This is a genomic window from Pseudaminobacter sp. Soil_N_29, from assembly GCF_057656055.1.
On the sequence record NZ_JBDGLC010000001.1, the window covers coordinates 169,082 to 280,401 of the forward strand.

General features: G+C 63.2%; 112 protein-coding genes, 1 tRNA gene and 2 pseudogenes (2 of these 115 running past the window's edge). 48 read left to right on the plus strand and 67 right to left on the minus strand.

What is annotated here, in order from left to right:
* Both AC3A4H_RS00770 and AC3A4H_RS00775 read right to left on the minus strand, forming a co-directional pair.
* Positions 1-810: the 5' end (the start) of an ABC-F family ATP-binding cassette domain-containing protein gene (locus AC3A4H_RS00770; RefSeq protein WP_487764991.1), read on the minus strand. It extends 1,068 nt beyond the left edge of the window; 810 of the gene's 1,878 nt are visible here — the first part of the coding sequence; its start codon is at positions 808-810; the stop codon falls past the left edge of the window.
* Between the two features lie 82 nt (positions 811-892).
* Complete coding sequence (locus tag AC3A4H_RS00775) at positions 893-1,405, minus strand: DinB family protein (protein ID WP_487764992.1); 513 nt, start codon at positions 1,403-1,405, stop codon at positions 893-895.
* Positions 1,406-1,641: 236 nt separating this feature from the next.
* Between AC3A4H_RS00775 and ndk the strand changes: the two genes are divergently transcribed.
* Positions 1,642-2,064, plus strand: a complete 423-nt coding sequence (ndk, locus tag AC3A4H_RS00780) for a nucleoside-diphosphate kinase (RefSeq protein ID WP_348778417.1) — start codon at positions 1,642-1,644, stop codon at positions 2,062-2,064.
* A gap of 103 nt (positions 2,065-2,167) precedes the next feature.
* Here ndk and AC3A4H_RS00785 read toward each other — a convergent pair whose 3' ends face one another.
* The 6 genes from AC3A4H_RS00785 to AC3A4H_RS00810 form a co-directional block, all read right to left on the minus strand.
* Positions 2,168-2,611 carry a YbaY family lipoprotein gene (locus AC3A4H_RS00785; RefSeq protein ID WP_487764993.1) on the minus strand — a complete coding sequence of 148 codons (444 nt, stop codon included), beginning with the start codon at positions 2,609-2,611 and terminating at the stop codon, positions 2,168-2,170.
* 50 nt (positions 2,612-2,661) lie between these two features.
* Positions 2,662-3,132 carry a molybdenum cofactor biosynthesis protein MoaE gene (locus AC3A4H_RS00790; protein WP_348778415.1) on the minus strand — a complete coding sequence of 157 codons (471 nt, stop codon included), beginning with the start codon at positions 3,130-3,132 and terminating at the stop codon, positions 2,662-2,664.
* Between the two features lie 4 nt (positions 3,133-3,136).
* On the minus strand, positions 3,137-3,403 hold the full coding sequence (moaD, locus tag AC3A4H_RS00795) for a molybdopterin converting factor subunit 1 (protein WP_348778414.1): 267 nt from the start codon (positions 3,401-3,403) through the stop codon (positions 3,137-3,139).
* Entirely contained in the window at positions 3,400-4,023 is a 624-nt protein-coding gene (pgsA, locus tag AC3A4H_RS00800; RefSeq protein ID WP_348778413.1) for a CDP-diacylglycerol--glycerol-3-phosphate 3-phosphatidyltransferase, read from the minus strand. Before pgsA ends, moaD begins: the two co-directional genes overlap by 4 nt.
* A gap of 82 nt (positions 4,024-4,105) precedes the next feature.
* Positions 4,106-6,187, minus strand: coding sequence for an excinuclease ABC subunit UvrC (gene uvrC, locus AC3A4H_RS00805; protein ID WP_487764994.1), 2,082 nt, complete (start codon positions 6,185-6,187; stop codon positions 4,106-4,108).
* Positions 6,184-6,948, minus strand: coding sequence for an SDR family oxidoreductase (locus AC3A4H_RS00810; RefSeq protein ID WP_487764995.1), 765 nt, complete (start codon positions 6,946-6,948; stop codon positions 6,184-6,186). The genes uvrC and AC3A4H_RS00810 overlap by 4 nt, the downstream gene beginning before the upstream one ends.
* A 404-nt stretch (positions 6,949-7,352) precedes the next feature.
* On the opposite strand from AC3A4H_RS00810, the gene AC3A4H_RS00815 reads away from it, so the two are divergent.
* A complete protein-coding gene (locus AC3A4H_RS00815; protein WP_487764996.1) occupies positions 7,353-8,021 on the plus strand; it encodes an outer membrane protein in 669 nt (222 codons plus the stop codon).
* Between the two features lie 124 nt (positions 8,022-8,145).
* Here the strand turns inward: AC3A4H_RS00815 and AC3A4H_RS00820 are convergent, their stop codons facing one another.
* The 6 genes from AC3A4H_RS00820 to AC3A4H_RS00845 form a co-directional block, all read right to left on the minus strand.
* Positions 8,146-8,865 (minus strand): ribonuclease T2 family protein, encoded by a 720-nt coding sequence (locus AC3A4H_RS00820; RefSeq protein ID WP_487764997.1) that lies wholly within the window; start codon positions 8,863-8,865, stop codon positions 8,146-8,148.
* 17 nt (positions 8,866-8,882) lie between these two features.
* Entirely contained in the window at positions 8,883-9,323 is a 441-nt protein-coding gene (locus AC3A4H_RS00825; protein WP_487764998.1) for a hypothetical protein, read from the minus strand.
* A gap of 69 nt (positions 9,324-9,392) precedes the next feature.
* Positions 9,393-10,253 carry a 23S rRNA (adenine(2030)-N(6))-methyltransferase RlmJ gene (locus tag AC3A4H_RS00830; RefSeq protein ID WP_487764999.1) on the minus strand — a complete coding sequence of 287 codons (861 nt, stop codon included), beginning with the start codon at positions 10,251-10,253 and terminating at the stop codon, positions 9,393-9,395.
* The gene (locus AC3A4H_RS00835; protein WP_487765000.1) at positions 10,250-10,861 is read right to left on the minus strand and encodes a hypothetical protein; all 612 of its coding nucleotides are present in this window, start codon (positions 10,859-10,861) and stop codon (positions 10,250-10,252) included. The genes AC3A4H_RS00830 and AC3A4H_RS00835 overlap by 4 nt, the downstream gene beginning before the upstream one ends.
* A 166-nt stretch (positions 10,862-11,027) precedes the next feature.
* Positions 11,028-11,477 (minus strand): DNA polymerase III subunit chi, encoded by a 450-nt coding sequence (locus AC3A4H_RS00840; RefSeq protein ID WP_487765001.1) that lies wholly within the window; start codon positions 11,475-11,477, stop codon positions 11,028-11,030.
* A gap of 78 nt (positions 11,478-11,555) precedes the next feature.
* The gene (locus AC3A4H_RS00845) at positions 11,556-13,052 is read right to left on the minus strand and encodes a leucyl aminopeptidase (RefSeq protein ID WP_487765002.1); all 1,497 of its coding nucleotides are present in this window, start codon (positions 13,050-13,052) and stop codon (positions 11,556-11,558) included.
* Between the two features lie 368 nt (positions 13,053-13,420).
* On the opposite strand from AC3A4H_RS00845, the gene lptF reads away from it, so the two are divergent.
* The 6 genes from lptF to rsmA all read left to right on the plus strand — a co-directional run bounded on the left by lptF (position 13,421) and on the right by rsmA (position 21,013).
* Positions 13,421-14,623, plus strand: coding sequence for an LPS export ABC transporter permease LptF (gene lptF / locus AC3A4H_RS00850; RefSeq protein WP_487765003.1), 1,203 nt, complete (start codon positions 13,421-13,423; stop codon positions 14,621-14,623).
* Entirely contained in the window at positions 14,620-15,708 is a 1,089-nt protein-coding gene (lptG, locus tag AC3A4H_RS00855) for an LPS export ABC transporter permease LptG (RefSeq protein WP_487765867.1), read from the plus strand. The genes lptF and lptG overlap by 4 nt, the downstream gene beginning before the upstream one ends.
* Positions 15,701-18,121, plus strand: coding sequence for an LPS-assembly protein LptD (locus tag AC3A4H_RS00860; protein ID WP_487765004.1), 2,421 nt, complete (start codon positions 15,701-15,703; stop codon positions 18,119-18,121). The genes lptG and AC3A4H_RS00860 overlap by 8 nt, the downstream gene beginning before the upstream one ends.
* Before the next feature lie 100 nt (positions 18,122-18,221).
* The gene (locus AC3A4H_RS00865) at positions 18,222-19,160 is read left to right on the plus strand and encodes a peptidylprolyl isomerase (protein ID WP_487765005.1); all 939 of its coding nucleotides are present in this window, start codon (positions 18,222-18,224) and stop codon (positions 19,158-19,160) included.
* A gap of 6 nt (positions 19,161-19,166) precedes the next feature.
* Positions 19,167-20,192, plus strand: a complete 1,026-nt coding sequence (gene pdxA / locus AC3A4H_RS00870; protein ID WP_487765006.1) for a 4-hydroxythreonine-4-phosphate dehydrogenase PdxA — start codon at positions 19,167-19,169, stop codon at positions 20,190-20,192.
* The gene (gene rsmA, locus AC3A4H_RS00875; protein ID WP_487765007.1) at positions 20,189-21,013 is read left to right on the plus strand and encodes a 16S rRNA (adenine(1518)-N(6)/adenine(1519)-N(6))-dimethyltransferase RsmA; all 825 of its coding nucleotides are present in this window, start codon (positions 20,189-20,191) and stop codon (positions 21,011-21,013) included. The genes pdxA and rsmA overlap by 4 nt, the downstream gene beginning before the upstream one ends.
* A gap of 30 nt (positions 21,014-21,043) precedes the next feature.
* Here rsmA and gmk read toward each other — a convergent pair whose 3' ends face one another.
* From gmk to fabD, 7 genes are all read right to left on the minus strand, one after another.
* Positions 21,044-21,700: a guanylate kinase gene (gmk, locus tag AC3A4H_RS00880; RefSeq protein ID WP_348778399.1), complete on the minus strand. Its 657-nt coding sequence runs from the start codon at positions 21,698-21,700 to the stop codon at positions 21,044-21,046.
* A 3-nt stretch (positions 21,701-21,703) separates the two neighbouring features.
* Entirely contained in the window at positions 21,704-22,594 is an 891-nt protein-coding gene (locus tag AC3A4H_RS00885) for a YicC/YloC family endoribonuclease (protein ID WP_487765008.1), read from the minus strand.
* Positions 22,595-22,699: 105 nt separating this feature from the next.
* A complete protein-coding gene (gene mltG, locus AC3A4H_RS00890) occupies positions 22,700-23,896 on the minus strand; it encodes an endolytic transglycosylase MltG (RefSeq protein ID WP_487765009.1) in 1,197 nt (398 codons plus the stop codon).
* A 119-nt stretch (positions 23,897-24,015) separates the two neighbouring features.
* A complete protein-coding gene (gene fabF / locus AC3A4H_RS00895; RefSeq protein WP_487765010.1) occupies positions 24,016-25,278 on the minus strand; it encodes a beta-ketoacyl-ACP synthase II in 1,263 nt (420 codons plus the stop codon).
* A 34-nt stretch (positions 25,279-25,312) separates the two neighbouring features.
* Positions 25,313-25,549 carry an acyl carrier protein gene (locus AC3A4H_RS00900; protein ID WP_106572369.1) on the minus strand — a complete coding sequence of 79 codons (237 nt, stop codon included), beginning with the start codon at positions 25,547-25,549 and terminating at the stop codon, positions 25,313-25,315.
* A 254-nt stretch (positions 25,550-25,803) separates the two neighbouring features.
* Positions 25,804-26,541, minus strand: a complete 738-nt coding sequence (gene fabG, locus AC3A4H_RS00905) for a 3-oxoacyl-[acyl-carrier-protein] reductase (protein WP_487765011.1) — start codon at positions 26,539-26,541, stop codon at positions 25,804-25,806.
* 62 nt (positions 26,542-26,603) lie between these two features.
* A complete protein-coding gene (fabD, locus tag AC3A4H_RS00910; RefSeq protein WP_487765012.1) occupies positions 26,604-27,545 on the minus strand; it encodes an ACP S-malonyltransferase in 942 nt (313 codons plus the stop codon).
* A gap of 346 nt (positions 27,546-27,891) precedes the next feature.
* On the opposite strand from fabD, the gene AC3A4H_RS00915 reads away from it, so the two are divergent.
* Complete coding sequence (locus AC3A4H_RS00915; protein ID WP_487765868.1) at positions 27,892-29,757, plus strand: LTA synthase family protein; 1,866 nt, start codon at positions 27,892-27,894, stop codon at positions 29,755-29,757.
* 40 nt (positions 29,758-29,797) lie between these two features.
* On the opposite strand, the gene AC3A4H_RS00920 is transcribed toward AC3A4H_RS00915, so the two are convergent.
* Complete coding sequence (locus AC3A4H_RS00920) at positions 29,798-31,453, minus strand: pilus assembly protein TadG-related protein (protein WP_487765013.1); 1,656 nt, start codon at positions 31,451-31,453, stop codon at positions 29,798-29,800.
* A 397-nt stretch (positions 31,454-31,850) separates the two neighbouring features.
* On the opposite strand from AC3A4H_RS00920, the gene rpsF reads away from it, so the two are divergent.
* The 10 genes from rpsF to AC3A4H_RS00970 all read left to right on the plus strand — a co-directional run bounded on the left by rpsF (position 31,851) and on the right by AC3A4H_RS00970 (position 41,388).
* A complete protein-coding gene (gene rpsF, locus AC3A4H_RS00925; RefSeq protein ID WP_348778392.1) occupies positions 31,851-32,291 on the plus strand; it encodes a 30S ribosomal protein S6 in 441 nt (146 codons plus the stop codon).
* Positions 32,291-32,539: a 30S ribosomal protein S18 gene (gene rpsR, locus AC3A4H_RS00930; RefSeq protein ID WP_019170551.1), complete on the plus strand. Its 249-nt coding sequence runs from the start codon at positions 32,291-32,293 to the stop codon at positions 32,537-32,539. Before rpsF ends, rpsR begins: the two co-directional genes overlap by 1 nt.
* A gap of 267 nt (positions 32,540-32,806) precedes the next feature.
* Complete coding sequence (gene rplI, locus AC3A4H_RS00935; RefSeq protein WP_348778391.1) at positions 32,807-33,382, plus strand: 50S ribosomal protein L9; 576 nt, start codon at positions 32,807-32,809, stop codon at positions 33,380-33,382.
* 140 nt (positions 33,383-33,522) lie between these two features.
* Positions 33,523-34,815, plus strand: a complete 1,293-nt coding sequence (locus tag AC3A4H_RS00940) for a cyclopropane fatty acid synthase (protein ID WP_487765014.1) — start codon at positions 33,523-33,525, stop codon at positions 34,813-34,815.
* Between the two features lie 62 nt (positions 34,816-34,877).
* Positions 34,878-35,201 carry a YnfA family protein gene (locus AC3A4H_RS00945; RefSeq protein ID WP_487765015.1) on the plus strand — a complete coding sequence of 108 codons (324 nt, stop codon included), beginning with the start codon at positions 34,878-34,880 and terminating at the stop codon, positions 35,199-35,201.
* 259 nt (positions 35,202-35,460) lie between these two features.
* Entirely contained in the window at positions 35,461-36,948 is a 1,488-nt protein-coding gene (locus tag AC3A4H_RS00950; RefSeq protein ID WP_487765016.1) for a replicative DNA helicase, read from the plus strand.
* A gap of 44 nt (positions 36,949-36,992) precedes the next feature.
* The gene (gene radA, locus AC3A4H_RS00955; RefSeq protein ID WP_487765017.1) at positions 36,993-38,390 is read left to right on the plus strand and encodes a DNA repair protein RadA; all 1,398 of its coding nucleotides are present in this window, start codon (positions 36,993-36,995) and stop codon (positions 38,388-38,390) included.
* A gap of 53 nt (positions 38,391-38,443) precedes the next feature.
* A complete protein-coding gene (locus tag AC3A4H_RS00960) occupies positions 38,444-39,040 on the plus strand; it encodes a CvpA family protein (RefSeq protein WP_487765018.1) in 597 nt (198 codons plus the stop codon).
* 58 nt (positions 39,041-39,098) lie between these two features.
* The gene (gene purF / locus AC3A4H_RS00965; RefSeq protein ID WP_487765019.1) at positions 39,099-40,562 is read left to right on the plus strand and encodes an amidophosphoribosyltransferase; all 1,464 of its coding nucleotides are present in this window, start codon (positions 39,099-39,101) and stop codon (positions 40,560-40,562) included.
* Between the two features lie 79 nt (positions 40,563-40,641).
* Positions 40,642-41,388, plus strand: a complete 747-nt coding sequence (locus AC3A4H_RS00970) for an SDR family NAD(P)-dependent oxidoreductase (protein WP_487765020.1) — start codon at positions 40,642-40,644, stop codon at positions 41,386-41,388.
* A gap of 10 nt (positions 41,389-41,398) precedes the next feature.
* Here the strand turns inward: AC3A4H_RS00970 and AC3A4H_RS00975 are convergent, their stop codons facing one another.
* Positions 41,399-41,923 (minus strand): OsmC family protein, encoded by a 525-nt coding sequence (locus AC3A4H_RS00975; RefSeq protein WP_487765021.1) that lies wholly within the window; start codon positions 41,921-41,923, stop codon positions 41,399-41,401.
* Positions 41,924-42,123: 200 nt separating this feature from the next.
* Here AC3A4H_RS00975 and AC3A4H_RS00980 point away from each other — a divergent pair, with 200 nt between their 5' ends.
* From AC3A4H_RS00980 to AC3A4H_RS00990, 3 genes are all read left to right on the plus strand, one after another.
* Entirely contained in the window at positions 42,124-43,011 is an 888-nt protein-coding gene (locus AC3A4H_RS00980) for a DMT family transporter (RefSeq protein WP_487765022.1), read from the plus strand.
* Positions 43,012-43,114: 103 nt separating this feature from the next.
* Positions 43,115-43,996 carry a DMT family transporter gene (locus AC3A4H_RS00985; RefSeq protein ID WP_487765023.1) on the plus strand — a complete coding sequence of 294 codons (882 nt, stop codon included), beginning with the start codon at positions 43,115-43,117 and terminating at the stop codon, positions 43,994-43,996.
* Between the two features lie 257 nt (positions 43,997-44,253).
* Complete coding sequence (locus tag AC3A4H_RS00990; protein ID WP_487765024.1) at positions 44,254-46,479, plus strand: AMP-binding protein; 2,226 nt, start codon at positions 44,254-44,256, stop codon at positions 46,477-46,479.
* A 7-nt stretch (positions 46,480-46,486) separates the two neighbouring features.
* Here the strand turns inward: AC3A4H_RS00990 and AC3A4H_RS00995 are convergent, their stop codons facing one another.
* The 5 genes from AC3A4H_RS00995 to AC3A4H_RS01015 all read right to left on the minus strand — a co-directional run bounded on the left by AC3A4H_RS00995 (position 46,487) and on the right by AC3A4H_RS01015 (position 51,891).
* Positions 46,487-47,308 carry a CDP-alcohol phosphatidyltransferase family protein gene (locus AC3A4H_RS00995; RefSeq protein WP_487765025.1) on the minus strand — a complete coding sequence of 274 codons (822 nt, stop codon included), beginning with the start codon at positions 47,306-47,308 and terminating at the stop codon, positions 46,487-46,489.
* A 3-nt stretch (positions 47,309-47,311) separates the two neighbouring features.
* The gene (locus tag AC3A4H_RS01000) at positions 47,312-48,010 is read right to left on the minus strand and encodes a phosphatidylserine decarboxylase (RefSeq protein WP_348778375.1); all 699 of its coding nucleotides are present in this window, start codon (positions 48,008-48,010) and stop codon (positions 47,312-47,314) included.
* A gap of 92 nt (positions 48,011-48,102) precedes the next feature.
* Positions 48,103-49,986, minus strand: coding sequence for an ABCB family ABC transporter ATP-binding protein/permease (locus tag AC3A4H_RS01005; protein ID WP_487765026.1), 1,884 nt, complete (start codon positions 49,984-49,986; stop codon positions 48,103-48,105).
* Between the two features lie 4 nt (positions 49,987-49,990).
* Positions 49,991-50,344 (minus strand): ArsR/SmtB family transcription factor, encoded by a 354-nt coding sequence (locus tag AC3A4H_RS01010; RefSeq protein WP_487765027.1) that lies wholly within the window; start codon positions 50,342-50,344, stop codon positions 49,991-49,993.
* 110 nt (positions 50,345-50,454) lie between these two features.
* Positions 50,455-51,891, minus strand: coding sequence for a LysM peptidoglycan-binding domain-containing protein (locus AC3A4H_RS01015; protein ID WP_487765028.1), 1,437 nt, complete (start codon positions 51,889-51,891; stop codon positions 50,455-50,457).
* A 115-nt stretch (positions 51,892-52,006) separates the two neighbouring features.
* On the opposite strand from AC3A4H_RS01015, the gene AC3A4H_RS01020 reads away from it, so the two are divergent.
* A complete protein-coding gene (locus AC3A4H_RS01020) occupies positions 52,007-52,618 on the plus strand; it encodes an LOG family protein (RefSeq protein WP_348778372.1) in 612 nt (203 codons plus the stop codon).
* 33 nt (positions 52,619-52,651) lie between these two features.
* Here AC3A4H_RS01020 and rarD read toward each other — a convergent pair whose 3' ends face one another.
* The 7 genes from rarD to AC3A4H_RS01055 form a co-directional block, all read right to left on the minus strand.
* Positions 52,652-53,563, minus strand: a complete 912-nt coding sequence (gene rarD, locus AC3A4H_RS01025; protein WP_487765029.1) for an EamA family transporter RarD — start codon at positions 53,561-53,563, stop codon at positions 52,652-52,654.
* 87 nt (positions 53,564-53,650) lie between these two features.
* Entirely contained in the window at positions 53,651-55,267 is a 1,617-nt protein-coding gene (cimA, locus tag AC3A4H_RS01030; RefSeq protein ID WP_487765030.1) for a citramalate synthase, read from the minus strand.
* A gap of 53 nt (positions 55,268-55,320) precedes the next feature.
* Complete coding sequence (pip, locus tag AC3A4H_RS01035) at positions 55,321-56,280, minus strand: prolyl aminopeptidase (RefSeq protein ID WP_487765031.1); 960 nt, start codon at positions 56,278-56,280, stop codon at positions 55,321-55,323.
* Positions 56,277-56,774 carry a GFA family protein gene (locus AC3A4H_RS01040; RefSeq protein ID WP_487765032.1) on the minus strand — a complete coding sequence of 166 codons (498 nt, stop codon included), beginning with the start codon at positions 56,772-56,774 and terminating at the stop codon, positions 56,277-56,279. Before AC3A4H_RS01040 ends, pip begins: the two co-directional genes overlap by 4 nt.
* A gap of 17 nt (positions 56,775-56,791) precedes the next feature.
* Entirely contained in the window at positions 56,792-57,175 is a 384-nt protein-coding gene (locus AC3A4H_RS01045; RefSeq protein WP_487765033.1) for a VOC family protein, read from the minus strand.
* Positions 57,172-58,596 carry a cysteine--tRNA ligase gene (gene cysS / locus AC3A4H_RS01050; RefSeq protein WP_487765034.1) on the minus strand — a complete coding sequence of 475 codons (1,425 nt, stop codon included), beginning with the start codon at positions 58,594-58,596 and terminating at the stop codon, positions 57,172-57,174. Before cysS ends, AC3A4H_RS01045 begins: the two co-directional genes overlap by 4 nt.
* On the minus strand, positions 58,580-58,822 hold the full coding sequence (locus AC3A4H_RS01055; protein ID WP_487765035.1) for a hypothetical protein: 243 nt from the start codon (positions 58,820-58,822) through the stop codon (positions 58,580-58,582). Before AC3A4H_RS01055 ends, cysS begins: the two co-directional genes overlap by 17 nt.
* 168 nt (positions 58,823-58,990) lie before the next feature.
* On the opposite strand from AC3A4H_RS01055, the gene AC3A4H_RS01060 reads away from it, so the two are divergent.
* The gene (locus tag AC3A4H_RS01060; protein ID WP_348778364.1) at positions 58,991-59,131 is read left to right on the plus strand and encodes a transcriptional regulator; all 141 of its coding nucleotides are present in this window, start codon (positions 58,991-58,993) and stop codon (positions 59,129-59,131) included.
* Here AC3A4H_RS01060 and AC3A4H_RS01065 read toward each other — a convergent pair.
* Together AC3A4H_RS01065 and AC3A4H_RS01070 are read right to left on the minus strand one after the other, a co-directional pair.
* A complete protein-coding gene (locus AC3A4H_RS01065; protein ID WP_487765036.1) occupies positions 59,108-59,734 on the minus strand; it encodes a LysE/ArgO family amino acid transporter in 627 nt (208 codons plus the stop codon). The two genes, AC3A4H_RS01060 and AC3A4H_RS01065, sit on opposite strands and share 24 nt — an antisense overlap.
* Before the next feature lie 24 nt (positions 59,735-59,758).
* A complete protein-coding gene (locus tag AC3A4H_RS01070) occupies positions 59,759-60,529 on the minus strand; it encodes an SOS response-associated peptidase (RefSeq protein ID WP_487765037.1) in 771 nt (256 codons plus the stop codon).
* A 122-nt stretch (positions 60,530-60,651) separates the two neighbouring features.
* Between AC3A4H_RS01070 and AC3A4H_RS01075 the strand changes: the two genes are divergently transcribed.
* The 4 genes from AC3A4H_RS01075 to AC3A4H_RS01090 all read left to right on the plus strand — a co-directional run bounded on the left by AC3A4H_RS01075 (position 60,652) and on the right by AC3A4H_RS01090 (position 62,813).
* Positions 60,652-61,098 (plus strand): NUDIX hydrolase, encoded by a 447-nt coding sequence (locus AC3A4H_RS01075; protein ID WP_487765038.1) that lies wholly within the window; start codon positions 60,652-60,654, stop codon positions 61,096-61,098.
* Positions 61,099-61,220: 122 nt separating this feature from the next.
* Positions 61,221-61,595, plus strand: coding sequence for a TIGR02301 family protein (locus AC3A4H_RS01080; RefSeq protein ID WP_487765039.1), 375 nt, complete (start codon positions 61,221-61,223; stop codon positions 61,593-61,595).
* Between the two features lie 133 nt (positions 61,596-61,728).
* Positions 61,729-61,986 carry a hypothetical protein gene (locus tag AC3A4H_RS01085; RefSeq protein WP_348778599.1) on the plus strand — a complete coding sequence of 86 codons (258 nt, stop codon included), beginning with the start codon at positions 61,729-61,731 and terminating at the stop codon, positions 61,984-61,986.
* Between the two features lie 77 nt (positions 61,987-62,063).
* On the plus strand, positions 62,064-62,813 hold the full coding sequence (locus AC3A4H_RS01090) for a hypothetical protein (RefSeq protein ID WP_487765040.1): 750 nt from the start codon (positions 62,064-62,066) through the stop codon (positions 62,811-62,813).
* Positions 62,814-62,825: 12 nt separating this feature from the next.
* On the opposite strand, the gene AC3A4H_RS01095 is transcribed toward AC3A4H_RS01090, so the two are convergent.
* Entirely contained in the window at positions 62,826-64,160 is a 1,335-nt protein-coding gene (locus AC3A4H_RS01095) for a dihydroorotase (RefSeq protein WP_487765041.1), read from the minus strand.
* 80 nt (positions 64,161-64,240) lie between these two features.
* Here AC3A4H_RS01095 and ygfZ point away from each other — a divergent pair, with 80 nt between their 5' ends.
* On the plus strand, positions 64,241-65,128 hold the full coding sequence (ygfZ, locus tag AC3A4H_RS01100; RefSeq protein WP_487765042.1) for a CAF17-like 4Fe-4S cluster assembly/insertion protein YgfZ: 888 nt from the start codon (positions 64,241-64,243) through the stop codon (positions 65,126-65,128).
* Positions 65,125-65,742 (plus strand): YfbR-like 5'-deoxynucleotidase, encoded by a 618-nt coding sequence (locus tag AC3A4H_RS01105; RefSeq protein ID WP_487765043.1) that lies wholly within the window; start codon positions 65,125-65,127, stop codon positions 65,740-65,742. Before ygfZ ends, AC3A4H_RS01105 begins: the two co-directional genes overlap by 4 nt.
* Positions 65,743-65,754: 12 nt before the next feature.
* On the opposite strand, the gene recO is transcribed toward AC3A4H_RS01105, so the two are convergent.
* The 8 genes from recO to rpoZ all read right to left on the minus strand — a co-directional run bounded on the left by recO (position 65,755) and on the right by rpoZ (position 72,762).
* Positions 65,755-66,516 (minus strand): DNA repair protein RecO, encoded by a 762-nt coding sequence (gene recO / locus AC3A4H_RS01110; RefSeq protein WP_487765044.1) that lies wholly within the window; start codon positions 66,514-66,516, stop codon positions 65,755-65,757.
* An 18-nt stretch (positions 66,517-66,534) separates the two neighbouring features.
* Entirely contained in the window at positions 66,535-67,443 is a 909-nt protein-coding gene (era, locus tag AC3A4H_RS01115) for a GTPase Era (RefSeq protein ID WP_487765045.1), read from the minus strand.
* Positions 67,440-68,162 carry a ribonuclease III gene (rnc, locus tag AC3A4H_RS01120; protein WP_487765046.1) on the minus strand — a complete coding sequence of 241 codons (723 nt, stop codon included), beginning with the start codon at positions 68,160-68,162 and terminating at the stop codon, positions 67,440-67,442. The genes era and rnc overlap by 4 nt, the downstream gene beginning before the upstream one ends.
* A gap of 3 nt (positions 68,163-68,165) precedes the next feature.
* On the minus strand, positions 68,166-68,915 hold the full coding sequence (gene lepB / locus AC3A4H_RS01125) for a signal peptidase I (RefSeq protein ID WP_487765047.1): 750 nt from the start codon (positions 68,913-68,915) through the stop codon (positions 68,166-68,168).
* An 88-nt stretch (positions 68,916-69,003) separates the two neighbouring features.
* Positions 69,004-69,405, minus strand: coding sequence for a holo-ACP synthase (gene acpS / locus AC3A4H_RS01130; protein WP_348778351.1), 402 nt, complete (start codon positions 69,403-69,405; stop codon positions 69,004-69,006).
* 13 nt (positions 69,406-69,418) lie between these two features.
* Positions 69,419-69,997 carry an orotate phosphoribosyltransferase gene (gene pyrE / locus AC3A4H_RS01135; RefSeq protein WP_487765048.1) on the minus strand — a complete coding sequence of 193 codons (579 nt, stop codon included), beginning with the start codon at positions 69,995-69,997 and terminating at the stop codon, positions 69,419-69,421.
* 22 nt (positions 69,998-70,019) lie between these two features.
* A complete protein-coding gene (locus AC3A4H_RS01140) occupies positions 70,020-72,248 on the minus strand; it encodes a RelA/SpoT family protein (protein ID WP_487765049.1) in 2,229 nt (742 codons plus the stop codon).
* Between the two features lie 112 nt (positions 72,249-72,360).
* Positions 72,361-72,762, minus strand: coding sequence for a DNA-directed RNA polymerase subunit omega (gene rpoZ, locus AC3A4H_RS01145; RefSeq protein WP_487765050.1), 402 nt, complete (start codon positions 72,760-72,762; stop codon positions 72,361-72,363).
* A gap of 299 nt (positions 72,763-73,061) precedes the next feature.
* Here rpoZ and AC3A4H_RS01150 point away from each other — a divergent pair, with 299 nt between their 5' ends.
* Both AC3A4H_RS01150 and AC3A4H_RS01155 read left to right on the plus strand, forming a co-directional pair.
* Positions 73,062-73,649: a LabA-like NYN domain-containing protein gene (locus AC3A4H_RS01150; RefSeq protein WP_348778347.1), complete on the plus strand. Its 588-nt coding sequence runs from the start codon at positions 73,062-73,064 to the stop codon at positions 73,647-73,649.
* A complete protein-coding gene (locus AC3A4H_RS01155) occupies positions 73,649-74,299 on the plus strand; it encodes a uracil-DNA glycosylase (RefSeq protein ID WP_487765051.1) in 651 nt (216 codons plus the stop codon). Before AC3A4H_RS01150 ends, AC3A4H_RS01155 begins: the two co-directional genes overlap by 1 nt.
* 42 nt (positions 74,300-74,341) lie before the next feature.
* On the opposite strand, the gene smpB is transcribed toward AC3A4H_RS01155, so the two are convergent.
* On the minus strand, positions 74,342-74,818 hold the full coding sequence (gene smpB, locus AC3A4H_RS01160; RefSeq protein ID WP_487765052.1) for an SsrA-binding protein SmpB: 477 nt from the start codon (positions 74,816-74,818) through the stop codon (positions 74,342-74,344).
* A gap of 24 nt (positions 74,819-74,842) precedes the next feature.
* A complete protein-coding gene (gene dapA / locus AC3A4H_RS01165; protein WP_487765053.1) occupies positions 74,843-75,724 on the minus strand; it encodes a 4-hydroxy-tetrahydrodipicolinate synthase in 882 nt (293 codons plus the stop codon).
* 214 nt (positions 75,725-75,938) lie between these two features.
* On the opposite strand from dapA, the gene AC3A4H_RS01170 reads away from it, so the two are divergent.
* Positions 75,939-77,969 (plus strand): lytic transglycosylase domain-containing protein, encoded by a 2,031-nt coding sequence (locus tag AC3A4H_RS01170; RefSeq protein ID WP_487765054.1) that lies wholly within the window; start codon positions 75,939-75,941, stop codon positions 77,967-77,969.
* A 214-nt stretch (positions 77,970-78,183) separates the two neighbouring features.
* Positions 78,184-79,071 carry an alpha/beta fold hydrolase gene (locus tag AC3A4H_RS01175; protein ID WP_487765055.1) on the plus strand — a complete coding sequence of 296 codons (888 nt, stop codon included), beginning with the start codon at positions 78,184-78,186 and terminating at the stop codon, positions 79,069-79,071.
* Positions 79,072-79,161: 90 nt separating this feature from the next.
* Here AC3A4H_RS01175 and AC3A4H_RS01180 read toward each other — a convergent pair whose 3' ends face one another.
* Positions 79,162-80,337 (minus strand): porin, encoded by a 1,176-nt coding sequence (locus AC3A4H_RS01180; RefSeq protein ID WP_487765056.1) that lies wholly within the window; start codon positions 80,335-80,337, stop codon positions 79,162-79,164.
* 472 nt (positions 80,338-80,809) lie between these two features.
* On the opposite strand from AC3A4H_RS01180, the gene AC3A4H_RS01185 reads away from it, so the two are divergent.
* From AC3A4H_RS01185 to AC3A4H_RS01195, 3 genes are all read left to right on the plus strand, one after another.
* A tRNA-Ser gene (locus tag AC3A4H_RS01185) sits at positions 80,810-80,900 on the plus strand.
* Positions 80,873-82,105, plus strand: coding sequence for an integrase (locus AC3A4H_RS01190; RefSeq protein ID WP_487765057.1), 1,233 nt, complete (start codon positions 80,873-80,875; stop codon positions 82,103-82,105). The genes AC3A4H_RS01185 and AC3A4H_RS01190 overlap by 28 nt, the downstream gene beginning before the upstream one ends.
* Positions 82,106-82,116: 11 nt before the next feature.
* A complete protein-coding gene (locus tag AC3A4H_RS01195) occupies positions 82,117-82,335 on the plus strand; it encodes a hypothetical protein (RefSeq protein WP_487765058.1) in 219 nt (72 codons plus the stop codon).
* Between the two features lie 464 nt (positions 82,336-82,799).
* Here the strand turns inward: AC3A4H_RS01195 and AC3A4H_RS01200 are convergent, their stop codons facing one another.
* The gene (locus AC3A4H_RS01200) at positions 82,800-83,051 is read right to left on the minus strand and encodes an HNH endonuclease (RefSeq protein WP_487765869.1); all 252 of its coding nucleotides are present in this window, start codon (positions 83,049-83,051) and stop codon (positions 82,800-82,802) included.
* A gap of 359 nt (positions 83,052-83,410) precedes the next feature.
* Entirely contained in the window at positions 83,411-84,181 is a 771-nt protein-coding gene (locus AC3A4H_RS01205; RefSeq protein WP_487765059.1) for a GntR family transcriptional regulator, read from the minus strand.
* Between the two features lie 172 nt (positions 84,182-84,353).
* On the opposite strand from AC3A4H_RS01205, the gene AC3A4H_RS01210 reads away from it, so the two are divergent.
* From AC3A4H_RS01210 to AC3A4H_RS01235, 6 genes are read left to right on the plus strand one after another with little or no spacing between them, the layout of a single operon-like run.
* Positions 84,354-85,280 (plus strand): PHP domain-containing protein, encoded by a 927-nt coding sequence (locus tag AC3A4H_RS01210; protein WP_487765060.1) that lies wholly within the window; start codon positions 84,354-84,356, stop codon positions 85,278-85,280.
* Positions 85,281-85,294: 14 nt separating this feature from the next.
* A complete protein-coding gene (locus AC3A4H_RS01215) occupies positions 85,295-86,824 on the plus strand; it encodes an ABC transporter substrate-binding protein (protein WP_487765061.1) in 1,530 nt (509 codons plus the stop codon).
* Between the two features lie 59 nt (positions 86,825-86,883).
* A complete protein-coding gene (locus AC3A4H_RS01220; RefSeq protein WP_487765062.1) occupies positions 86,884-87,804 on the plus strand; it encodes an ABC transporter permease in 921 nt (306 codons plus the stop codon).
* A gap of 1 nt (position 87,805) precedes the next feature.
* Positions 87,806-88,657, plus strand: coding sequence for an ABC transporter permease (locus AC3A4H_RS01225; RefSeq protein ID WP_487765063.1), 852 nt, complete (start codon positions 87,806-87,808; stop codon positions 88,655-88,657).
* Complete coding sequence (locus AC3A4H_RS01230; RefSeq protein ID WP_487765064.1) at positions 88,650-89,618, plus strand: ABC transporter ATP-binding protein; 969 nt, start codon at positions 88,650-88,652, stop codon at positions 89,616-89,618. The genes AC3A4H_RS01225 and AC3A4H_RS01230 overlap by 8 nt, the downstream gene beginning before the upstream one ends.
* The gene (locus tag AC3A4H_RS01235; RefSeq protein WP_487765065.1) at positions 89,615-90,457 is read left to right on the plus strand and encodes an ABC transporter ATP-binding protein; all 843 of its coding nucleotides are present in this window, start codon (positions 89,615-89,617) and stop codon (positions 90,455-90,457) included. The genes AC3A4H_RS01230 and AC3A4H_RS01235 overlap by 4 nt, the downstream gene beginning before the upstream one ends.
* A 1,151-nt stretch (positions 90,458-91,608) precedes the next feature.
* Here AC3A4H_RS01235 and AC3A4H_RS01240 read toward each other — a convergent pair.
* The 9 genes and pseudogenes from AC3A4H_RS01240 to AC3A4H_RS01280 all read right to left on the minus strand — a co-directional run bounded on the left by AC3A4H_RS01240 (position 91,609) and on the right by AC3A4H_RS01280 (position 100,610).
* Positions 91,609-93,060 (minus strand): NAD-dependent succinate-semialdehyde dehydrogenase, encoded by a 1,452-nt coding sequence (locus AC3A4H_RS01240; protein WP_487765066.1) that lies wholly within the window; start codon positions 93,058-93,060, stop codon positions 91,609-91,611.
* Between the two features lie 168 nt (positions 93,061-93,228).
* A complete protein-coding gene (locus AC3A4H_RS01245) occupies positions 93,229-94,005 on the minus strand; it encodes an alpha/beta fold hydrolase (protein WP_487765067.1) in 777 nt (258 codons plus the stop codon).
* A 10-nt stretch (positions 94,006-94,015) separates the two neighbouring features.
* Positions 94,016-94,237 (minus strand): annotated as a pseudogene (locus tag AC3A4H_RS01250) (2-hydroxymuconate tautomerase family protein); the annotation flags it as partial.
* Positions 94,238-94,322: 85 nt separating this feature from the next.
* Complete coding sequence (locus AC3A4H_RS01255) at positions 94,323-95,333, minus strand: flavin reductase (protein WP_487765068.1); 1,011 nt, start codon at positions 95,331-95,333, stop codon at positions 94,323-94,325.
* A gap of 76 nt (positions 95,334-95,409) precedes the next feature.
* A complete protein-coding gene (locus tag AC3A4H_RS01260; RefSeq protein WP_487765069.1) occupies positions 95,410-96,447 on the minus strand; it encodes an LLM class flavin-dependent oxidoreductase in 1,038 nt (345 codons plus the stop codon).
* A 178-nt stretch (positions 96,448-96,625) separates the two neighbouring features.
* Positions 96,626-97,645 (minus strand): ABC transporter substrate-binding protein, encoded by a 1,020-nt coding sequence (locus tag AC3A4H_RS01265; protein ID WP_487765070.1) that lies wholly within the window; start codon positions 97,643-97,645, stop codon positions 96,626-96,628.
* 32 nt (positions 97,646-97,677) lie between these two features.
* Positions 97,678-98,904: an ABC transporter permease gene (locus AC3A4H_RS01270; protein WP_487765071.1), complete on the minus strand. Its 1,227-nt coding sequence runs from the start codon at positions 98,902-98,904 to the stop codon at positions 97,678-97,680.
* A 7-nt stretch (positions 98,905-98,911) separates the two neighbouring features.
* Positions 98,912-100,006 (minus strand): quaternary amine ABC transporter ATP-binding protein, encoded by a 1,095-nt coding sequence (locus AC3A4H_RS01275; RefSeq protein WP_487765072.1) that lies wholly within the window; start codon positions 100,004-100,006, stop codon positions 98,912-98,914.
* An 82-nt stretch (positions 100,007-100,088) separates the two neighbouring features.
* Positions 100,089-100,610 (minus strand): flavin reductase family protein, encoded by a 522-nt coding sequence (locus AC3A4H_RS01280; protein ID WP_487765073.1) that lies wholly within the window; start codon positions 100,608-100,610, stop codon positions 100,089-100,091.
* On the opposite strand from AC3A4H_RS01280, the gene AC3A4H_RS01285 reads away from it, so the two are divergent.
* Positions 100,609-101,664, plus strand: a complete 1,056-nt coding sequence (locus AC3A4H_RS01285; RefSeq protein ID WP_487765870.1) for a LysR family transcriptional regulator — start codon at positions 100,609-100,611, stop codon at positions 101,662-101,664. The genes AC3A4H_RS01280 and AC3A4H_RS01285 overlap by 2 nt on opposite strands.
* Before the next feature lie 192 nt (positions 101,665-101,856).
* Here the strand turns inward: AC3A4H_RS01285 and AC3A4H_RS01290 are convergent.
* Positions 101,857-102,476: pseudogene (locus AC3A4H_RS01290) on the minus strand (IS256 family transposase); the annotation flags it as partial.
* A gap of 640 nt (positions 102,477-103,116) precedes the next feature.
* Here AC3A4H_RS01290 and AC3A4H_RS01295 point away from each other — a divergent pair.
* Positions 103,117-103,899: an SDR family NAD(P)-dependent oxidoreductase gene (locus tag AC3A4H_RS01295; protein ID WP_487765074.1), complete on the plus strand. Its 783-nt coding sequence runs from the start codon at positions 103,117-103,119 to the stop codon at positions 103,897-103,899.
* 16 nt (positions 103,900-103,915) lie between these two features.
* Here the strand turns inward: AC3A4H_RS01295 and AC3A4H_RS01300 are convergent, their stop codons facing one another.
* Genes AC3A4H_RS01300 through AC3A4H_RS01310 form a run of 3 tightly spaced genes read right to left on the minus strand, consistent with a single transcriptional unit; the run spans position 103,916 to position 107,285 of the window.
* Complete coding sequence (locus AC3A4H_RS01300) at positions 103,916-105,133, minus strand: class I SAM-dependent methyltransferase (RefSeq protein ID WP_487765075.1); 1,218 nt, start codon at positions 105,131-105,133, stop codon at positions 103,916-103,918.
* Positions 105,130-105,930, minus strand: coding sequence for a DUF1365 domain-containing protein (locus AC3A4H_RS01305; protein ID WP_487765076.1), 801 nt, complete (start codon positions 105,928-105,930; stop codon positions 105,130-105,132). Before AC3A4H_RS01305 ends, AC3A4H_RS01300 begins: the two co-directional genes overlap by 4 nt.
* Entirely contained in the window at positions 105,927-107,285 is a 1,359-nt protein-coding gene (locus AC3A4H_RS01310) for an NAD(P)/FAD-dependent oxidoreductase (RefSeq protein WP_487765077.1), read from the minus strand. Before AC3A4H_RS01310 ends, AC3A4H_RS01305 begins: the two co-directional genes overlap by 4 nt.
* Before the next feature lie 230 nt (positions 107,286-107,515).
* Here AC3A4H_RS01310 and AC3A4H_RS01315 point away from each other — a divergent pair, with 230 nt between their 5' ends.
* The 3 genes from AC3A4H_RS01315 to AC3A4H_RS01325 are packed head-to-tail and all read left to right on the plus strand — an operon-like array spanning position 107,516 to position 109,211.
* Positions 107,516-108,094, plus strand: a complete 579-nt coding sequence (locus tag AC3A4H_RS01315; RefSeq protein WP_487765078.1) for a sigma-70 family RNA polymerase sigma factor — start codon at positions 107,516-107,518, stop codon at positions 108,092-108,094.
* Positions 108,091-108,753, plus strand: a complete 663-nt coding sequence (locus AC3A4H_RS01320; protein ID WP_487765079.1) for a ChrR family anti-sigma-E factor — start codon at positions 108,091-108,093, stop codon at positions 108,751-108,753. The genes AC3A4H_RS01315 and AC3A4H_RS01320 overlap by 4 nt, the downstream gene beginning before the upstream one ends.
* Positions 108,754-108,794: 41 nt before the next feature.
* Positions 108,795-109,211: a DUF2177 family protein gene (locus AC3A4H_RS01325; protein WP_487765080.1), complete on the plus strand. Its 417-nt coding sequence runs from the start codon at positions 108,795-108,797 to the stop codon at positions 109,209-109,211.
* Between the two features lie 79 nt (positions 109,212-109,290).
* Here AC3A4H_RS01325 and AC3A4H_RS01330 read toward each other — a convergent pair whose 3' ends face one another.
* The 3 genes in view from AC3A4H_RS01330 to AC3A4H_RS01340 are tightly spaced (each overlapping or abutting the next) and all read right to left on the minus strand, a layout consistent with a single transcriptional unit that may run on beyond the window.
* Complete coding sequence (locus tag AC3A4H_RS01330) at positions 109,291-109,743, minus strand: TspO/MBR family protein (RefSeq protein ID WP_487765081.1); 453 nt, start codon at positions 109,741-109,743, stop codon at positions 109,291-109,293.
* Positions 109,743-111,167 carry an MFS transporter gene (locus AC3A4H_RS01335; protein WP_487765082.1) on the minus strand — a complete coding sequence of 475 codons (1,425 nt, stop codon included), beginning with the start codon at positions 111,165-111,167 and terminating at the stop codon, positions 109,743-109,745. Before AC3A4H_RS01335 ends, AC3A4H_RS01330 begins: the two co-directional genes overlap by 1 nt.
* Positions 111,168-111,320, minus strand: partial view of a hypothetical protein gene (locus tag AC3A4H_RS01340; protein ID WP_487765083.1) — the 3' end only. 246 nt of this gene lie beyond the right edge of the window; only the last 153 of its 399 coding nucleotides appear in the window; its start codon lies beyond the right edge, outside the window; it ends in the stop codon at positions 111,168-111,170.

Below are 111,320 nucleotides of genomic sequence, written 5' to 3' on the forward strand. Positions count from 1 at the left end.
GGCCTTGGACGCTTTGGCGCGGAAGCGGTCTACGAAGGACTGCAGATGCTTGCGCGCCGCCTCCTGCTTGGCGCGGCCCCTTTCCTGCAGCTCGCGCTGCTCGGCCAACTGCCGCTCGAACTGGTCGTAACCGCCGCGCCAGAAAGTCATCTTCTTCTGGTCGAGATGGACGATCGAATTGACAGCGCGGTTGAGCAGGTCGCGGTCGTGGCTGATCAGAAGAACCGTGTGCGGATATTTCGACACGTAGTTTTCCAGCCACAGCGTGCCTTCGAGATCGAGATAGTTGGTCGGCTCGTCGAGCAGCAGCAGGTCGGGCTGCGAAAACAGCACCGCCGCCAGCGCCACCCGCATGCGCCAGCCGCCGGAGAAGGACGAAGCCGGGCGCTTCTGCGCCTCGTCATCGAAGCCGAGACCGGCGAGAATGGTCGCCGCGCGCGCTTCGGCCGAATGCGCATCGATGTCGGCGAGCCGCACATGGATTTCGGCGATACGGTGCGGGTCGGTCGCGGTCTTTTCCTCTTCCAGAAGCGCTGCGCGCTCCAGATCGGCCTTCATCACGATGTCGATCAGCGGCTCCTCGGTGCCCGGCGCCTCCTGCGCCACCTGGCCGATGCGCAGGTTCTTCGGCAGGCTGATCGAGCCCGTCTCGGTCGGCTGGTCGCCGGTGATCGCCCGGAACAGCGTCGTCTTGCCGGTGCCGTTGCGGCCAACGAGCCCCGCCTTCGTTCCCGCCGGCAGCGTGAGCGAAGCGTGGTCGAGAAGCAGGCGTCCGGCGATACGGATGGAAAGATCGTTGATGATAAGCATTGCGGGCTTTTGCACCGGAGTTTTGCGGATCGCAAGGCCCAGCGCACTGACGAGGCCGCGCCAGACTTAAAACTGCCCAAACTCAGGCGAAGGCGCGACCTTCTTCGGCCCGCTGGAAGGCAATCAGATCGAGTTGCACGGAGGGCTCGCCGAGCGCTGTCAGCGCCATGTGAACCTGGCCGCGGTGATGCGTCTGATGATTGAAGAAATGCGCGAGCGCCGGCGCGAGGCGCTGCGAGATCGTGCGCATGTCCGTCACTGTCATGTAGCTGAAACGGCCGGCCAGCGCCTGGTCGCTCAGGCTGCTGATCCAGGCCACGATCCGTGCGTCCTCGGCCTGGCGGGCGGCGCGAAGCTTGTCGAAATCGTCGAAGAGGATGGCGTCAAGCTGCGAGGGGGCGTCGCCCTCGCCGGTAAAGCGCTTGAGCCAGATCCGGTCGGCGACCAGCAGGTGATTCAGCGTACCCAGCACTGACTTGAAAAAGGCGCCAACATCGCGGCGCAGCTCTTCCTCGGTCAGGTTTGCGGCCGCTTCATAGATGCGCTGGTTGGCCCAGAAATTGTAGGCCGCAAACATCATGAAATGCTGTTTCATGGATTTTCCTTCAGCGTGCAGACGACGGAATACCAACCATATCTAACCCCAGAGACGTGAAGCTCCGATTACCATTATTCACACCCGGAAGTGAGGCGTCGGGGAAACGCCTCGCTGGAAAAGCACGCATTGGGGCTTGCTTGCGGTCGCAAAGGGCCTCCTGACCCTTGGCAATATGGCAGACGCCCTGTATAGGGTCCGCCACCATCTCCACCCCATCTTCAAAAGGAAATACCATGGCGATCGAACGCACGTTTTCGATGATCAAGCCGGATGCCACCCGCCGTAACCTCACCGGCGCCATCACCAAGATGCTCGAAGATGCCGGCCTGCGCGTCGTCGCTTCCCGCCGCGTCTGGATGAGCCGCCGCGAGGCCGAAGGCTTCTACGCCGTGCACAAGGAACGCCCCTTCTTCGGCGAACTGGTCGAGTCCATGTCGTCGGGCCCGACGGTCGTGCAGGTCCTCGAAGGCGAGAACGCCATCGCCAAGAACCGCGAAGTGATGGGCGCCACCAACCCGGCCAACGCCGAGGAAGGCACCATCCGCAAGGTCCACGCCCTGTCGATCGGCGAAAACTCGGTGCACGGCTCGGATGCTCCCGAGACCGCTGCCCAGGAAATCAAGTACTGGTTCTCCGACACCGAGATCGTCGGCTAAAATCTTGAATCCGAATTCGGGTGCAAGCACCTGATTTCATTGAAAAGCCGGGGCGAACGCTCCGGCTTTTTTCTTGGCCGCGCGTTATCCGGGGCAGCCCCGCTCATGGCCTTTTCGAACTATCCTCGGCACCTGGCTTCTTCAGCATCTCGACCAGCAAAGTTTGAGGACCGGCGGTGAGCGGGTCGATCTCGTAGCGGCTGTTGTTTTCGAACCATAGCGTGTGATCGACGCTGATGGTTGCCTCCAGCAGGTAGGTGGCCGTCGGCCGAACGGCCAGCGGGTTGAAATGCAACTCAAACTTGATCGGCACCTGCGGATTCGGGATCACCTGCTGGCCGATGATTGCTGAAGGTTCGCCGGCGGGGGACGTTTCAATCAGCTGCACGGTGAGGACAGCGCCTGGTGGCAGCGCAATCCGCTCGCGGTAGAGCACCTCGCCGGTAACGGTCTTGTCCTCGGCCATCGATCGGGCGGGCAAGATGAGCGCGCCCGCCACCAGCGGTGCCAGGCCGAAGATCAGGATTTTAGCAAGCCTGCTCAACATGACATCGCCTCCTCGCGCGGCGATTTGACTTTGGCTTCCTGCGGCCAGGATCAGCGGCGCCAGCGCGCCGCCGCCTCGTCATCTGCTTCCTTGGCGTCGACCCAGCCGCCTTCCGAACCGTCGGCGTGGTGCTCCTTCTTCCAGAACGGCGCGCGCGACTTCAGATAGTCCATCAGGAAATTCGCCGCCTCGAATGCTGCCTGCCGGTGCGCCGAAGCCGCCACGACCAGAACGATGTTCTCGCCCGGTGCGATCTTGCCATAGCGGTGGATGGCGGTGAGCCCCTGTAGCGGCCAGCGTGAAACCGCCTCGGCGGCAATTCGCAAAATCTCCGCTTCGGCCATGCCTGGGTAGTGCTCGAGTTCCAGAGCAGCCAACCGCCCTGCCTCGTCACGGCACAGCCCGGTGAAGGTCACCACCGCGCCGATATCCGCACGCCCGCCAGTCAGCCGCGAAATCTCGGACTGGATGTCGAAATCCTCGCGCTGGATGCGCACATCGGGCGTCACGACGGCCGGCATGGATTCAGCCCCCGGTCATGGGCGGAAACAGTGCGATCTCGCGCGCGCCTGCGATCTTTTCCCCGTGGTCGACATGCTCCTGGTCGATGGCAACGCGGATCACGTCCGGATACTGCAGTGCGTTCTCATATTCCTCGCCGCGGCCCTTGAGCCAATGCAGCAGATCGCTCACCGTCTCCACCTCGGACGGCAAGGCGACTTCCTCTTCCGGCAGGCCGATGCGCTCGCGGACCCAGGCGAAATAGACGAGTTTGGTCGGGTTCTGTGTCATTCTTCGATGATATGCTTCACGCCGGCACGAAAATAGTCATAGCCCGTATAGAGCGTGACGATCGCGGAAATCCAGAGCAGCGTTATGCCTACTTGTGTCCAGTACGGCACGATCTTGTCGCCGGCCGGCCCCAGCAAAAGGAAGGCGATCGCGATCATCTGGATCGTCGTCTTCCATTTGGCAAGCTGCGTCACCGGCACGCTGACCTTCAGTGCGGCAAGATATTCGCGCAAGCCCGAAACCAGGATCTCGCGGCAAAGGATGATGATGGCCGCCCAGAGCGTCCAGCCAGCGATGGTGCGATCCGTGTCGGCCGCCAGAAGCAGCAGGCAGGTCGAGACAAGGAGCTTGTCGGCGATGGGGTCCAGCATGCGGCCGATATTGGAGGTCTGCTGCCAGGCGCGCGCCAGATAGCCGTCGAAATAGTCAGTGATGCTCGCCGCCAGAAACAGCGCCAATGCGGAATAACGAGCAAAGTCGCTTGAGCGCAGTCGGCCTTCCAAAAAGAAGCACAGCACGATCAGCGGCACCGCCAGGATGCGGCCATATGTCAGAATGTTGGGAAGGTTGAACGCATGCTTCCCCCTCTTATTCCCGCTTCTTTCAACCTTCGTAGTCACATCAGATACCTGCATAGGGGGTCAACCAAGTGGACGCGCCGGCCAAGCGCCGCTTCTAATAGCGCATTAATAGCGCAAACGTTCAACTGTCGTGGAAGTGATTGTAAACAATCCGCGCGATCGACTCCGAAATGCCGTCCACCGCCACCAGATCCTCGACCGCCGCGCGGCTGACCGCCTTGGCGGTGCCGAAGTGCAAAAGCAGCGCACGCTTGCGCGTTGGCCCGATGCCGCTGATCTCGTCGAGCGGGTTGCGCGTCATCTCCTTCTTGCGGCGCGCGCGGTGCGAGCCGATGGCGAAGCGGTGCGCCTCGTCGCGCAGGCGCTGCACGAAATAGAGCACGGGATCGCGCACCGGAAGCGTGAAGGATTCGCGCCCCTTGGCGAAAAACCGCTCGCGGCCGGCATCACGATCGACGCCCTTTGCCACGCCGATTGCCACCACCCTGTCCTCGATGCCGAGGTCGGAGAGGATCTGCCGCACCGCAGTCATCTGGCCCTGCCCACCGTCGATCAGGATCACGTCCGGCCAGGCCGGGAAAGCGCCGTTCGACACCTCATCCGCATCGGCCTCCCCCGCCCCATCCACGGCGTCGCCGTGTTCCTTGAGCAGGCGTGAGAAGCGCCGGGTCATCACCTCGCGCATCATGCCGAAATCGTCGCCGGGGGTGATGTCGGTGGAGCGGATGTTGAACTTTCGGTACTGGTTCTTCACGAACCCTTCCGGCCCGGCCACGATCATCGCGCCGACGGCGTTGGTGCCCATGATGTGCGAGTTGTCGTAGACCTCGATGCGCACCGGAGCATTCTCCAGACCGAAGGTTTCGGCCATGCCGGCCATCAGCCGCGCCTGTGTCGAGGTCTCGGCCAGCCGGCGCCCCAGCGCCTCGCGCGCGTTCTGGGCTGCGTGGTCCACAAGGTCCTTCTTCTCGCCGCGCTGCGGCACGGCAATCGTCACCTTGTGGCCGGCGCGGGTTGCGAGTGCCTGCGTCAGCAGCTCCTGCTCTTCAACCGCGTGGGAAAGCAGCACCAGGCGCGGGCATGGCTTGTCGTCATAGAACTGCGCCAGGAACGAGCCCAGCACCTCCTGTGCCTCCATTGCCGGGTCGGCCTTGGGGAAATAGGCGCGGTTGCCCCAGTTCTGGCCGGTGCGGAAGAAGAACACCTGGATGCAGACCTGCCCGCCTTCCTGGTGGATGGCGAAGACGTCGGCCTCCTCAGTCGACTGCGGGTTGATGCCCTGGTGGCTCTGCACGTGGCTCAGCGCCGCCAGACGGTCGCGGTAGATCGCGGCGCGCTCGAAGTCGAGTTCCTCGGCCGCTTCCTGCATGGCGGTCGAGATTTCGGTCTTCACCTTCTGGCTGCGGCCGGAAAGAAAATCCTTCGCCTCCGACACCAGTTCGGCATAGTCCTCGGCCGAAATCTCGCCCGTGCAGGGGCCCGAGCAGCGCTTGATCTGGTAAAGCAGGCACGGCCGGGTGCGGCTCTCGAACACGGAGTCGGTGCAGGTGCGCAGCAGGAAGGCGCGCTGCAGCGAATTGATGGTGCGGTCGACCGCGCCGGCAGACGCGAAGGGCCCGAAATAGTCGCCCTTGCGCGAGCGCGCGCCGCGATGCTTGAAGATGCCGGGCGACGGATGATCGCCGGTCAGCATGATATAGGGGAACGACTTGTCGTCGCGCAGCAGCACGTTGAAGCGCGGCCGCAGGCGCTTGATGAGGTTCGCCTCCAGCAGCAGCGCCTCGATCTCGGTGCGGGTGACGACGAATTCCATGGTCGCGGTCTCGCGCACCATGCGGCCGATGCGCTGGGTGTGGAAGCGGCCCTGGGCATACTGGCTCACGCGCTTCTTCAGGTTGCGCGCCTTGCCGACATAGAGCACGTCACCGGCCGCATTCATCATGCGATAGACGCCGGGCGCATTGGGCAGGCGCTTGACCAGAACCTGGATAACCTCCGCCCCCACCTTGCCCTCGGTGTCGCCGGCGTTGGCGGTCCAGTCGAGCGCGGTGAAGGAAGACTCGGGCGCCGCCGATGTGGCCTCGGCTTCCGAGACGTCCTCCTCCTCGACGTCATGTCCGGGCATGTAGCCGGCGACATCGTCGCTGGCTCTGCCCGCCCGGGGACGGTGAAGCGATTTCAGGTTGGGATTCGCGGGATTCATTCCACCATGCCTGTCACATCGGGCGTCTGCCATGCAAGATGCTGGCCGCCGTCTAGCGCGATCATCTGTCCGGTGACGGAGCGCGCTTCCCATAGATAGCGGATCGTTGCGCCGAATTCCAAAAGCGACGGCCCGCGCTTCAGAATCAGTCCCTCGACCTGCGCGGCGAAATCCTCCGGCTGCTGACGGCTGCTGGGCAGCGTCGGCCCCGGCCCGATGGCATTGACGCGAATGCGCGGGGCGAGCGCCTGCGCCATGGTGCGGGTCGCATCCCAGAGCGCCGATTTCGACAGCGCATAGGAAAAGTAGCGCGGGGTCGGCTTGCGCACCCGCTGGTCGACGATGTTGACGACGAGCCCCTCCGCGTCCGGCGGCAGGGCCTCGGCAAAGCGCCGCGTAAGAAGCACCGGCGCCTTCACATGGACGGCAAAGTGCCGATCCCACACCGCCCACTCGAAATCGGTGACTTCGTCGGCCTCGAATATGGAAGCGTTGTTGACCAGTAGCGAAACCGGGCCCAATGCGGCGGACGCCTGGCGGATCAGCCCATCGACGGCCCGCATATCGGTCAGGTCGGCCACCACCACCGCAGCTTCGCCGCCATTTGCAGCAACTGACGCGGCCAGTTCGTCGGCCTCGGCGCGCGAGCGATTGCAGTGGATGGCCACGGCGAAACCATGGGCGGCGAGATCCTCGACAATCGCCCTGCCGATGCGCTTGCCTCCGCCCGTGACCAGTGCCGTCCTGGCGATTTTTGTCATTTGTCCACCCCCTGATTGCATGCGCCGAGTTCGCTTGCCGGGCAAATTGGGCGCTTGAGACGTAAATTGCTGTTGGCGCCTTTGACGGCAATGTGGCGAGAGGCCCGTCAAATCGCCTCCAACGGCGGAGGAAATTCATTCATCGATTCAATATAGGCAGCGCAAGCGGTTGATAAAAGGCCATTTTTCCGGAGGTCGCTTGGAGGACGTTGCAGTGGTGTTGCCCGACCGCAACGTCACGTTTCCGCCTCATTGGCGCCAGCTAAAGACCCCATTTGAGGTACGCTGCGGCCGCAATTGACCCCGACATTCTGCCCTGTCAGACGCCACCCGGGTTCTCCCAAACCTGCGTAAGCGTCCCCCACAGAAGCAATTTTAGTGCTGTGGCTAAGGAGAGTAGAGAAATGGAAGCCAAGTTGAAATTCGCGCGGCCCCTGGCGGCTGCTATCGGGCTCATCGCCCTTGCTGGCGTGATCCCCGCCAACGCGGCCGACGTGGTCATGGAAGTGCCACCGGCACCGGCTGCGCCGATGGTGGAGCCTCCGCTCAACACCTGGTCCGGCCCCTATGCCGGTGTCACGCTCGGCTACGGGTTCTCCGGCCGCGTCAAGGACAACGAAGCCAACAACACCATCAACACCGAAGGTTTCATGGGCGGCGGTTTCGCCGGCTATAACTTCCAGATGGACAACTTCGTGGCAGGCGTTGAAGGTGACGTCGGCTATGGTGGCCTGAAGGGCGACAACACCGACACCGAAGTGAAGGGTGGCGTGAACGGCTCGCTCCGCGCTCGCCTCGGCTATGCGATCACCCCGGATGTCCTGCCCTACGTCACCGCAGGTGGTGCAGCGCAGAGCGTGAAGCTGACCGATGACATCGGCTCCGACAAGAGGACCATGGTTGGCTGGACGGCCGGCGTGGGCACCGACGTCAAGCTCACCGATCAGGTTTTCGGCCGCCTCGAATACCGCTACACCGATTACGGCAGCAAGGCGTTCGACACCGGCGCTGGCGCACGCGACATCAGCGCTCGCGATCACCGCGTCCAGTTCGGCATCGGTATGAAGTTCTAATATACACTTGCCTTAACGGGCGGGACGGGAGGCCGGGCGCTGATCAGCGCCCGGCTTTTTTGTTGCCGGAAAGCAAAGGAGAAACTCCTGCAGGTGGTGCAGCGAGGGCACGCAGAGTTGCGGCTCAGCCGCCGCGCACTGGTGGCATCACCGCTTTGGGCAGGCGGCAGGCCGCACGACGGTCGGCCTCGTCGCAGCTTCTGAAACTCAGGTCCTTGTTCATGCAGATGCGCACCTCCCGCAGGTAGCGCCGGTCGCAGGTCACCGCGATGCCGTCGCCCGGCAGCCCCTGGTTGGCGCGCAGGAAGGCGCGCTCGACATCCGTCGGATCGAGCATGAGATAGTTCTGCAGGCGCGTGAACTCTGCGGGAATATTCACCCTCTCGCGCGCGGCGCGCAGCACTTCGAAATATTCCTCCTGGTCAAGGCCGCTGCAGCTTCCATGCTTGCGCCACTGGTAGCCTATGAGGCCGACGGCGGGCATGATGTCCAGCAGCCCGCGCGCCATATTCCCGGGCACCCGCGGTCGGTCTGTCGGGCAATCTTCGGGATATCCGCGCTCGAACTGCGGCCACAACCCATGCACCACAAAAGCATAGGGCCTAGGGGCCGAGCATTGCCGGTTGTTTGGCCTGTCGCCCTCGGCTGCGCAATAGCTCGGCGACCATGACAACGACAGGACGTAAAAGTCGAACCCGCTGCCGATGGGAACGGCCGCCGGTGCGGCCGCGTGCGGAGCCTGCCCATGGACCTGATCGCCGACTGCCGGCGCGGCAAATGCGGCCAGCGCAAGCAGCGCCAGGCCCACTCTCGCGCCAACGGCCGTAATTCCAAGCGGCTTCATCGTCTTCGCCGGCAAACTCAGCGCAAGACGCGGCACTTGCCATCATAGACGAACCAGCGATCGAAGCCGGAAACGCAGAACTCCACATTCTCGCCGATGCTGGCCAAGCCCATGCGACCCTCGATCAGGTACCAGATGTCGCTTTGGCTGCCGTCCGAAAGGATGACCTTGGCGCCGCAATAAAGCCGCATGATCGGATGGCGGTAGCCCACCGGCACGTAGCGGGTTTCACGGATGTTGTAAAAATCGGTGATCGCCACGTTGGGCAGATACGGCACGTGGGTAACCTGGTAGCGGAAGCGGCTGGTGATTTTTCTGAGATAGCTCGGGTGGGCGCACAAGCTTATCGCCCCGGGTTCCTGACTCACCAGGAAGTCCGCGGCTCGCGTCTCAGGCACTGCAAGGAACGACCCGGCCGCGAGAACGGCAGCCATGGCGAATCGGGCGATACGTGACATTGCTGACCTCGTGAATCATCACTGAATGCGATGTCTGTTCGAGGATAGTGCGCAACGGCCGCAAAACGGTCAAGCGGCGGCAGTTTCTCCGGCAAGCCACTCGAGCGACCAGGCAGCGCCCTTTTCTTCCGCGAGAAGCGAATGCAGTACGGGAAGCAATGTCCGCAGTTCCTGCTCGAGCGTATAGGGCGGGTTGACCACGATCATGCCGGTGCCATCCAGCCGCGGCTCGCGCGAAGGCCGCCGGATCTCGAAGCCGATGTCCATGATCTTAGGTATGCCCGCCTCCGCAAGCGCGGCGCGGAAGTCGGCGACGGCAGCCCTGTCCTTGATCGGATACCACAGCGCATAGATCCCGCCCGGCCAGCGCCGGTGCGCGCGATGCAGGCCATCGACCAGGCGCTGGAACTCGCCTTCCTTTTCGAAGGGCGGATCGACCAGCACGAGGCCACGCTTTTCCTTCGGCGGCAGATGCGCGCCAAGCGCCAGCCAGCCATCCAGTTCCGTTACGCGGACCTGGAAGTCCTCGGCAAAGAGCGCCTTGAGTTGCTGCACGTCCTGCGGGTGCAACTCGATGGCGGAGAGCCGGTCCTGCTTGCGCAGCAGGCGGCGCACGATCAGCGGAGAGCCGGGATATGCTTCAACCCCGCCCTCCAGATCGCTCGCCTGCACCGTTTCAAGATAAGGCCGAAGCAGTTGCGCGGCCTCGGGCGGCAGCTTCGCGCCGAGCAGGCGTCCGATTCCCCCGTGCCACTCGCCGGTCTTGCGAGCCTCCTCAGACGAAAGGTCATAGAGGCCGATGCCGGCATGGGTGTCGATGACACGGAAGGCCTTGTCCTTCTGCTTCAGATATTCAACGAGACGCACCAGCACCACATGCTTGATGACGTCGGCGAAATTTCCGGCGTGATAGATGTGGCGATAATTCATGCTGGGTTCTCGTCGTCCTGCCCCTGGCGCACGGTCCGGGGGCCTGCCTCTCCGGCCAGGCGCCGCCGGTGGATGGCAGCCACAAGACCGACTTGTCCAACCGCCATCATAAGCAGGCCGAGCACGCGCAAGCCCTGGCTGACCTGCCAGATATTGGCGCGCAGTACCAAATCAATCGACCTTATGTAAATGCTCTCATCGTCGCGCGGCTGAAGGGTGAAGATATATTTCCCGTCCGCCACCTCCGAAATCACGCCGGCATTGTCACGATAGATCCGCTCGTTGATGGCCGCCGACCTCGCAGTCAGCCTTGCGTCGTTGAGCCTCAGCGGCCTTGAAAATGCCGTGCGCTCCCCGGAAGCCGCGGTGAGGATCAGGCCGCCGTGCGGGCCATAGCCGGTCAATTGGCCCACCACCCGCAAGTCGAGCAGCACGCGTAGCGGCGCCTCTTCAGCAGCGAGCCGGACTTCCACCGTGCGATAGCCGGCGGCATGGTCGAAGATCCTCCATGCGCCGACATGGTGACCGGAGAAAGTTTCCGCCCACCAGGGGTAGACAACGCCAAGCCCCACTCCCGCAATCAGCGTCAGTAAAAACAAGAGACGCATGGCAAGCCTGCCGCCGTTTTGTCGGCCACGCGGTCGCTGGTCGTCTCGACCCGGCGTTGCGCATCGGTCGGCTTGCGAACGTGCCGGCGGGAAGGCATCGAACCTGCTGCCGTATCAACGGCTTAAACGCGGGCGGTCGCTGCCGGTTCCGCCGGCCGAGGAGACCTCAGGCTTTCCGTTCCCAGCGCCTCTCAGGCGTCTGCTGCCAGTAAGTCACGGAGTGACCATGCGTTTTCATCAACTTCCAGTGCCCGCGCGCGGCTTCGAGTTGCATGGCGTCATGACCGTCGAACATGAACACAGCGCGCGCATAGACGCTTAGATCCGGCGGCTCGGCCCCATCGACCAGAAATCGGATCTGCGCCCCGTTCATATTGTCGTGGCTGGTGGTCAGCAGCACCGCCTGCTCATCAGGAAAGGGCTCGCGGTCGGTCGCATGCGCGATGAAGGCATCGTCCCGGAAGGTCCACAAATGGACGTCCAGTGCGTCACGGCGCTCTTCCGTTCCGGTCTGCACCACCGCCCGCCAGCCGCGCTCCACGCTCTTTTCGAGAAGGCCCGGCAGGGCATCCTCCAAGGTGGATTCGGTGAGATGATAAAAAAGAACCTCGGCCATGGCGGCTACGCTTATGCGATATGGCGAGCGTTGGAAACAAGCCGCCGCGCCGCACTGTCCGCCGGCGCGGCCGGCAGGTCATCCCTCATAGTGATCGCGCACCAGCTGGTCGAGCAGCCGCACGCCGAAGCCCGAGCCCCAGGACTGGTTGATCTCGTTGGTGGGCGAGCCCATGGCGGTGCCGGCGATATCCAGATGCGCCCAGGGCGTGTCCTTGACGAAACGCTGCAGGAACTGGGCGGCGGTGATCGACCCGCCATGGCGGCCGCCAATATTCTTCATGTCGGCGTTCTTGGAATCGATAAGCTTGTCGTAATCCTTGCCCAGCGGCAGCCGCCACAGCTTCTCCTGGGTCGTCGCACCGGCCGCTGCCAGCCTCTCGGCCAATTCGTCGTTGTTGGAGAACAGGCCCGCATGGCCGTGCCCCAGCGCAACGATGACGGCGCCCGTCAGCGTGGCCAGGTCCACCATGAATTTCGGCTGGAAACGATCGTTGCAGTACCAGAGCGCGTCGGCAAGCACGAGGCGCCCCTCGGCGTCGGTGTTCAAAACCTCGATGGTCTGGCCGGACATGGAGGTGACTATGTCGCCCGGCCGCTGGGCGTTGCCGTCGACCATGTTTTCCACGCAGCCGATGATGCCCACCGCATTGACCTTGGCCTTGCGCGCGGCCAGCGCATGCATGAGGCCGGTAACGGCTGCCGCACCACCCATGTCGCCCTTCATGTCCTCCATGCCAGAGGCCGGCTTGATCGACACGCCGCCGGAATCGAACACCACCCCCTTGCCCACGAAGGCCACGGGCTTGTCCTTCGACTTGCCGCCGTTCCACTGCATGACGACCAGCCGCGGCGGGCGCGCGGAGCCCTGAGCCACGCCCAGGAGCGCGCCCATGCCCAGCTTCTTCATTTCCTTTTCGGTCAGTACCTCGACCTTGACGCCGAGCTTCTCCAGTTCCTTGGCGTGGCCTGCGAATTCGACCGGCCCCAGCACGTTGGCCGGTTCGTTGACCAGGTCGCGCGCCAGCACCACGCCTTCAGCCACCGCCTGAGCGTCGGCGAAAGCCTTCTTGGCAGCGGCGGGGTCAGCGCACTGAATGGTGACCTTGGCCGGCTTGGCGGGCGTTTCCTTGCCGTTGCCGTCGTCCTTCCGGGTCTTGTACTTCTCGAAGCTGTAGCTGCGCAGCAGCATGCCGGCAGCCAGGCTTGCCGCCTGGTCAGCGCTCACCTCGGAACCCGGCAGATCGGCCACGACCGTCACCTCCGATGCCTTGCGAAGCTGCGCGGCGACCGTGCCGCCCAGCTTCAGCCAGGCATAGTCGTCAAGCTCCGCGACCTTGCCTGCGCCGACCGCAACCAGGCGCTCGAGCGGTGAGCCTTCTGGCGCCAGAACTTCCACCGTGGAGCCGGACTTCCCCGAAAACTCGGCTACCGGAAAGGCGCGAACGAAGGCCTTGCCCGGGTCGCAGGCTGCCGCGGCCTCGCCCAGTGACGCACCTTCGCCGGCGAGAACGATCGCCGTACCCTTCTTCGGCGAGGCGAATTTGGCAAAGCTGATGTTGGGCATCGACGTCATGGCAGCGCTTTCATCGAGAAGAGTTTGTGGACGGGTTTGGTCCGACATTTCGCGGTTTTGCATCGTTTGGCAAGGCAAGAGCGGTCTTCGCCAGCTTTTTGCTGCATTGTGGCTGTTGATCTAGCCCATCGTACATCGCGGCCATAGCTGCTAAAGCAGCCGCGAATCGACATCAACACTTGATTAACCAGCTTTTTTGGCGGTTTCTTATCCAATCCTGACGAGACTCCCTGTATGCGCCGAAGTGCAGACCAGAAACTGAGGCCGAGCCGCGACCGCTCCCGAGTGTCAGCGCGAACGCCCGGTCCGACCAGCCAGTGGGACAGGTCAGTAGTCACAGCGACCACAACAACGGAACTTCGCGGCATATGAAGGTCGTTGAACGCTACATATTCCGCCGAACTTTCATGATGTTCATGGGTGCGCTGCTCTGGACGATGGCAATCGTCTGGACGACACAGGTCCTTGCCCGCATCAATCTGGTCACCGACAGCGGCCAGTCGGCCCTTACGTTCTTCGAGCTCGCCACACTGATCCTGCCGTCGATCATCCCCATCGTCGTACCCTTCGCCTTGATCATCGCGGTGGCGCAGACGCTTAGCGTCATGAACAGCGACTCCGAACTGGTGGTCGTCAGCGCAGCTGGCGGTTCACGCCACATCATCGCGCGTCCGGTCGTCATCCTGGCGCTTCTGGCCAGCGTGTTTTCCTTTGCCGTCGACAACGGCATCGATCCCTATGCGCGGGAACGGGGTCGCCAGCTCGTCGCCACCGCCCATGCCGACCTTTTGTCGCTGGTGATCCAGGAAGGAACCTTCCGCAAGGTGGACGACGGGCTCTTCGTGCAAGTCGCCGAACGGCTGCCCGACGGCAGGCTCGGCGGAATCTTCGTTGCCGACTCGCGCCAGGAAGGCATGGACCTAGTCTACTACGCCAAGAACGGCGCCATCGTGCAGGACGACGAAAAGAGCATGCTCGTCATGACGGACGGCGTGGTGCACAGAAAGTCGCCGGACGGGAACCTGTCGGTGATCCGCTTCAGCTCCTACGCCTTCGATCTTTCGGCGTTTTCGGCTGCCGCGGGCGCCATCACGATGTACCCGAAAGACCGCACCCTCGCCTACCTGTACAACCCCGATCCGAACGACAAACTGTTCCAGAACAAGCCTCAAACCTACCGCGCCGAATTGCATCGGCGCCTGACGGAGTGGATCTATCCCCTGGTTTTCGCCCTGATTGCGCTGGCCGTGGCCGGCGACGCGCGATCGCACCGCGAAGGACGCATCAACCCGCTGATCACCGCCATAGCGATCGCGCTGTTCGTCCGCTGGCTGGGCTTTTTCGTGAGCAACCAGGCACAGACGAACCCATTGTTCAGTCCGCTCGTCTACTTCGTGCCTTTCGCCGCCTCCATGGTGGCCATCGCCTTCATCCGAAGCAACAAGACCATGGAATTGCCGGTCGCCTGGGCCGACGCGCTCTCGGAGATCGCCGGGCAAACAGCTGAACGGGTTTCAGCTTTGTGGCTCCGGCTGAAGCGCGGTGCGGGCCTGAAGGGAGGGCAGGCATAATGGGCTGGACCCTGGGGCTCTATTTCTTCCGCCGCTACGCCGCCATCACGGCGTGGTTCTTCGTCGGCATCTACGCGCTGATCTTCCTGATCGATTTCACGGAGTTTTCCAGCCGGACTTCCGGGCTGCCCCACTTCACCTTTCAAACGGCACTTGCCGTGTCGATGCTGCGCGTTCCGATGATCGTGCAGCAGACCGTGCCGTTCATTGCGCTGTTCGCCGCGATGGCAACCCTGGTCTCGCTCAATCGCAAATATGAGCTGGTTATCGCGCGCGCCGCGGGCATATCCGCCTGGCAGTTCCTGCTGCCTTCCTGCGCAGGCGCGCTGCTGTTCGGCATCCTGACGGTCGGAGCTCTCAACCCGCTGGCCGCGCATGGGCTTGCCCGCGCCGAGTACCTAGAGACGACAATCCGCTCCGGCGCCTCCAATGAAGTTTCCGCTTTCAAAGCGCCCTGGATTCACCAGAAGTCGGGCGACATCGACACGATCATCGGCGCGCGCGCCATCCTCAACCAGGGCCTGGAATTGTCCGACGCGGTCTTCTTCGAAATCGACCGCAACGGCGATATCGTCGAGCGCAAGGACGCCAAGCGGGCTTATCTTCGCGACGGCTATTGGGAACTCAAGGACGTCAAGCGCTTTCGCGACGGTGCCAGAGGAGAATCGATCCAGACTGACAGGGTAGCGACGAACCTGAAGCCCGAGTTCGTGCAGGAGCGCCTCGCGCAGCCCGAAACCATTCCGTTTTACCAGCTTCCAAGCAAGATCGAGGCTGCGCGGTCGTTCGGCTTGCGGGCAAATGCGTTCGCCATGCATCTCCATTCCCTCATCGCGCTTCCGCTACTTCTTGTCGCCATGACGCTCATTGCTGCAACAGTCTCCATGCGATTTGCGAGGATGGGGCAGTCCACCACGATGATTCTGGGTGGCGTCGTCGCAGGGTTTCTGCTTTATGTGGTTTCGGTATTGGTCAAGGCATTCGGAAACGCGGGATTCGTTCCACCATTCGTAGCGGCTTGGTTTCCGGTCGTCGTCGCGACCTTTTTTGGGGTGACTTTCCTGTTGTACAGGGAGGATGGTTAAGTTTGTGGGGGGCGCGGTGACACCAGCGCGAAAGACAACACGCTTGGCACGCCTTTACGGCGCGACGGCGCTTGCCTGCCTTTTTGCCTGCGCATTGCCCCTCGCCCCGGTTCACGCCCAGGAGATCGGCGCCCTGGCGCCCAAGGTCCCGGCCGGCTCGCAGATGCTGCTCGAGGCGGACACGCTGGTCTACGACCACGACGCAAACACCGTCACCGCGGTGGGCGGAGTGCGAATCGACTATGGCGGCAACCGCCTCGTCGCGCAGCGCGTGGCCTATGACCGCAAGACCTCGCGACTGATCGCCAGCGGAAACGTCGAGATTGTCGACAGCAACGGCACCAAGATCTTTTCCGACGAAATCGACGTCACCGACGATTTTGCCAACGGCTTCGTGAATGCTCTGCGCGTCGAGACCGCAGACAAGACTTACTTTGCGGCGGAAAGCGCCGACCGCAGGGGCGGCGTTCTGACGACGTTCAACAACGGCGTCTATACGGCCTGCGCGCCTTGCGAAGAACAGCCGGACAAGGCGCCCATCTGGCGTATCAAGGCGCAGAAGATCATCTGGAACGGCAAGGCCAAGACGGTGCGCTTCGAGCAGTCGCGCTTCGAGTTCTTCGGCTTCCCCATCGCCTATCTGCCAAGCTTCGAGATCGCCGACCCGACGGTCAAGCGCAAGAGCGGGTTTCTTCTGCCAAGCCTGAAGACCAAGTCCGAACTCGGCTTCGGCGTTGCGGTGCCCTACTACTTCGCCCTGTCGCCTACCTATGACCTGACGGTTACCGGCACTGGTCTCACCAAGCAGGGCTTTCTCGGCGAAGCCGAATGGCGCCAGCGCTTCAACTCGGGCGAATACAGCCTCAAGATCGCGGGCATCCGCCAGAACGACCCGGGAGCATTTATTCAGCCGAATGACCGTCACGGCATCAATTCCGGCCCCAAAGACGACCCCAACCACCTTCGGGGCATGATTGGCACCAAGGGCAGATTCGACCTCAATCCGCGGTGGGTGCTCGGCTGGGACATCCTGGCGCAGACCGACCAGAACTTCGCCTACACCTACCAGATCGACGGCTACAGCAACTACATCTACCAGTCGCAGATCTATCTGACCGGCCTGCACGACCGGAATTTCTTCGACCTGCGCGCGATGCGATTCCAGGTCCAGGATGACAATCTGAGCGACGAACGCCGCGACAAGGAACCTTGGGTTCTTCCGCTGCTGGACTACGCCTTCATTCCCGACGAACCCGTTTTCGGGGGCGAACTGGATCTCGGCGTGAACCTGCGCTCGGTAAGCCGTTCACACCTCGACTACAGGCCTGAAGTGCCGGCTGTCCGCGGCATCGATGGCACCTCGACCCGGCTCACTACGGAAGCGGAGTGGAAGCGCTCCTTCATCACCGAAGGCGGCCTGATGGTCACGCCGCTGCTGGCGTTCCAGGCCGACACCACCTCCGTCAGCCAGACGGCCGACTCGATTGATGCCATCAACAACATGGCTGCCCATTTGCCGACCCCGGTCGCGACCGATGTGCGCTCGGCCTACTATCGCGCCATGGCAACCGCCGGGCTCGAGCTGCGCTGGCCCGTGCTGTTCTCCTTCACCAGCGGCTCGCACGTTCTCGAGCCAATGGCGCAAGTGTTCGCCCGGCCAAACGAACCCTATGCCGCGCGGCTGGGTATCCCCAACGAAGATGCGCAAAGCTTCGTCTTCGATGCCACCACGCTGTTCGACCGCGACAAGTTCTCCGGCTACGACCGCATCGAAGGCGGCACGCGCGCCAATGTCGGCCTGCGCTATTCCGGTTCCTTCGAGAACGGGTGGACATCGAACGCGCTGTTCGGCCAGTCTTACCAGCTGGCGGGAAGAAATTCCTTCGCCTCGCCCGACCTGGTCAATGCCGGCGCATTTTCCGGCCTGGAAACCGATACATCGGATTTTGTCGGCCTCGTCGGCTTTGGTACCCCGCTGGGCTTCTCGGCTTCCGCCAGCGCGCGGCTGGATGAGCACACGCTGGAGGTCAGGCGCGCTGAGCTGAAGGCCGGCTTCAACTCCAGTCCGCTCTCGGTCACGGCGCAATATTCCTTCATCCAGGCCCAGCCACTTTACGGCTTCCCGTATGACCGCAAGGAGATGACCCTGGGCGCGTCTTCCCGCTTCCACGAGAATTGGCGCGCCTTCGGTTCCGGCACCTATGACTTCCAGTCCGGCGTGGTTACGCGGGATTCGGTCGGCTTCGCCTATGACGATGAGTGCTTCTCCTACACCGTGACGATGACGACGAAGCGTGACGCGAACCCTAATTCGGAGAGGCGGGAAAGGGACGTGCGGACCTTCGGGTTCAACATCTCTTTCCGCACGCTCGGCGATTTCGGCACGAACTCGACCCAGCTCTTCTCGCAGTGACGGTCGCCGTGGCAGAATTCGGTCATCCTTTCGCCGTATAGGGTCTGCAACCAAAACCATGTCTGTTCAGCAGGAAAATCGACGTCAGGAATCGAACGGTATGGCTTTGATCAGAAAATACCTCCTTTCGACGAGTTTTGCGGTGCTGGTGGCCGTGGCGCCAGCATCCGTGATGACGACCGTGCAGCCCGCCGCAGCCAGTGAGATCAAATATCTCGTCAACAACGCGCCGATCACCAGCTACGACATTCAGCGCCGCGCCGCCTTTCTCAGGCTACAGAATCGCAACGGCAACCTGAACAAGCTTGCAGCCGACGAGATGATCGAACAGTCGCTGCGCATGGCCGAAACCCGGCGACTGGGCATCAAAATTTCGGACCAGCAAATCGAAGACGCCTTCAAGCGTTTCGCCGGTTCCAACAAGATGACGCCGAAGCAGCTCGGCGACATCATGAACCAGTCAGGTGTCACGCCTGAGCATTTCAAGCAGTTCATCGGCGCGCAGATGGCCTGGAACCAGGCGCTCCAGGCTCGCTATCGCGCGCAGGGCGGCAGCATGAGCGAACAGGACGTTGTTCGCCGCATGCTCGAGCAGGGCGGCAGCAAGCCGACAGCCACCGAATACATGCTGCAGCAGGTGATCTTTGTCGTTCCCCAGAAGGAACGCGGCAAGATGGGTGCCCGCAAGCGCGAGGCGGAGTCGATGCGCGCGCGCTTCAACGGCTGCAACACCACCCGTGAATTCGCCAAGGGCCTGCTCGACGTCACCGTGCGCGACCTCGGCCGCCTGCTGGCGCCCGAACTGCCGCCGGAATGGGCCGACCAGATCAAGAAGACCAAGGCCGGCGGCGCCACCACGGTTCGCGAGACCGAGCGAGGCGTCGAGTTCATCGGTGTGTGCAGTTCCCGCGAAGTGTCGGACGACCAGGTCGCCAAGATGGTTTTCCAGGCGGAAGGAACCAAGGACGACCAGGCCGAACAGCTCAACAAGAAGTACATCGCCGAATTGCGGGAGAGAGCCCGCATCGTCGAACGCTGAGCTGTTGTGCGCCCTCATGTCCACTCCGCGCTGGCGCTGACGGGAGGCGATCCTTCCGGCATCGGCCCCGAGATCGCCATCGCCGCCTGGCTCGCACGTTCGACGGCAAACGTGCCGCCATTCTATCTGCTGACTGACCCGCCGCTGCTGTCTGCCAGAGCACGCCAGCTCGGCATCGATGTCCCAATCAGCGAGACCACGCCGGATAAAGCAATTGAGGTTTTCTCCCACAGCCTGCCTGTGGTGCCGCTCGCGGCACGCTTTGTGGACAGCATCGGAAAGCCGGACCCGGCCAATGCGGCCGGCACGGTGGAAGCGATCGACCGCGCGGTGGCGGATGTCTTTTCGTGCGCGGCCGCCGCTGTCGTCACCTGCCCCATCGCCAAGAAGCCGCTCTACGACGCCGGCTTCCGCTTCCCCGGCCACACCGAGTATCTCGCCCATCTGGCGAGCCTGAAGACAGGCCACGAGGTTACGCCCGTGATGATGCTCGCAGGACCGGACTTGCGTGCTGTGCCCGTGACCATCCACATTCCGCTTTCCGACGTTCCGGAAGCCCTCACCGTCGGCGGCATCGTCAGCGTCGCGACCATAACCGCGCGCGAGTTGCACACGCGCTTCGGCATCCAGAAGCCTCGCCTGTGCATTGCAGGCCTCAACCCGCATGCAGGCGAAGGCGGCGCCATGGGCAGCGAGGATGAGGCAATCGTGAGGCCTGCGGTCGAGGTGTTGCGCCATGCGGGCATCGAGGCAGTGGGCCCCCACCCCGCCGACACCATGTTCCATCCGCGCGCCCGCGCCACCTACGACGCCGCCATCTGCATGTATCACGACCAGGCGCTCATCCCGGCCAAGGCGCTCGCCTTCGACGAGACGGTAAACGTCACGCTCGGGCTTCCCTTCATCCGCACCTCGCCCGACCACGGCACCGCCTTCAACATCGCCGGCAAGGGCATCGCGCGGCCCGACAGCCTGATCGCAGCGCTCAAGCTGGCGCGCCACCTCGCCGACACGGAAAGCCACGCCAAATGAGCCTCGACGGCCTTCCGCCGCTACGCGAAGTGATCGAGCGCCACGGACTTCAGGCGAAGAAGTCGCTTGGCCAGAATTTCCTGCTCGACCTCAATCTCACAGGCAAGATCGCCCGCGCCGCCGGCGACCTCAGCGCATGCACCGTCATCGAGGTGGGCCCCGGCCCCGGCGGGCTTACCCGCGCGCTGCTGATGAATGGTGCCACCCGCGTGGTTGCTATCGAGCGCGACGAGCGCTGCCTGGAAGCGCTGGCGGAGGTTTCCGCCCACTATCCCGGTCGACTCGAGGTCATTCCGGGCGACGCCCTGAAAACCGATTTCGCCGCACTTGTGCCCTCGGGGCCGGTCAAGATCGTGGCCAACCTGCCCTATAACATCGGCACCGAATTGCTCGTGCGGTGGCTGACGGTGGCGGTGTGGCCGCCCTTCTACGAATCGATGACGCTCATGTTCCAGCGCGAGGTGGCGCAGCGCATCGTCGCCAAGCCCGGCACCGAGGCCTATGGCCGTCTGGGCGTGCTTGCGGGCTGGCGCACGCAGGCGAAGATCGTCTTCGACGTGCCGCCCCAGGCTTTTACGCCGCCGCCCAAGGTTACCTCTTCGGTGGTTCAGTTGATCCCGCGCGAAAACCCGCTGCCGGCGGATGTGCGCAAGCTGGGGCGCATCACCGAGGCGGCCTTCGGCCAGCGCCGCAAGATGCTGCGGCAGAGCCTGAAGGGCATCGAAGGCGCGCGCCTGCTGGAAGCCACCGGAATAGACGGAACCCGGCGCGCCGAGACGCTGGATATTGCTGAATTCGTGGCGCTCGCGAACGCACTATAGGTTCTCCCTCCTGGTGGAGGGAGAGGTCCCCTACTCGGCTTTTTCCTCAAGCAGGCCCGACACGAAGTCGAACAGACCGGGCCGCCGGTTGCGGCGCAGCCGCTCCGCGGTGACGATCGCCTTCACGGCGCTGAAAGCGCGGTCGAGGTCATCGTTGACGACGACATAGTCATAGTCCCGCCAGTGCTCGATCTCAACACGGGCGTTTTCCAGCCGCTTCTCGATCACTTCGTCGCTGTCTTCGGCGCGGCGCTTCAACCGCGTCTTCAGCTCTTTCATCGAAGGCGGAAGGATGAAGATCGAGACGATGTCTGCCGGCATCTTTTCCTTGAGCTGCTCGGCGCCCTGCCAGTCGATGTCGAAAAGCATGTCGCGGCCGGCGGCCATGGCAGCTTCCGCCGGCTCGCGCGGCGTGGCGTAGTAGTTGCCATGCACTTCCGCCCATTCCAGGAGCGCGTCGGTGTCACGCAGGCGCTCAAAGTCGCGATGCGAGACGAAATGGTAGTGAACGCGGTCAATCTCGCTGCCGCGCCGCGCACGCGTGGTGACGCTGACCGAGAGTTCGAGGCTCGGATCGCTTTCGAGCAGCGAGCGCGCAATGGTCGACTTGCCCGCCCCGGACGGCGAGGACAACACGAGCATGAGGCCGCGGCGGCGGATGGAGCTCGAAGGTAGGTCCGCGCTCATATGTTACTCCAGATTCTGTACCTGTTCGCGAAACTGGTCGACGACGGCCTTCAGTTGCAGCCCGATGGCAGTGACCGTGGCGGCGTTCGACTTCGAGCACAACGTATTTGATTCGCGGTTAAATTCTTGCGCCAGGAAATCGAGCTTGCGCCCGACGGCGCCATCTGCGGCAAGCAGGCTGCGCCCGGAGGCGACATGCGTCTTCAAGCGGTCGATCTCCTCGCGAATGTCGGCCTTGGTCGCCAGGAAAGCGGCTTCCTGATGCAGGCGTGCCTCGTCGAGCGGGGTGCCGGTATCCATCAGAAGAGCAACCTGCTCGGCCAGGCGCGCGCGGATCACCGCTGGCTGACGCGAAGGGTCTGCCTCTGCCTCAAGCGTCAGCGCTTCGATGGTGTCAATCTGCGCGCCAAGCACGGCCGCGAGCGCGGCGCCCTCGCTCTCGCGCGCCTGCACCAGGCCGGAGAGCGCCTTCTCCAGAACGGAAATGGCGGCAGCGTCGAAGCTTGCCCGTTGCTCCTCCGTCTCCACCGCTTCAGGCATTTCCAGCACGCCGCGCAGCGCAAGCAGCCCGTCGGCAGTGGGCGGCGCGATGCCGAACTGATCCTGCAGCCGCTTGGCCAGACCGGCCAGGTCCTTCAAAAAGGCCTCGTTGACCACCGGCTGGACCAGCGTCGCGGTCCCTCGCGTCACGTTCAGCGAGGCCTGGATGTTGCCGCGGCTGAAACGCTTTTGAACTGCCAGACGCGCCAGCGGCTCGAGCCGCTCGCAACCGGGCGGCAGCCGGAAGCGCACCTCGCAGCTCTTGCCGTTCACCGACTTGAGCTCCCAGGCGATCGTGGCGCCGCCATGCTCGCCCGCGGCCCGCGAAAAGCCGGTCATGCTCTGCAAGCTCATCTCGCGGTCCTCTTACTCACCGGTTACCGGGTACGACGATTGCGGCCGGCTGTCCTAAACGTATATTCCTGCGCCGTCCTGCCGCGCATCTTCCCTGCCCTGCGCCTACTGGACAGGGCTTGCTGGCTGCTCACCGTTTTGCTGTTCGGCAGCTGCCTTGGCGGCTTCCTCGGCTTGCTTCTTCTGCACCGCGCGCCAGCGCGCCACATTTGTATTGTGCTCGTCCAGCGTCTTGGCAAAGACGTGGCCGCCGGTGCCGTCGGCGACGAAATAGAGATCGTCCGTCTGCGAGGGATTGGCCACCGCTTCCAGCGCTGCCCGGCCCGGATTGGCGATCGGCGTGGGCGGCAGGCCATTGATCTGGTAGGTGTTGTAGGGCGTCGGCTTGTCGATGTCGGACTGGTAGATCGGCCTGTCGGCCGGGCGCCCCTTGCCCCCAAACAGACCGTAAAGGATGGTCGGATCGGACTGGAGACGCATCTTCTTCTTCAACCGGTTGATGAACACGGCAGCCACGCGCGGACGCTCATCCGCACGGCCGGTTTCCTTCTCGACGATCGAAGCCAGGGTCACGAATTCGTTGATGTCGGCCACGGGCAGGCCCGGCACGCGCCTTTCCCAGACCTCTTCCACCAGTCGCTTCTGGTGGGCAAGCATCTTGTCGATGATCTGCTGGCGGGTGGCGCCGCGGGTGAAGCGCTGCGTATCGGCCGCAAGGCTGCCCTCCGGAGGCAGTTCCGTCGGCATGTCGCCGACCAGCACCTCGTGCTCGGCAATGCGCTGGAAGGCCTGCTCCACCGTCAGCCCCTCGGGGATGGTCAGCGAATACATCACCGACTTGCCGCTCTTCAGCAGTTCCATCACGTCGCGCATCGAAGCGCCGGCCTTGATCTCATATTCGCCGGCCTTCAGTGCCGAATCGTTGCCATAGGCGCGCACGCCTAGGCGGAAGATGCGCGCGTCGCGGATGAGGCCGCGCCGTTCGAGCTGGTCGGCGATCTCCTGCACGCCTGTGTTCGGCTTCACCAGAATAGTCTGGGCGACGGTCGTCGGGCCGGGCCCGTCGAACTCGAGCTTGCCGAAATACACCGCCGCGCTGGCGGCAAGAACCACCAGCACAACGCTGGAGACCACGAAATTCAGGAATACGATGAACTGGTTGCGCGACGCGCGGGAGCGCCTGCGCGGCGGAGGCGGCGTGCCCGCTTCCGGTCGCAGCGCCTCGCTGGCGCTCTTGGGGACGATCGGTTTCGACGGCTCAGAGGGGCGGCCAAATTCGGCATCGGGAGGTGTCGTACTCATGGCGCCTCTATATCTGCTCTTTGCGTAAAAATCCCCACGAAAACACCGGGGTCAGGGGAAACCTGACCCTAAGGGCGAATATGGCAAAATTCGCTGCGAAGCGCGCCTTTCGGCGTCGCTCAGCCGTTATAACGCTGGAAAACCAACGAGGCGTTGGTGCCGCCAAAGCCGAAGGAATTCGACAGGGCAACGTCGATCTGGCGCTCGCGAGGCTTGTTGGGCACGAGGTCGATCGCCGTTTCCCGCTCGGGGTTGTCCAGGTTGATCGTCGCCGGCGCAATGTTGTCGCGAATGGCCAAGATCGAGAAGATCGCCTCTGCCGCTCCGGCAGCACCCAGCAGGTGGCCGATGGACGACTTGGTCGATGACATCGACACCTCGGAGGCCGCGTTGCCCACAAGCCGCTCGACCGCGCCAAGCTCGATCGTGTCGGCCATGGTCGAGGTGCCATGCGCGTTGATGTAGTCGATGTCGGCGGGCTGAAGGTTTGCGCGCTTCAACGCGGCCGTCATGCAGCGGAAGGCGCCCTCGCCGTCCTCGGACGGCGCGGTGATGTGATAAGCATCGCCGGTGAGGCCATAGCCGACGACTTCGGCATAGATCCTGGCGCCGCGCGCCTTGGCGTGCTCCAACTCTTCCAGAACCACAACGCCAGCGCCCTCGCCCATGACGAAGCCGTCACGGTCGCGATCATACGGGCGGGAAGCCTTTTCCGGCGTGTCGTTGCGGTCGGTGGAAAGCGCCTTGCAGGCAGCAAAGCCAGCCAGCGAAAGACGCGTGACCGGAGCCTCCGCACCGCCGGCGAGCATCACGTCGGCATCGCCGAACATGATCAGCCGGGCGGCGTCGCCGATGGCGTGCGCGCCGGTCGAACAGGCGGTGACCACGGCGTGGTTCGGGCCCTTGAGCCCGTGCCGTATCGAAACCTGCCCGGAAACCAGATTGATGATGTTGCCCGGAATAAAGAACGGGCTGATGCGACGCGGGCCACGGTCATGCAGGGTGAGCGCGTTTTCCGCGATCCCCTCGATGCCGCCAATGCCCGAGCCGATCATCACGCCGGTGGCATACTGCTCTTCCGGCGTCTTGGGTTGCCAGCCCGAATCCTTCAGCGCCTCGTCGGCGGCCGCGATCCCGTACAGGATGAAGTCGCCGATCTTGCGCAGTTCCTTCGGCTCGAGTACGGCCTCGGGATTGAAGGTGTTGCCGCTGCCATCGCCCCGCGGGATCACGTTCGCGATCTTGCAGGCAAGATCCTCGACTTCAAAATGGGTGATCCGGCGGGCGGCACTCCGACCGCTCAGAAGCTCTCTCCAGCCATGTTCAACGCCAACGCCAAATGGCGAAAGCAGACCCATGCCGGTGACGACGACACGCCTCATAGCGGTATTCTCGGAATGCTGGGCTATTATGGCGTCAGGCCGAGGCCTTGTCGATGTACTTGACGGCGTCGCCGACGGTCAGGATCGTCTCGGCCGCGTCGTCCGGAATCTCAACGCCGAACTCTTCTTCGAAAGCCATGACGAGTTCGACCGTGTCCAGGCTGTCGGCGCCCAGATCATCGATGAAGCTGGCGCCTTCGGTTACCTTGTCGGCTTCGACGCCGAGATGTTCGACAACGATCTTCTTGACGCGCTCTGCGGTGTCACTCATTTGGGCATCCTCGTCTTAAATTTGTCTGTCTTCGTTAACGGCACGCATGCCGGTAATCAAGTTGAAAGATATTCCCCCTAGGGAACGTGGCTACGGCGGCAGGGCGCGAGCCCTTGCCGCCGTACGTTCCTGGCGGCATTACACGAAAACTGGGCAACGTCCAATGCGAAAACGCCCTTTTCGTGCGGTTCGCGGGGCCTGTGTACAGAAATTGCGCCTTGCGTTGCTTTTTCCAAGACCCCGTCGCCACTCCCTTAGATCATCGCCATACCGCCATTGACGTGAATGGTCTGGCCGGTCACGTAGGCCGCTTCATCGGAAGCCAGATAGACGACAGCCGAAGCAACTTCCGCGCCGGTGCCCATGCGTTTGGCGGGGATGGCACCCATGATGGCCTCCCTCTGCTTGTCATTCAGCTTGTCGGTCATTGCTGATTCGATGAAGCCGGGGGCGACGCAGTTGACGGTCACGTTGCGGGTGGCGATCTCCTGGGCCAGCGACTTGGAAAAGCCGATCAGGCCAGCCTTGGAGGCGCAGTAATTGGCCTGGCCGGGGTTGCCGGTGACGCCCACGACCGAGCTGATGTTGATGATGCGGCCATTGCGGCGGCGCATCATGGGATGGGTCAACTCGCGCGTCAGGCGGAACACCGCCGTCAGGTTGACCTCCAGCACCGCATCCCAGTCGGCGTCGGACATGCGCACGAATAGGCCGTCCTTGGTAATGCCGGCATTGTTGACCAGGATGTCGACGCCTTCGAGTTCGGCTTCGACCTTCTGGCCGAGCGCCTTCACCTCGTCGCGGTCCGACAGATTGGCCGGAAACACTTTTACGCGCTCGCCCAGTTCGGTTGCGAGCGCCTCGAGCTTCTCGGCGCGGGTGCCGTGCAGGCCGACGGTCGCGCCCTGCGCGTGCAGCGCACGGGCAATCGCCTCGCCAATGCCGCCGGTGGCTCCGGTAACGAGTGCCTTGCGGCCGGTCAGATCGAACATTTTTGACTCCGCTTCCAAATGGTAAAGCACTCCCTTGGTAAGGGAGAGGTCGAGTTTCTTTCTCAGGCCAGCGCCGCAACCGCTGCTTCGACGTCGGCTGGCGTATTGATCGCGCTGGTGGCGATTTCCTTGTCGATGCGCCGGGCAAGACCCGAGAGCACCTTGCCGGAGCCCACTTCATATAGCGTCTTCACGCCATTGGCGCCGAACCATTCCACCGTCTCGCGCCAGCGCACGCGGCCGGTGACCTGCTCGACAAGGCGGGCGACGATCTCGTCCGGGTCGCTCAGCGGCTGGACGAAGACATTGGCCACCACGGGAACCACCGGCGCCTGCTTGGCGACGCCCGCCAGCGCCTCGCGCATGGCCTCGGCCGCCGGGCCCATCAGGGCGGAGTGGAAGGGTGCCGACACCGACAGCATCAGCGCGCGCTTGGCGCCCTTTTCGGTGCAGAGCTTTGCGGCGAGCTCGACGGCCGCCTTGGCACCGGAAATCACCAACTGACCACCGCCATTGTCATTTGCGATCTGGCAGACGGAGCCCTGCGCGGCTTCAGCGCAGGCGGCCTCCACCTCAGCCTGCTCCAGCCCGATGATGGCGGCCATAGCGCCCTCGCCCACCGGAACCGCCGCCTGCATGGCGTTGCCGCGAATGCGCAGCAGCCGCGCCGTATCTGCGATGGAGAACATGCCGGCTGCCGCAAGCGCCGAATATTCGCCCAGCGAATGGCCGGCGACATAGGCGACCTTGTCCTTCAGCGAGAAACCGCGTGCTTCCATGGCGCGCAGCGCCGCAAGCGACACCGCCATCAGCGCCGGCTGGGCGTTGGCGGTCAAGGTCAGGGTTTCCTCCGGGCCTTCCCACATGATCTGCGAGAGCTTCTGGCCCAGCGCCTCGTCGACTTCCTCGAACACCGCGCGGGCCTCGGGGAAGGCATCCGCAAGGTCCTTGCCCATGCCCACGGCCTGGCTGCCCTGCCCCGGAAAGGTGAATGCGACGGCCATAACAGGCTCCCGGAAATTGTTTCACTCGATGGCCGTGTGGCGCAAGGAAGGCCGGAAAGTCAAGGCCGCGCGCAGTATCTGCCCGAGCAAATGCGCATCGCGAGAGGACGAAAACCGCTGCTCGTCGTGGCCATCGCCTACCCGGCACGAGCGAAGCAGGCGCGACGCACACGCTTGGGTCACTGCGCTGTAATGGAGATTTGAACTCGCCAGATCCCGACGGCTGTCTAGCTTTTGTGACAATTAGATGACAGTGAGATGACACATTCTTGCATCGGGTGAGGTTTTGGAGTTGGCAAACCAGTTTGCAGCGGCACGGTCTGCCTCGGACTATGACGAGAAGCGCATGCTGCGCGGGCACAAGGCCGGCGCGATTCGCTTTGCCGGCACGCTGCTGCTGACGCTTCTGATCTCGGCCTTGCTGGTGTTCTGTGTCGAGCTGATCGTGCGGGGTTCGTTCTCGCAGACGCTCGACTTCTTCCGCCAGCCGTTCCGACCCAGTTGGACGACGGTCGGGCTCTTCGCGCTGCTGCTCATCTTTCTCGACGCCCTGCTCGGCCGCGCACATCATGCCTTGCTGCTGGTTGCGCCGCTGGCCCTGTTGCTCGCCTTCCTCGCGCACCAAAAGTCCTTCTATCTCGGCGACCCGCTTTATCCGACCGACTTTCTCTATGCCCGTCAGATCATGGAACTGATGCCTTTGCTGGCGCGGGACCGGCCGCTGATGGCGGTGGGGCTTGCCGCCGGCTGCCTTGCTGGCGCCGCGGTGCTGGTGGCCTGCTGGAAGTACTGGCACCGCCGGGCGCCGGTGCTTTCATTCCATGGCCGCGCCGCGCGACTGGGGGTGGCACTTCCCGCGTTGATCTTCTTCGGCTCGATCATGGACTATGCGACCTTTTCCTGGGCGCGTGACCGGCTGCAGATCATCCCCATGATGTGGGACCAGAAGGAGAACTACAACAGCAACGGCTTTGCCATCGCCTTCGCGCTCAACCTGCCGATGGCGAAGGTATCCGCGCCGGCGGGCTATTCGGCGCAGACCATCGAGGCAATCGCCAGCCCGGTAGCCGCGGCGACTGTCCTGCCGAGCGAACCGGCGGACATCATCATCGTCATGAACGAGTCCTTCTGGGACCCGACCCGGCTGCCCGGCATCGCCATCAGCCCCGACCCGATTGCCACCACGCGGGCGCTGCAATCCGGCCATGTCTTTTCGCCCGAATTCGGCGGCATGACCGCCAATGTCGAATTCGAGGCGCTGACCGGCTTTTCGAACGCCTTCCTGCCCTATGGCAGCATCCCCTACCAGCAATATGTGCGCCGTCCCATTCCCTCGCTCGCCAGCTTCCTGCGCTCCGAAGGCTATGATACCCGCGCCTTCCATCCATTCGCCGGCTGGTTCTGGAACCGCGCCCCGGTCTACCAGGCCTTCGGCTTCGAGCATTTCATGTCCCAGGAAAACCTGCCGGCGCTCGAGAGCCGCGGACCTCTGGCTTCCGACGCTGCACTGATCGAGGAAATGATCCGCCACGCGGATGCCGCCGAAAAGCCGTTCTTCTTCTTCTCCGTGACGTTGCAGAACCACGGCCCCTATGCGGCCGGTCGCTACTCGGACCCAAGCCATACGGTCTCCGGTAACGTGAGCAAGAAAAGCTTGGACAGCATTCTGAGCTTTACCGAAGGCACTGCCGACGGCGATAGGGCTCTGGCCCGGCTGCTCGAATGGGCAGGGAAGCGCGACCGCCACACCATCATTGCCATGTTCGGCGACCATCTGCCGCCGCTCGGGCCGGTCTATGTCGAGACCGGCTTCATGCAAGGCAATGTCGCCAAGCGCCTGGCACCTTTAGAAGAAATGAGCGTCCAGCACGAGACGCCGCTGGTGGTGTGGTCCAACCGCACCGGCCCGACGAAAGACCTTGGCTCGATCAGCCCGGCCTTCCTGCCGCTGCACGTGCTGGAGACAGCCGGTATCGGCCACCCCTTCTACACCGGCTTTCTGGGCGAGATACGAAAGCAGTTCGGCGTGATCGACCGCAACATGCTGGTAAGCGTCGATGGCGATGCGACGCCCGAATGGTTGCGCGCCAAGTCCATCGCGCCGGAAATCCGGGATTTCCGGCTGCTGCAGTACGACATCATCTTCGGCAGCCGCTACGCCGCCGAGAACCTGTTCCCGGAAGTGGCCTCGGAGGCACCGGGCTCAACCTGAGCCTGGCGGGTCCTGCAGAGGCCGGAAACGAGCGGCGGCGTCAGTTGGTGACGTAAAGCTGCGAGATCGCAAACGCGATATCCCTGAATGCGGCCTTCAGCTGGTCCTGACTCTTGGCGAGATAATAGTTCTGAGGCGTCGTGGCGCAGTTGCTGTACAACTCGCGGTTCGATGCGCTGTCGGCGCCAAGCACCACCGTGAACACACGCACGCCCTGCGCCTTGAGCTTGGTGCACATGCTCTGCGTCATGGTGTTGACGTTTGTCAGTGCCTTGCTCCGGTTCGAAGTCGAATCCAGGCGCCCCGTGCTTAGGTATCCGTAGGCGCCGTAATCCGATTTGTTGATGGTTCCGCTCTGGCCGAAGACCGTGTTCTCGCCGTCAGTGAAAACAACGACCACCTTGGTGGTCTCGTCGGACTTGAAGGCGTCGGCAGTGCCAAAATTAGGCGACAGCACCCGATATCCCCACGCCAGTCCCTCGGAAACGTTGGTTCCCGAGCCGTTCCAGTAGGTCATCTTGTCTATCTCGACCTTCAACTTGTCGAGTTTGTCCGTCAGCGGCGCGATCGGCGTCGGGCAGGCGTAATTGGGACCGGTAGTCAGCGGCGGAGTGGCGGTAATGAGGTAGTCGCCCGGAGACTTTTTGGTCGAATCCTTGGTTGTGACGTCGACATACTTATCGGTCGATTTCTGGATCGTGGCCTGGGTTGTTGTGCTGTCTCCCTTCTTGAGGGGATCCAGAAGATAGCTGTTGTTGAAGACGGTGCTGTCAGCATTTTGTCCCTTGAGAGGTGCACCTGGCTCATCGGGTGCGAAATAGGGCACAAACAGTGTGGCCGGCACTTTCGCGTCGGGCTTGGCATCGTCCTGATTGTAAGGGCTCGGGCGCGCCTCCACGCAGCCTTTCCAATCGACGAGAGGGTTGGAAATGGCAGAGGAAGGGGGGTCGGCAAAATAGACATTCTTGGGGTTCAGCAACCTGAACAGTTCCCAGTGGCCGATACGATTCTTGTTGGCCAGCGGCGTAAAGTTTACACCATTGAAGGTGTTGGTCTCCGTTGCGGGTATTTCCCGGCGCCTGTCGATCCATTCCTCCTTGAAGAATCCGTCGCCCTTGATGTTCACCGCCGTGACAAAGGGCACCAGCGCCGCACGGATCTCGCGCATAGGCGTCCTGTCCTTGGCATCCTGAAGCGTATCGATGAGACTTGTCGCCCCCTCGCGCAGGGCCTTCATGTTGCTGTCGCCCATCGAGCCGGTGTTGTCGAGCACAAGCGCGACTTCCAGCTTCGCCGTCGATTGATATGCGCTCGACGCGACCGCAACCTGGGCGCTTTGGCCGAAGACGAAACCCAGGTTCAGCGCGACGGTGGCATGCGCGGTGGCTGAGGTCTTTATGTAGTTTGTTCCCTGCTCGACAGTGAGATACGCGACGGGGCTAAGTAGGTCTCGACCGTTGGCAATATTGGCCTTGAAAAAACCCTGAAATGCGTCGTCTCGCGAAATCGATGCATCGGCCAGCCGCGACGCCGCCAGAACCGCCGAGTCGAGCGCATTCTGGAGCTTCGACCTGGCCGTCATGAGACTCGAAATGTCCAGCGCCAGTCCGACACCGGCCAGCACGGCAGGCAAAGCTATCGCGAACATCATCGCGAAGTTGCCACTCCTCGATTTCCAGAAGCGACTGACGAGCATCGTTACCCCCTGAATGCGTAGCAGACGGGCCTTTCCTGCGCGGACAAGGTGAAGACGAGGTTGATCCGACGTGATTCGGCCGACCAGATCGCAAGCGTGGTTAAAAATGCATTCGCGGCACCTGATGGCTGCGGCAACCTTGCTTTCTCGCCGGAATGCTTTATAGACGCGCGCAATCTGCCGGTCCCAGCTGGGGGCTGAACGGAGGGCCGGAGGCTCTTTTCGAGGAGCTTTCCGTGTGAAGCAAGAAGTGCTTCCGCCTCCCGTGTCTCCTCTCTCGACCGTCTCGTCATGCTCCTTTCTTCTCCTGAAGCGGCTGCGCCGTGAAGGGATCAAGAGAAGTTGCAGAGGCTTAGCCGCCGGAACCGGGCAGGGAAACGAAGAAAGGCAAAGAACAATGGCTCTGTACGAACATGTGTTTCTTGCCCGCCAGGACCTTTCGCAGCAGCAGGTCGACGCGCTCGTGGAGCACTACAAGGGCGTCATCACCTCGCACGGCGGATCGGTCGGTCGGGTCGAGAACTGGGGACTGAAGTCCCTCACCTACCGCGTCAAGAAGAACCGCAAGGCCTACTACACCCTGATGGACCTCACCTGCCCGCCGGCGGCTCTGGCCGAGATGGAGCGCCAGATGGGTCTGTCCGAGGACATCCTGCGCTTCATGACCGTCAAGGTCGAGGCGCACGAGGAAGGCGTTTCGGCAATGATGCAGAAGCGCGAAGAGCGTTCGGAGCGCGGCGACCGTGGCTTCGGCGACCGTCCGGGCCGCTCGGGCGACCGTGACCGTGACCGTGGCCCGCGCCGTCCGCGCGAAGCTGCTGAAGGAGGTGCAGAATAATGGTCGACATCAACCAGATCCCGACCCGGCGTCCGTTCCATCGCCGCCGCAAGACCTGCCCGTTCTCCGGCGCCAACGCCCCGAAGATCGACTACAAGGACGTGCGCCTGCTGCAGCGTTACATTTCCGAGCGCGGCAAGATCGTGCCGTCGCGCATCACCGCCGTCAGCCAGAAGAAGCAGCGCGAGCTCGCCAAGGCGATCAAGCGCGCCCGCTTCCTCGGCCTGCTGCCCTACGTGGTGAAGTAAGACCGGGCGTGGCCCCGAAAGGTTGCAGACTTTTCGGATAAGGACCACGCCGAAAGAAACACCGGAAAGGGCGGCCCGCCGCCCTTTCCCTCTTTCCGCGACGGGCGCGGCGAGAGACAATGAGATCCCGAGTTGAGGCCGGACTTCGCGAAGGCTTCTAACTGCCGGACAGGCAGGACAGCGACCCCAGGCGCCAAGCGCCAGCACGCTTCCTGACCCGTCTCGTACAAATCACGCCGCTTGCGGCACAGACAAAGGACAGGAACGATGGAAGTCATCCTTCTCGAACGTATTTCCCGCCTCGGCCAGATGGGCGACACCGTCAAGGTCAAGGACGGCTTTGCCCGCAACTTCCTGCTGCCGCAGGGCAAGGCGCTGCGCGCCAACGAAGCCAACAAGAAGAAGTTCGAAGGCCAGCGCGCCCAGCTCGAGGCCCGCAACCTGGAGCGCAAGTCGGAAGCCCAGCAGATCGCCGACAAGCTCGACGGCATGAGCTTCGTGGTCGTGCGCTCGGCTGGCGAAACCGGCCAGCTCTACGGCTCGGTCTCGACCCGCGACATCGCCGACATCGTGTCCGCCGAGGGCTTCTCGGTCAGCCGCACGCAGATCGAGCTCAACCACCCGATCAAGACCATCGGCCTCACCAATGTGGCGATCGCGCTGCATCCGGAAGTCGAAGTCACCATCACGCTGAACATCGCTCGCACGGCCGATGAGGCCGAGCGCCAGGCAGCCGGCGAGAAGCTGGATTCGGCCGAAGCCATCTATGGCGAGGACATCAACGAGAACGCCCGCCCGGACAACTTCTTCGACCCGAATGAGGAAGAAGAAGAGCAGGAATAATCTCGACGGTTCAGAACTAATCTGGACCAAAGCCCGGGCCCTAGGCCCGGGCTTTTTTTGTACAAACTGGAACTATTGCACCTGCGGCGCTTTGAAGCACAATAGGCGCCGACCTTTTTCGTGAATGCGGGTGCTGTGCGATGAATATTTTGCTGCAGCGCATCATCGAACGCTTGGTGCGCATCGGGAATCTGACTGTCACAGGGGCGAACGGCGCGTCCCGAAGATTTGGCGACGGCAGCGGGCAACATGTCCACATCGTGCTGCGCACGCGCAAGGCAGAACTTGCGATCGGCCTGGACCCGATGCTGGCCCTGCCCGAGGCCTTCATGGACGGCGATCTCGACGTCATCGAAGGCGACATTCTAGGCTTTTTGCACATTGCCTATCAGAACATGGGACCGAGCGGCGTCGAGGCGGCCTGGACCAGGGCCGTGGAAGGGCTTCGCCATGCTTTCCGGCGCATGCAGCAACTGAACACCACCGGCCGGTCGCGGCGCAACGTGCAGCGCCACTACGATCTCTCCGGCGAGATGTACAAGCTCTTCCTCGATACGGACATGCAGTACTCCTGCGCCTATTTCGAGCGGCCAGACATGACGCTCGAGGAAGCGCAGCTTGCCAAGAAGCGGCATCTTGCCGCCAAGCTGTGCATGAAGCCGGGCCTCAGCGTGCTCGACATCGGCTGTGGCTGGGGCGGCCTCGGGCTTTATATGGCCCGCAATTTCGAAGCAGACGTGCTGGGCGTGACGCTGTCTACCGAACAGCACGCAGTCGCAACAGAGCGTGCGCACGCCGAGGGGCTGCAGAATCACGTCCACTTCGAGCTGCGCGACTATCGCCACCTCACCGAGCGCTTCGACCGCATCGTCTCGGTGGGCATGTTCGAGCATGTCGGCGTCAACCATTACCGCACCTTCTTCGAGAAGTGCGCCACACTGCTGAAGCCCGACGGGGTGATGGTGCTGCATTCGATCGGCCGCAGCGGCCCGCCCTGCGCCACAAATGCCTTCATCCGCAAATACATCTTCCCCGGCGGCTACATTCCGGCACTTTCGGAAATTCTGCCGATCATCGAGAAGTCGGGCCTGATGGTCTCCGACGTCGAAATCCTGCGGCTGCACTATGCCGAGACGCTGAAGAACTGGCGCGAGCGCTTCATGGCCAATCGCGAGCGCGCCAAGGAAATCTATGACGAGCGCTTCTGCCGGATGTGGGAGTTTTATCTTGCAGGCTCCGAGGCCTCGTTCCGCTGGCAGGACATGATGGTGTTCCAGATCCAGCTCACGCGCCGCAACGACATCGTGCCCCTGACGCGCGACTATATCGGCAAGTGCGAGAAGGCTTTGGCCATGCGAGACGGCCCGACCGCGCCCCAGCCTGAAAAGGCTGGCAAGCGGCCGAAGCGACGCATTTCCGAGGCGGGCGAATAGCTGCCTCCTTGCCTTCCGGCAATTTGACCTTGAAGAATGCAGCAACAGCCGGAGGGCAATAATTGAGCATTCCCATTTTCGTCGCGGCCGCTCTTTGCGAGATCGGCGGCTGCTTTTCCTTCTGGGCGTGGTTGCGGCTGGGGAAGTCTGCCCTGTGGCTCGTGCCGGGCGTTGCCCTGCTGGTGGCGTTTGCCTGGCTATTGACCCTGGTTGATTCTTCCGCGGCGGGCCGCGCCTACGCCACCTATGGCGGCATCTACATCGCCGCCTCGCTCGGCTGGCTTTGGGTTGCGGAAGGTGTGCGGCCGGACCGCTGGGACCTGCTGGGCGCCGCGATCTGCGTTGCCGGCGCCTGCATCATCCTGCTGGCCCCGCGAGCGGCCTGAGCGCGAGCGCACCGCGTAAGCCCTTTTTCGCGTAGGACAACCACGTCGAGCCGTCGCGTTTCGTGCGCTTCCTGTTTTGTTCCCGTGTATCCGCCGCTAATCTCTGCAAACGATTCGCGTCAACCAGGATTCGCTTAGCCGGCCAAGCTGCCTGTGGATGGCTCGGGGTGGCTGTGAATAATGGGCACCAAGAGGCGATTGTTCACAAGTGGGCGGCTGTGTCTGATACCGCAGGATACAGGGCAAGGTCGGGGACAAGATGGCAGAAGCGGCACGCAAGTTCGAGGTGGCGGAAACCCCGCTCTATCGCGAGGCACCCAACAATATCGAGGCCGAGCAGGCGCTTCTGGGCGCCATCCTCGTCAACAACGACGCCTTCTACCGCGTCTCGGACTTCCTCAAGCCCGCTCATTTCTACGAACCGCTGCACCGCAAGATCTTCGAGGTGGCGAGCGAGCTCATCCGCATGGGCAAGATGGCCAACCCGGTCACGCTCAAGACCTTCCTGCCTTCGGACGAGAAGGTCGGCGACATGACCGTCGCCCACTACCTTGCCCGCCTCGCGGCAGAGGCCGTCACCGTCATCAACGCCGCCGACTACGGCCGCGCCATCTACGACCTTGCCACGCGCCGCGCGCTCATCACTGTGGGCGAGGACATGGTCAACATCGCCTTCGACGCGCCGGTGGACGTGTCGCCGCAGCAGCAGATCGAGGATGCCGAGCGCCGCCTGTTCGAACTGGCCGAAACCGGACGCTACGACGGCGGCTTCGAAAGCTTCAACGACGCGGTCAAGACCGCGGTGGACATGGCCAATGCCGCCTATATGCGCGACGGCCACCTTTCCGGCATTTCCACCGGCTTGCGCGACGTCGACCGCAAGCTCGGCGGCTTGCAGCCCTCCGACCTGATCATCCTTGCCGGCCGCCCGGCCATGGGCAAGACCTCGCTGGTCACCAACATCGCCTTCAACATCGCCCACGCCTATGAGCCGGCGCAGCAGGCCGACGGGTCCTTCAAGGCCGCCAATGGCGGGGTGGTCGGCTTCTTCTCGCTCGAAATGTCGGCCGAGCAGCTGGCAACCCGTATCATCTCCGAGCAGACCGAAATCTCGTCGTCGAAGATCCGCCGCGGCGAAATCACCGAGACAGATTTCGAAAAGCTGGTCGCCTGCTCGCAGACCCTGCAGAAAATCCCGCTCTTCATCGATGCGACCGGCGGCATCTCGATCGCCCAGCTCGCTGCGCGCGCGCGCCGCCTGAAGCGCCAGCGCGGGCTGGAAGTCATCGTCATCGACTACGTGCAGCTGATGCAGGGCTCCGCCAAGAATTCGCAGAACCGCGTGCAGGAAATCACCGAGATCACCACCGGCCTGAAGGCGCTGGCCAAGGAACTCAACGTTCCTATCATCGCCCTGTCACAGCTCTCCCGCCAGGTCGAGAACCGCGACGACAAGCGGCCGCAGCTTTCCGACCTGCGCGAATCGGGCTCGATCGAGCAGGACGCGGACGTGGTGCTCTTCGTCTATCGCGACGAATACTACCTGCAGAACAAGCAGCCCGAGGAAGGCACGGCGGAATACGAGGAGTGGCGGCTGAAATTCGAGAAGGTGAAGGGCAAGGCCGAACTCATCATCGCCAAGCAGCGTCACGGCCCCACCGGCACGGTCGAACTCGCGTTCGAGGGCCAGTTCACTCGCTTCTCGGACCTGGCCGAAGAGCATCAGCTGCCGGAACGGTACGAGTAGCGTCTTCGTGCGCGCGCGCTTGATCACCCTGCCGGAGACCGCTCATGGCTAAGACCCGCGTTCAGTTCATCTGCCAGAACTGCGGCACGGCGCATACGCGCTGGGCTGGCAAATGCGATGCCTGCGGCGAGTGGAACACGCTGGTCGAGGAAGGCACCAACAGCGGCATCGGCGGCGGCCCGGCTTCCACGCGCAGCGCGCGAAAAGGCCGGCCGGTCACCCTCACCTCGCTCTCGGGCGACATCGAGGATGCGCCGCGCATCGCCTCCGGCATCGGCGAACTCGACCGCGCCACGGGCGGCGGCTTCGTGCGCGGCTCCGCACTTCTGGTCGGTGGCGACCCCGGCATCGGCAAGTCCACCCTGCTCACGCAGGCCGCAGCAGCGCTCGCCGGGCGCGGCCACCGCATCGTCTATGTCTCGGGCGAAGAGGCCGTCGCGCAAATCCGCCTGCGCGCACAGCGCTTGGGCGTTGCCGGCTCTGCGGTCGAACTCGCCGCCGAAACCAATGTCGAGGACATTCTGGCGACCATCGGCGAAGGCAAGCGCCCCGACCTCGTCATCATCGATTCGGTCCAGACGCTGTGGACCGACCTTGCCGATTCCGCGCCCGGCACCGTCACCCAGGTGCGCTCTTCGGCGCAGGCGATGATCCGCTACGCCAAGTCCACCGGAGCGGCTGTGGTGCTGGTCGGCCACGTCACCAAGGAGGGCCAGATCGCCGGCCCGCGCGTGGTCGAGCACATGGTGGACGCGGTGCTCTATTTCGAGGGTGAAGGCGGCCACCACTACCGCATCCTGCGCACGGTGAAGAACCGTTTTGGTCCCACCGACGAGATCGGCGTGTTCGAGATGTCGGACAAGGGGTTGCGCGAGGTCGCCAACCCCTCTGAACTGTTTCTGGGCGAGCGCCACGCCAAGTCGCCGGGCGCGGCCGTCTTTGCTGGCATGGAAGGCACGCGCCCGGTTCTGGTCGAAATCCAGGCGCTCGTCGCCCCCTCGACGCTCGGCACGCCGCGCCGCGCCGTGGTGGGTTGGGACAGCCCGCGCCTTGCGATGGTGCTGGCGGTGCTCGAGGCGCATTGCGGCGTTCGTTTCGGCCAGCACGACGTCTACCTCAACGTCGCCGGCGGCTACCGGATTTCCGAGCCGGCGGCGGACCTTGCGGTGGCGGCGGCGCTGGTTTCGTCCCTCACCGGACTTGCCCTGCCCGCCGATTGCGTCTATTTCGGCGAAATCAGTCTTTCGGGCGCGATAAGGCCGGTTGCGCATGCGCAGCAGCGCCTCAAAGAAGCCGAAAAGCTGGGTTTTGGACAGGCCGTCCTGCCGAAGGGCAGCGAGGAAATGTCCGGGGGGATCGGGTCCGGTACTTTCCAACCCGCCACGCTCACGGACCTCGTTGTGCGGATCGCGGGATCCCTGCGCCGAAACACGGATGACTGACCGGGCCAGGCGGCGCGGTACGGCACAAGCTGTCATGATGGAGTGAGAACGACATGCCGATTACGCTGCTGGACGGGATTCTCGTCGGTTTCACTCTTGTCTCGGCCATGCTGGCAATGGTCCGCGGCTTCTCCCGGGAAATCCTGTCGATTGCTTCCTGGATCGCAGCGGCGGCAGCGGCATATTTCTTCTATCCGATGATGCTGCCTTATTTGCAGTCGCACATCGACAACGAAAAGCTGGCCATGGGTGCCGCGGCCGGCGTGGTCTTCGTCATCGCACTGATCGTGGTGACGGTGATCACCATGAAGATTGCCGATTTCATTATCGACTCCCGCGTCGGCGCGCTCGACCGAACGCTGGGATTTCTCTATGGCGCCGCACGCGGCATCCTGGTCATGGCCGTTGCGCTGATGTTCTTCAACTGGCTGGTCGGGACCAACCCACCCAACTGGATTGCCGACGCCAAGTCCAAGCCGCTGCTGGAAAGCATCGGCACCAAGATCGAGGGCCTGATGCCGGAGGATCCGGAAAAGTCCATCCTCAAGCGCCTGAAGCCCGGCGCCGCGCCCGACGCTGAACCCGGCACTCCGCCCTCGGACAACTCGGCCGAAACGCCGCAGGACGAAACCCCGCCGGCCGATAATTGATGGTGGCGCGTAAGGCGCCGGCGCCCTATATGAGGCCTTTCTGACGAGAGACTGCCCTATGGCACATGACACCTTGCTCGGCGAGGCCGATGACCATTTCCACGACGAATGCGGAGTGTTCGGCATTTTCGGCCGGCAGGATGCTGCCGCGATCGTCACGCTAGGCCTGCACGCCTTGCAACATCGTGGCCAGGAGGCAGCCGGCATTGTCTCCTATGACGGCTCGCAGTTCCATGTCGAACGCCATGTCGGCCTGATCGGCGACACCTTCACCAGACCGCAGGTGATCGATAGCCTCAAGGGCAACCGCGCAATCGGCCACACGCGCTACGCCACCACCGGCGGTTCCGGGCTGCGCAATGTGCAGCCGCTGTTCGCCGAGCTCGCGGACGGCGGTTTCGCCATCGCCCACAATGGCAACATCACCAACGCCATGACGGTGCAGCGCGCGCTGCAGAAGCAGGGCGCGATCTTCTCCTCCACCTCCGACACCGAGACGCTTCTGCACCTGGTGGCGACCAGCCGCGAGAAGGACTTCAACTCCCGCTTCATCGAGGCCGTGCGCACGCTGGAAGGCGCGTTTTCGCTGGTTGCGCTGACGTCGAAGAAGATGATCGGCTGCCGCGACCCCTTGGGAATCCGCCCGCTGGTGCTGGGCGATCTCGACGGGGCCTATATTCTCGCTTCCGAAACCTGCGCGCTGGACATCATCGGCGCCCGCTTCGTTCGCGACGTGAAGCCGGGCGAGATGATCATCGTCACGCCCAAGGGCATCGAAAGCGTGTTCCCCTTCGAGCCGGTCAAGCCGCGCTTCTGCATTTTCGAATATGTCTATTTCGCCCGCCCGGATTCGACGGTTGAGGGCCGCAACGTTTATGAAGTGCGCAAGCGCATCGGCATGGAACTGGCCATCGAGAGCCCGGTGGATGCTGATCTGGTCGTGCCGGTGCCGGATTCGGGCACGCCCGCGGCCATCGGCTTTGCGCAGCAGGCGGGGCTGCCGTTCGAGCTCGGCATCATCCGCAACCACTATGTCGGCCGCACCTTCATTCAGCCAACCGATTCCATCCGCCACATGGGCGTGAAGCTGAAGCACAACGCCAACCGCCGCATGATCGAGGGCAAGCGCGTGGTGCTGGTAGACGATTCCATCGTCCGTGGCACCACCAGCCAGAAGATCGTCCAGATGGTGCGTGATGCCGGCGCCCGCGAGGTGCATATGCGCATCGCCTCGCCGCCCACCCGCTCCTCCTGCTTCTATGGCGTCGATACGCCGGAGACGGCCAAGCTGCTCGCCTCGCGCATGTCGATCGAAGAGATGGCCGAGTTCATCCGCGTCGATTCGCTGGGTTTCCTGTCGATCGACGGGCTCTACCGCGCCGTTGGCGAGGCGCGCCGCGACAACGACCAGCCGCAGTTCTGCGACGCCTGCTTCAGCGCCGAGTATCCCACGCGCCTCCTCGACTTCGAGGACGTGGAGAATGTGCGCAGCCTCTCGCTGCTGGCCAGCAACGGCCAGTAGTATCGCCCAACCCTTTTGATCTTTAAGCTCGCTGCCCTGCATGGTTCATGCCGCGCAGGGCAACGCCTGGAGGACTGGCATGACCGAAACCCCGAACCTTTCCGGCCGTATCGCCCTCGTCACCGGCGCTTCGCGCGGCATCGGCTACCAGATTGCCAAGCAGATGGCGGCCGCCGGCGCGCATGTCATTGCGGTTGCGCGCACGGTGGGCGGGCTGGAAGATCTCGACGACGAGATCAAGGCCGCGGGCGGCCAGGCAACGCTGGTGCCGCTGGATCTCACCGACATGGGCGGCATAGACCGGCTCGGCGGCGCCATCAATGAGCGCTGGGGCAAGCTCGACATCCTGGTGGCCAATGCCGGCGTGCTGGGCGTGATCGCTCCGATTGGCCACGTCGAAGCGAAGGTGTTCGAGAAGGTCATGGCGGTCAACGTGACCAGCACCTGGCGCATGATCCGCTCGGTCGACCCGCTCTTGCGCAAGTCGGATGCCGGCCGCGCCATTCTGCTTTCCTCCGGCGTGGCGCATTCGGCCCGCGCCTTCTGGGCGCCCTATGCGGCGTCCAAGGCGGCCGTCGAGGTGCTGGGGCGTTCCTGGGCCGACGAGACCCGCAACATGCCGCTGCGCGTCAACTGTGTTAATCCGGGCGCGACCCGCACCGCCATGCGCGCTCAGGCCATGCCGGGCGAGAACCCCGACACGCTGCCCACCCCGGCCGAAATCGCCGCCAAGATCCTGCCGCTTGCCAGCCCCGCGCTGCGCGAAACCGGTATGCTTTTCCAGGCCCGCGAGGAGCGCTTCGTCGCCTACCGCGACCCGGAATAGGCACGCGCTCTCAACCGGTCACCGCCGGGCGGCGTGTCGCCGCAGCCGAAAGTTGCGGCGACGCATTGAGCGTCTGGAACACCACGCAATAGCGTTCCGTCAGCTTCAGCAGCGTCTCGATGCGCTCCTGCGGCTCGTCGGTATCGAGGTCGACTTTCAGCCTGATGGCGCCAAACCCCACCGGCGCATCCTTTGCCACGCCCAGCGTACCGCGAAAGTCGAGGTCGCCCTCGGCCTCCACCGATGCGTCCGCGAGGCGGAATTCCAGCGCCGTCGCCACGGCCTTCAGCGTCACGCCGGCGCAAGCCACCAGCGCTTCCAGCAGCATGTCGCCGGAACAAATCTGAAGTCCGCTGCCGCCGGTGGCGGGGTGCAGGCCGGCAACCGCCACCGCCCTGCCCGTCTCCACTTTGCAGGCGATCGACTGCTCGTCCACCGTGCCCTTCGCGCGCAGCGTTACCAGAGCGCGTGAAGGGTCCTCGCGGTAGCTCTCCTTCAAGGGCGTCTGCAGTGTCTTCAGTTCGGCCGCGTCCATCGCAACTCCTCCCCGTCGGCGCTGTTCGATGCCGCACCCTATCACGTCGACCCTCGCGTCCCAATCGGCAGGCCAATGTGAGTTGCCTGCCCCAACGCTCGCGTCTGCCTGGCTTAGCCCGTCCCGCATCTGCAATCGTATAGCTCTGCTGGGTGCCGTGGCCTTGCTGCTTCGGCGCCCTTGCCTTGAGGAGCCATCACATGACCGATGCCGCGATTGCCGACAGCCGCGAACGTATCTACGCCGGCATGCTGATCACGGCATTGTCGTACCTGCTTTTTTCGATGCAGGACGCTTCGATCAAGCTTCTGGTCACCGGGCTCAGCGTCTGGCAGATCCTGTTCTTCCGCAGCGCGGCCATTCTTGCCGGCTGCGCGGCTATCGGCGGCCGGTCCGTATTCGCGGAGGCATACCGCTCGAAGGCCTTCTATCCCATGCTGCTGCGCAGCTTCATCATCCTCGCCGCGTGGCTTTGCTTCTACAACGCCGCCAAGCATCTGCAGCTTGCCGAACTGACGACGATCTACTTTGCCGCCCCGGTCATCGTCACCATCCTCTCCATTTTCGTTCTTGGCGAACAGGTGCCGCTCGTGCGCTGGGTAGCGGTTCTGACCGGCTTTGTTGGCGTTTTCGTCGCCTGCGATCCCACTTCGCTCGGCCTCAGCATGCCCGTTATCATGGTGCTCGCCGCCGCCTGCTTGTGGGCGTTCGCCATCGTGCTCATACGCAAGATCGCGCTTTATGAGCGCACCATGGTGCAGATGGTGCTCAACAACGCCCTCTTCCTGGTCGTCGCCGGGCTGCCGCTCTTCTATTTGTGGCAGACGCCGAGCTGGGACGAATGGTTGCTGTTGACGGTTCTCGCCATTGTCGGCGGTCTCGGCCAATACGCGCTGTTCGAGGGCATGAAGCGCGCCCCTGCCTCCGTCGTCGCGCCCTTCGAATACACCGCACTCGTCTGGGCCTTCGTGTTCGGCTTTGCGATCTGGGGCGACATTCCGCGCCGCGAAGTGTTCATCGGCGCGGCGCTTATCTTCCTTGCCGGACTGGTGATCATCGCCGGCGAGCACTTTCGGCGGCGCGCCTGATGCAGTATCCACTCGCCTCGCATGCTCCTGACGGAGCGCTGTCAGCACGCCTGACGTAAAGGGCGCGCGGCGCCCACGCCCCGAACGAGGAAATTCCAGTTCCATGACACCCACGGATCACACCGGCGAACGCCTGCTGGGCATACTGCTCGTCACTGGAGCGGCCGCCATCTTCGGTCTTGCCGGCGTGCTCACCAGGTCGGTCAATGCCGAACCGCTTGTCATTTCCTGCTGGCGCGGCCTTGTCGGCGCGCTGCTGATCACGGCCTACGTGTTCTGGCAGCGAGGCCGGGCCGGCTCGCCAAAGAGCCTGCGGCTGGGTTGGCGAGGATGGTTGATGGCGCTGATCGGGGCGGCCAACAGCCTCGCCTTCATCGCCGCCTTCAAATACACCTATGTCGCCAATGTCGCGATCATCTTTGCCACGGCTCCCTTCCTGGCGGCGCTGTTCGCGTGGCTTTTGATGCGGGAAGGCGTGCGCAGCCAGACCATGCTTGCGGCTGCGCTATCGCTCACCGGCGTCGGGCTGATGGTGTTTTCGGGTGTCGGCAACGGCAACCTCCTGGGGGACGGCCTGGCGCTTCTGATGACCGCCGGCAGCGCGCTCTACACCGTTCTGATCCGCGCCTTTCGCGACACACCGGCCGTCTGGGCTGGTGCGGTGTCGGCCTTCATCGTTTTCGCGCTTGCCTGGCTCTTCACCGATCCGCTCGCCATATCGGTGCACGACGCGCTCATTCTGGTGGGCTTCGGCGTTTCTTTTGCGATGGCCTCGGTCATGTGGACGGAGGGCGCGCGGCTGATACCCTCCGCCGAAGCCGGCCTGCTCGGTTCGGCCGAAGTGCCCTTCGCGGTAGTGTTCGGCTGGATCTTCCTTACGGAAATTCCGCCGGCCGCAAGCATGGTCGGCGGCTCCCTCGTGCTCCTTGCCGTATTTGCCCATGCCGGGCGCGACTGGCTGCAAGCACGCGCCCGCACGGCCTGAGCGCTTGCGCAAAATTCAGCCGAGCGGGGAACCATCCCAGTTCGTCAGGCGTTGCAGGGGTTGGACGGGCTCGTCCCCATGCCCAACCCCTCGCCCGTCCTCTTCTCAAGCCGGCCCACAGGCCGGCTTTTCTTTGAGCTCGGCCAAGCCGTTTGCGCGCCACACACTCGTGCATTGACGTGGATACAGCATAGTCTACCCTTCTGGCCGAAGCGGCCAGCAAGAGCCACGGCAAGGACACGCGCTGGGAGAGCGGCATGATCCTGAGCGGCACAATCGCCCTTTGCATCGTCGCGGCCTATCTGGCTGGCGCGCTGTGGCAGAAATTTCGCCTCGGAATCACTCTTCAGCAGGCGTTGCTCTATCTTCCGCTCAAGCTTCTCTACCGGATCCGCGACAGCAAGATTCGCCTTGCGCGCGACGCGAAGGCGCCGGTGGTCTATGTCGTCGCCCACCAGTCGCGACTTGAACCGGCGCTGATGCTTGCGCTGTTGCCGGAGGATACGCTTCACATTTTGGACGAAGCCTCCGCCCGCTCGGCATGGCTCGAGCCCTGGCGGGCGCTTGCCCGCACCATCGTCTTCAATGCCGAACACGTGTTTGTCAGCCGACGGCTGGTGCGCGTGCTGAAGGGCAAGGGGCGGCTGGCCGTCTATTTGCCCGACAATGTAGAGCCGGACGTAAAGACCTATCGGCTGTTCCGGGCCGTGGCGCGGATCGCGCTGCGGGCCGATGCCCAGGTAGTGCCGATATTCGTGGGCGGGGCACGTCACCTGCCCCTCTCGCTCACCCCCGCCGAAAAGGCGCCGCGGCGATGGTTTCCGCGGCTCGTCATCAGCGCCCTTCAGCCGGTGAAGATCGCCGACCTCATGGCCAGCAGCGTCAAGCAGCCGGCACGCGCCTCGAACGCCCTCTTCGATCGCGTCGCGGAAACGCGGCTGGCCGCCACCGATCCCGACCTGTCACTGTTCCTGGCGGTTCGCGACGCTGCCCTGCGCTTCGGACCCGGCCGTCCCATCGTGGAGGACAGCAGCGGAACTCTCAGCTACCGGCGATTGTTGGCGGGCGCGCGGATGCTCGGCCAGAAACTGGCCGCCACGAGCGCCCCCGACGAAGCAGTCGGCATAATGCTGCCCAACAGCAACGCTATGGTGCTGTCGCTTCTGGCGCTGGCATCCGGCAGGCGCGTGGCCACCATGATCAACTTCACGGCTGGTCCGGCAAATGTGACAATGGCCGTTCGCACGACGCTCACCCGCGTCGTCATCTCGTCGCGGGCCTTTGTCGAAAAAGCCAGGCTCCATGAAGTCGTCGAGGCCGTGGAAGCCGGCGGCGCGAAAGTCGTCTGGTTGGAAGACCTTCGCAAGACCTTCTCGATGGCCGATCGGCTCGCGGCCGCTTGCCTGTGGCGCAGGCCGATTCATGCCCAGGACGCCGCGAAGCCCGCCGTCATCCTGTTCACGTCGGGTTCCGAAGGCAGCCCGAAGGCGGTGGTTCTGTCCAGCCGCAATCTCGTCGCCAACGCCATGCAGGCGGAGGCCCGCATCTCGATCGGTGCCGACGACAAACTGCTCAACGTACTGCCCGCCTTCCATGCTTTCGGCTTGACCGGAGGCACTATCCTGCCGCTTGTTGCCGGGGTGCGCCTGGTGCTTTATCCGTCGCCGCTCCACTTCAAGGCCATTCCCGAACTGGCGGCCAAGATGCGCCCGACGGTCATGTTCGGCACCGACAGTTTTCTCGCCGCATACGCCCGTGCGGCCGGCGACAACGATTTTTCCGGCCTGCGCTTCGTCGTGGCCGGCGCAGAGCCGCTTCGCCCCGCCACCCGGGCCCAGTGGCGAGAACGCTTCGGCACGCCAATCATCGAGGGTTTCGGCCTTACCGAAGCCTCTCCGGTCGTGTCGGTGAACACGGCAACCCATGGCCGCGACGGCACGGTGGGCCGCCTCCTGCCCGCCATCCGCATGCGGCTGGAGCCGGTGGAAGGCCTCTCCGACGGCGGCCGGCTGCAGCTCAACGGCCCGAACATGATGCTCGGCTACATGATGGCTGAGGCGCCGGGCGTTCTGCAGCCGCGGGCAGATGACTGGCTGGACACGGGCGACATCGTATCCGTCGACCGCGAAGGCTTCCTGACCATACGCGGCCGTGCCCGGCGCTTTGCCAAGATCTCGGGCGAGATGGTTTCGCTGGTGGCGGTCGAAAGGCTGGCCTACGAACTCTGGCCGGAGGCCAGCCACGCTGCGGTGGCGGTTCCCGACGCCCAGAAGGGCGAGCGCATCGTCGTGCTCACCACCGCGTCGGAGGCCGATCTGGCCCTGCTGCGTCAGTTCGGGCAGCAATCGGGCGTCGGCAACGTCATGCTGCCGGACGCCGTGGTCAAGGTATCGGAACTTCCGCTTCTGGCTTCCGGCAAGACCGACTACGTGGCCGCAAAGCGCCTGGCGCTCGAAATGCTTGGGCGGGAGGCGGCCGCCTGAACTGTCTTCAGTGGGCCGCTGGCTGGTCGGTGCTGGCGGCTTTCGCGGCCTCAAGCTTCGCGCGGCGGGAATAGGCGCGCGCGCTGAGCGGCAGGAAGACCAGATAGGCGATCACGGAAACCGACAGCGTCTGCCAGGGATAGGTGATCAGCAGCAGCACGAACAGCGCCACCCCGAGTATCACCGGCAGGACCCTGTCGCCCGGAACCTTGACCGTCTTGCCGGAATAGACCGGCAGCCGGCTGACGAGCAGGAATGCGACCAGCACGGTGAAGCCGCAGCATACGAAACCAACCACACGGTCGGGCACCACAGCGCCCAGGAAAACCAGATAGATCGGCAGCATCACCACCACCGCCCCGGCAGGCGCGGGCACACCGACGAAATACTCTGCCTGCCAGGCCGCGCGCTCCTGGTCCTCGTCCAGCACGTTGAAGCGCGCCAGCCTCAGGCCGCAGGCGATCGCAAACAGCAGGGCGGCGATCCATCCCGGCGAGCCGGCACGGTCGAGCAGGAAGGCGTAGAGCACGAGCGCGGGCGCGACGCCAAAATTCACGATATCGGCGAGCGAATCCATCTGGGCGCCGAACTTCGACGTCGCCTTCAGGATGCGGGCGACGCGGCCGTCGATGCCGTCGAGGAAAGCCGCGATCAGCACCATCACCACAGCCGTCTCGAACCGCATCTCGAAGGCCAGGCGCACGCCCGAAAGGCCGGCACAGATTGCCAGCACCGTAATGAGGTTGGGCAGGATCATGCGCAGCGGGATTTCGCGGATGCGAGGGCCGCCGCGGCCGTGCGGTTCGAAGGGTTGGAAGGGCGTAGGCACGGGTTAGGAGATCCGCACCAGAGGGGTGGCGGCAGTGCCGCCGAACTCGGCCAGCACAGTCTCGCCGGCAACCGCAGTCTGCCCCACAGCCACGCGCGGAGTGCTGTTTAGCGGCAGGAACACGTCGACGCGCGATCCGAAGCGAATCAGGCCAAAGCGCTCGCCAACGCCGATATTGGACTCGGTATCCGCCCAGCAGACGATGCGGCGCGCAACCAGCCCGGCGATCTGCACGACCGCAATCGTGCCGTTGGGGCTGTCGACAACGAGCCCATTTCGCTCGTTCTCGTTGCTGGCCTTGTCGAGCTCGGCGTTGAGGAATTTTCCGGGGCGGTGCTCGATACGCGTAATCCGCCCGCGCACCGGAGAGCGATTCACGTGGCAGGAAAACACGTTCATGAACACCGAGATGCGGGTCATTTCGGCCGCGCCCAGCCCCAGCTCGCGAGGCGGAACCGCGGGGCCGACCGCCGACACCACGCCATCTGCCGGGCTGATGACCAGCCGGTCGTCGACCGGGGTGACCCGCTGGGGATCGCGGAAGAAATAGGCGCACCACGCTGTCAGGATCAGACCGATCCAGAACAGGTTGATCGAGAAGAAGCCCAGGATCAGCGTCGCCGCCGCGAACGCACCGATGAAGGGGTAGCCTTCCCGATGCACGGGCACAAATACGTTCTTGACGGTGTCGACGAGACTCATAGGAAGGTGGAGTATCCCATTGGAAATGCCGGCCTGCTTACCGGAAAGCTCCGCCGGCCGCAACGCAACATTGCGAAAACCGGCAATGGGGCTCAGACTTCCTCGGGTTTGCGCCTGACGACAACCCCCAGTTCGTCGGTTTCGCGAGCAATCCGCAGCCGCTCCTCCGCCTCCGTCGCTTCGCGCTGGCGTGCCCACATGGAAGCATAGAGCCCATCCTTGCGCAACAGGGTGGCATGGGTGCCGCGCTCGGCGATCTGGCCATCCTTGAGCACGATGATCTCGTCGGCCGAGATCACGGTGGAAAGCCGGTGCGCGATGACGATGGTCGTGCGGCCGCGGCTCACCAGATCGAGGGCGGCCTGGATCTCCTGCTCGGTATGGGTGTCGAGCGCCGAGGTGGCCTCGTCGAGCATGAGAATGGGCGGAGCCTTCAGAATGGTGCGCGCTATTGCCACGCGCTGCTTCTCGCCACCCGAAAGCTTGAGCCCGCGCTCGCCTACCATCGCCTTGTAGCCGCCTGGCAGATGCTCGATGAAGCCGCCGATCTGCGCCAGGTCGGCCGCGCGTTTCACCTCCTCATCGGTGGCGCCGGGGCGACCGTAGCGGATGTTGTAGGCGATGGTGTCGTTGAACAGCACCGTGTCCTGCGGAACCATGCCGATGACTCCGCGCAGAGTTTCCTGCGTTACGTCGCGAATGTCCTGGCCGTCGATCAGGATCGACCCGCTCTGGATATCGTAGAAGCGGAACAGCAGGCGCGAGATGGTCGACTTGCCGGCTCCTGACGGACCAACGATGGCAACCGTGCGGCCGGCCGGCACTTCGAAGCTGACGCCCTTGAGGATCGGCCGGTTGGGATCATAGGCGAAGTGCACGTCGCGGAATTCGACCTTGCCATCGCGGACGGCCAGGGGCCGCGCGTCGGGCCGGTCGACCACCTCCTGCTCGACGTCGAGAAGATCGAACATGTGCTCGATGTCGGTCAGGCCCTGGCGTATCTCGCGGTAGATGAAGCCGATGAAGTTGAGCGGCACCGCAAGCTGCATCAGCATGGCATTGATGAAGACGAAATCGCCGATGTTCTGGGTGCCGGCCATAACTTCGCGCGCCGACATCCACATGGCGACCGCCATTCCGGCGCCGAAGATCACGCCCTGGCCGAAGTTCAGCCAGCCCAGCGAGGTCCAGATGCGCGTGGCCGCGGTCTCGTAGCGCGCCATCGAGCGATCGAAGCGCTCCGCCTCCATCCGCTCGTTGTTGAAGTACTTCACCGTTTCGAAGTTCAGGAGCGAGTCGATCGCCTTCGTGTTGGCGTCGGTGTCGGACGCGTTCATTTCGCGCCGGATGCCGATGCGCCAGTCGCTCGCCCAGACGGTGAACCAGGTGTAGATCGCGACCGTTACGGCCACGACCACCACATAGAGCCATCCATAGGCAATCGCGAAGATCGCCGCCGTCAACGCGAATTCAATCAGCGTCGGCACGCTGTTGAGGATGGTGAAGCGAACGATGGTCTCGATGCCCTTGGTTCCGCGCTCGATGATGCGCGACAAACCGCCGGTGCGCCGCTCCAGATGAAAGCGGAGGGACAGGTCGTGCAGATGCACGAATGTCTTGTAGGCAAGCTGGCGCACCGCATATTGGCCAACGCGCGCGAACAGCGCATCGCGCAACTGGTTGAAGCCAAGCTGGACCACCCGCACGAGATTGTAGGCCAGCACGAGCATGACCGGCGCCAGCAAGAAATCGGGCAGCGGCGGCAGCGGAGCATGGTCGCCGGCCAGCACATTCGTCGCCCACTTGAAGAAATAGGGCACGGCAACGAGTACGAGCTTCGCCACCACCAGGAAGACCGTTGCCCAGACCACCCTCGCCTTCAGGTCGGCCCGGTCGGCCGGCCACATATAAGGCCAGAGATTGAGCAGTGTCTTCAGCGTTGAACCGGAATCGGCGGAGACTGTCTTGTCGGCCACTAAGCTATGCCTTTGAATCTTGTTTTTCTTTGCCCGAGCAACAGGCTTGTATGAGGTCTGCGACCTGATTGGAAAATGCGGTCAGCGCCTCGCGATCAATCTCGTAGAGCGAACGCTGCCTTTCCGACGAAAAGCGCACCAGCCCTGCCTCGACCAAAACCTTCAGGTGCTGCGAGACCGTGGATTGCGCCAGATCGAGTTGCTCCACGACATCCTTGCAGCAGCAGGACTGGCTGCCGGCAAGATAGCGCAATATCTCGATCCGCGCCGGGTGCGACAGGGCAGCAAACCGCATCGCCGCCTGCTTGGTGGCAGCGTTGGCGCAATTGCCGGAAGCGAAATCAACCTGAACCATCATCGTATATCGGCGATATACGATGATGCCCCATTTCTCAACTGCTTAAATCGAGGACGCCGCAAAAATAGGACATTTCGCCCTCTTTTTCGCCTGCCGCCGTTCTTCCCGTATTATTGTGGCAGCGTGGTGGCCTGCTCGCCGACCGCCTTCATATCGGCCGCCTCGCCCTGGTGCGTCTTCTCAGGCACCCTGAAAACCTGGCCCGGCCAGATGCGGTCGGGATCGCGGATTTGATCCTGATTGGCCAGATAGATGGTGGAATAGCGCACACCCAAGCCGTAAACCCGGCGCGAAATGCGCCAGAGACTGTCGCCGCGCCGGATGATGACCGCGCCGTCGACATTCTGAAGCTTCGGTGCCAGTTCCTGCGGGTTTGCGGCGGCGACTTCACCGGAGCCGGCCTCAGCGGCTGACGCCGGAGCCTGCTCAGGCTTTGCGTCTGCGTCGGGGGCAACCGCGGAGACGGCGTCGCCCGGCTCGCGCTCGAACGGCACAGCGGCGCGAGCCGCGACCTTGACGCCATCTGCTTCAAGCGCGTCGACGCGAATGATGTAGTCGCCCACCGGCAGGTCCCGCTCGGTCTCGATCAGGAAACGCCCCCCGGCGGAAGCGGCAACCTCGCCCAGCAGGATATCGTTGGCGTAAGCGCGGAGCTTTCTGCCCGCATCGGCCACGCCCGCAACGAAGACCTTGCGCCCTTCGATCTCGACCGCCTCCACCTTCACCTTCGGCTGGCCTGAGGCCGCGGGCTCCTGGGCAACCGATGAAGGCGCCGGCTGTGCAGCTGCGACGTCCTGAGCAGATTGCTGCTCGGTGGATGCCGCAAGCTCACCGGCGGACGGCGTCGTCTCCGATGAAGCACCCGCAGCGGGCTCTGCACCGGACGCCTCCTGCTCGGCCACCTTGGGCGCCGGCTCGGGTTCTGGAACCGAGATCAGCTTGCTGGGCGCGCCGGGCTGCTCGACAAGCGCCAGCACCTGACCGTCCTTCGTCTCCGGGATGGAAACGATGGCCGTTTCGGGCGAGGTCGACACCACATTGTCGGGATTGGTCGAACGCAGCACGATCTGATGAGCGCCCGGCTTCAATGGCTCCTCGATGACTACCGCGAAGTCGCCTTCGGCCCCTGCCGTGGTGTTGCCGATCACCTTCGCGCCGAGAACGATCTCGACCTTGGCCGAAGGTGCGGCCTTGCCGGCGATGACAAGCGAGCCATTCGCTTCGGCGCGCACAATATCAAAGGACGGGGCGAGAACCTCGGCCGCTACGTCCGCCGTCTTTGCAGGCGCTTCCGAAGCTGCGGGGCTTTCGGCGGCGGTCTGGCCGGCGTTCCCGGCCTCTCCGGTGGCCGGCGTCGCCTGCGGCTGTGCCGGAAGCCTGCCTTCCTTCGTCTCGGCAGTTGTCGCGGCTGCCTCGGGCGTTGTCACCACGGCTTCGGGCTTTCGGCCAAGATAGGGATCGAGCGCGCCGGACACATAGGCCGTCACCGCCGCGGCGGCCACACCTCCGGCTAGAAACACCAACGCCCTGTTGATCGTGCTCGCCATAACCCCAGCCCCTTAGCCATCTAAAGCCCGTCTACCCTGTTTTCGCGATACCGACAAGAAAAAGCCCCGCAATTTGTCTTGACCGGGATCGGCTTGGTATTCACCAATCAATTTCATGAACCCGATTCGATCCATCTGCGTTTATTGCGGCTCCTCGCCCGGTCGTGGCGACGTCTACCTGAAGGCTGGCCACACATTGGGCCGATCGCTGGCGGAAGCCGGATTGCGGCTGGTGTACGGCGGAGGCACCAAGGGCATCATGGGTGCCGTTTCCGACAGCGCCATGCGTGCCGGCGGCAAGGTCACGGGCATCATCCCGCGTTTCCTGATCAGCAAGGAAGCAACCGAAACCGCGCTGGGCCGTCTGGACGAACTGGTCGTCACCGAGAACATGCATGAGCGCAAGCACTTGATGTTCGAGAAGTCTGATGCGTTCATTGCGCTGCCCGGCGGCATCGGGACGGTCGAAGAGATCGTCGAGATCATGACCTGGGCCCAGCTTGGACACCACCGCAAGCCGATCGTGTTCGCCAATGTCGACGGCTTCTGGGACCCCATGCTGGCGCTTCTTGAGCATATGAAGGCCGAAGGCTTCGTCCACACGAGCCACCTGGTCAACCCGATAGTGGTCGACCGGGTCGAGTCGGTGGTCGCCGCCGTGCTTGCCGAAGGCGCTGCCGTGGACACGCCCGCCACCGGCGTTCAGACGCTCATCGACAAGCTCTGATCGTCGCTGCTGCGGAATGCCGAGTGCCTGCGCCTATTGGGCAGGCTGCTCAACGCGTTGGAAGAACATCGACCAGGTGTAGATCGCCAGCGCTGTCCAGATGATGGCAAAGGCAACGAGGCGCATCTGGCTGAACGGCTCGCCGAAGATGAATATCGCGATCAGGAAAATGATCGACGGCGCGATGTATTGCATGATGCCGATGGTCGAATAACGCAGCAGCTTGGCGCCGAATGCATAAAGCATCAGCGGTACTGCCGTGACCGGCCCGCAGACGACAAGCAGGGCGATATCATAGGGGTCAGAGGCCACGAAGTGCCCTTCGCCGCGCATCTGCAGCCACACGATATAGGCAAGAGCCGGCACGCACAGGATCATCACTTCGAGGAAGAAGCCCTGGCTCGGACCGATCGGCAGCGTCTTGCGCAGGAAGCCGTAGATCGCAAAAGTCATGGCCAGGGCGAGCGACACCCACGGCACGCCGCCGGCATCGAAGGCGAGCACGAGCACGGCCACGGCGGCCAGGCCAATCGCTGCGACCTGGAAGCGGTTGAGCTTTTCGCCGAGAAGCACCGCGCCCATGACCACGCTGACCAGCGGATTGATGTAGTAGCCGAGCGCTGTTTCCACCGCCCGGTCGGACGCGATCGCCCAGACATAGATCCCCCAATTGCAGGAGATGAAAGCGGCGGTGACCGCAGCCATCAGCACGGTGCGCGGTGAACGTAGCGCGGCTTTCACGTCGGCCGTGCGGCCGAGGAACAGCAGCGTGGCGCCGGCGATCGGCACGGACCAGACCACCCGATGAGCGACCACTTCGGCAGCCGGTATATGTGCCACCGCCTTCATGACCAGCGGCAGCAAGCCCCAGAGCAGGTAGGCTGAAAGCGCAAACAGAAAGCCGCGCGAGGCGGCGTTGTCGGAGGCCCGAGTATCGATTGTCATGCCACACCTATGCGCCCGCCGGGTGGCGAGCACCATTTCAAACTTCTGATGGATGCTTGTGTTCAGCTGATAGTTGAACCGGCTGCGCTATTCGGCTGCGACCAGCCCGGCCATTTCGCGGTTTTTCATCAGTTTGTAAATGATCGAATCCATCAAAGCCTGGAACGAGGCATCGATAATGTTGTCTGACACGCCCACGGTGGACCAACGCGCGCCGGTGGAATCAAGCGACTCGATCAGCACCCGGGTAACGGCCTCGGTGCCGCCGTTGAGGATGCGCACCTTATAGTCTGCCAACTCCAGATCGCTGATTTCGCTCTGGAATTTGCCGAGGTCCTTGCGGAGGGCGATATCGAGCGCGTTGACCGGACCGTGGCCCTCGGCCACCGACATCTTCTCTTCGCCGTCGATGCTCACCTTCACGATTGCCTCGGAAACGGTCTTCAGTGCACCGTTCGCGTCGTAGCGGCGCTCGACCATGCAGCGGAAGCTGGTGACCCGGAAGAAATCCGGCACGGTGTGAAGGAAACGGCGGGCAAGCAACTCGAAGCTGGCATCGGCGCCCTCATAGGCGTAGCCCTGCGCCTCGCGTTCCTTGACCGCCGAGATCAGCGCGTCGAGGCGGTGGTCGTCCTTCGGCACATCGATCCCGCGCCGCTTCAGCTCGGCGATGAAGTTCGCCTTGCCGCCCTGATCCGACACCATGACCCTGCGGCGATTGCCGACCGTTTCAGGCGGCACGTGCTCATAGGTCTGCGGCTCCTTGATGAGCGCCGAGGCATGGATGCCGGCCTTGGTAGCGAAAGCGGATGCGCCGACATAGGGCGCCTGCGGCTGCGGCGCACGGTTCAGCAATTCGTCGAAGCTGCGCGACAGCCGGGAGATGTCCTCCAGCTTCTCCGGCGAAATGCCCGTTTCAAAGCGTTCGGCGAAGGCCGGCTTGAGCACCAGCGTCGGGATGAGCGTGACGAGATTGGCGTTGCCGCAGCGTTCGCCGATGCCGTTCAGCGTGCCCTGGATCTGGCGCACGCCCGCCTCCACGGCAGCGAGCGAATTGGCGACCGCCTGCCCGGTGTCGTCATGCGCATGGATGCCTAGGTTCTCGCCGGGGATGCCAGCCGCAATGACCTTGCCGACGATTTCCCGAACCTCCGACGGCTGCGTGCCGCCGTTGGTATCGCACAGCACCACCCAGCGCGCGCCGGCCTCAAGCGCGGAGCGCGCACAAGCCAGCGCATATTCCGGATTGGCCTTGAAGCCGTCAAAGAAATGTTCGCAATCGACCATCGCCTCACGGCCGGCCGCGCGTGCAGCCTCTACTGATGCCGTGATCGAGGCGAGGTTTTCCTCGTTGGTGCAGCCCAGCGCCACGCGCACATGGTAGTCCCAGCTCTTGGCGACGAAGCAGACCGCATCCGCCCTGGCCTGCAGCAGCGCCGCCAGACCCGGATCGTTGGAGGCCGAGACGCCGGCGCGCTTCGTCATGCCGAAGGCGGAGAATTTTGAACGCGAAGTGCGCTTTTCGGTGAAGAAGGCGGTGTCCGTGGGGTTTGCGCCCGGATAGCCCCCTTCGACATAATCGAGACCAAAGGCATCGAGCATGGAGGCAATCGCAATCTTGTCCTCGACGTTGAAGTCGATGCCCGGCGTCTGCTGGCCGTCACGCAGGGTCGTGTCGTAGAGGTAGATGCGTTCTTTGGTCATGGATTCCATGCTTTCGTCGTTCCGCCTGAGTGCCTGGCGGTCATGATTCAGGGTCAGCGCTTTCCCGCGTAGGTATCGGTGGCCCGGATCAGCCGGTCGAGGATGCCCGGTTCGGAATAGGCGTGGCCGGCGCCCTCGATGAGGTAATACTCAGCTTCCGGCCACGCCTTGTGCAGCTCCCATGCGGTGGCCGGCGGGCAGGCCATGTCGTAGCGGCCCTGCACGATCACACCCGGAATTCCCTTCAGCTTGCCGGCGTCGCGCAGGAGCTGCCCGTCGTCCATCCAGCCGCCGTGGACGAAATAGTGATTTTCGATGCGGGCGAAGGCGAGCGCGAATTCGTCCTCGCCGAACTTGTCGCTGGTCTCCGGCTCCGGAAGCAGGGTGATGGTCTCGCCCTCCCACACGCTCCATGCCTTGGCCGCGGCGATGCGGGTTGCCTTGTCGTCGCTGGTCAGGCGGGCGCGATAGGCTTGCACGAAATTGTCCCGCTCCTGCTCGGGAATCTGGGCTATGAAGCGCTCCCACTTTTCCGGGAACATCAGCGAGGCGCCATGCTGGTAGTACCAGTCGACCTCGCTGCGGCGTAGCGTGAAGATGCCGCGCAACACCAGTTCGCTGACGCGCTCGGGATGGGTCTCGGCATAGGCGAGCGCGAGCGTCGAGCCCCAGGAGCCGCCAAACACCAGCCACTTCTCGAAGCCGGCCATCTCGCGCAGGCGTTCGATATCAGCCACGAGGTGCCAAGTGGTGTTGGCCTCCAGCTCGGCATGAGGCGTGGAGCGGCCGCAGCCGCGCTGGTCGAACAGGATGACATCATACAGCTTCGGATCGAACAGGCGCCGGTGTTTTGGGGAAATGCCGCCCCCGGGGCCGCCATGCAGGAACACGGCCGGCTTGGCGCCCCTGGTTCCCGAGCGCTCCCAGTAGATCTTGTGGCCGTCGCCCACATCGAGCATGCCGCTGTCGAACGGCTCGAGTTCGGGATAGAGCGTGCGCAGGTTCTCGGTCATTCCGTTTGCCCTCTTTCCGGTGGCCAGATCTCGGTGTCGTAGTCGGGATGCTGGTAGGAAACCAGCGTCGAAAGGAATTCGGCCGCCGCCTCGTCGGCCATCGTCTCAACCCCAGGCAGGTGCGGCACCTGGTCGACATAGGGCAGCTTGGCTTCGATGCCCCACTGGATTTGCGGCGCGAGACTGGAGGGGTCGTCGAAGGCGCCGATCATCAGGGCGACGCCGTCGGGCGCTTCATAGGTGAGCGGCGTGCCGCATTTGCTGCAAAAGCCGCGCGAGACGTGGTTCGACGACTGGAAATGGCTCGGCTCGCCGCGCGTCCATTCGAGGTTTGCGCCACGCGCCGAGACAAGTGGCGCGTAGAAGCCTCCGCTTGCCTTCTGGCACATGCGGCAATGGCAGACGGAAGCTTCACCCAACGCCCCCTCGACCCTGAACCGCACCGCGCCACACTGGCAGCCGCCGGAATAGATGGGTTTGTTGTCGAGGCTCATCTCGTTCCTCCAGAACCCTATTCGGGCGTATGGCAGACGGCTTCGACATTGTTGCCGTCAGGATCGAAGACGAAGGCGCCGTAGTAATCCGGATGGTAGTGCGGACGCAGGCCCGGAGCGCCATTGTCCTTGCCCCCCGCGGCGATCGCGGCCTTGTAGAAGGCGTCCACCTCAGCGCGCGAACGCGCCGAGAAGGCGATATGCTGGTGGTGGCCAGGCTTTTCGCCCTCGTGCAGCCAGAAGGTTGGGCGGTCGCGGCCATAGCCGCCAACCATGACCCCGCCGGTATATTCGGCCGGCACCATCATCAGCAGCGACGCGCCAAGCGGCGCCATCGCCTTGTCGTAGAATGCCTTCGAGGCATCGAAATTGCTTACGGTAATGCCAAGGTGGTCGATCATCGCTTCACCTCCCATGTGGTCACACGTTCGCCGGTCGTGGGGTCCTTGCCGTCCTTGAGTTGCACGCCCTGCTCTAGAAGCTCGGCGCGGATGCGGTCGGCCGAAGCCCAGTCTTTTGAGGCAATGAACGCGAGCCGCTCCGCGATTGACTTGGCGATGGCCTCCTCATCGACGTCCGCTGCCTGAAGCTCGAAGCCGAGGAACAGCATAGCCGATTTGAGCGCTGCCGCAGCTTCTTCATTCTCGTCGCCGACTGCCTGTCCGGCTAGATGCGACATGAACTGAAAGGCCGAACTGGTCGCAAGATCGTCGCACAGCGCTTCGACGATGCCTGCCGGAACCGGCGTTGCCCCATCCGGGGCCATGTCGGCCGCGCGCTTCCACTTGCGCAGGGTGTTTTCGGCTTCCTCGAGCTTGCGCACGGAAAAATCGATCGGCTCGCGGTAGTGCGTCATCAGCATGGCAAGACGTAGCACATCGCCCGGCCAGTTGCGGCCGCCGAACTTTTCGGTCTCCAGCAACTCGTTGATGGTGACGAAATTGCCCTCGCTCTTCGACATCTTGCGGCCTTCGACCTGCAGGAAGCCGTTGTGCAGCCAGTAGTTCGCCATGACATCGGTGCCGTGGGCGCAGCGCGACTGGGCGATCTCGTTTTCGTGGTGCGGGAAGATGAGGTCGAGCCCGCCGCCATGAATGTCGAACACCTCGCCGAGATAGGCGGCACTCATGGCCGAGCACTCGATGTGCCAGCCGGGGCGCCCCCTGCCCCACGGGCTGTCCCAGCCCGGCTCTTCGGGCGAGGAAAGCTTCCACAGCACGAAATCGCCGGGGTTCTTCTTGTGCGCATCTACCGCGATACGGACGCCGGCCTGCTGCTCGTCCAGATTGCGCTTGGAGAGCTGGCCGTAGTCCGGCATCGAGCCTGTGTCGAACAGGACTTCGCCCGCCGCTTCATAGGCATGGCCGCGCTCGATAAGGCTCTGAATGAGAGTGATCATGTCGGCCTTGCCGTCGGCGCGCGGCTGCACGAATTCGGTGGCGCGGGGCTCGAAGGTCGGCGGCAGGGTACCAAGGGCCGCGACGTCCTTGTGGAACTGGTCGGCGGTCTTCCTGGTCACGTTGGCGATCGCCTCGTTCAGCGGCAGATCCGGAAAGTCGCGCAGGGCACGCGCATTGATCTTGTCGTCCACGTCGGTGATGTTGCGGACATAGGTGACGTGATCGGCGCCATAGAGCTGGCGCAGCAGCCGGTAGAGCACGTCGAAGACGATGACCGGCCGCGCATTGCCGATATGGGCGAAGTCATAGACCGTCGGCCCGCACACATACATGCGCACATTGTCGGGATCGATCGGCACGAAGTCTTCCTTCGTGCGCGTCAGCGTGTTGTGGAGCCGCAAGCCCTTAAATCCGTTCGACATTCAAAATCCCAGTCCGTTCGGCAATCCGCCGCAAGCCGGCAGACGCGATGAAGCTCCAGCCTGCTGGCCGGGGCGTTTGTCCTGTCGAGAGAAAAGGCGAAAACGTCCGGACCAGCGCGTGCGCTAGCCAATAATGCAAATGCCGCCAATGGCGAAAGGCGTTTTCATGGGCAGCTTTATCGCCTTCCGCGATATTGCCGTCAAGTCGCAACTTCGCAGCAGACATGTCGCCTTCCGGCCGCCCAATGGATCCGTAAGGGTTTATTAAACATACAGTTACTGGAGTTGCCAAGCCAGCCAGGCGCCCGCCGGACGTCACGATTTCGTCCCAAAGAAGGCGCATGCAGTGGCGGTTAAATGGCACTAGACGTTGGGGAACAGGAAGATGTCAGCCATGAAGAGCGAAGCAGAACGTATCCGCGCTCAATATGCGGCGCTGACAAGCCACTATCGCGCCATCGGTCCGGCCGCGATCTTGGCGGCTGTGCTTGCCGCCAAGCGCAAGGGAGCCTCAGCCGGCAACAAGCCGCGTTGACAGGCTGATACCTATCGCGGCCATGACCAGGCCGATCAGCACGTCGAGCACGCGCCACGCCGATTGGCGGGCGAAGATGGGCTGCAGCAGGCGCGCGCCATAGCCGAGCCCGAAGAACCACACAAACGACGCCAGCGCCGCGCCGAGCCCGTAGGCCACGCGGTCGTGGCCTTCATATCGCGCCGATAGCGAGCCCAAAAGCACCACCGTGTCGAGATAGACGTGCGGGTTGAGGAAGGTGAAGGCCAGACAGGCCGCCACCGCAGCCTTCAGGCTGCCTTCGCCCGTCTTGGCCGCCTGCAGCACATCCGGCTTCGCGGCGCGCCGGAAGGCGACGACCGCATACCAGAACAGGAAAACCGCCCCGCCGATGGTGACGATGTTGATCAGCGTCGGCGATTGCGAGATCAGCGTACCAAGGCCGGCAACGCCGGCGGCGATCAGCAGCGCGTCAGACAGCGCGCAGATCAGGCATAGCACGAAGACGTGCTGGCGGAGCAGGCCCTGGCGCAGGATGAAGGCATTCTGCGCGCCGATCGCGATGATGAGCGAGGCGCCGAGAAGGAAGCCGGAAAGTGCTGCCGGAACAAGGGCTGAGATCATGAACAGGATTGCCTGATAAAGGAACTAGAAAAGGGTCATTTGGCTGGACGGGTCGGCAATTGGCTTCTTTCGCGCTGGCTTGGGCGGTTCGGATTGCTCGGACGGCTCAACGCGCGCCTGTATCTGGGGGCCGGTATTGGCGACCTTGTTCACAAGGTCCGAGACCGGGATGGGCTCGAAGAAGCCGGGCTCGGCTGGCCGCAGCAGGTCGGCCACGTGGCGCGGCTCCTGGAAACGGCAGTCCAGCCAGCGCGAGAAATCCTGCTGGTGGATCACCACCGGCATGCGGTCGTGGATATGGGCGATGTCGCTGCTGGCGCTGGTGGTCAGGATCGCGCCGGTATCCATCTCGGAACCGCCCGGCTCGGCATAGGTCTCCAGCAGGGCGGCGAAGGCAATCACCCCGCCATGCTTCGGGCGAACCCAATAGGCCTGCACCCGCTTGCCGCCGATCTGACGCCATTCGTAGAAACCCGAGGCCGGGACCAGAGCCCGGCGGTGGCGCATGGCCGTGCGGAATGAATTCTTCTCAGCAGCGGTTTCGGAGCGCGCGTTGAACAGCAGCGGAAAGTCTCGCGTGTCCTTCACCCAGGTGGGAATCAGACCCCAGCGCACGAGAAGCGAGCGACGGTCGGGAAGGTTGGACCCCGGCTCGCGCAATTCGCCGGCCGTCACCATGAGTATCGGCTGCGTCGGCGCGATGTTGTAGCGCGGCGGAAATGGCTCGAGATCGGCCAGCGAAAATGCCTCGCCAACCTCCATGGGACTGGCAGTCAGCGCAAAACGTCCGCACATTCCTTCATGATACCGTTTGATTTCGCGGCCAATGTGGCGGTGGAAATCCTGAACGGCAACCTGTATCGGTTGGGCCACCCGGCCCATCCCCAGCCAATCGGGCCGAAGCGAAAGAGGAGACGATGTCCGCACGGCAGACCATCCCCGCGGTTTCGGTGGCCCTGATGCGGGGCGACCGCATACTGCTGGTCAAGCGCGGGCAGCAGCCGTCGCGCGGGCGCTATGCTTTTCCCGGCGGGCGGGTCGAGCCCGGCGAAACGGATGAAGAGGCCGCACTGCGCGAGCTTTTCGAGGAAACCGGGCTGGTGGCAGCCGACATCAAGCCGCTGGGAACCTATTTCATCGATGCGGAGCGGGACGGACTGGAAATCACCTATCGGCTTCAGGTTTTCGCGGGCCAGGACTGCGGCGGCGAGCCGCGCGCCGACAGCGACGCCGAGGAGGCCGCCTTCTTCACGCTTGCGGAATTGGACGCGCTGCCGGTTACCGACTCCGTTGCCGAAGTGTGCCGAGAGCTTTTGCGGCACGGCTCGTTCAATGCTGCCGTTGGCCACAAGGAAGTCTTCTGAAGCAGCTTCCTCTTCAAGAAGTGAAGTGAAGCCGCGATGTGACGGCCAGCCAAGAAGAACAATTCGGGGGGATAGTGGCCTTACCGCCTTGCGGCTGACAAATTGTTTCGCCACAAGGCGTCATGGGCCGGACCATGCCGTTCTTCATAGCATTGCTTGTCGCCATCTCGACGGCCGCAAGCCCCGTGCGCGCGGAGGAAGCCCCCTTCGAGGGAAACCTGATGCGGCTGGCTGAAATTCTCGGCTCCCTGCATTTCTTGCGAAACCTTTGCGGCGAGCACGGCGACCAATGGCGCCAGCAAATGGAAAAGCTGCTGGACGCCGAGAAGCCGGATGCTGCGCGCCGCGCAAAGTTCATCGCCAGCTTCAATCGAGGCTACCGCTCGTTCGAGGGAACATACGCCAAGTGCACCAGTTCGGCGGCCGAAGCTATCGCCCGCTACATGAAGGAAGGCGAGACGCTGACGCGCGAGGTGACGGGGCGCTATGGAAATTAAGCACGTCTCCACATTTCGTTTTCGCGCCGCGCCGCGAATCGGAGGGCTGTGCTAGGTTGTTAACGATGGGTGTACGGGGAAGCTCAAGTTGATCCGAATCGGGGGATCAAGACTTGAAAGGTGAAAGATGACGATCGAACACGGTGTCAGCGACCTCGATGCGCTGGTCAGAGAAGAAAAGCGGCTGACCGCCGTGGAATGTCACAACGAGGCATGGGCCGAGGGTTTCTCGGTCGGCATCGAGGCCGATATCCTTGCGGAAGCCGCGCTTGCCACCGCCTTTGGCGAGATCCTGCGCACGAATGGCGAAGACGCCGCACTGGCACTGCTTGATCGCATGCGCGAAAAAGTGATCGCCGGAGAGTTCGAGCCGCTCCGGCTGCGACATTGAATCATCCCTAAGACCGATTTTTCGCTATAAGTAGTCGATGGGCACCGAATTGATCGTGGCCCTGGAGAGGATGGGACATGCAGACACCGACGCGTAGCGGATCTCGGAATCGCAGGAGTAGCGGCTTTGCCGCCGCGCTTTGGCTGGCTGCGGCCGGAACAGCCTTGCTGCCGACGATTGCGACCACGACGCCTGCCTTCGCGCTGAGCGAGATCAAGCGGGAGGAACTGCCCACGCCTCCGGCTCAAACGCTCGACAACGAGGCAACCGGCGAGACCGCAGCGCCGCAAGGCGAGGAAGCGCCCGGCGCGACCGCGCCCAGCAGCGCGGCCCACGCCAACGAAGACCCGAACACTCCCCTGCCCGAGATCATCTACGACATCTCGAAATTGCCGGAGCCGGTGCAGCGCATGCGCCAGTTGATCCTGGACGTTGCGATGGGCGGCGACATCGAGAAGCTTCGCACGCTCGTCGGCACGGGCGACGATGCCACCCAGCTCTCGGTCACGGGTCTCGAGGGAGACCCGATAGAGTTTCTGAAGGAACTGTCCGGCGACAAGGACGGCGAGGAAATACTCGCCATCATCGAAAACGTCCTGAATGCCGGCTATGTCCACCTCGATCCCGGCACGCCTGAAGAACTATATGCCTGGCCCTATTTCTTCGCGATGCCGCTGGAGCGCCTTACGCCGCGCCAGCGCGTGGAGCTGTTCAAGATCGTGACCGCCGGCGATTACGAGGACATGAAGAGCGACGGCGCCTACAATTTTTATCGCCTCGGGATCACTCCCGAAGGCAAATGGGCATTCTTCGTCGCCGGCGACTAAGCCGGCGAGGCATCACTCCACGGGAAGCGCTTCCGAGAACGCCACGGGCTGGCCCTGTCCGCCCGTGACGATGTCGCCTTCCCACATCACGCGGTTGCCGCGAATGATTGTGCCCACTGGCCAACCCTTGACCTCCTTGCCATCGTAAGGCGTCCAGCCGGCTCTCGATCCGGCCTGGGCATTGGTGATGACTTCGGTGCGCTTCATGTCCACCACGGTCAAGTCGGCCTCGTAGCCAGCCGCGATACGCCCCTTGCGCGCCATGCCGAACAGGCGCTGCGGACCATGGCTGGTCAGGTCGACAAACCTCTCCAGGGTAAGCCGCCCTGCATTCACATGGTCGAGCATGATCGGAACCAGCGTCTGCACGCCTGGCATGCCCGATGGCGAGCCAGGATAGGGCTTGGCCTTCTCGGCCAGGGTGTGAGGCGCATGGTCGGAGCCGAGGACGTCCACGATGCCCTGGCTTATGCCGCGCCAGACCCCATCGCGATGGCGCGCAGAGCGCACGGGCGGGTTCATCTGGATCAGGGTTCCCAGCTTGGCGTAGTCGTCGGCCGTAAGCGTCAGGTGGTGCGGCGTGGCCTCGGCGCTCGCCACATCCTTGTGGTGTTCAAGGAACTCTATCTCTTCCGCCGTGGAAACATGCAGCACGTGGATGCGGGCCCTGGCCGCCCGAGCTATCCGCACCAGCCGCTCCGTGCAGCGCAGGGCAGCAATCTCGTCGCGCCAGACCGGATGCGAGGAGGGATCGCCCTCAATGCGTTCGCCCAGGCGCTCGCGCAGGCGGAACTCGTCTTCCGAGTGGAAGGCGGCGCGGCGGCGCGTATTCTTCAGGATTGACAGCACCCCTTCGTCGTCCTCGACGAGCAGATCGCCTGTGGACGAGCCCATGAAGACCTTGATGCCGGCGGCACCCGGCAGGCGCTCCAGCTCGCCGACATCCTTTGCATTGTCGCGCGTGCCGCCGACCCAGAAGGCAAAGTCGCAATGCATGCGATCGGTGGCGCGCGAAACCTTGTCGGCCAGAGCCTCCGCGCTGGTGGTCAACGGATTGGTGTTGGGCATTTCGAAGACGGCTGTAACGCCGCCAAGCACGGCCGCAAGTGACCCGGTTTCCAGGTCTTCCTTGTGCTCAAGCCCGGGCTCGCGAAAATGCACCTGGCTGTCGACCACGCCAGGCAGGACATGCAGGCCCCTGCACTCGATGATCTCTCCGGCCGAGGCCTGACGCAAATCGCCGATCGCCGCGATGCGGCCGGCACGCACGCCGACATCCCGCACGCCGCTGCCATCGTGGTTGACGACCGTGCCGCCCTTGAGAATGAGGTCGAACGTCGCTGTCATTTGCCACCTTCCCGGCTCTTGCTCCTGCGATGCGGGGGGCTTACGTAATGGCCAACCGATTTGCAAGTCAGGTTCCGCCCATGGTTTTAGCACTGCTTTCCGACCGTTGCCTCATTTCTGTGACCGGCGCGGAGGCGGAACATTTCCTGCAGAACATACTTACCACAGACCTCGACGCTTTGGCTCCGGGCGAGGTAAAGCCCGGTGCGCTGCTTTCGCCGCAGGGCAAGATCCTGTTCGATTTTTTGATCTCGCGTGATGCAACAGGCGGCTTCCTTCTCGATTGCCGCGTCGACGTGGTTGACGATTTTATCCGCCGGCTGACCCTCTACAAGCTGCGCGCGAAGATGGAGATTTCCAAGCAATCTCAAAAGGTTGTCGGCGTTAAGTGGGACGTCGATTCACCTGCTTCAGAAGCAGAATCAAACGCCGCGCGCAATGGCGCTGCGGCGCTGCGCGACGCCCGCTTCAAGGCGCCTTTTCCGGTGTTCAGGCTCTACGGCCAGTCCTTGCAGCTAGCGGCCGACGCGAGCGAATGGCACGCGCTGCGCATAGCTCATGGCGTCGCCGAAAGCGGCAGGGACTTCGAACTGGGGGACGCCTTCCCGCATGACGTTCTGCTCGACGAGACGGGCGGCGTGGGCTTCGGCAAGGGCTGCTATGTCGGCCAGGAAGTGGTTTCGCGCATGCATCATCGCGGCACTGCGCGGCGGCGCGTGCTGTTGGTTTCGGCCGAAGCGCAGCTGCCGGAGCCTGGCACCGCAATAATCGCCGACGGCCGCACGATAGGCACGCTCGGCTCCGTTGCCGGCCGGCAGGGCCTCGCTGTCGTCCGTATCGACCGCGTGAAGGACGCACAGGACAAGGGCGTCGCGATCACAGCCGCGGAGATCCCCCTCACGCTCTCAATCCCCGCATGGGCGAAATTCACATTTCCGCAGGACGCCACGAACGCGGGGGAAGCATGACAGCCGACAAGGTCGGCGCCCCACCGCGCGCCTGGCAACGCATGCTTTCGGGTCGTCGCCTCGACCTGCTTGATCCCTCGCCGCTGGACATCGAAATCTCCGACATAGCGCATGGCCTGGCGCGTGTGGCGCGCTGGAACGGCCAGACCGGTGGCGACCACGCCTTCTCTGTCGCGCAGCACTCGCTGCTGGTGGAAGAGATCTTTTCCCGGCAGGCAAAGACGCCGACGCCCGTCGAACAACTCACGGCCCTGCTGCACGACGCGCCTGAATATGTGATCGGAGACATGATCTCGCCGTTCAAGTCCGTGGTTGGCGGCGGCTACAAGCTGGTCGAGCAGCGTTTGCAGCACGCCATCCACGTTCGCTTTTCGCTTCCCCCGGAGATAAGCGAGAGGCTCAAGAAGCAGATCAAGCGGGCCGACCAGATTGCCGCCTATTTCGAAGCAACGGCGCTTGCCGGCTTTTCGGTTCAGGAAGCGACGAAATTCTTCGGCCGCCCGCGCAGCATTTCCGCGGACGGATTCGACCTCGCCTGCCACCCGGCAAAGTCGGTGGAGCGCGCCTTCCTGAAGCGGTTCGCCGAAATCGAGCGCCTGCGCGGCGCGGCCTAGTTCAACGGAGCGTCAGGCCGCGCTGCCGCCGGAAACGCCGGACGTCATGGCACTGTGCTTGCGCAACGCATTGAGGAAGCCCGCCCGCGCCTCGGGAGATGAAAGTCCGCGGGGCTCGTAGACATGGCGGGCGAAGAAGAACTCAGTCAGGCGAAACGCCTGCTCGATCGTGGCCATGTCCGTGCATCGCCCTGCCCCGCCGATCAGGAAGGCCGGCAGCGGTAGCATCTTGTCGTGCCAGGGCAAGCCGGCCTCGCGGGAAACGGCGCGGCCTGATTTCGGCGAGACGTAGACCAGCTCTTCGCGCCCGCCCGTGGCGGCGCATTCGGTCAGATCGAGGCCAAATCCAAGTTCTTCCAGCATCATCAGTTCGAAGCGCACGACAAGCTCGCCGGCGGCGGAGGCATCGTCCAGATGCGAGATCAGCAACTCCAGCATCTCGTATAGGCCCAGATGCAGTTCGCGTTCCGGCAGAAGGCGCAGATGCGCGGCCAGCGTCTGCAGGCCATAGACTGCACAGGCGCTCTCGAACAGGCGGGCTGCGTTGAGTTCCAGCGGCTCGACCTGGAAAAAGCCCATATGCTCGTCCAGGCGCGCTCGCCAGATCAGATCGACCCGGTTCCCGACCTGCAGCACAGGTTGCGCCTTGCGCGAGCGCCCGCCACGGACCATGCCGAGGTGGCGCCCATGCGCGCGCGTCATCACCTCAAGTATGACGCTGGTTTCGCCATGCTTGCGGCTGCCAAGGATTATGCCCTCGTCGCGCCATTCCATAACGGGAGTGTTGGCCGCTCAGTGCGGGAATTCAAGGCCCATTTCGCGATAGCGCTCGGGGTCGTCGCCCCAGTTCTCGCGCACCTTCACGAACAGGAACAGATGCACTTTCTGTTCCAGGATGTCGCTGATCTCCTTGCGCGCCGCCTGGCCGATGGCGCGGATCGTCTCGCCCTTGTGGCCCAGAACGATCTTCTTCTGGCTGTCGCGCTCGACATAGATCACCTGCTCGATACGCACGGAGCCATCGGCCTTCTCCTCCCAGCTTTCGGTTTCCACGTGGGACGAATAGGGCAGTTCCTGGTGCAGGCGCAGATAGAGCTTCTCGCGGGTGATTTCGGCGGCGAGCTGCCGCATCGGCAGGTCCGAAATCTGGTCTTCCGGATAGTACCAGGGGCCGGCGGGCAAAGTCTTGGCGAGATGGTCGAGAATGGCCTTGCAGCCCGCGCCGGTCAGCGCCGAGACCATGAAGGTGCTGTCGAAGGGAACGCGCTTGTTGGCCTCTTCCGCCAGCACCAGCAGGGTTTCCGGCTTGACCCGGTCGATCTTGTTGAGCACCAGCACCTTGGGCTGACGCACTTCGGCCAGATTGGCGAGGATCGTGTCGGCGTCGCCCCTGATGCCGCGCTCGGCATCGATCAGCACCATGATCACGTCGGCGTCCTTGGCCCCACCCCAGGCGGTGGTAACCATTGCCTGGTCGAGCCGGCGGCGCGGCTTGAAGATGCCGGGCGTATCGACAAACACGATCTGCGCGTCGTTGTGCGTGGCGATGCCGCGAACGATGGCACGCGTGGTCTGCACCTTGTGGGTGACGATCGACACCTTGGCGCCGACAAGCTGGTTGACCAGCGTCGACTTGCCGGCGTTCGGCGCGCCGATCAGGGCGACGAAGCCGGAATGGGTGACGGGTTCAGTTTCGCTCACGCTTCATTTCCTTCCTGGCCCCAGACGCCCTCGCGCTGGAGCATGCTTGCTGCGGCGGCCTGCTCGGCCTCGCGCTTCGATCGGCCGGTTCCATAGGCCGGCGTGAATTGCCCTACCCGAACGCTGACCTTGAAGACCGGATCATGGTCTGGCCCTTCGCGGCTTTCGATCTGATAGCTGGGCGTGGCGGCGGCCGCCTGATGCGCCCATTCCTGCAGTTCCGTCTTCGGGTCGCGGCGGGCTGCACCTGTAACCCTGGAACGCGGTTCCCAATAGCGCAGAACGAACCGGCGGGCGACATCCAGCCCCCCATCGAGATAGAGCGCGGCGATCAGCGATTCCAGCGCATCGGCGCGAATGTTGACGCGCTTGCGCCCGGCGAGCGTCTTTACCTCGCTGCCGGCGCGGATCAGTTCGGTCAGTCCGATTTCGTCCGCGATCTCGGCCAGTGTCTCGGCATTGACCAGCGCATTCAGGCGAACCGAAAGCTCGCCTTCGGCCGCAGCCGGGAAGGCGTTGAACAGCATGTCGGCCACCACCAGCCCCAGCACGCGATCGCCAAGGAACTCGAAGCGCTCATAGTCGCCGCCGACCTTGACGCCGCGGGCACTGGCATGGGTGAGCGCACGCTGCAGGCGCTGGACATCGGTGAAGGCATGTCCGGTACGCTCGCGCAATGCATCGGCGAGCGCCTGTCCGGTCGGTCGTTTGTTGGCCATGTCCTAGTGGACGAACGTAAAGAGGCGCGAGGCGCGCAGCTGCGTCGGCCACTTCCAGATTTCGAGCGGGCTCGCACCCTCGGCGATGGAGAAGAAGATGATGTTGGCGCGACCGACAAGATTCTCCGACGGAACGTAGCCAACCGAGAAGCGGCTGTCGGTGGAATTGTCGCGGTTGTCGCCCATCATGAAATAGTGGCCTTCCGGAACCACGAACTCACGCGTGTTGTCGCCGATCGAATTTGGCGTCAGGTCGAGCGTGTCGTAGGAAACGCCATTGGGCAGCGTCTCGCGATAGACGTCGACCGGGCGGCTGACCTCCGTGATGTCCGGATTGTCGATCTGGCCGATCTTCACACGCGGGACGCCCTCCCCGTTGATGAACAACTGGCCATCCTTCATCTGGATGCGATCGCCGGGCAGGCCGACCACGCGCTTGATGTAATCGAGCGACGGGTTGGGCGGGAACTTGAAGACCGCGACATCGCCGCGCTCCGGCTCGCTCCCCCAGATGCGGCCCGAGAACAGATCGGGCGAGAACGGCAGCGAGTAGCGCGAGTAGCCATAGGCCCATTTGGTCACGAAGAGATAATCGCCCTCCAGCAACGTGGGGCGCATGGAACCCGAAGGAATGGAAAACGGCTGGAACAGGAAAGTGCGGATAACCAGTGCAAGCAGCAACGCCTGGATGATGACGCTGACCGTTTCACCAAGCCCGCCGGATTTCTTCTGAGGTTTGTCGGCCACGCTCATCTCTTCCTCGTTTCTGCGTCTCGGTATAAGGGCTCGGCGCGTTCGGAGCAATGTCTAGCGCTTGCCACGAGCGCCATGAAAGCGGCGGTTATTCGGCGGGAAGCGCTTCAATGATCACAAAGGCTTGGGCCAGCGGGAAATCATCCGTGATCGTGAGATGAATGACCGCGCGGCGACCCGCCGGCAGCATGTGCTGCAGCCTTTCGGCCGCACCGCCCGTCAACTGCATGGTCGGCTTGCCGCCGGGAAGGTTCACCACCCCCATGTCCCGCCAGAACACCCCGTGCGCCATGCCGGTTCCGAGCGCCTTGGCGCATGCCTCCTTGGCAGCGAAGCGCTTGGCGTAAGAGGCCGCACGCTCTTTGCGGCGCTCCGACTTGGCCTGTTCGATCTCGGTGAAGATGCGGGCCTTGAAACGCTCGCCATAGCGCTCGAGCGACTTCTCGATTCGCCTGATGTCGATGAGATCGCTGCCGATGCCGATGATCATACAGCCTGGGCCCTCAGATGTTCCGGCTTCCCGGCTTGACTGCCGGAATGGCCGCGAGTTCCGGCGGAAGCTGGTCCGCCGGATAGGCCGGCACCTCATATTCGGCAAGCGCGATCAGCGGCACGCCGACATCGCTCTTGCCGGCAGAACGGTCGATGATGCAGGCGGCCGCGACGACTTCCGCTCCAAGATCGCGCAGGCATTCGATGGTTTCGCGGATAGACAGCCCGGTCGTGACGATGTCCTCAACGATCACGACACGCGCGCCTTTTTCGATCTCGAATCGACGCAGACGGAATACGCCGCCCTCCCGCTCGACCCAGACCGCCGGCACGCCGAGATGGCGCGAGGTCTCGTAGGCGGGGATCAGACCGCCGATGGCCGGACCGACGACGTAATCGATGGCACCCGGCACTTCCGCGCGGATCTTCTCGGCCAGTGCCCGGCACAGCCGTTCGGTCTTGTCGGCATGCATGAAAACCCGTGCCTTCTGCAGAAACACGGGGCTGCGCAGGCCCGAGGTCAGGATGAAGTGACCTTCGAGAACTGCACCCGCCTCGCGAAAAATATCCAGCACCTGGTCGGTATTCATGCTGCTCCCGTCATAGAAATGGTCAGCCGTTGACGCGCTTTGCATCGCTGACGCTCGAATTTTCCTTAAGCTGCGAAAGCAGCCGGTTCAGATGCTTCAGGTCCCACACCTCGAGGTCGACCAGCATTTCGGTGAAGTCAGGCGCCGTGCGCACCATCGACAGAGTGTGGATATTGGCGTCGTTCTCCGCAATCACCTGGGCGATTTCTGCAAGCGAGCCCGGGGCGTTGATCGCCACCACGGAAATGCGGGCAGGAAAGCGCTCCTTGGTTTCCTCGTCGATGTCCCAACGCACGTCGATCCAGCGCTCCGGCTGGTCGTCGAAGGCGGTCAGCGACGGCGACTGGATGGGATAAATTGTTATGCCGGAACCTGGTTGCATGATGCCGACGATGCGGTCGCCGGGCACGGCACCCTCCGGTGCGAAGCGCACGGGCAAGTCGCTGCGCACGCCGCGGATGGGGACTGCTCCTCCCGCCTTGCTCGGGCGGCCATCCTTGCGGCTCCCTGCCCGCCCGGGGATCTGGAACAGCATGCCGGCGGCATTGCGGATCTTCGACCAGCCTTCTTCGCGCGGCTTTGGCGCCTGCGTCACCCGCTCGTCCTTGTAATCGGGGAACACCGCCTTCATCACGTCGGTCGAAGACAGCTCACCGCGACCCACGGAAGCGACGACATCCTCGACGTCCTTGCGCGCAAGCCGATGCAGCACCGGCTTCAGGCTGTCCTTCGTGAAGGTTTTTCCGGCCCGTTCGAAGGCACGTTCGAGAATGCGCACACCGAGGCCGGAATACTGCTTCCGGATCGCGTTCTTGGTGGCGCGACGAATGGCCGAGCGCGCCTTGCCCGTCACTACCACCGATTCCCAGGCCGCAGGCGGCACCTGCGCCTTGGAACGGATGATCTCGACCTCGTCGCCATTCTTCAACTCGGTCATCAGCGGCATGATGCGGCCGTTGATCTTGGCGCCGACGCATGTGTCGCCAACGTCCGTGTGGACGGCATAGGCGAAATCGATGGGCGTGGCCTTGCGCGGCAGCGCGATCAGCATGCCCTTTGGCGTGAAGCAGAACACCTGGTCCTGGAACAGCTCCAGTTTGGTGTTCTCCAGGAATTCCTCGGGGTTGTCGCCCTCGGCAAGCTGCTCGATGGTGCGACGCAGCCAGGCATAGGCGTTGGTTTCCTTGGAGATCGTGTTGCTGGCGTTGGTCTTGCCGCCAGTGTCCTTGTAGAGCGCGTGCGCTGCGACGCCGTATTCGGCGACCTCGTTCATTTCCCGGGTGCGAATCTGCAGTTCGATGCGCTGGCGCGAAGGGCCCACGATGGTGGTGTGAATGGAGCGATAGTCGTTCTGCTTCGGCGTGGAGATGTAGTCCTTGAACCGCCCCGGCACCATGGACCACGTCGTGTGGATGGCGCCGAGCGCGCGATAGCAATCCTCCACGCTGTCGACGATGACCCGGAACCCGAAGATGTCGGAAAGCTGCTCGAAAGAAAGCGCCTTGGCTTCCATCTTCCGAAACACGGACCAGGGCTTCTTCTGCCGGCTCGTAACCGTCGCCTTGATCGCATACTTCTCGAACAGGGCCGACAGCGACCTTTCGATCTCGGCGATAACGCCCTTGTTGCGGCTCGAAACATCGTCCACCCGCGCCGTCACCGTGCGGTAGGCTTCCGGATTGATGTAGCGAAAGGCCAGGTCTTCCAGCTCCTCGCGCATGCCTTGCATGCCCATGCGCCCGGCCAGCGGCGCATAGATGTCCATCGTCTCCTCGGCGATGCGGAGCCGCTTGTTCTCCGGCATGTGGTCGAGCGTGCGCATGTTGTGGAGGCGATCGGCGAGCTTGACGAGCAGGACACGCACGTCTTCCGAAATCGCCAGCAACAGCTTGCGCAGGTTTTCCGCCTGTTCGGCCTTCTTCGAGACGAGGTCGAGCTTCTTGAGCTTGGTCAGCCCCTCCACCAGCTTGCCCAGGTCGGCTCCGAAGAATTCGTCGATCTCCTGCCGGGTAGCGCTGGTGTCCTCGATCGTGTCATGCAGCAGCGCCACCGCGATGGTGGCCTCGTCCATGCGCATGTCCGTAAGGATAGCCGCAACTTCGAGCGGGTGTGAGAAATACGGGTCGCCGGAGGCGCGCTTCTGATGGCCATGTTTCTGCATCGCATAAACATAGGCCTTGTTCAGCAGTGCCTCGTTCACGTCAGGCTTGTAGCGCTGGACGCGCTCGACAAGCTCATACTGACGCATCATGGGCACGATCTCACATACGGATAAGAATCATGCGCCAGATCGTCCGACCTGGCGCATGCCATAAATAACCACGAAACTGCCGGCAGGAAAGTACCGGCACACCTTCGAAAGGTTAGAAATCGTCGCTCTTCTCGGGCGCCACCAGGCCTTCGATGCCGGCCAGCAGGTCTTCCTCGCTCATGCGATCGAAGGTGATGTTCTCTTCCTCGCGCTCCTCTTCGGTCGAAACGGCGGCCATCTCGCTCTGGTCCACCAGCGCGTGACCCTCGGCTTCCGGCTCGTCGACCTCGACGTGCTTCTGCAGCGAGTGGATCAGGTCTTCCTTCAGGTCGCCCGGCGACAGAGTCTCGTCGGCAATCTCGCGCAACGCCACGACCGGATTCTTGTCGTTGTCGCGCGGGACGGTGATCGCAGCGCCCTGGGAAATCAGCCGGGCGCGGTGACCAGCCAGAAGAACCAGTTCGAAGCGGTTCTCGACCTTGTCGATACAATCTTCAACGGTTACGCGGGCCATGGATTGCCCCTTTCATACGCGAATTCAATGGAAAACAGGCGCGGTCCATAACCCGAACAGCCGCAAAAAACAAGCTTAAAGCTTGATTTCCACGGCAGACGGTCTCCGGGCTACTTGCCCCGCCTACAGCGGAAAAGGAAGTTCACTTTTTCTTGCATATCGTCACAAACCCCTTGGAATGCGCCGAGGCGAGCGATATTTTCGGACATGATGAAATTATAAAAATTTTTTTACAAGGCAACTCGCCGACGGAGTGTGCGTTTTAACGAAATTTCCTATTGCTCCAAAGGATACTTCACATGTTTGACCCGCGCGAAAAAATTGCTCTTTTTATAGACGGCGCCAATCTCTACGCGACGTCGCGCGCGCTTGGTTTTGACATAGATTATCGCAAGCTACTGTCGAGCTTTCAAAAGCGCGGATATCTTCTGCGCGCCTACTATTACACCGCTCTTGTTGAAGACCAGGAATACTCATCGATACGTCCACTTATCGATTGGCTCGATTATAATGGCTTCAAAGTCGTAACCAAGCCTGCCAAAGAATTCACGGACTCCAGCGGACGCCGAAAGATCAAAGGCAACATGGATATAGAGCTTACCGTCGACGCGCTTGAGCTCTCCGATGTTCTCGATCATTACGTGATCTTCTCGGGCGACGGCGACTTCCGCACGCTGGTGGAAGCGTTGCAGCGGCGCGGCAAGAAGGTTAGCGTGGTTTCCACCATGGCCTCCCAGCCCCCGATGATCTCCGACGACCTGCGCCGCCAGGCCGACCATTTTATTGACCTCATGACCCTGAAGGGCGAGGTTGGCCGCGACCCGTCCGAGCGGCCGGCGCGCAAGGCCGAATCTGCGGATGCCGACGCGGACAGCGAAGACTATTGATGCCAGAAAACGTTGAGCCTTCGCGCGACTGCGCGCTCTGCCCTCGCCTGCACGATTTTCTCACCCTCTGGCGCCAGCGCGAACCCGAATGGTTCAACGCGCCTGTACCGACATTCCTGCCGCCAGAAGGCGAAGACGGGGTGCGCTTGCTGATTGTCGGCCTGGCGCCGGGACTGCGCGGCGCCAACAGGACCGGCCGCCCCTTCACCGGCGACTATGCGGGCGACCTGCTCTACGACACGCTGATCCGCTTCGGCCTGGCCCGTGGCAGGTTCGAAGCGCGGCCCGACGACAGCCTGGAATTGATTTCGACGGCGATTACGAACGCCGTGAAATGCGTGCCGCCGGAAAACAAGCCAATCGGCGTCGAGATCAATACTTGCCGGAAATTCCTCAGCCTGAATCTTGGCCGCTTCCGAAACCTGGAAGCCATTCTGACGCTGGGAACCATTGCCCACCAGTCCACCGTTCGGGCCTTGGGCGGACGCGTGGCCGAACACCCATTCAGCCATGGCGGGCGCCAGCAGATCGGCGACGTAGCCGTCTTCTCCAGCTATCACTGCTCTCGCTACAACACCAATACCGGCCGGCTGACCGAAGAGATGTTCGTCAGCGTTTTCCGCGAGATAGCAGCTTTTCTAGGCAGATAGCGCGGACAGGCAGGCGCGAACGCCCGCAAGCAGCGGATGCCATTAGCCCCGCTCCTTGAGAAGACGCCCCTTCTCGCGGTTCCAGTCGCGCTGCTTTTCGGTCTCGCGCTTGTCGTGAAGCTTCTTTCCGCGGGCTATGGCCAGAAGCAGCTTCGCACGTCCCTTGTCGTTGAAGTAGATCTTCAACGGCACCATGGTCATGCCTTCACGCTCGACAGACTGCTTCAGCCGCGCCATTTCGCGCTTGCTGACCAGAAGCTTGCGGCGGCGCCGCGGCTCATGGTTGAAGCGGTTGCCCTGCAGATATTCGGGCACGTAGGAATTGATCAGCCAGATCTCGCCATCCTCGGCCGAAGCATAGGACTCCTGGATGTTCGCCTGGCCTTGCCGCAGCGACTTCACTTCCGTTCCCGTCAGCACGAGGCCGGCCTCGATCGTGTCGACGACCTCGTAGGAAAACCGGGCCTTGCGATTTTCGGCGACGACCTTGCTGTTTGGATCGGCTCTCTTAGCGTTCATGGCTTCGCAGTGCGGGAACCCGCATCAATTGATCAGGCCGGCGTGCTTCATCGCCGCGTCGATACGCTCGGCCGTGGAGGGCTCGATGGTCATGAGCGGCGAGCGGAGAACATTTGCAACCTTGCCGAGGCGAGAGAGCGCATATTTGGCGCCGGAAACGCCGGGCTCGAGGAAGATGGCCTTGTGCAGCGGCATCAAACGGTCCTGAAGCTCCAGCGCGCGTTCCTTGTCGCCGTTGAGGGTAGCCTCCTGGAATTCGGCGCACAGCCGGGGAGCGACGTTCGAGGTAACCGAGATGCAGCCGACGCCGCCATGGGCGTTGAAACCGAGCGCGGAAGCGTCCTCGCCCGAAAGCTGGATGAACTCCTTGCCGCAGGTCAGCCGCTGTTCGGATACGCGCTCGACCTTGCCGGTGGCATCCTTCACACCCACAATGTTGGGGAAGTCGTGCGCCAGGCGGCCCATCGTCTCGGGGGTCATGTCGATCACCGAGCGCGGCGGAATGTTGTATATGATGATCGGCAGTTTCGTGGACCTGGCGACGGTGGCAAAGTGTTCGTAAAGGCCGCGCTGGGTGGGCTTGTTGTAGTACGGCGTCACGACCAGAACCGCATCGGCCCCGACCTTTTCGGCGTGCTCGACCAGACCGACCGCCTCGGCGGTATTGTTGGATCCGGCCCCGGCGATGACAGGAACGCGCCCGTTGGCGACCTCAACACAGGTCCGGACGACGTGCCGATGCTCTTCATGCGAAAGCGTCGGCGATTCTCCGGTCGTGCCGACCGGAACGAGGCCCTTGGTGCCCTCTTCTATCTGCCACTCGACAAAAGCTCGGAAGGCTTTCTCGTCGAAACCGCCATTCGCCTGGAATGGTGTCACGAGCGCGGTCATCGAGCCTCTGAGCATGTGGTCAACTCTCTCTGCAACCTTGCGGTTGGGCAGTCCCTTTTTGATGTCGCGGCTTTCTATCCGAAAACTAAGCCGCGCACCATAGTCTTGACACGGTGACGCGGCAAAGAACCAACTGGTCCAGATAGGGCAGTGCCCGGCGTCAGACTTTTTCGGAGAGGGGAAAACAGGCTTTTGGAAAGCCGCGCTGCACAGGATTTTTTGGCAAGAGATGCTTGGCATAGGGCATTTTCGGTTCGCACTACTCGGAGCACTAGTCGCGCTCGCGCCCCCCACCGCGATGGGCGAGAGCGTGGACGCGCAGACGACATCCGCCATCGTGAACAGGCCGGGCGAGATGCTCCTCCCCCGGCCGGCAAATCTGGGCGACATATCCCCGCTGAAGACGGGCCTCGATGCTCTTTCAGCACGGGATATTGCGCGTGCGCGCTCGCTGCGGGACGCCCTTCCGCAAGACTCGCTCGATCGCCACATCTTGTCGTGGGCGATAGCGCTGCGCGGGGGCGCCCTTGTGCCCAGCGCGGAAATCTCGGCCACGGCCAGGGCCTTGAGCGACTGGCCCGCACAAGACGCCTTGCGGCGCAACGCCGAACGGGCGCTGCTGCGTGAGAAACCGGCCCCCGCCGAGGTCGTCGCCACCTTCCACGGGAAAGCTCCGCAAACCATGGAAGGCATCATTATCCTGGCGCGCGCGCAGGTTGCTCTGGGAAACCCCGAGACCGCGCGAGCGGTGCTGCTGCCGTTCTGGCGGACCGCGAAATTGTCTCCGCAGGAGGAGGCCGCGATCCTGAAAGAGTTCGGGGCGCTGATCCCCGCCACGGATCATCGCTTTCGCATGGAACGCATGCTTTACGCCGACCGAGTGCCCTCCGCCCTCAGCGTTGCGAAGCTCGCAGGCGCCGAAGCCCTAGCTGCCGCCTGGAGTGCGGTGATCAAGAACGACGGCAATGCCGGCAAATTGCTCGACGCCGTGCCGGCGGAGCAGCGCTCCGCCGGCTATTTCTTTGCCCGCGCGAAATACCTGCGCAAAGGCAACAAGATCGAAGAGGCAGCAGCCGTGATGCTGCAGGCCCCGACCAATCGCGGGGCGCTGGCCGATGCGGATGCGTGGTGGATCGAACGCCGCGCGCTGTCACGCGAACTGATGGACAGGGGCGATGTGCAGACGGCGTACAGGATTGTGGCCGCGCATTCCGCGGAAACCCCTTCCAACGCCGTCGACGCGGAATTCCACGCCGGCTGGTATGCGCTGCGCGGACTTGACGACGCCGGTAAGGCGGCAGAGCACTTCTCGCGCATCGCCATTCTGGCGGAAGGCGCGATTTCGCGGGCGCGCGCCTACTACTGGCTCGGGCGCGCGGCCGAGGCTGGCGGCCCCGGCGATGCGAAAGACTATTTCGAGCGCGCGGCGAAATTCGGCACCACCTTCTACGGGCAGCTCGCCGCCGAGCGGATCGGGCGCAGCACCGTCGAAGTCGGCACTCCGATGCCGACGGAAGCGGACCGGCGCGATTTCGACCAGCGCGAGGCCGTGCAGGCCATCAAGCGCCTGGAAGAAGCCGGATACGCGAGCCTGGCCGATACACTCTGCCAGGACCTCGCCGCGCAACTGACAAGCCCGGGTGAACTCGCGCTGCTCGCGCTCACGGCCGAGCAGCGCAATAACCACTTCCTGGCGCTGAAGGTTGGCAAGATCGCCGCATCTCGCGGCATCGAGATCGGCGCGCTTTCGCACCCCATCGGCGCGATTCCGGCCACCGCCAATGTCTCAGGCGCAGGCGAGGCGCTAGCCTATGCCATTGCAAGGCAGGAAAGCGAGTTCAAGGTTTCCGCCGTATCAGGCGCCGGCGCCCGCGGCTTGCTGCAACTGTTGCCGACAACCGCCAAGGAGGCGGCGAAGAAGGCAGGACTTCCGTTCTCGGCGGCTCGGCTGACCACGGACGCGGGGTACAATGCCTCGCTTGGCGCGACCTTCCTGGGCGAGCAGCTAAGCCGCTTCGACGGCTCATACGTGCTGACCATCGCAGGCTACAACGCCGGGCCGCGCCGCGCACAGGAGTGGATCAACCGCTTTGGCGATCCACGCGGCAAGGACGTGGACACGGTGGTGGACTGGATCGAGCGGATTCCCTTCACCGAAACGCGCAGCTATGTCCAGCGCGTGATGGAGAATTTTCAGGTCTACAAGATGCGCTTTTCAGGGCAATTCGATATCGTTGGCGACCTTACGAGCGGCCGCTAGTCTAGCCGCCAAGGCAATATCGAGGCGTCCCCACCCATTATCGTCGCTGCGCTCGCTGTTGGCCGGACCGCCGGCCCCTGGGCAGCAGCAGACGCTGCAAAAGCGCTTCGCTTTCCCGGGGCCAATGATCTAGGGTTCTTGCAAGTGCAGGGCGTAGCCGTCCGCCGCAATGTCAAATAACAAGCGCTCTTGCCACCTGACCACAGGAGCCTGAATGGCCGACACTGCAGAGTTTTCGGATTTCTTCTATTCTGCTCCGGATGGTCTTCGCCTTCACGCCCGTATCTATGGCGCAGCGAATACTGGCAAAACGCCGGTGATCTGCCTGCCTGGCCTAACCCGCAATGCGAGGGATTTTCACGAACTTTCGCTGCATCTATCCCGCGCCAGCGCGCGCAAGGTAGTCGCATTCGACTACCGCGGTCGCGGCCGATCCGCCTATGACAAGAACTGGCGGAACTACAATCTGAACGTCGAGGCCGACGACATTCTCGCGGGCCTCACTGCGCTCGAAGTTGAGCACGGTGCATTCATCGGCACCTCGCGCGGCGGGCTGATCATTCATCTTCTGGCGGCAATGCGACCTGGCGTGCTGCGGGCTGTGGTCTTGAACGACATCGGGCCGGTCGTGGAAGCGGCCGGGTTTGCGCGCATCCGCGCCTATCTGGAAACCGCACCCAAGCCGAAGAGCTTCGACGAAGCGCTTGCCATGCAACGGTCTCTTCACGGCAAGGCGTTTCCGGCCCTGAGCAGCAGGGACTGGAAACGATTCGTGGTTGCGCTTTACCGCGACCAGGGCGGCATTCCGGTGCCCGACTTCGATCCGGCACTTCTGAAAACGCTGGCTCAGCTGGACCTCAGCGCCCCCTTGCCTACCATGTGGCCGCAGTTTCAGGGGCTTTATCCGGTGCCCATACTCGCAATTCGCGGCGAACACTCGACGTTGCTTTCCGCGCAAACGCTGCAGGAGATGGAGCAGCACCATCCAAGGCTCGAAGCGCTAACCGTTTCCGGCCAGGGCCACGCCCCGCTGCTGGAAACGGGCGAGTTGCCCAACCGGATCGCCGGCTTTCTGGACCGCGCAGACGGCGAAGCGAACTGACTCGCCGCCAGCGTTTCTCGCCGCACAAACGGCACAAAAAAAAGACCCGGCGGTTGCCCGCCGGGTCTCTCAAATCAGCTGATAAGCCGATTAGAACGAACGCTGGAAGCGCAGGAAGCCGCCCCAGTTGGACTCGCGCTCGCCGTCCTGGAAGCGCGACTGGTTCCAGGCCACTTCCGGGGTGATGACGAAGCCCGGAACGAGCTCGTAGGCGACGTTGGCGACAACAGCAGTCTGGCGCGGAGCCTCCCACTTGCCCTTGCCCTGAGCCCACGAAGCCTGCAGGTTGACCGAAGCCTTCTCGTTGACCTTGTAGGTGCCGCCGCCCCAGACAGCCCACTTGCCGCTCCACTGCTTGTAGAAGCTGACGGGGATGTTCTTCTCGCTGCCGTAGCCGGCCATCGCGAAGAGCGAGAGCTGCTCGGTGGCGTTGACGTCGAGGCGGAGCTTGCCAGCCCACTCGTTCCAGACCGAGTCGTAGCCGACGACGCCCGAGACGCCGCCCCAGCCCTGGGTCCAAGAAGCACCGGCAACGACGTGCGGAGCGTAGGTGTCGATCGTGTAGAGAACGCCATTGCCCTCTTCAACCGCGACCGCAGCCGAGAAGCCGTTGCCGCCGGTGTAGGTGTAGGCGATCTGGTGCGTGTCGAACGGGCCGTAGGCGATCAGGTCGTCTTCGATGACGCCGCCGGCATAGCCGGTCAGGGTCGAGAACAGCGAGTCGGTCTTGCCGATGCGGAAGCCGCCGAGTTCGATGAAGGCGTGGTTGATGGCGAAGCCGGTAGCGGTCGTCGTCCAATTGCCATCGGTAGCCACCAGTTCATCATCGAACTTGATCTTATCGGTGGTGACGGTGTCCCAGTTGTAGTTGATGTGCATGTAGCCGCGCAGGGTGCCGAGTTCGGTTTCCGAACGGGCGTCGAGCTGCATGGCAGCGCGGGCGCGCTTGTAGTAGGTGTCATGCGTATTGACGTCGGCAGCGGCACGTTCGCCCAGGAGGAATTCGAGGGTGTCGCGCTTGTCGGTGACGTCGATCAGGCCACCGTAGCCGCCCTTGCCAACGCCGATGTCGTAACGGATGTAGCCGCCGACGCGCAGGCAGGTCTCGGTGCCCGGGATGTAGTAGAAGCCGGCGCCGTAGACGTCGCAAATGCGGACGTATTCCATCGGCTCGGGCTCAGCGACGACGACAGCGTCGGCCGCGCGAGCGCCGGAAACTGCGACGAGGGCCGCAGCGGAGCCGAGAAGAAGGCTCTTGATGTTCATTTTCTGACCTCCAGTCAAAAGTTAATAAACGGGTCTGGGTATTTTTTGCTGAAGGACAGCGTTTCCCTGCCCCATCCCCAATATTGAAAAAGACACGATCGCTCGCCCCTTCCTCGATCCTGAGATTACTCACGGCGCGGCGCCGTTCAACCAGGATCGTACGTTCGGCGTGGCTGCCGGCGCGCTATCCAATAGTCATGTGGCACAAATGACACGCTTTGCCGGAGCGCCATAATAAGTCGTTAACCTTTGCACTACCGCCGCGCCCGCCACCCTCTTGTCGAGCCCAGGAATCGCGGCGCGGCGGGGGAAACGATTCGACTTTTCTCCGTCCGGCGGGGCTGGCCGGGGTGCGCCCGCACCTTTCCAGCGGCATGAGGGCAAGTTTTTCGGGATTTCGTGCGCTTTTTTCGACATTCGGCTTTTATGCTTATTGCTTGTGGCCGCCCTTTTCATTATCCAGCGAAGCGCCGGAGAGGTGGCCGAGTGGTCGAAGGCGCTCCCCTGCTAAGGGAGTAGAGGTCAAAAGCTTCTCGTGGGTTCGAATCCCATCCTCTCCGCCAGCCACCTTCGAAAAATCCATATTTATCACGATCTTCCTTTGTTCGCTTGCCCGCCAAGCGGCCATATGCACCTTATTTCGTGTAACAAACTGTGTAACATTGGCGGTTCCGACTTGCGAAAAACAGGCATACCCACCCCGCACAAGCGCGATGGCGTCTGGTACCTGATCCGCCGCGTCCCCAAGGAGTTTGCAGAGCTCGACCGCCGCGGGCTGGTGAGAATCAGCACGGGAATCGCAGTAGCCGACGATCCACGCGCCATTCGCGCCCGGGATATGGTCAAGCAGCTCAGCATGGAGCTCGAGGCTTACTGGAGCGGAATGCGTGATGGGCAATCGGCCGAGGCGCGGTTGCGATTCGAGGCCGCACAGAAGCGCGCTCGATCGCTGGGGCTCACCTATCTGACCAATGAGGAGCTGGCTGCTGGCCCGGCCGACGATCTGATTGAGCGCATTCGTTTGCTCATCAGTCGCAACGCGGTTGAGGACGAGAAGGAGGTTGCAGCCATCATGGGCGGCGAAAAGCCCCCTGCCCTGCTTCTCAGCGGCCTGCTCGACGAGTTCGAATCGTTGGAGAGCCAATCGCTGCTCGCCATGTCGGAGAATCAGAGGAAGAAGTGGCGCAACCCAAAGAAGCGGGCGATCGCCAATCTGATCGAGGTGGTCGGGGACAAGGAAATAAGCGCCCTCACGCGCGACGATGCGGTTTCGTTTCGAATTTGGTGGCAAAAGCGCCTGGCGGGCGAAGGCCTGGACATCGGCACCGCGAACAAGGACATCGGCCACATCAGCAAGATGCTCTACACCGTGGACATGACGCACCAGCTCAAGCTGGATCCGGTATTCAAGAGCCTGCGCCTCTCCGGCGAAGTTGTAGCCCAGCGCGCCGCTTTCGAAGCCAGCTTCGTCCAGGATCAAATCATCAACTCCAGTGCGCTGGCCGGCCTCAATGATGAGGCGAGGCGAATCGTAATGCTGATTGCGGACACGGGCCTGCGTTTGTCCGAGGCGGCGAACCTTCTGCCGGAGAACATTCGGCTGAACGACAGCGTGCCCCACGTCCAGGTCCGGCCGGCGGGCAGGAAGCTAAGACGGAGCATTCCGCCCGCGAGATCCCGCTGGTCGGCTGCGCGCTGGCGGCCATGGAGCTTCAGCCAGAGGGTTTCCCGCGCTACCGCGACAAGGCGGCTTCCCTCTCGGCGCTAGTGAACAAGGTCATGGGCAACAACAATCTGCTGCCGACGCCGGATCACAGCCTCTACAGCCTGCGCCACACCTTTGAAGATCGCCTCACGGCGGTTGAGGCGCCCGAAAAGGTCATCGCCTCGCTGATGGGCCACAAGTGGATTCGTCCGAAGTACGGGTCCGGACCGTCGCTCGAGCAAAAGCGAGACTGGCTGCAGAAGATCGCGTTCAAACCGCCGACGCAACTTTGAACTCCCGCTTCATGAGAGAAGCCAAAACCTGCTGCGCGCGATCCCGGGCATCCGCATGACCCGCGCGCAAGCTGCTTGGCCCTTTCTCGTCCGGGCTTCTCACTGGCGATAGCTTGACTGAGTTATGCGATGTTATGTTCGAAGTAGCACCGGCGCGTAGCAGCCCCCTGCGTCGCCGAAATCCAACAACATGCTGTTCGGGGCGACGTTCTACTCGGTCGTAGAAGCACTGGGAGCGGTCGTCGGTGCCTTTGAAGTTTAATGGCGGGATGGGGGCCGTCAGCAGACTGGCGGCTTGTGACAAGAGCCGCGCGAGTAGCGGACGTTGAAGTCGAAGGCTCTAGCACCCCGGATATGGCCCAAATGGCACTTTGCAAAGTGACGAACATGCTGCTGCTTGCAGGCAGTTGTAATCCGTGGAATGGATTTAGTAGTCGAGCCCGCCGGAACAGGACGGGCCCAGTTCAGCCCTGTTGGAATGCCGCCCGGAAGAACGTGTAGTGGTGTCTAACGAAGTCGACGGCGGCTCGGTGTTTGACCGCTTGCCCTGCAAGCTTTCCGTAGGACGTCCCGCAAAGTACTGGCGCAACAACCACTTCGTTCCGCATCGGGTGAAGGGCGATGGGGAATTTGTCAAACAGCGCGTGGGTGTCGGCGCGGAGAATGAGGCCGTTGCTCGTATCATTGCGATAGCTGACGCTCTCCGAGAAGGGGATGACGTGAGCGGCTTACAAAACGGCCTCTACGCGGCAGTCTGTGATGAGGCACTTGCCATAGAGATTGAGAAGATCAGCTCGAAATTTGGACTGCTCTGGCCGCGCCTCTTGCTTCGTGAAACGCCGCTGAAAACCATCGAGTATATTCGCCTGATCCAGCTACAATGCCTTTTCTTCACCGGTCATGTATTGCGTCTTAATCGAAGAAAGTAGCGCCTCCTGTCGTCCAATGAAGTCGGTCACGACGCGCCTGAATTCGGCCGTAACCGGTCACGTGGAGGTTCACCCGTCCAAGTTTTGCGCAATTGGAAGGTGGGTGTCTTGGCGGTAGCAAGACCCTGCTGCAACGCCTCCCGGCTTTATGAAATAGATTGGCCACGGCGTCTAATGTTGTGGGGCATGGCCGCCGGGAAACTGAATAGCAGGTCGAGATTGTCAGCTCGGAAAACCGACTCGGAAATTTCGAGCGGTTCGCCGTTCGGAGTCAGATTCTGGCCGATGACCGTCAGGACCGGTTCACTGCGCCGAACCTTGAGCTCCACGGCTTCAGTCTCGCCAGGTAGTCTCGCGCTGACATAGGTATCGTGGCGGATGAAATCGGGGATGCCGAGAGATCTGAACAACTGCGTAATACTCGGATTGTCCGCAGGGATCGCGGGCAGTTGGGATACGACCGTCGGCGAGAAGTGATGATACGACAGCGAGACGGGCCTCCCGGCGACACTGCGCACGATGACCGCCACCGGCACCGGCACCAGGCGTGAAAGGCCGAGCAGGCGGGCGATCCGCGGGTTGGGAATGCGGCGGCGGGCCGACAGCAGCGCCGCCTTGCCCGGAAGGCCCATGCTTTCCACGGCCGTCGAGAAGCGCGTGCGGATCGATACGGGCAGTTGCAGCCGACTGCCGGTCACCCTGCTTCGTGCGCCCTGGCCGCCTTCGATCATCCCGTCCTGCTTGAGTGCCCTGAGCGCACGGCGCAGCGCGTGGCGGCCGGTTGCGAACCTCTCCATCAACTCTGCCTGCGGCGGTAGATAGCTGCCGTCGGCGAATTCGCCCGTGCGGATCGCTTCGGCAAGTTTGTCATGAATCTGCCGCCAGGCTTCGTCGCCGTCGGTCTCCATCGTCACCATGGCGACTCAACTCCGTCCGTTCCGCATTGCTCGACCAAGTTGCCAACCTGGCGTGAAACTAATGTGAAAGCTCCGCCGAACCGCGCTTCTGTAACAGGCGTGTCACGGAAGTACCGTTGTGTCCTCCCCACACCAGCCCGCAACAGTGCGGACGACAGGAGACGAACGAACGATGCTTCAGGCATTTCAGGCACCCGGACGGTTCTGGAAGGGCAACCTGCACGGACATTCATCGGCCTCTGACGGCACGATCGATGCCGGGGAGGCCTGCCGGCGTTACCGCGCGGCCGGCTACGACTTCACCGTCGTCAGCGATCATTTTCGCGCCAAATACGGCTTTCCGCTTACCGATACCCGAGCGTTCCGCACCGACGATTTCAACACGATCCTCGGCGCCGAACTGCATGCGCCCGCGACCGCACGGGGCGTCGAGTGGCATATCCTCGCCGTCGGCCTGCCCCTGGACTTTGCACCGCCGACGCCAGAGGAAACCGGCCCGGAAATCGCCGCCCGCGCCCGTGCTGCCGGTGCCTTCGTGGCCATCGCCCATCCGCACTGGTATCAACTGACGATCGAGGATGGCCGAGCCATCGATGCCGCGCAGGCCGTCGAAGTCTACAACCACACCAGCCAGGTGCATACCGACCGCGGCGACGGGCTCGTCATGCTCGATGCGCTGCTTTCCGAAGGGCGCCGCCTCCTGGCCATCGCCGTCGATGACAGCCACTGGAAAAACGGCGATGCATTCGGCGGCTGGGTGATGGTGAAGGCCGAGCAGAACACCCCCGAGGCCCTGCTCGCAGCCCTGCATGCCGGCGCATTCTACGCCAGCCAGGGACCGGAGATCCACGACATCAGCCGCGAGGGCGATACGCTCGTCGTCCGTTGTTCGCCGGCCGCCGCGGTGATGGCCGTCGGGCCGGTCAGCGACAATGTGCGCGCTCATGCCGCCCCGGAAGGAGAGGAGCTGACCGAAGTGCGGCTCGACGTCTCGCGCTTTCACGGCGCCTGGTGCCGAATTGCCGTCGCCGATCGGCAGGGCCGGCGCGCCTGGACCAATCCGCTCTGGTTCGACCAGGCAGCCGAAATCAACCCCTAAAGAAGATGGACACCATGAAAAGCATTACCACTTCCGCAGCGCTTGCGGCGTTTCTCGCCGCCTCCACCGTGCTTCCCGCGGCGGCGGCCGAACTGCGCATCGCGCTGCCCACGCAGATCGACAATTTTGACGTTCAGTCCCAGACCGGAAACGATAGCGCTCCCATGCTCTATCAGGTCTACGACACGCTGATCGAGCGCGACTTGTTTTCCGATTCCGTCTCGTTCAAGCCCGGGCTCGCCACCGAGTGGAAGAAGATCGAGCCTACGGTTTGGGAACTGAAGCTGCGCGATGGCGTCAAGATGCATGACGGCACCGTCATGGATGCCGAAGACGTCGCCTTCTCGCTCAACCGCGTGTTCCATCACGAAGATCCGGAATTCTTCTCGACCTGGGGCCGCTGGTTCTACAATTTCAAGGACGTGGAAGTGGTCGACTCGTCGACCGTGCGCATCCACACGATCAAGCCGGAGCCGCTGTTCGAGACGCTGATCTCGTCGCGCCAGGCCGGCATCACCTCCAAGGAGCACTACGACAAGCTCGGCTTTGCCGAGGCGGCGCTGCACCCGGTCGGCACTGGACCCTACAAGGTCAGCCAGTTTGTCGCCAAGGACAAGGTCGTCATGGAGCGCTTCGGTGATTTCTGGGGCGAGCCGGCGCCGTTCGACAAACTGACCTTCCAGAAGGTCTCGGAAGTGGCCAGCCGCGTGACCGGTCTCGTTAACGGCGAGTTCGACCTGATCACCAATATTCCGCCGGATCAGGAAAGCGCGCTCAAGGTCGACGGTGTCGAGACCATGGGGGTCGTCTGGCCGATGTACCATGTCTGGGTCGTCAACATGAGCAACGGCGCGACGGCCGACCCGCGCGTCCGCAAGGCGATGCGCTACTGCACCGACTCCAAGGCGCTTGTCGATGGTCTGTGGGCTGGAAAGGCAGCAGCGGCCACCGCATTGCAGTACAAGGAATTTGGTTCGCCCTATTACGATCCCGCCTATACGACCGAGAAATACGATCCGGCGGAGGCCAAGCGGCTGCTCGCCGAAGCCGGCTACAAGGGCGAGCCGGTCGTCGCCCAGTTCACCAAGAGCTACTATCTGTACGGCGATCTCGCCGCCCAGGTGATCCAGCAGCAGTGGAAGGAATGCGGCATCAATCTCGAACTCCAGCAAATCGAGAAATACGATTACGAGAAGGCAAACTTCCGAGCCTGGTCGAACCCGCTCTACTATCCTGATCCGATGGGCGTGATGGATACCCACTGGTCTCAGTCGTCCTGGACCTACCAGCAGAAGCTTTGGCAACCGCAGAGCCCGGAATGGGCCGCGACCTATGAGATAGCGCGGTTTGGTACGGATCCGGCCGAGAGAAGCGATGCCTATCGCAAGCTTCTGGAGATCGGCGATCAGGAATCAGGCTGGATCTCGCTTTACCAGCCCTATGAACTCTACGCGATGCGCAAGGGCTTCAGCTTCCGCATTCCGGCGAACGACCGCCCCTACGTGCTGCCGCTGCGTGCCGGCGAGGTCGACGTCACCAAGTGACGTCCGCATCGGGGGCGGAGGCCTTTGCTTCCGCCCCTCTTGCCATGAAAGACAGTTCCATGCTTCGCTTTTTCCTCTGGCGATTGTTGCGCGCGCTCGTGACGATGTTCTTCGTGCTGCTGATCGCGTTCCTCACCGTCAGGTTTTCGGGCGATCCGCTCGAATCGATGTTTCCGGAGGGCGTGACCACCGAGCACGCCGAAGCGCTCTATCACCGCTGGAATCTCGACCTGCCGCTTGCCGACCAGTTCACGATCTATCTCAGCCATATCCTCACCGGGGATTTCGGCCGCTCGCTCTTTACCGAGGAGCAGGTCTGGAAGATGTATTCCGATCGCCTGCCGGCGACCCTGTCGGTCGGTGCGCTGGCGCTTGTCGTGGCGATTGCCATCGGCATTCCCCTGGGCGCCATCTCGGCGCTGAAGCGCGGCAGCGTCGCGGAACGCTCGCTGATGGGCATTGCCTTTCTCGGCTATGCGGTTCCGCATTTCGTGCTCGGCATCGGCCTGATCCTCTGTTTCGGCTACTACTGGCGGCTGCTGCCAACCTCGGGGCTTGAATCGCCAGCCCACTACATCCTTCCGGTACTGACTCTGGCCGTGCCGATGATTGCAGGCGTTGCCCGTTTCATGCGTGCGGCAATGCTCGACACGATCGGCAAGCCCTATGTGATGACTGCAGCCTCCAAAGGGCTTCGTGAAGGCGCGATCGCCCGGCGTCACGTGTTGCGCAATGCCATGATCCCGCTGATCACCGTGCTCGGGCTGGAGATTGCCGGTCTCGTCAATGGCTCGGTTTTCGTGGAGGCCGTCTATTCGCTGCCGGGCGTCGGGCGTGTTCTCGTCTCCTCCGTCGAACAGCGCGACTTTCCTGTGCTGCAGATGGGGGTGATCGCCTATGCCGGCATCGTCGTCTTCATCAATCTGTTCGTGGACCTTGCCTATATGCTTGCCGATCCGCGTGTCCGGGTGGAGGGCTGAGATGGCCGCTTCCAGTATGGCCGCATCGCCCTCTCCGCGCCGGCTCCGTTTCGCCACCGCTGCGCTGGCGCTCATCCTGATCGCCGGGGCGCTTGCGCCCTGGCTCAGCCCGCACGATCCCAATGCGGTCGATCTCCTGCGCCGCTCTGTGCCGCCGGCCTGGCTTCCTGGCGGAAACTGGCAGTTTCCGCTCGGCACCGACCAGATCGGCCGCGATCTGCTCTCGCGCTGCCTATGGGGCATCCGCACCTCGTTCGGCATCGCCGCCCTTGGCCTCATCTTTTCGGCCGCCCTTGGCATCGCCATCGGCATCGCTGCGGGTCTCGGCGGTCCGTGGACCGACCGGGTGCTGATGACCTTCGTCGACGTGTTCATTTCGCTGCCCAACCTATTGCTGATGCTGTGCGGCATCGCCCTGCTCGGCACCGGCACATGGGTGCTGGTGGTGATGATCGGCCTCGTCAAATGGGAGGGCTATGCCCGGCTGGTGCGCGGCGAGGTGCTGTCGATTCGCGAACAGGGCTATATGGAAGCGGCCCGGGTCCTGGGCTTTGGCCCTGTCGCCATCGCGCTTCGGCATGTGCTTCCCAATCTGCTTTCGCCGCTTGTGGTCATCCTGACGCTCAGCTTTCCTGGCGTTCTGCTGATGGAGGCGGGTCTTTCCTTTCTCGGCGTCGGCGTCCAGCCGCCCACAGCTTCGCTCGGTCGCATGATCGGCGACGGACGCGACCATCTCGTCAACGCCTGGTGGATTTCCGGCGTGCCGGCGCTGGTGATCGTCGCCATCACGCTGCTGTTCCAGATCATTGGCGATGCGCTGCGGGATCAAGTCGACGAGTGGCGCAATGGCTGAAACACTTCTCTCCATCCGCAACCTTCGACTGGACTTTAGCACCGCGCGCGGGGACGTGTCGGTTCTTCGAGGCATCGATCTCGATCTCGCTGCAGGCGAGGTCACAGCACTTGTCGGCGAGAGCGGATCCGGAAAATCGGCGCTGGGCAAGTCGATCCTCGACCTTCACGCGCCGCCGTTCGTCGCCTCGGCTGCCTCGATGCAGGGAAGCATCCGCCTTCAGGGCGAGGAGCTTCTTGGCGCCCCGGCAGAGCGCCTGAAGCACCTGAGGGCGCGCGAAGTCGCGCTGGTCTCGCAGGAGGCGCTCTCCGGCCTCAATCCGGTGATGCGCGTCGGCCCGCAGATTGCCGAGGCTGCCCGGGCGGCAAACCCGGAACTCAGCCCGATCGCCGCCGAAAGACTGGCACGGGAGATGATCGCCGCCGTCGGACTGCCGGAGCCAGACGCCCGATATCGGGCCTATCCGCATCAGCTTTCCGGCGGCCAGCGCCAGCGGGTGATCATTGCGATCGCGGCGATCCGTCAACCGAAGCTGATGATTGCCGACGAGCCGACCACCGCGCTCGACGTGACGGTCCAGGCCCGCATCCTCGATCTGCTGCGCGCGCTGCAGGCGAAGCACGGCATGGCCATGCTGTTCATCACTCATGATCTTGGCGTGGTGGCGCAGATCGCCCAGCACGTCGCCGTCATGTATGCCGGCCGGATTGTCGAGCGCGGACCGCTTGCTGCTGTCTTCACGAGGCCGCGCCATCCGTATACAGCCGGCCTGATTGCCGCCTTGCCGGAAGCCCCGACGCGTACGGGCCGCCTCGACGGCCATCCCCCGGATCCGGCGACGCTTTCTGACGGCTGCGCCTTTGCACCGCGCTGCCCGCGCGCGACAGGGGTCTGCTCGGTCGCGCCGCCGAACCGAATCCTCGATGACTCTACCTTGCTATGCTGGAACCCGATCCCATGACGCCGGCAATCCGACTCGAAAATGTATGCGCAGCCTATCGCGGTGCTTGGCCGCAGAGATCGAACGGGCGGCTTGCCCTCGACCGGATCGAGTTGACCGTGCCCTCTGGCAGCATTTACGGAGCGGTCGGGGAGAGCGGATCGGGCAAATCAACGCTAGCCCGCGTCCTGCTCCGGCTGATGCAACCGACTTCCGGGTCCGTTGCGGTGGCCGGACAGGATCCCTACCGGCTCAAGGGGCGCGCGATCGCGCAGTTCCGCCGGCTCATCCAGCCCGTGTTCCAGGACAGCATGGCGGCACTTGATCCACGCGTCCGCGTGGGCGACAGCCTGCGCATGGTGCTCGATCTGCATGCGATCGGCCGCCCCGGCGACCGGCAGCGGGCCGTGGAGGACCTGCTGACGAGCGTCGGCCTCGACGCCTCTCTTTGCGGGCGATTTCCACATCAGATCTCCGGTGGCCAGCGGCAGCGGGTGACAATTGCGCGCGCCCTGTCGATTTCACCGCGAATCCTGGTTGCCGACGAACCCGTTTCCGCGCTGGATCTGACGGTTCAGGCCCAGATCCTCGACCTGCTGTCGCGCCTATGCCGGGAGCGCGGCATGACCATGCTGTTCATCTCGCACGATCTCGGCGTCGTGCGCCGCATTGCCGATCATGTCGCGGTGATGAAGGATGGACGGATCGTTGAAAACGGGCCGGTCGCCGCCGTTTTCGATCGGCCAATGATGGACTATACGCGCATGCTGCTCAACAGCGTGCCGCGCGTCGATTTCGCCAGGCTTTCTGAACAGGCGTATTCGCCCAAGGCTCCAAAATGGGAACCTGTCGCCGTCTAGCAACCGGAAGCTCCCGTATCCGATCAAGGCGAATGCCTCGTCGTCTATCACCGCGCGCCACGCCTCCTTCGCCAAGCTCGTAGGGCCGCGGCCGACATGCTAGGCTGCTCAACGCGCGGCCTAGCACCGACACGGCTAGAGACGGGGCCTTTCGCCTTCACCACGACGCTAAAAAACGCACGCTGTGGTACACCCTCAAATAAGAGTGCGTATTCCCGAATGCCGTGCAGCTAGACCGGAGCTTTCCCAATCGCAATAACTGGGAGCCCGAGACGAGTTTTGGTAGTTCGGGCCGCGCCACAGCGTCTGCTTTTGGCCGTTGACAACGGTACCTAAAATGACCGACATCGGCGCAAAGCAGTCACCATAAGGCCCGCCTGATGTAAGTCGCGCTTTAGACAAGCAGCCCTTTCGCCGGAGCCCGGAAATTCGCAATCAGATTTTGCAAGGTGCACGGCCGACAGCGTGGCTGAGCCCTTGTAAGCAGCCAAGCCGGTCCAGGATTGCAGTGCCGCCCTCTTGACCCCGGGGGGCACCCGATTCCATTTTCGTGACGCACAATAATCGCAAGGACGCCATCACCGAGGACAAGCCCAAACGGAAACGAGGCCGCCCGCTCAAGGGCGACGCTCCAATGTCTCCAGCCGAACGCCAGCGTCGGCGTCGCCTTCGGCTGATTAAGGCCGCACGGCTTGGAACCTTGGTGCACATCTATGCCGATCGGATGGCGGATCGGCTCGAGATGGCGGACGGGCAGATCCAGGAGTTGAGGAGCGCCCTGCGAGAACAAGACGCCCAGCTTGCCCCGGCCTGTTGTTGAAGATCGATTTCTCGATCAAAGTCCTGAGGAACAATCTGACGTTACTGCAGCAGACGCTACCGCCCAACCAACACTCGTAGTGCGGCCACCCTCCCGCGCCGTCGAGCGAACGGCTGCTCTTCAGCTCGATAACGCCCGCTTCAGTCTCGGATGAGCCGAGGTTCCGCCTGCCCGAGGACTCGCGCCCGCCAAGATAACCGCAGCCGCGAGCGAAAGCAGCCCAGAGTTCGGGAAACGAATGATCGAAAGCTGTGTCGGGGCCGCGAACGGACTGTCAGCTTCTGGGTTGCGCGACCCGAAAGCGGCATCGCGGGGCTGCCGACACGCCGCATCAGCTCGCGCTGACGGTCACGAACTTCGTGATGAGGTAGGCTTCGGTCGCTTCCGACCCGCCCTCGACGCCGTAGCCGGAATCCTTGATGCCGCCGAACGGTACCTCGGGCAGCGACAGGCCGATGTGGTTGATGGTGGTCATGCCGGCCTCGATCTCGGTCGACAGGCGATGCTCGGCTTCCAGCGAGCTGGTGAAGCCATAGGCCGCCAGGCCGAACGGCAGGCGGTTGGCCTCGGCGATCGCCTCGTCCAGCGTGCCGATGCGGTTGATGATCGCCAGCGGGCCGAACGGCTCCTCGTTCATCACCCGGGCGTTGGTGGGCACATTGGCGAGCACGGTCGGCTCGAAGAAATTGCCGGTGTTGCCGATGCGGCGGCCGCCGGTGCGCAGCTCCGCCCCCCGGTCGACGGCATCCTGGATCAGCGCCTCCAGCGCCGGGATGCGCCGCTCATTGGCCAGCGGTCCCATTTGCGTGCCGGCGTCGAGGCCGTTGCCGACCTTGGTGGCGCGGAAGGTGTCGACAAAGCCGTCGACGAAGCCGTCGAAGGCGTTGCGCTGCACCAAGAAGCGGGTCGGCGAGATGCAGACCTGGCCGGCGTTGCGCAGCTTCGAGCCCGCCAGCGCCTTGACCGCCTTGGCGAGGTCGGCGTCGTCGAGCACGATGGCCGGGGCATGGCCGCCGAGCTCCATGGTCGCCCGCTTCATGTGCAGGCCGGCGAGCGCGGCGAGCTGCTTGCCGATCGGCGTCGAGCCGGTGAACGAGATCTTGCGGATCACCGGATGCGGGATGAGATATTCGGAGATCTCGGCCGGCACGCCGAACACCAGGCCGATCACGCCCGCCGGCACGCCGGCGTCCTGGAAGGCGCGGATCAGCTCGGCCGGGGAAGCCGGGGTCTCCTCCGGCGCCTTGACGATGATCGAGCAGCCGGTGGCCAGCGCGGCCGAAAGCTTGCGCACCACCTGGTTGATCGGAAAATTCCATGGCGTGAAGGCGGCGACCGGGCCGACCGGCTCCTTGGTGACGACCTGCCGCACGTTGGCTGCACGGGCCGGCACGATCTGACCGTAGGTGCGGCGCGCCTCTTCGGCGAACCAGTCGATGATGTCGGCGGCGGCCATGATCTCGACGCCCGCCTCGGCGAGCGGCTTGCCCTGCTCGCGCGTCATCAGCCAGGCGATGTGGTCCTTGCGCGCGCGCAGGAGGTCGGCAGCCCTGCGCATGATCTTGGAGCGCTCGAACGCCGACACCTTGCTCCAGGTCGCGAAGCCGCGCTCTGCCGCCGCCAGGGCAGCGTCGAGGTCTTCGCGCACGGCATGGGCGACGGTGCCGATCGCATCGCCCGTCGCCGGATCGATGACGGGAATGGTGCGGCCGCCCTGGCCGTCGCGCCATTCGCCGTCGATCAGCAGCTTGGTGTCGGTATAGGTGTAGGCGGCGTCGGCCATCAGGGGTCTCCGTAGTTTCTCGGGGTCGTCGCTGTCACGAAGATCAGCGGGCGGGCGGCAGGTTATCCAGCCTGTTTGTGTTGAAAACGGGGGGGCGCCGCATAGCCTGCAACCAGCGCAACGAACAGCGCCTGCCGCGGGAGATGCCGCGGCAGGCGCGTGCTGCCGTCAGGAATGGGCCAGCAGGAACTGCCGGACCGGCGGCGCGACGCGGTCGGGCGCCTCGATCAGGATGGCGTGCTTCAGGCCGTCCAGGATCACCAGTTCCGAGTTCGGCAGCGCCGCGGCGATCTGCTTGTTGAGACGCGGGTTGCAGCCGCCATCGAGCTCGCCGGTCAGCACCAGCGCGGGAGCCGTCACTTCGTGCAGCCAGGGGCTCATCTCCGTCTCGGCATAGATGTCGAAGACGTTGAGGAAGACCTCGGCGGGCGTGTCCACCACCTGCTGCTTGCGCCACTCGATGACGTCTGGGTGCTCTGCCGCGAACTCGTCGGTGAACCAGCGCGCCGTCAGCGTATCGAGCACCTGGCCGATGCCGCGTTCGCGCATGGCCGCGACCACCGCCTTGACCTTGGCGCTGTCGTCTTCGGTGCGGAAGGCGGCCGTCGACAGCAGCCCGAGCGAGATCACCCGCTGCGGAAAGCGCCGGGCGTAGGCCGGCCCGATCATGCCGCCGAGCGAATGCCCGGCGAAATGCGCCCGTTCGATGCCAAGCTTGGCGCGCAGGTGCTCCAGGTCGTCGACGAGATCGTCGAGACCGAAGCGGCCCGAGGGCACCGGCGAGTCGCCATGGCCGCGCAGGTCATAGGAGATGCAGGTGAACTTGTCCTTCAGCTGCTCGACGAGCTTCGCCCAGCCGGCACGGCGTGCGCCGATGCCATGGATCAGGAACAGGGCAGGCCCGCTGCCCTCGATGGAGTGCACGCAGTCTATTGCGTTGCTCATTGTGCCCGCCTCAATTGCTTCCGGCTGGCTTGGCGTCGGGATAGAGGTCCGAGCACAGCTCGCCGCCGACACCCCAGTCGGCCTTGTCGACGTCCTTGATGATGATGTGGACCGACTGCGGCTTGCCGCCGCAGACGTCGATGAAGCTGTCCGTCAGCGCCTTGACCAGCTTGCGCTTCTGGTCGACCGTGCGGCCGCTGAACATTTCCACTTTGATGACCGGCATTTCTTCAGTTCTCCGTTTTCGAGCTAGGGATCAGGCGGCGGAGCGTGTCCACACGCCCGAAAGTTGAGTCGAGGCAACCAGCGGCGCGTGTCTATCGGGCCGCGGCCTCGCTTTCAGGCCGCCACTCGGCCCAGGGGCGCGGCCTGCTGCCGATGGGCGCGACCCGGCCGCCATCGGCGGTGTCGTAGTAGATGCCGAAGCAGCCCGCCGCCCTCTCGCGGAAGAAGCGCTGCAGCATGCCCTGCATCATCGTGCCCCTGACCAGGGTCCAGGGCTCGTCCTCGACGCCGAAGGATGCGGTCTGCGTGCCGTCGTCCAGGCTGCCGCAGCCGAAACACGCCGTCGCCTCGGTCGTGAATACCATGGTGGTGTGAGCCTCCTCTTCCTGGAAGACCGAATAGAGGAAGGACGGACTGGCGGCGATTCCAAACCGGGCGAAAATCTTGCCGATGAGGGTGCTGTGCTGCTCGCCGGCCTTGAGCGGCGCGCTCGGCACCTCCCAATGCGCCGCGCCGGCGCGGCGGCAGAGCACCACGCGGCCGTCATGCTCCAAAAGGCCGCCGACGTGAAGCGGCACCGCCAGCTGCTCGAGTGTCTGGACTGCCAGGCCGAAGCCGACATAGCCACCGCGGAAATAGCCCAGCGGCTGGCCGACCGCGGTGCGGAATTCGGTGACGGCACCGATCAGGATGAGATGATCGCCGGCGTCGACGAGCTGGCGGCGCTCGCAGACCATGTTGGCGAGGCTGCCCTCGAGCACCGGCGGGGTTGCCGGCGTGAGCGTGTCCAGCGCCGCCTCCTTGGCCGGGCTGCGCGAGGCGAAGGCGGCGGAAAGATCGCGCTGCCCGTCGCCAAGGATGTTGACGCTGAACCGGTCGGCCCGGCTGAAGACGCCGGCGCTGGCCGCCGCCTTCGCCAGGCAGACAAGGATCAGCGGCGGGTCGAGCGAAACCGAGGTGAAGGAGTTTGCCGTGAATGCGCTCGGCGCGCCGTTCTCGTCCCGCGCCGCCACCACGGTGACACCGGTCATGAACGAACCTAGCATGTCGCGGAAGGCGCGGCGATCGCAGCTCTGCGCATCCACCCAGACGTCATGCGACATTTATCCCTCCTCCGAACAACTCGGCGCGTGGCGCGAGCGACGGCAACCGCCGGCTCGCGCGCACGCTTGGCCCTGATCAGGCAGCGCGCTTGGCCGAAGCCGAGATGTGCGGCATCACCTCGCTGGCGAAGCGCTCCATGGCCTCCAGCGATTCCTGATGGGTCTCGCCGATGTTCACGTTCATGATGAAATCGTCGATGCCCAGCTCGGCATATTGGGAAACCCGGTCGACCATTTCCGAGGCCGTGCAGATGATGAGGTTCTGCGACAGCTCCTCGATGGTCTGCTTCTGCGGCAGCGACTTGATGACGCCGTTCTCGACGATGCCGGGGCCGGTGAACACGTTGTTGAAGCGGCCGTAATACTCATAGGCGAGCTCGGTCTTGCGCTTCACGTCGGCGTCGTCCTTGGCAAGCAGGCAGACCCGCGACAGCGCCAGTCGCAGGTGCTTGCCCGCCTCCCCCAGTTCCGCCTTGCCGCGATGGAAGGCGTCGATCTGCGCCGTCATCTTTTCCAGGGTGGCGTCGAGCGGGGTCGTCTGGATGTGGAAGCCGCGCTTGACGGAGGCGTAGATGGCCTCGGGGATCAGTGCCGCCATCATCAGCTGCGGCATCGGCTTGGTGACCGGACGCGGCATGACGGTGATGGGATCGAACTTGTAGTACTTGCCGTCCCACGACACCTCTTCCTGTGTGAAGAGTGCGATGAGCAGGTTCAGCGATTCATCGAACTTCTCGCGCGAGTTTTCGATGGGCGTGCCCATGCGGCCCATCTCGTAGGCAAATGCGCCGCGGCCGACGCCGATGATGAGGCGCCCCTCGCACAGGATATCGGCCTGGACGGCCTGGCCGGCGAAGACGCGCATGTCGTGCAGCGGCAGCACCGAAACCGAGGTGACGATTTCCACCCGCGACGTCACGCTGGCGACCTTGACGGCCATCTGCAGCGGGTCCGGCACCAGCAGGATGTTGATGAGGTGGTGCTCGGGGATGGTCACCCCGCGATAGCCGAGACGATCGGCGAGCACCGCCTGCTCGATCATGTCGGCATAGAGGCGGTCGCCCCCATACGCCGGGTCCGGATAGTACGACGACAGAAAGTGATTGAACTCCACGAGGCGTCTCCAAATTGAATTGGAGGCAATATGCCATGGCACATCAGTTTACGAAATCAAATTATATCGGCAATATTATTCGCATAATCCGAATTTTATCGGTGAATATACGCAAACGAAAAAAGCCGCCACGCGAATGCATGGCGGCTATTGGTTCAATCAGTCTCAGGCTTGGGCTTTACTCGCCCGTCCAGGACTTGACGCGGTTCGGATGGGCTTCGACCCATTCCTTGGCAACCACGGCGGGGTCCTTCTTGTCGACCGACATGGAATAGATCCACGCGCCCACTTCCTCGGGCTCGATCGCCACCTTGGAGAGGAACTTGGCGATCTCGGGCGCGCGCTCCTCGAGCGAAGCCGAATAAGCGATGTAGATCGGCTGCGGTGGCGTCGCGCAGGTGATCTTGCTTTCGCTCAGCCAATTGGCGGATTCCTTGGGGTCGACATATTTGTAGCAACCGTCGGGATTGTAGTCCGCCTCGCCCTTCTTCGAGTCCATCGCGTAGCCGTTGAATGCCGGCTCCTCGAGCTTGGTCAGGTCATAGGCCTGGTGCAGCGCTTCCGGCTTCCAGTAGTAGAACAGAACGCCGGTCTTCTTCTGGAACGCGGTGGCGATCTGCGCCTTGATCAATGCATCGGAAGCCACGATCGGATCGTAGAGCTCCTCAAGGCCGTAGCTCACTGCCTTGACGCGATAGATGTTGGTGACGCCCCAGCCGGGGCCGCCCGGCCAATAGTCGCCGCGCCCGTCGCCGTTGATGTCGAACAGCTTGGCGATCTCGGGCTTCTTGAGGTCCTCGATGGACTTGATGCCGTACTGCTGCGCGATGAAGGTGGGAATGTAGAACCCGTCGGTCGCGTTGTAGGGCTTCTCGTTGAGGCGTACCTTCTTCTCCTCGGTGACGAACTTGTCGATGTTCGTCTGCTGCGCGCCGGACCAGACGGCCGGATGCACGTCGACCGAACCGTCGCCCTTGGCCATGGCCGCGAACACGGCAGTCTGGTCGGCGGTGATTAGTTCGACATCCGCCCCGTATTTCTGGGTCAGGATTTCCTTCAGCACCGCATTGACCACGCGCGGCTCGTCCCAGGTCAGGTCCGCCAGGACGACCTTGGTGCCGGCATTGGCAAAGCCACTCTGCGTGAAGCTGAACGCTGTTGCCAGCGCCAGTCCACATACCCAATTTCTAAGATTCATAACTTCCTCCCTGTGATTGTGAAAACCGCGACCTATCCGCGGTCGGTTTCGCGCTTGCCGACCAGTCGATCGAAAAGAATTGCGCAGAAGACGATGCCGAGCCCGGCGAGGATGCCTTCGCCGTACTGGACGTTTTGCAGAGCAAAGAGCACGTTGTAGCCAAGGCCGCCGCCGCCGATCAGGGCCGCGATCACCACCATCGACAGGCACATCATGATCGTCTGGTTGATGCCGGCGCGGATGGAGGGCAGCGCCAGCGGCAGCTCGGCCTTGAGCATCGTCTGCAACGGCCGGGCGCCGTGGGCCAGCATCGCCTCCTTCACGTAGACCGGCACCTGCTCTATGCCCAGGCAGGTGAGCCTGATGAGCGGCGGAACCGCGAAGATGACCGTTGCAATCAGCGCCGGCGGCTTGCCGATGGAGAAGAAGGCCACGGCCGGCAGCAGATAGACGAAGCTCGGCATGGTCTGCATCAGGTCGAGCAAGGGCGAGACCACTGCGCGGGCAACCCTGTTCTTGGCCATGAGAATGCCCGTCGGAATGCCGATCAGGATGCAGACGCAGAGAGATGCCAGAACCAGCGCCGAGGTGGCGATCGCCTCGCTCCAGTAGCCGAACAGGCCCAGATAGCCGAGCGCGACCCATGCCAGCGCGAGCAGCCCTATCCCGCCACGGCGCCAGGCGAGCAGGCCCGTGACGGCGAACATGACCGGCCAGGGCGTCATGGTCAGCAATGCCTCCAGCGAGGTGAGCAGGCCAAGGAGCGCGCGCGTGATGATCCGGAACACGCTGTCGCCCTGCGCAGTCAGGAACATGACCGTCTGGTCGATGCCTTGCGCCGTCGTGCCTCGAAGGGACTGCATGGCGGGGAAGCGCGAAAGCGAAGCAGCCACAGGCAGAGCCGAGTTGGCAACGAAGATCGCGGCCAAGGCGATGCAATAGACCACGAGGCCAAGCAGGCGGTGCAAAACCTCGCCACGCTGGCGGGCCTGCGCAGACGCCCGGCGCCCGCTCCACGCGACCCATGCGATTGCCGCCGCGCGCCCGACCACCAGCGACGCCAGCGCCAGGAAGTAGCGGCCTTGCGCCGCAAGCCCCGCGGCAAGGCCATCCGATAACAGATAGATCGCGAGAGCGGAATTCGGGCGCGGACTGGAGGCCAGCAGCGGACCAACCAGCATGTCGAGGCCAATGGGGGCGCCAGCCGGCTTGCCAGGCGACACGGTGGCGCTCTCCGATTCAACGGTTTGATGCTTCATCGCCATCCTACTCCCGACCAGCCCGGACCGCCTTCAAGATCTCACGCACGCCGACAACCCCGGCAATGGAGCCGCCATCCTCGATGATGACCGGCCGCTCGTGCTTCAGCTGAAGCTGGATGAGCTCGTCCAGATCGGCGTCCGGGTGGACTCTCGGCCAGTCGGCCGTGGAGCCGGCTTCAGCCGAGGCACCGGGGCGGGCGTATTCCTCCAGCGGCACCATCACGCGCTCGGCCTTGACCAGGTGAACCTTGGAGATGCCCTCAACGAACTGCGCGACATAGTCGTCGACCGGCGACATGACGATCTCTTCCGGCGTGCCGATCTGCACGATCTTGCCGTCGCGCATGATCGCGATGCGGTCGCCAATTCGAATTGCCTCTTCCAGATCGTGCGTGATGAACAGCGCGGTCTTGTCCAAGGTCTTCGTAAGCCGCCGGAACTCCGTCTGAAGCTGTCGCCGGATCAACGGATCGAGCGCGCTGAACGGCTCGTCCATCAGAAGAATGCTGGCATCCGCGGCCAGGGCGCGGGCAAGTCCCACCCGCTGCTGCATGCCGCCGGAGAGTTCCTTGGGATAGCGGTCTTCCCAGCCGCGCAGGCCCACGATCTCCAGCGTGCGCCGCACTTCCTGCTCGCACTTGGCGGCCTGCTCGCCCCGCAACTCAAGCGGCAGGCGCGTGTTCTCCGCAACGGTGCGGTGCGGAAGCAGGGCCACGTTCTGGAACACCATGCCGATCTTGCGGGCGCGTATCTCGCGCAGCGCTGCCGGATCGAGCGCGGCCATGGAGCGGCCCTCGATCTCGACGTCGCCGACAGTCGGTTCGATCAGCCTGTTGATGTGGCGGATCAGGGTGGACTTGCCCGACCCCGACAGGCCCATGATGCAGAAGACCTCGCCGCGCCCGACCTCGAAACTGGCGTTCTGCACCGCAAGCACGCATCCGTGCTCGTTTCGCGCCTCTTCCCGACCGATCTCGCCGGACAGGATCTTGTCCAGAATTTGCCGGACCTTTTGGCCGTTTCCGAAGACCTTCCACACGTTGCGGCAAGAGACGGCCGCAGAGGTCTCACCATGGGATAAGGATGTTGGCTTCACCATTGGTTCCTTCTCAGCAGCCATAGCGCGAGACCGCCCGTTGGCTTTGCAGCGCCGGAAGGCGGGGTACAGGCCGCACGCCGCTTCACGCGCGCGCGCCGGTCGCCGCTTCCGGCAGCGGCGCCCAGGTGCCGAATGCACCGCTGCGATAGAGTAAAGCGTCATCATGGTCATTTTCGGGGATGTCGAGCACTTCCCCGATCAGGATGACATGGGTGGCCACGGCATGGCTCGTCACTAGGCGGCACTCGAACGTCATCATGGCATCGTTTAGCACCGGCGCCCCGTTGGCGCCTTTACGCCAGGCGCCGGCCTCGAACCGCTCCTCTCCGATCGCGCCGCTCTCGATTCCGGCAAAACGGCGCGCCAGGCCAAGCTGTTCGCTCGTCAGCATGTTGACCGAGAATGTCCGCCCTTCGCGGATGGCCTTGCAGGTGCCGGTCTCGGCGTTGAGGCAGACGAGGATCTGCGGCGGCGCGGCCGACAGCGAGCAGACGGCCGTCGCGGTCAGGCCGACACGATTTGGGGCCTCGCCTGTGGCTATGACGCACACGCTCGCCGGAAACCTGCGCATGGCCAGCCGGAATTGCTCTGACGTGCAGCTCATGACCTCCCTTTCACACACGACGCGCCGCCCCTGGGGGCAACGCCGGGCGCTTGCGCCCTTCACCTCGGGGCTACTCTTGACAGAGAGGCATAATCCCGTAAATCAAAATATTTTAGTCGTAATGTTCGATAATGTCGAACTAAGATCGACGATGTCCATGGATGGGGAGGAGGCCGCAAACATGAACCTGTCGCACGTGCACACTTTTTTGGTGGTGGTCGAAACTGGCAACCTCAACAAGGCCGCCACCAAGCTCAACGTCACCCAATCCACGGTAACCGCGCGGATAAACGCGCTCGAGGACGTGATCGGCCAGAAGCTGCTTCGGCGCATAAAGTCCGGCGCGGAGCTTACCGCCGCCGGTTCCAAGTTCCTCCGGCACGCGCAGATCATGGTACAGGTCTGGAAGCAGGCGCGGCACGACACCTCCCTTCCAAAAGGCTTTGACGATGTCTGCAATTTCGGCTGCGTGGATTCGCTTTGGCCATCGGCCGGCGAATGGTGGGTCAACAGCCTGAGGGCGGCCTGCCCGACCATCGCGCTCAATGTTCAATGTGGCAATGAGAGCGAGAACCGGCTCTGGCTTTCAAACGCGATCGTGGACATAGCAATCGCATACGAGCCTCCGATCACCAGTGGGTTCACAATCGACCCCCTTTTTGAGGACGTATTCCTCGAAGTGTCGACGGTACAGCGCGACCTGATGCGCTGGGACCCGATGTATGTCTACGTCGATCACGGCGAGGATTTCCGGCGCTGGCATGCCGGAGCGTTCCCGGTCGACGAGACCGCGATCGTGACCTTCACGAACAGTTCCCACGCCTTGAACCACATCCTGTCCTGGGGCGGCTCCGCCTACCTCCCGGCCAGAATTGTCGCGCAGCATATCCAGGACGGGCGCCTCTTCGAGGTCAAGGACGCGCCGAGGTTCTCGCGCACCTGCTACCTGGCAAGAAACACAAGCCGCACCTCGAAATGGCCGTGGTGGGACACGATCTGCAACAACGCTAAGAGCGCTTCCTATTCTGCCGACATATTCCAAATCCGAGGTTAGCAGAGGTTGGAAACATCCTCTGAACATCCGGCGAGCAAAACTGTTCCTGATCACGCATGCAGCTTTAGCTCTAGCGGGCTGGAGCGATAGCGGCTTGCAGCCCCTGCCTGTCCTGGTAGATCGCGGGTCGCAATTATGAAGACGGGAGTACCGCCGAAGCCCTAAGCGTCGGCTCGGTCCATGTTGCGGGCCCGTCCAGATCGGCTCGGCCTCGGACGTGCCGATCTCCATGCCCAGGACCTCGCGCCGTCCGTGGGCGTTGACGCTGACGGCGATGATGACGGCGACGGAAACGATGCGGCCGCCGCGCCGGACCTTCAGATAGGTGGCGTCGATCCACAGTTACGGCCAGTCGCCCTCGATGGGCCGGGTGAGGAAGACCTTGACCTTGTCGTCGATCTCTTCGCACAGGCGGCTGACCTGGCTCTTGGAAATGCCGCTCATGCCCATCGCCTTGACCAGGTCGTCGACCGAGCGGGTCGAGATGCCCTGGATGTAGGCTTCCTGGATGACGGCGGTCAGCGCCTTCTCGGCCATCCGGCGCGGTTCGAGAAAGGTCGGAAATAGCTGCCGCTGCGAAGCTTCGGAATACGCAGTTCCACCAGCCCCGCCCGCGTCTCCCAGTCGCGCTCGCGGTAGCCATTGCGCTGGGCAAGCCGGAACGCGTTCTTCTCGCCATAGGCCGCGCCCGTCTTCGCGCCGACCTCCATCTCCATCAGCTTCTCGGCGGCAAAACCGATCATCTCCCGCAGCAAATCGGCATCGGCGCTCTTCTCAACAAGCGAACGCAGCTTCATCATTTCGTCGGTCATCGGTGGTCTTCCCCTCAGGTTGGTCTTGAACAACCCGACCCTACCGGAAAAACACTGATGGCCACCTCGCCAGTTACACCACTCTCGGGGACGTCATCATGCCGAGCCGACATGGCTGCGACGCAGTTGGTTGCGGTAGCAATACCAGAGCCGGATTGCGACTTGGGCGGACCGAGTTGAGGGTATTCGCCGCCACACCCAATGACCTAGCGGTAATTCATCGGTCACTCTTCTAACCGTACTCGATATTGGTAGCGACCATCCCCGTCCACCACCACGAGTTCGCCAGCGCTCGAGCATTGTTATTCCGGAGGCAGGAAGCTATCCAGCCCTACCCCTGAACAACTTCTTCGCACCGTCCAGATCACCACAGGACCGCCATCCCAGGTTATCGATATGTCCCGAGCGGCCCAACTTCTTGGAGCCGCCCACTACTCCTTCGGAAAATGATCAAAAAATTCGCGACGATACATGTGGTTGTGATCGATGTTGCCGTGCCCCCCGAAAGTTGATGCGGCTTCTTGTCAAACGCCTGCTCAAGCCACCGTCCCCGCCCAGTTACATGAGCCGCCCATTGAACCAACTGCCGGCTTTCTACGTAACACAGGTGTAGATCTGAGTTCCGAGGGAGCAGCCATACATGAACGTTGATAAACCTGGGGAGGCCGGGACGACGTCCGGCGGGTCGGCGTGGGTGACCGGCGCCGGTTCCGGCATCGGCCGCGCGCTTGCGCTCCGCCTCGCCGAGGAGGGATGGAATGTCGCCGCAAGTGCGCGGACGGCGACAGACCTCGCCACGCTTGCCACCGAAGCCCCGGGCTGCATCCACGCGTTTCCGCTCGACGTAACGGACGCGGAGGCGACGCAGAAGGTCGTCGCGAAGATCGAGGATAGCTTGGGGCCGCTCGATCTCGCCGTGCTCAACGCCGGCACTTACGGCCGCGACTCCGCAGCGCAGTTCGACGCCGCCGCGTTTCGCGCCACGATCGACGTCAACCTGATGGGCAGCGTCCATTGCCTGGCCGCGCTGATGCCGCGCATGCTTGCGCGCGGGGCCGGGCACATTGCCGTCGTTTCCTCGGTCGCCGGCTATGTCGGCCTGCCGGGTGCCGCCGCCTATGGCGCGTCCAAAGCCGCGCTTATCAACATGTGCGAGGGGCTCCAACCTGAACTTGCAGCGCACAATGTGCGCCTGAGCCTCGTCAATCCAGGTTTCGTAGACACTCCGCTGACGCAGAAGAACGACTTTCCGATGCCGTTCCTGATTTCGGCCGATGCGGCGGTCGATCACATCATGGCTGGGCTGAAATCCCGCCACTTCGAGATTGCCTTCCCCTGGCAGATGGTGCTGTCGATGAAGCTTCTGGCGGCACTGCCGGCAAGGTTGCGCCTTGCCGTGACGCGCCGCATGATCCGCAGTTGACGACCGTGCCCCTCATTCAATCGCGCTGCAGCAGGAACTGGCCGACATCGATCCTCCCGCTGCGGAAGCCGATGGCGCAGTAGTGCAAATAATAGCGCCACATGCGCTTGAAGCGCGCATCGAAGCCAAGCGGCTCGATGCGATGCCAGGCCGCAACGAACGCCCTGTCCCAGGCAAGCAGTGTCCTGTCATAGTCGGCCCCGAAGAAATGCCTGTCGAGCACAGCCAGCCGCCGCTCCGTCGCGATGGAGGTGAAGGCCGTTGGTGATGGCAGCATGCCGCCCGGAAAGATGTAGGTCTGGATGAAGTCGGCGTTGCGGCGGTAGTGGGCGAAATGTTGGTCGGCAATGGTGATCACCTGGACGATGGCCCGGCCGCCAGGCTTCAGGAGCGACCGAAGGGCATCGAAATAGGTCGGCCAGTTTTCCTCTCCGACCGCCTCGAACATTTCGATGGAAACGATCTTGTCGAACTGGCCCGCGCAGTCGCGGTAGTCCTGAAGCCTGATTTCGACCCTTTCAGCAAAACCTGCCTCAGCCATGCGGTCCCGCGCGAACTCGGCCTGCTCGCGCGAAAGCGTAAGCCCGGTCACCCGGCAGCCCGTCTCGCGCGCCGCAAATTCGGCGAAGCCGCCCCAGCCGCATCCGATCTCCAGCACATGATCATCCGGGCCAAGCTCCAGTGCCTCGATGATGCGGGCGTATTTGGCCCGCTGCGCATCGGCCAGGGACTGATCGTCGCGCAGAAACATCGCCGACGAATAGGTCATCGTCTCGTCGAGCCATTGCCGGTAGAAGTTGTTGCCAAGGTCGTAGTGGAAGGCGATGTTGCACCGGCTGCCGGCACGCGTGTTGGCGCGAAGCCGATGCCGCAGGAATGCGACGAGCCTGGCCGGCCCCGGCGCATCGAGGACGGTGGCGAGCGCAGCTTCATTGGCAATACCCAATTGCAGCACGGCGCCGAGATCAGGGCTGTCCCAGTCGCCGTCGATATAGGAGCGGGCAAAGCCAAGGTCGCCGCCGCTTGCCAGCTTCCACGCCAGCTTTCCCGACCGCACGTTGAGGGTTGCCGACGGACCGGGCAGCGCCCCTTGCGCGAAATGCGTGCTGCCGTTTGGGAAACGGATGGTGAGTTGGCCTACGGCGATCCTGTCTGCCGCGCGGCAGAGAAGACGCGCCCATAGCGGCCGGCGAAAGCTTTTCGCGCAGACCGACTTTCCTTCGACGTTGCTCATGGGTGCTTGTGTCCTGAAATTTTTCCCGCCACGATGGTCGTGGCGATCTTGTTGGCTGCAGCGCTATGCCGGTGCACGGGGATGCCTTTCCACCAGATGCGCAACGCCTCCCAATGGATGCCCAGGGTCACCTTGAGCGTCATCAATGGGTAGCGGATGAGCGCGCGGAAAAGCGCGCGATCCGACACCGGCTCGCGCCGGCCGGAAAACGAGGCGACCAGAAGCGGGCCCTCCGCGTCCGATTCATCGATACGTACAAGCACCTTGTCGCCCGGCGGCTCGATGTGGAACCGGTAGAAGCACGACATCGGCAGGAAGGGCGAGACGTAAAGTTCCTTGGCGCAGGCCTGCCGCACCGGTCCCGTCGCGCCATCCTCAACGGGAATGACGTAGGTGTGGCGCTCGCCGAAAGTGTTGCAGACTTCGTAGAGAATGGCCCGCAACGCGCCGCCGGAGGCATAGCAGAAATAGACCGTCAGCGGATTGAACACGTAGCCGAAAATACGGGGATAGCACAGCACGCGGATGCTCATCCCGTCATCCAGCCTGCCGGCTTCGCGCAATCGCGCTTCGACCCAGGAACGCAGGCCGCCCGCGCTGCCGTCGCCGTGGTCGGCGTCCCAGAAGCTCAGCACGGCACGACGGTTGTAGCCGAACAGCCGAGACAAGGCGCTCATGGCCTCCAACTCGTCCACATCGAGCAGAAGCGAAAAGACTCGGTAATGCAGCTTGTGACGGCGCGGCCTTGCGCGTGCATGCATCACCTCGCCCATGAAAAGCGCCGACTGGAAGCTCATTCCGCCGCCTCCAGTTGGGGCTGGAGCGCAATGCGCCCGGATTCGTCACGAACCCGCCAGGGCCGTCGCACATCAGCAATGCTTTCGGCAACGGCCAGCCCCGACTGCAGGCCGTCCTCGTGGAAACCGAACCCGAAATAGGCACCGCAGAACCAGGTGTTGCGCTTGCCTTGAAGGCGCCAGAGCTGCTGCTGGGCGTCGAGCGCGCGCTGATCGAACAGCGGGTGCGTATAACTGTAGCGTCCGATGACCTTCGGCGGAGCGATCTCACGGGTCGGATTAAGTGTCACGAACAGCGGGTGGCGCATATCGAGGTTCTGGAGCCGATTCATCCAGTAAGTCACGCACAGTGGCTGGTTGGTTTCGTCGCGGCTTTCGCCGATATAGTTCCAGCTCGACCAGACACGCCGGCGCTTTGGCATCAGGTTTTCGTCGGAATGCAGCACCGCCAGATTGTCGGTGTAGCGGAAGGCGCCGAGCAGGTCCCGCTCCTCATGGTCGGCATCGGCCAACAGGCCGAGCGCCTGGTCGGCATGGGTAGCAATGACGACATCGGTGAAGGTATCGACGTTTCCGGCGGTGTCGGTGACGACGACGCGACCATTCTCGCGCGAGATGCTGCGGACCCCGACGCCCAGCCGGACGCCCTCGATGAAGCTCGCGCTCAGGCGTTGAACATATTCCTGGCTGCCGCCAAGAACGGTTCGCCACTTCGGACGGTCGGCGAGGCTGAGCAGGCCATGGCTCGCAAAGAACCTGACGAAGGCAAGAAGCGGGTAGTCGCGCATCTCGCGCGCAGTGGTCGACCAGATCGCCGCCCCCATCGGCAAGAGATGATCCTCGATGAAGGCCGGCGCATAGTGGTTGCGATCGAGATATTCGCCGAGGCTGACGCCGCGGAGGTCTGAGCGAACCAGCAGGGCCGGCGCCTCGCGGTAGAAACGCAATATGTCCCGCATCATCCGCCAGAAACGCGGTCGCACGACGTTGCCTCTCTGGCCGATCAGGCCGTTGAAGCCGGAACCGGAATATTCGAGCTTGCCACCCTCGAGGGAAGCGGCGAAGGACATGTCGGAGCCAGCCGTCGGCACTCCCACTTCCTTGAACAGGGCAACGAGGTTTGGATAGTTGCGCGCGTTGTAGACGATGAAACCGGTATCGACAGGGATAACCCCGTCTTTCGTCGGCACCATGACCGTGTTGGAATGACCGCCGAGGCGCTTCTCACTCTCGTAGAGTGTCACGTTGAGCTTACGACTAAGCAGCCAGGCCGCCGAAAGGCCCGAAATGCCCGACCCAACGACTGCCACCCGGCGTTCATGGTCCGGCAACTCCCTGTTGGTATGAACTCGCACTTTCTACCTCTCCGATGCTGCTACAGTCTTGTTTGCTCATACGCAGCGAAAGTCGCGCCGGATCGGTCGGAGCAAAAATTTCGCGAAGCGGTGATCCGACTGCCGTTCGATGACGTATCGACGGCATGAACACTATCGTTCCCATAAGCGCGCCGGCGTGGCAGAAACGTTCTATGGTGGGGTATTGGCGCCTCTCCGCGCCGCGGCATTGCGAGGTGGGAAATTCAGGTATGCTCCGCAAGACTGATGCCGATCAAACGCCGGACATGGTCGCACTGCTGTGCGCGGTAGGTGCGCGGAAGGACCTCGACGCCTATGAGGCACTCTTTCGCCATTTCGCGCCGCGCGTCAAAGCCTACATGGCGCGTATGGGCGGCGACGGTCATCTGGCCGAGGAACTTATGCAGGAAACCATGATCGCGGTCTGGAACAAGGCCGACAGGTTCGATCCGTCAAAGGGCGCGGTATCGACCTGGATTTTCACCATCGCGCGCAACCTGCGCATCGACGCTTTCAGGCGCGAGAAGCGACCGGATTTCGACCCCAACGACCCCGCCTTCGTACCTGATGACGTGGCGCCGGCCGACGCCGAGTTCGATGCCCGGCAGGCTTCGGAGCAACTCCACCGGGCGATCGCGGCGCTGCCAGAGGAACAGGCGGCGCTGCTGAAATTGTCCTTCTTCGAGGACCAGTCGCACAGCGCGATCGCGACGCGTCTTAATCTCCCTCTGGGAACGGTCAAGTCGCGCATGCGCCTCGCTTTCGACAAACTGCGGGCCGCGCTCACCCAATCTGGAGATATATCGTGACCATCCGTCACCATATCAGCGACGACCTGCTCGTCAGTTATGCCGCCGGCAGCCTCGCCGAAGGCTGGAGCATTGCGGTCGCCACGCACCTTGCCCTCTGCCCGTCTTGCCGGCGCCGCCTGACCGTGGCCGAAAGTATTGGCGGCGAGCTGCTCGAGACCATGGCCGACGATGCCGCCGTCGACGATTCCTGGGCCAGTGTACGCAACCGCCTGCAACAACAGGCCGGAAGTCCCGCGGCCGCTTTGCGGCAAACTACATCTGCCGGACACGGCGGCGGATTGCCAGAGCCGTTGCGCTCCTATGTCGGCGGCGACATCGACACCCTCAAATGGCGGCCGCTCGGGCGCGGCGCCTACCAGATACCGATCAGGACAGCGGACCGCGAGACGAAGGTCCGGCTGCTGCGTATACCCGCGGGCAAGCCGGTTCCGGAGCACAGCCATGGCGGGCGCGAACTGACCCTGGTGCTCAGCGGCAGCTTCGTCGATGGTGACGACAAGTTCGGACGCGGCGACCTCGAAGATGCCGATGCAAGCCTGACGCATCAGCCTGTAGCCACGCCGGACGCCGACTGCATCTGCCTTGCGGTGACGGACGCGCCGCTGAAGTTCCGCAGCTGGATCGTTCGGGCGATTCAGCCATTCCTGGGCATATGACCGGGCGTCCTCGCCCTGGAAGCGCCGAGAGCATCGCATCTATGTTCGCCAGCTACGCTATCGCTTATGCCGCTACAGCCGTCGTCTTCTTCGGCATCGACTTCGTGTGGCTGTCGACCGTTTCCACCAGCTTCTACCGCAGCCGCATCGGGAGCCTGCTCCTGGATCAGCCCAATCTCAGCGTCGCGGGCCTGTTCTATCTCGTCTATGTCGCAGGCATCGTGCACTTCGCAGTGATGCCGGCGGTAAACGGTGCGAACTGGGCGACGGCGCTCGTCAATGGCGCGTTACTCGGCCTCGTCGCCTATGGCACTTACGACATGACCAACCTGGCCACGCTGAAGAACTGGTCGTCCACCGTCAGCGTCGTCGACACGATCTGGGGCGTGGCGCTGACAGCAACCGCGGCAACTTGCGGATATTTGCTTACCGCTTGGACGGTAGGCAAGCCAGGCTGACTGTACCCTGCCGCGCAGGCAGCGAGAAAAGGGCAGTAACCAGCAGCCACATGCCGCGAAACAGGCATAGTGCGGCCGCTCAGTTCATCACCACGACCCCCGCGGTAAGCGCGGTCGCAAATGCGGTCCATGCCGCATAAGGCAGGAAGAGGATCGCCGCCAGCCTGTCCTTGTTCCAAGCCGCTATGATGAAGCCGATGACCGCCGCCAATGCGGCAATGACGACCACCAGGGCCAAAGCCGGTTGCTGAGCCCCGAAGAACACGGGCGACCACAGAAAATTGAGCGCCATCTGAACGAACCACAGCTTCATTGCGGCGCTGCTTCGATCGCGAAGCCAGCATCGCCAGCCAGCGATGGCGATCAATATGTAGAGAGCCGTCCACACAGGGGCAAAGACCCAGTTTGGCGGCGTGAATGACGGCTTGTTCAAGCTCGCATACCATTCGCCCGGCAGCGTGGCATAGCCGATGAGCATGCCGATCAGAACGACCGCCAGTATGAATAGGATCAGGGAAAAGGCTTTCGACATCAGGTTTCCTTTCGATCTGCGTTCAACCGCGAAAAACGGACGACGGCCGCATCCGCGAGTGGTTCCTGATCATCGGTCTTGCTGTGCCCGGCCGCGCTGTCGATGCGCGCTCGCAATGATCGTTGCGCATCCTCGCCGAGAGGAAAATTCCACATGACGGCAATGGCGGCTGCCTTGGGCAGAATCGGGAACCAGGCATAGAGCGCGGCCAGCGTCGCAATCGCTGTCTCCGGCATGGCTCCAGCGGCGCTGCTTTCGAAACCCGACCAGGCAAGGATGGGAAAGACCAAGCCGACGCTCAGGGCAAGAGACAGCTTGGTCGCCAGCCCCCAGGCGGCAAAATAGAGCCCCGAACGCTGTTCGCCCGACTTTGCGGTGTCGTAGTCGATAACGTCAGCCTGGATTGCTGGCGGCAGAGCGAGATCAAAGCCCAGAAGCAGTCCTGTTGCCGCGCAGATGACGGCGAATGGCACGATGTCACCCGCACCGAGGAAACCGGCAAAGGCGAACACCACGCAGGCGACGGTCATCGCCGCGCACCACGTGCGGTGTTTGCCCGCTTTTCCCGCGAGCCAAACGGCCATGGGCACACCGAGAACCCCGCACAGGAAATAGAGGCAGAGCAGTGGTCCGCGCATCTCGGCAACACCGAGCCGTTCGGAGACGAAATAGAGAAACAGCGTCGCCGGGATCGCGTTGGCAAAGCCGTTGAGTAGAAACGCGAAGATGAGCCGGACGAACGGCCTGTTGCGAACAACGAAGCGCAGGCTCTCCGCCAAGCGCAGCCGCGTCGTCGAGCGATTGGCCGGCTCCGGTACGATCTTGACGGCGAACACGCCGAAAGCCGGCAGGAGCACCAGCGTCAGGACGGCGATGGCGGCCAGGCCGTGGAAACCATCTATCCTGTCGAGCCCAACCGCGAAGGGCAGCACCACCGCGATCACCGTTCCGATCAGTGTCGCCCCTTCGCGAAAGGCCGAAACCACGGAGCGACCGCGATAGTCCGTCGCCAGTTCCGCGCCCCACGCGGTGTAAGGCAAAAGCGTGCCGGTATAACCGACCGAAAGCAGTGTGCCCCACAATGCCAGATAGCCGACGCCGGCGCCCGAAGGCGGCCAGAAGACCATGAACGCGGCCAGGGCCGTCAACGGCACGCACAGCAGAAAGAACGTCCGCCTGCGCCCGGATTTCATGAAGAGGCGGTCACAGAGCCAGCCGATCATCGGGTCGCTTGCCGCATCGATCAGCCGGATCAGCAGCAGAACTGTCCCGACGGCTACGATTGGGAGTTGGAGATTCTGCGCATAGAATGTCGGCACGATCACATAAAGAGGTAGCGCCAACGCTGCCAACGGTATAGCCGGCAACGCATAACACATCAGCTTGAGCGTCTGCCCCGACAGACGGTTTCCGGTATTGGCCATCTAGTCGCCGATACGCGCGGTGCCCGAGGCACCGTCGTCACGGAGCCAGAAAATACTGCCTTCGCCGAGCGACGTGATCTTGAAGCAGAACTTGCGGCCCTTGTACCAGGTCGGCCATTGCTGGCACAGCGAGTCATCATCGACCCACCAGCG

Bases quoted from the DNA above. Each gene is read 5' to 3' on its own strand.
- AC3A4H_RS00775 (WP_487764992.1), bottom strand. From the start codon at position 1,405: ATGAAACAGCATTTCATGATGTTTGCGGCCTACAATTTCTGGGCCAAC.
- ndk (WP_348778417.1), top strand. From the start codon at position 1,642: ATGGCGATCGAACGCACGTTTTCGATGATCAAGCCGGATGCCACCCGC.
- AC3A4H_RS00785 (WP_487764993.1), bottom strand. From the start codon at position 2,611: ATGTTGAGCAGGCTTGCTAAAATCCTGATCTTCGGCCTGGCACCGCTG.
- AC3A4H_RS00790 (WP_348778415.1), bottom strand. From the start codon at position 3,132: ATGCCGGCCGTCGTGACGCCCGATGTGCGCATCCAGCGCGAGGATTTC.
- moaD (WP_348778414.1), bottom strand. From the start codon at position 3,403: ATGACACAGAACCCGACCAAACTCGTCTATTTCGCCTGGGTCCGCGAG.
- uvrC (WP_487764994.1), bottom strand. From the start codon at position 6,187: ATGAATCCCGCGAATCCCAACCTGAAATCGCTTCACCGTCCCCGGGCG.
- AC3A4H_RS00810 (WP_487764995.1), bottom strand. From the start codon at position 6,948: ATGACAAAAATCGCCAGGACGGCACTGGTCACGGGCGGAGGCAAGCGC.
- AC3A4H_RS00815 (WP_487764996.1), top strand. From the start codon at position 7,353: ATGGAAGCCAAGTTGAAATTCGCGCGGCCCCTGGCGGCTGCTATCGGG.
- AC3A4H_RS00820 (WP_487764997.1), bottom strand. From the start codon at position 8,865: ATGAAGCCGCTTGGAATTACGGCCGTTGGCGCGAGAGTGGGCCTGGCG.
- AC3A4H_RS00825 (WP_487764998.1), bottom strand. From the start codon at position 9,323: ATGTCACGTATCGCCCGATTCGCCATGGCTGCCGTTCTCGCGGCCGGG.
- AC3A4H_RS00830 (WP_487764999.1), bottom strand. From the start codon at position 10,253: ATGAATTATCGCCACATCTATCACGCCGGAAATTTCGCCGACGTCATC.
- AC3A4H_RS00835 (WP_487765000.1), bottom strand. From the start codon at position 10,861: ATGCGTCTCTTGTTTTTACTGACGCTGATTGCGGGAGTGGGGCTTGGC.
- AC3A4H_RS00840 (WP_487765001.1), bottom strand. From the start codon at position 11,477: ATGGCCGAGGTTCTTTTTTATCATCTCACCGAATCCACCTTGGAGGAT.
- AC3A4H_RS00845 (WP_487765002.1), bottom strand. From the start codon at position 13,052: ATGACGTCGATGCCCAACATCAGCTTTGCCAAATTCGCCTCGCCGAAG.
- lptF (WP_487765003.1), top strand. From the start codon at position 13,421: ATGAAGGTCGTTGAACGCTACATATTCCGCCGAACTTTCATGATGTTC.
- AC3A4H_RS00860 (WP_487765004.1), top strand. From the start codon at position 15,701: ATGGTTAAGTTTGTGGGGGGCGCGGTGACACCAGCGCGAAAGACAACA.
- AC3A4H_RS00865 (WP_487765005.1), top strand. From the start codon at position 18,222: ATGGCTTTGATCAGAAAATACCTCCTTTCGACGAGTTTTGCGGTGCTG.
- rsmA (WP_487765007.1), top strand. From the start codon at position 20,189: ATGAGCCTCGACGGCCTTCCGCCGCTACGCGAAGTGATCGAGCGCCAC.
- gmk (WP_348778399.1), bottom strand. From the start codon at position 21,700: ATGAGCGCGGACCTACCTTCGAGCTCCATCCGCCGCCGCGGCCTCATG.
- AC3A4H_RS00885 (WP_487765008.1), bottom strand. From the start codon at position 22,594: ATGAGCTTGCAGAGCATGACCGGCTTTTCGCGGGCCGCGGGCGAGCAT.
- mltG (WP_487765009.1), bottom strand. From the start codon at position 23,896: ATGAGTACGACACCTCCCGATGCCGAATTTGGCCGCCCCTCTGAGCCG.
- fabF (WP_487765010.1), bottom strand. From the start codon at position 25,278: ATGAGGCGTGTCGTCGTCACCGGCATGGGTCTGCTTTCGCCATTTGGC.
- AC3A4H_RS00900 (WP_106572369.1), bottom strand. From the start codon at position 25,549: ATGAGTGACACCGCAGAGCGCGTCAAGAAGATCGTTGTCGAACATCTC.
- fabG (WP_487765011.1), bottom strand. From the start codon at position 26,541: ATGTTCGATCTGACCGGCCGCAAGGCACTCGTTACCGGAGCCACCGGC.
- fabD (WP_487765012.1), bottom strand. From the start codon at position 27,545: ATGGCCGTCGCATTCACCTTTCCGGGGCAGGGCAGCCAGGCCGTGGGC.
- AC3A4H_RS00915 (WP_487765868.1), top strand. From the start codon at position 27,892: ATGCTGCGCGGGCACAAGGCCGGCGCGATTCGCTTTGCCGGCACGCTG.
- AC3A4H_RS00920 (WP_487765013.1), bottom strand. From the start codon at position 31,453: ATGCTCGTCAGTCGCTTCTGGAAATCGAGGAGTGGCAACTTCGCGATG.
- rpsF (WP_348778392.1), top strand. From the start codon at position 31,851: ATGGCTCTGTACGAACATGTGTTTCTTGCCCGCCAGGACCTTTCGCAG.
- rpsR (WP_019170551.1), top strand. From the start codon at position 32,291: ATGGTCGACATCAACCAGATCCCGACCCGGCGTCCGTTCCATCGCCGC.
- rplI (WP_348778391.1), top strand. From the start codon at position 32,807: ATGGAAGTCATCCTTCTCGAACGTATTTCCCGCCTCGGCCAGATGGGC.
- AC3A4H_RS00940 (WP_487765014.1), top strand. From the start codon at position 33,523: ATGAATATTTTGCTGCAGCGCATCATCGAACGCTTGGTGCGCATCGGG.
- AC3A4H_RS00950 (WP_487765016.1), top strand. From the start codon at position 35,461: ATGGCAGAAGCGGCACGCAAGTTCGAGGTGGCGGAAACCCCGCTCTAT.
- radA (WP_487765017.1), top strand. From the start codon at position 36,993: ATGGCTAAGACCCGCGTTCAGTTCATCTGCCAGAACTGCGGCACGGCG.
- AC3A4H_RS00960 (WP_487765018.1), top strand. From the start codon at position 38,444: ATGCCGATTACGCTGCTGGACGGGATTCTCGTCGGTTTCACTCTTGTC.
- purF (WP_487765019.1), top strand. From the start codon at position 39,099: ATGGCACATGACACCTTGCTCGGCGAGGCCGATGACCATTTCCACGAC.
- AC3A4H_RS00970 (WP_487765020.1), top strand. From the start codon at position 40,642: ATGACCGAAACCCCGAACCTTTCCGGCCGTATCGCCCTCGTCACCGGC.
- AC3A4H_RS00975 (WP_487765021.1), bottom strand. From the start codon at position 41,923: ATGGACGCGGCCGAACTGAAGACACTGCAGACGCCCTTGAAGGAGAGC.
- AC3A4H_RS00980 (WP_487765022.1), top strand. From the start codon at position 42,124: ATGACCGATGCCGCGATTGCCGACAGCCGCGAACGTATCTACGCCGGC.
- AC3A4H_RS00985 (WP_487765023.1), top strand. From the start codon at position 43,115: ATGACACCCACGGATCACACCGGCGAACGCCTGCTGGGCATACTGCTC.
- AC3A4H_RS00990 (WP_487765024.1), top strand. From the start codon at position 44,254: ATGATCCTGAGCGGCACAATCGCCCTTTGCATCGTCGCGGCCTATCTG.
- AC3A4H_RS01000 (WP_348778375.1), bottom strand. From the start codon at position 48,010: ATGAGTCTCGTCGACACCGTCAAGAACGTATTTGTGCCCGTGCATCGG.
- AC3A4H_RS01010 (WP_487765027.1), bottom strand. From the start codon at position 50,344: ATGATGGTTCAGGTTGATTTCGCTTCCGGCAATTGCGCCAACGCTGCC.
- AC3A4H_RS01015 (WP_487765028.1), bottom strand. From the start codon at position 51,891: ATGGCGAGCACGATCAACAGGGCGTTGGTGTTTCTAGCCGGAGGTGTG.
- AC3A4H_RS01020 (WP_348778372.1), top strand. From the start codon at position 52,007: ATGAACCCGATTCGATCCATCTGCGTTTATTGCGGCTCCTCGCCCGGT.
- rarD (WP_487765029.1), bottom strand. From the start codon at position 53,563: ATGACAATCGATACTCGGGCCTCCGACAACGCCGCCTCGCGCGGCTTT.
- cimA (WP_487765030.1), bottom strand. From the start codon at position 55,267: ATGACCAAAGAACGCATCTACCTCTACGACACGACCCTGCGTGACGGC.
- pip (WP_487765031.1), bottom strand. From the start codon at position 56,280: ATGACCGAGAACCTGCGCACGCTCTATCCCGAACTCGAGCCGTTCGAC.
- AC3A4H_RS01040 (WP_487765032.1), bottom strand. From the start codon at position 56,774: ATGAGCCTCGACAACAAACCCATCTATTCCGGCGGCTGCCAGTGTGGC.
- AC3A4H_RS01045 (WP_487765033.1), bottom strand. From the start codon at position 57,175: ATGATCGACCACCTTGGCATTACCGTAAGCAATTTCGATGCCTCGAAG.
- cysS (WP_487765034.1), bottom strand. From the start codon at position 58,596: ATGTCGAACGGATTTAAGGGCTTGCGGCTCCACAACACGCTGACGCGC.
- AC3A4H_RS01055 (WP_487765035.1), bottom strand. From the start codon at position 58,822: ATGTCTGCTGCGAAGTTGCGACTTGACGGCAATATCGCGGAAGGCGAT.
- AC3A4H_RS01060 (WP_348778364.1), top strand. From the start codon at position 58,991: ATGAAGAGCGAAGCAGAACGTATCCGCGCTCAATATGCGGCGCTGACA.
- AC3A4H_RS01065 (WP_487765036.1), bottom strand. From the start codon at position 59,734: ATGATCTCAGCCCTTGTTCCGGCAGCACTTTCCGGCTTCCTTCTCGGC.
- AC3A4H_RS01070 (WP_487765037.1), bottom strand. From the start codon at position 60,529: ATGTGCGGACGTTTTGCGCTGACTGCCAGTCCCATGGAGGTTGGCGAG.
- AC3A4H_RS01075 (WP_487765038.1), top strand. From the start codon at position 60,652: ATGTCCGCACGGCAGACCATCCCCGCGGTTTCGGTGGCCCTGATGCGG.
- AC3A4H_RS01080 (WP_487765039.1), top strand. From the start codon at position 61,221: ATGGGCCGGACCATGCCGTTCTTCATAGCATTGCTTGTCGCCATCTCG.
- AC3A4H_RS01090 (WP_487765040.1), top strand. From the start codon at position 62,064: ATGCAGACACCGACGCGTAGCGGATCTCGGAATCGCAGGAGTAGCGGC.
- AC3A4H_RS01095 (WP_487765041.1), bottom strand. From the start codon at position 64,160: ATGACAGCGACGTTCGACCTCATTCTCAAGGGCGGCACGGTCGTCAAC.
- ygfZ (WP_487765042.1), top strand. From the start codon at position 64,241: ATGGTTTTAGCACTGCTTTCCGACCGTTGCCTCATTTCTGTGACCGGC.
- AC3A4H_RS01105 (WP_487765043.1), top strand. From the start codon at position 65,125: ATGACAGCCGACAAGGTCGGCGCCCCACCGCGCGCCTGGCAACGCATG.
- recO (WP_487765044.1), bottom strand. From the start codon at position 66,516: ATGGAATGGCGCGACGAGGGCATAATCCTTGGCAGCCGCAAGCATGGC.
- rnc (WP_487765046.1), bottom strand. From the start codon at position 68,162: ATGGCCAACAAACGACCGACCGGACAGGCGCTCGCCGATGCATTGCGC.
- lepB (WP_487765047.1), bottom strand. From the start codon at position 68,915: ATGAGCGTGGCCGACAAACCTCAGAAGAAATCCGGCGGGCTTGGTGAA.
- acpS (WP_348778351.1), bottom strand. From the start codon at position 69,405: ATGATCATCGGCATCGGCAGCGATCTCATCGACATCAGGCGAATCGAG.
- pyrE (WP_487765048.1), bottom strand. From the start codon at position 69,997: ATGAATACCGACCAGGTGCTGGATATTTTTCGCGAGGCGGGTGCAGTT.
- AC3A4H_RS01140 (WP_487765049.1), bottom strand. From the start codon at position 72,248: ATGATGCGTCAGTATGAGCTTGTCGAGCGCGTCCAGCGCTACAAGCCT.
- rpoZ (WP_487765050.1), bottom strand. From the start codon at position 72,762: ATGGCCCGCGTAACCGTTGAAGATTGTATCGACAAGGTCGAGAACCGC.
- AC3A4H_RS01150 (WP_348778347.1), top strand. From the start codon at position 73,062: ATGTTTGACCCGCGCGAAAAAATTGCTCTTTTTATAGACGGCGCCAAT.
- AC3A4H_RS01155 (WP_487765051.1), top strand. From the start codon at position 73,649: ATGCCAGAAAACGTTGAGCCTTCGCGCGACTGCGCGCTCTGCCCTCGC.
- smpB (WP_487765052.1), bottom strand. From the start codon at position 74,818: ATGAACGCTAAGAGAGCCGATCCAAACAGCAAGGTCGTCGCCGAAAAT.
- dapA (WP_487765053.1), bottom strand. From the start codon at position 75,724: ATGCTCAGAGGCTCGATGACCGCGCTCGTGACACCATTCCAGGCGAAT.
- AC3A4H_RS01170 (WP_487765054.1), top strand. From the start codon at position 75,939: ATGCTTGGCATAGGGCATTTTCGGTTCGCACTACTCGGAGCACTAGTC.
- AC3A4H_RS01175 (WP_487765055.1), top strand. From the start codon at position 78,184: ATGGCCGACACTGCAGAGTTTTCGGATTTCTTCTATTCTGCTCCGGAT.
- AC3A4H_RS01180 (WP_487765056.1), bottom strand. From the start codon at position 80,337: ATGAACATCAAGAGCCTTCTTCTCGGCTCCGCTGCGGCCCTCGTCGCA.
- AC3A4H_RS01195 (WP_487765058.1), top strand. From the start codon at position 82,117: ATGGGCAACAACAATCTGCTGCCGACGCCGGATCACAGCCTCTACAGC.
- AC3A4H_RS01205 (WP_487765059.1), bottom strand. From the start codon at position 84,181: ATGGTGACGATGGAGACCGACGGCGACGAAGCCTGGCGGCAGATTCAT.
- AC3A4H_RS01210 (WP_487765060.1), top strand. From the start codon at position 84,354: ATGCTTCAGGCATTTCAGGCACCCGGACGGTTCTGGAAGGGCAACCTG.
- AC3A4H_RS01215 (WP_487765061.1), top strand. From the start codon at position 85,295: ATGAAAAGCATTACCACTTCCGCAGCGCTTGCGGCGTTTCTCGCCGCC.
- AC3A4H_RS01220 (WP_487765062.1), top strand. From the start codon at position 86,884: ATGCTTCGCTTTTTCCTCTGGCGATTGTTGCGCGCGCTCGTGACGATG.
- AC3A4H_RS01225 (WP_487765063.1), top strand. From the start codon at position 87,806: ATGGCCGCTTCCAGTATGGCCGCATCGCCCTCTCCGCGCCGGCTCCGT.
- AC3A4H_RS01230 (WP_487765064.1), top strand. From the start codon at position 88,650: ATGGCTGAAACACTTCTCTCCATCCGCAACCTTCGACTGGACTTTAGC.
- AC3A4H_RS01235 (WP_487765065.1), top strand. From the start codon at position 89,615: ATGACGCCGGCAATCCGACTCGAAAATGTATGCGCAGCCTATCGCGGT.
- AC3A4H_RS01240 (WP_487765066.1), bottom strand. From the start codon at position 93,060: ATGGCCGACGCCGCCTACACCTATACCGACACCAAGCTGCTGATCGAC.
- AC3A4H_RS01245 (WP_487765067.1), bottom strand. From the start codon at position 94,005: ATGAGCAACGCAATAGACTGCGTGCACTCCATCGAGGGCAGCGGGCCT.
- AC3A4H_RS01255 (WP_487765068.1), bottom strand. From the start codon at position 95,333: ATGTCGCATGACGTCTGGGTGGATGCGCAGAGCTGCGATCGCCGCGCC.
- AC3A4H_RS01265 (WP_487765070.1), bottom strand. From the start codon at position 97,645: ATGAATCTTAGAAATTGGGTATGTGGACTGGCGCTGGCAACAGCGTTC.
- AC3A4H_RS01270 (WP_487765071.1), bottom strand. From the start codon at position 98,904: ATGAAGCATCAAACCGTTGAATCGGAGAGCGCCACCGTGTCGCCTGGC.
- AC3A4H_RS01275 (WP_487765072.1), bottom strand. From the start codon at position 100,006: ATGGTGAAGCCAACATCCTTATCCCATGGTGAGACCTCTGCGGCCGTC.
- AC3A4H_RS01285 (WP_487765870.1), top strand. From the start codon at position 100,609: ATGACCTCCCTTTCACACACGACGCGCCGCCCCTGGGGGCAACGCCGG.
- AC3A4H_RS01280 (WP_487765073.1), bottom strand. From the start codon at position 100,610: ATGAGCTGCACGTCAGAGCAATTCCGGCTGGCCATGCGCAGGTTTCCG.
- AC3A4H_RS01295 (WP_487765074.1), top strand. From the start codon at position 103,117: ATGAACGTTGATAAACCTGGGGAGGCCGGGACGACGTCCGGCGGGTCG.
- AC3A4H_RS01300 (WP_487765075.1), bottom strand. From the start codon at position 105,133: ATGAGCAACGTCGAAGGAAAGTCGGTCTGCGCGAAAAGCTTTCGCCGG.
- AC3A4H_RS01305 (WP_487765076.1), bottom strand. From the start codon at position 105,930: ATGAGCTTCCAGTCGGCGCTTTTCATGGGCGAGGTGATGCATGCACGC.
- AC3A4H_RS01315 (WP_487765078.1), top strand. From the start codon at position 107,516: ATGCTCCGCAAGACTGATGCCGATCAAACGCCGGACATGGTCGCACTG.
- AC3A4H_RS01325 (WP_487765080.1), top strand. From the start codon at position 108,795: ATGTTCGCCAGCTACGCTATCGCTTATGCCGCTACAGCCGTCGTCTTC.
- AC3A4H_RS01330 (WP_487765081.1), bottom strand. From the start codon at position 109,743: ATGTCGAAAGCCTTTTCCCTGATCCTATTCATACTGGCGGTCGTTCTG.
- AC3A4H_RS01335 (WP_487765082.1), bottom strand. From the start codon at position 111,167: ATGGCCAATACCGGAAACCGTCTGTCGGGGCAGACGCTCAAGCTGATG.